Here is a 114344-nt window from a genome sequence, read left to right on the forward strand (position 1 = left end):
ATGGTGATGCCGGGCGACAACATCCAGCTGGAGATCACGCTGCACACCCCGGTGGCCATGGAGAAGGGCCTCCGCTTCGCTATCCGCGAAGGCGGTCGCACCGTCGGCGCGGGAACCATCTCCGAAATCATCAAGTAAATACGAGCGGACGGCGGGAGTGCGCTTTGCGCGGTTTCTGCCGGACGTGAAATATAAAGCGGCGAGCGATAGCTCGCCGCTTTGTTTTAAGCTGTTGACCGACTACCAAATTGTATATACAGTAAATGCCGTGGCGATCACGTTCGACCCGAGGAAAGATGCCGTTAACCGGAGGAAGCACGACATCTCGCTGAGTCGGGCAGAGGACTTCGACTTTGAGACGGCGATCTTCGTTGTGGACGACCGCGAGGATTACGACGAGGTTCGTTACCGTGCCCTCGGATTTCTGGAAGCACGGCTCTATTCGCTAGTGTTTACACAGGATGGCGAGGACATTCGCGCCATCAGCCTCAGAAAGGCGACTCGACATGAAGCAAAAGAGTGTGAAGAAAACGGTTAAGTCGGCTCCCGACAAAGAGAACCCGGAGTGGACGAAGGAGGACTTCAAGCGGGCAGTACCGTTCGACCGCTTGCCTGCCGAAGTTCAAAAGTCCTTCTCCGCGCAGACGAGAGGACCGCAGATAGCGCCGAAGAAAGTTCCGGTCTCAATCCGCCTTTCCGCGGATGTCGTGAAGGCCCTTCGTGGCTCTGGGGCGGGATGGCAGTCGAGGGTCGACGATATTCTTCGGGCACATATCAAGTAGGTGCTGTGCGGATGGCGGGAGACGCGCTTCGCGCGCGTCTCTACTGACCAGCGAAGATAAATCAGGCGGTAGGCCTCAGCTCGCTGCCTTTGATTCCTACAACCAGCACCAATAGCCCGGGTTCTTCGTAATTTGCACGCGTGGGCGCAGTTCCTTTAGCCGCCCGGCGTCCTTTTTGATATTCAATTCGAGGGTGAAATGACCATTCCTTTTACCCTCAAAAGCTCCGAGCATACAACTCGTTCCTGCTTCGCTCCATGCAGACGCCTGTAGGGGGTTAGCAGACCAACTCTTAACTAAGGTTGCTCCGTCCCATACCTTCCACTCGAGTTCAAGCAGGGGAGGCGTGTCGCACCGATGTCCAGGATGGGGTGGTCCCAAGTCGCAATCAAGCTGATCGAGCGGCATACGCCGATCTACTTCCAACGAGACGTGATAATCGTGTTTTCCGACAGGGAACAGCTGACTTCGCCAAGTTCCCTCCGTCAAGGGGACTGTAAAAGTGGGGGCCGGTGTGCAGTTGAACGATATTCGTGCTGCATTTGCCACGATGCAGTCGGAAAATGCGCCAAAGATCAACGCTTTTCTAATGAATTGTCGTCGATTTGAATTCATTTAATAACTTCTCACAGGTGATTCTAAAGACCAAAATCGTGTTTCGCACACTTCTCAAAAATCTCAATTTCGTGGATAATAGACAAGGATGAGCGTGGCCTGACCGCTCCTCTTTCCGTACAAATTCAGGATTTGGTTGCAGGGACCATAACCCCTGCGTCGCGGCGTGTCAGGTGGGCGAGGTTTCAGCAACGCTTACAAGGCATTCTGCTTACCAGCCGAGGTGGCTGGTCACGTTAGAAGGAGAAGAAAACAATGCGCGAGATTATTACCCTCCAGTGCCCGGAGTGCAAGAACCGGAACTACTCGACCACGAAGAACAAGAAGACCACGACTGGCCGTCTGGAGTTCTCGAAGTTCTGCAACACGTGCCGCAAGCACACCGACCATAAAGAGACGAAGTAACGAAGGCAGGGAGTAGGGAATAGGGAGTAGGGAGTAGAAGCGAGACTCCTGCACGACCGTCCCCTCCGGCTCAGAGTTCAAAACCGGGGGAGTAAGCTCAACGGTTAAACTGTCGGTCTCCAAAACCGAACTTCTCGGTTCGAATCCGAGCTCCCCCGCCATCCTGTTTGGGCTTTCTGGACGACAGGGCGGCAGTAACGGAAGCAGCAGCAAAAAGAAGATTCCTAAGGCGGCATTATGGCCAAGACGGTAGCGGTAGCAGAACAGCAGACAAGCACCGGGATGCAGCAGTTGAAGTCGCTTCCCGAGCGCACCATGAGCTTTTTGCGGGACGTGCGCAGCGAGATGCGCAAAGTGGTGTGGCCCGGCCGCGCAGAGGTGCAGTCGACGACGACGGTGGTCCTGGTTACGGTCTTCATCTTCGCCGGATATTTCTGGCTGGTGGACAACGTCATTGGCCGCGCGGTGGAGTACATACTGCGCATTGCGTCCAAGTAAGTCGGGTTCAGTAGAGTTCAGCGGTTCCAAGACGAGAACCATACGATGCGTGAAGAAGGCACAACCATGGCGGAAGAGCAGCAGAATCCGGTAGAGCAGGCGACCGAGGCGGGCAGCGAGCAGCCGACGGAACAACTGGCCCCTCCGGTCAATGAAAATTTCAAGTGGTACATCATCCACGCCTATTCGGGCTTCGAGCGCAAGGTTCGCGAGTCGCTCGAGAGCCGCATTTCTGCGTTTGGCCTGCAGAACAAGATTGGCCGGATCATGATCCCGACCGAGCCGGTGACGGAGCTTCGCAACGGCAAGAAGTACACCATCGAGCGTGTCTTTCTTCCCGGCTACGTCCTGATCGAGATGGACCTCGACAATGACCTGTGGCACGTGATCAAGAACACGCCGCGGGTTACGGGCTTCCTTGGAACAGGCGACAACCCGGTTGCGCTCTCCGAGCAGGAGGTTAGTTCCATTCTCTTCCGCTCCGATGTGTCGAAGGACAAGCCGACGCTCAAGATCAAGTTCGAGAAGGGCGAGCAGGTTCGCATCAACGAAGGGCCGTTTGCGAACTTCACGGGCGCCGTGGACGAGATCAACGAAGACAAGCAGACGCTCAAGGTCATGGTCAGTATCTTCGGGCGCTCCACGCCGGTCGAGATCGAGTTTTCGAAGGTGGACAAGGTTGTCGAATAAGGATTTGGGCCCGTGCGTTTAGCAGCGAGCCTGGAAGTGTGAGTTTGAAATTATCAAAATCAAGCGAGATGGCCGTGAGGCCGCCGCTGGAAGCGTAAAGAGGATTTACCAATGGCACCGAAGAAAGTTACTGGATACGTCAAACTTCAGATCGTAGCGGGCAAGGCGACGCCTGCGCCGCCGGTCGGCCCTGCGCTTGGTCAGGCCCAGGTCAACATCATGGAGTTCTGCAAGCAGTTCAACGAGCGTACGAGCAAGGACCCGGCTCTCGCGGGCCTGACGGTTCCGGTCGTGATCTCGGTCTATGCCGACCGCACATTCAGCTTCGTGACGAAGACTCCTCCGGCCCCGGTGCTTCTGCTGAAGGCCGCTGGTATCGAGAAGGGCTCGGGAACTCCGAACAAGGAGAAGAAGGGCAAGGTCACCGAGAAGCAGGTCCTCGAGATCGCCAAGCAGAAGATGCCGGACATGAACGCCGCCACGGTTGAGGCTGCTGCGAAGACGATCCGCGGCACGGCGCGCTCGATGGGCATCGATGTTGTCGCCTGATAGATGCTTGAGTCAACATAAAGCCCCGGCATCGCCGGGGCTTTTGCTTTGCCGGTGGAAACAACAGCTGCTCAGCCCCGATTCTCCAAATACTGGAGCCCTGTCACTCTATGCTGTGCGATCGAATCAAAGACAGCCGCCGGCATAGTTGTTGAGGCTTTCGGGTGGAATGATGGCTGTGTGGGGCAGTTCGTGATGCGGAGGCTTTCAGGCTATAGTGGCGTTGCCTGCGGAGCCGTATCTTTGAACCGGCGAAACGAATCGTCCACCATCTCTGCATCGTCTACTCCAGTTGCCTTTTGACTGATAGGCAGCCCATGTTGCTATCCAAAGAGGCTCCGCTGCTGCGGGTGGCGAATGCCTGTGGGCGGTTTTTTCCGATCAGCTTCAGTCTGCCGGATCGGGGCCTGAGGTCGTGGATCGTTTGTCGTATCGCTACGTGCATAGCCAGCCAGTGGCAGCGCTTCAGTCGCGTCTTCGGCGTAGTCTTTCCGCCAACGGCGATTGAGTCCGTGCCGGTGACGTGCTTCGTCAACGATGCGGGCCAGGCGTTGCGCGTAGGCCTTTGAAGCGAAGTCAGCGAGGGCGAACCGGCGCTCATACTCAGGTATAAGCGCCGGAAAGTGCTCCCGAACGAAGCTCAGGTAGGTGGGACGGGAGCACGGCTTGAGAAAGAGTGGACTGGCGGCAAAGAAACTGGCGTTTGCTTCGGCCGCCAACGCCGCCATGCGATCGATTGCCGTATGCGTGTCTGTGATACCGGGTAACAGCGGTGAACAGAGAATACCGGTCGCGATGCCAGCGCGCCGCAACCTTCGCACGGTGTCAAAGCGGAGGTCGGGGCGCGGGGCGCGAGGTTCCAGAAGGCGCGCAAGCGCTGCATCGGGCGTTGTGATCGTGATGTGGACGACCAGGTGATTGCGGCGGGAGATCTCCTGTAAAAGATCGGTGTCGCGGAGAATCAGCCGCGACTTGGTGACGACGCCGATGCGATAGCCGCTGCGCGAAGCAAAGACCTCCAGGATGCTGCGGGTGATACAGGCACGGCGCTCGATCGGCTGCCAGGGATCTGTTGCGGTACCGATGGCGATCTGATCGTTGGAGTCGAAATGACGGAGCTCCTGTTCGAGAAGCCATGCGGCGTTCTGCTTGAGGAAGATGAGCCGCTCGAAGGTGAGCGGGTCGTGGAAATCCGGCTGCTCCGGAGAAGTTGGCTGACTGGCAGCCGGGGCCATGAACTCGTGCGTGTAGCGGGCATAGCAATAGCGGCAGGCGAACTCACAGCCGCGGTAGGGGTTGATGCTCCAGGCCATCCAGGTCATACGCCGGGAGACCGAGCGATTGAGCAGGCTGCGAACTTTGAGCCCTTTGAACTCGATCAGATGTCCTTCATCGGTATGCATCGCTTCAAAGGCCATGCGCGCGATGCCGGTTGGGCGGACGCTCGTAGTCTGGTCGACGATAGGAAATAAGGAAGCCCCGTCTTGTATTTTCGCCATTTGTTCGCCTATTCAAGATAGGTTAGAACCAGTTTCCTGAAGCCGTCAAGTGCATATGTCTGGTATTCCCGAATCGGAACAACGTGTCATTTTGGGAAAAGATAAACGAAGTAGATTTCTTCGATATTTCGGGATTTTCTTTGGGGTATTGCCGCAGGCACCGTCCCAAATCGGGAATTGCTCTAATTCTCGTAACGTGATTTTCTTTGAGGTAACCACAAGTAATCATCGTGGTTTAGTCTTGATATTCAGCAAGTTGCGTTCAGCATCGCTTCGAAGTGTCCCGGTTTGGCACTCGACGTGATTACGTAAGTGCAACCGCGAGCAGAGCAGTAACAAGCGGTTTGGAGTGTTGGAATGAAGGCAACCCAGAGCAGTACTGCCTTGATGGATTTAGTAGGAACTGTCGAGTCCCCGGACCGGGAGCATTTGCGTGTGTCGTCGGCCCCAAGACTACTGAGCCTCAGGCTCGACCTGGGCATCGTGGAAGATGCCTCATCCGTCGATCAGCAAGATGCTGTGCAGGCGTGGGTCCATTCAAATGGACGTGATTCAGGGAGCAATGCTCGGCTTCCTTATGAAGAAGCGATGAAGCGGCATGGTAGTGTGCGTTCCAGCGATGTTATCGGCAGGGACGGATATCACGCTGCTCCTGTTGTAAGTGTGGCCGATGGCGCGGGGTTGGCCCACGATGCCGGAAATCTTCTGAGCGCACTCAGTCTCTACGCGGATATGTTATCGCTGCCTGGCGTTCTGCATGATGAGTACCGCGAGTATGCGAGCGAGCTTCGCCTGTTGAGCGAACGAAGCTCGGCGATGATTGCACGGTTGTTCGATCACGTCAATCAGGCAAAGGAGAAGACAGGCAATCGGCTGACGTCGCTGGCTGAAGTGATCGCACGCTGCGGCGGGCTTCTGGATCGCATTGCTGGACGCCGCGTGGAAGTCTCCTTCGGCAGAGAAGCGGACCTGCTGGTGGACGTCTCCTCGGAGATTGTGGAGCGTATCGTCATCAACCTTGTGAAGAATGCCGCTGAGGCGATTGGCGAAGGGAATCCTGGATCGATCCTGGTGCATGTGAGTGCAGCAGGAGATGGCTGTGAGGCAGGAGTCGCGGTGACGGTTGAGGATACCGGATGCGGCATGACCCGCGACGAACTGTCTACGCTGGGAGCTTACAAAACAGTCGCCCGGGGAAGCCGCGGCATCGGGTTTCGCGTGGTGCGCGAACTTGCTGCGATGTCGAACGGGTGCGTTGCGATCGCAAGCGCTCCTGGTGAGGGGACGAAGGTTTCGGTTGAGTGGCCGTCGATCGAACAGATGCAGATCGAGACGGGCGAGAGGACGCGGCGGGTCCTGCGCGGCGAAGCGGGATGGATCGCCTGTTGATCGAGTTGACCGGGCTGCGTGAACGCGAGATTGAAGAGAGGGAACAGAGGTCATGAATGAGGTGACACAGAAGCTGGGAAGCGGCGGCCCGTCAGGGGTGCTGGTGGGGTTATCGCCGTTGGCGATGCAGGGAAATAACCAGAGGAAGTTGCCCGGCGATGGGCCGGCACTTCACGTCCTGGTGGTCGACGACGACAACTCGGTGCGCAAGGCGTGCTGCACCATTGCGGAGAACATGGGCTGTGCGGTCGAGGGCGCGGACAGTCTGTCTCGTGCGCGGGAGATCCTGAAACATCGAAAGATCGATGTTCTGCTGCTGGACCTGAAGCTGCCTGACGGCGGAGGCCTCACTCTTTTGGAGCAGGTGAAGGCGCTTTATCCGGAGACGGCGGTTGTGGTGATGACGGCTTTTGCCACGGTGTCCTCCGCAGTGGAAGCGATGCGCATCGGAGCTCGCGATTATCTAACGAAGCCATTTGCGCTGGAGGAGTTGACAACAGTCATCGAACGCGCCGGTCAGCGGATGCACTTCGATCGCGAGAGCCGCGTCCTGCGCGAACGGCTGCGGTCGCAGAAGGACGAGAACGGCCTGGTGGGCAAGTCGCCGGAGATGGAGAAGCTTTATCGGATCCTCTCCAAGGTCGCGTTCTCGACACACCCTGTGCTGATTCTGGGGGAGAGCGGAACGGGAAAGGAGATGGTGGCCCGCGCCATTCATGTTCACGGACCCAACGCATCGCGGCCGTTTGTTCCCGTCGACTGCGGAGCGCTGGTCCCGACCCTGATTGAAAGCGAGCTGTTCGGCCATGTGAAGGGAGCGTTTACCGGGGCCGATCGTGCAAAGGATGGCTTGCTGGCCGCCGCGGATGGAGGCACTGTCTTTCTGGATGAGATTGGCGAGCTTCCGCTTGATCTGCAGGCAAAACTGCTGCGGGCGTTACAAGAAAAAGAGGTGCGCCCGGTGGGGGCGACGCAAGCAAGGCCGATCTCCGCTCGTGTGCTGGCGGCGACCAACCGCGACCTGGCAACGATGGTCGAGCAGGGCAAGTTCCGCAAGGACCTCTATTTCCGGCTGAACGTCGTCAACCTGAAACTGCCTCCGTTGCGGGAGCGTCGAGCCGATATCCCCCTGCTGACGATGTTTTTCCTGGCCCGTATGGAGAAGCAGACTGGCATTCCTCGTACCTTGTCGGACGAGTCGCTGCGCGTTCTGATGGAGTATGACTGGCCGGGCAACGTGCGCGAGCTGGAGAACGCCATCGAGCGGGCCTGCGCGCTGTCGAGTGGGCCGCTGCTGCATATGGGCGATCTTCCAACCCAGCTACAGGACTTCCGGATGCACAAGATCATCGAAGCCATGCCGGCGAGCGGTGCGTCAGCACAGGCGGCATTGCCTGCATCTGTAGATGGCGAGATTGTATCGATTGCCGAGATGGAGAAGCAGGCAATTCTTGGAACGATACGGCAGTTGAACGGAGACAAGCTGCTGGCGGCGCGGCTGCTGGGCATTGGCAAGACCACCCTGTACCGCAAGCTGAAGGAGTACGGGATCAGCGATGTGATGGCGGATTAGCCCTGCGGGATTGCTGCCCTGTCCATGACGATGAAGTAGGATCGTACGAAAAGGATGGTGGCAATCATGCGCTGCGAACATCTGAATCAGATCAGGGATGTGACGCCTTCGGCCAAGGGCTGCGAGGAGTGTCTGAAGACAGGCGGCTGGTGGGTGCATCTGCGGATGTGCATGATATGCGGCCACATGGGCTGTTGCGATTCGTCGCCGAACAAACACGCTACGAAGCATTTTCACGCGACGAAACATCCGATTATGCGATCGATGGAGCCCGGAGAAGACTGGGGCTGGTGCTATGTGGACGAGGTGGAGCTGGACTTCTCGAAGCGATAGCCTGGCGCCGATGGCTGGAACTGCAATCGCCATAGTTTGCTATGCTTGCCTCATCTTTTAAAGAGAGTGAGCAGCAGACGATGTCAGAACAGGTAGTTAAGATTACGGTTCGTCCAAATGGGCCGTTGCGTGTAGAAGGCCCCATTTCGTTGATGGATGCGGATGGCAGGCAGTGGGACCTTACGGGGAAGCCGGCGATCTCGTTGTGCCGGTGCGGGGCAAGCGAAAAGCGTCCTTTTTGCGACGGATCGCACAACCGGATCGGCTTTCAGTGTCAGGCAAGTCCGGAGAATCTTACATAGCTTTGCCCGATAGCCGGCCTCGACAACCGGCTATCGCTTTGTCTCAGGTAAGTATTTCGTTGTATCTCGCGAAAGATATTCAAGGATGGTTTCGATGGCACGTGGCGGCTGGACTGTAAGGGTACTGTGTGGAATTCTGCTGGTTTCGACAGCCCCGGCATGGGGCCAGGCCGCTGTAACCAATCCTGCGCCGGTGATGGTGCCTGCAAGCAAGCTGGACGAGTATGTCGGGCAATATTACGTTGCGGCCGAGCCGGAGATAGTGGCATCGATCTCCCGGCAGGGCGATGCGTTGTTCAGCGAGGGCGAGCGCTCGGCCAGGACAGAGTGGAAGGCGGAGTCGGCTGACCACTTCTTCGTATCGGGCAGCCCGATGCGCATGAGCTTTCAGCGAGATGCGTCGGGCAAGGTGACTGCATTTACCACCGAATATGCGGGGCAGCGAAGCACAGCCAGTATGGTGACCTTCGTTCGCATTGGCGATGAGCCGAAGGAACTGAATCGCTTCCGCGAGTACGTGCGCAGCGAGGCCATGGTGCCGATGCGTGACGGCGTGAAGCTGCATGTCGTTATTCTGCGGCCCGCGGGATCGGAAAAATCTGGAGAGCCGCTGCCGTTTCTGATGGAGAGGACGCCATACGGTGTCGACGGTTCTTCGTCGCGAGGCGTAAATGCGTCGAAGCCGGAGTTGGCGGCGAGCGGATACATCTTTGCCTTCGGCGATATTCGCGGACGCTATGGATCGGAGGGCCAGTTCGTCATGAACCGTCCCATCGTTGAGCATAAGACAAAAACCGATGTCGATGAGACGACAGACACGAACGATACGATCAACTGGCTGCTGAAGAATGTGCCGAACAATAACGGCCGGGTGGGCGTCTACGGTATCTCGTATCCCGGGTTTCTGGCGATGATGGCGGGCATCAATGCGAATCCGGCAGTGAAGGCGATCTCGCCGCAGGCCCCGATGACGAATATCTGGATCGGCGACGACTTCTTTCATAACGGAGCATTTCGCGAGACATATGGCTTCGATTACGTGCAGCAGCTTGAAGCGCAGAAGACAGATGTCCGCGTCGAATCGAAGGAGGATACTTTCGATTTCTTCTTGGGCAATGTGAATTTTGCCGGTGCGGCGAAGAGTGCAGGGATAAGCGATCTGCCGACAGCGAAGGCATTCTTGACGCAGCCGGAGTATACGAAGTTCTGGCGTGCGATGGCAGTGGAGCCGCATCTGACAAAGGTGGAGGTTCCCACGCTGGAGGTTGGTGGCTGGTGGGACCAGGAAGATATGTGGGGTCCTCAGGCCGAGTACGCCGCGCTGGAGCCCCACGACAAGAATCATGAGGTCTTTCTGGTGCTGGGGCCGTGGAACCATGGTGGCTGGGTGCCGACGACGCGGCATCTGGGAGCAATAAATTTTGGAGCGGCCACGGGCGATCAATATCGCAAGACGATTGAAGCGCCGTTCTTCGAAAAATATCTGAAAGACAAGCCTGGATTCGATCTGAAGGACACGGCCAGCTTCCGCACGGGAGTCAACGAGTGGAAGCGCTACAGCGCATGGCCGCCGAAGGAAGGGTTCAGCGCGGCAAAGCTGTATCTTGCCGCCGGGCACGGACTGAGCTTTACTGCGCCAGTGGCTGAATCGAAGGCGGATTACGTCTCGGACCCTGCGAATCCGGTGCCGTACCGGCAACGTCCCATTCAGTCGACATATGGGACTGGATCGAAGTGGCGTCCGTGGCTGGTAGAGGACCAGCGATTTGTGAGCGGGCGCACGGACCTTGCAAACTTCACGACAGCAGCTCTGGATCGCGATGTTACGGTGACGGGCGATGTGGTTGCTGACATCTTTGCATCGACGACGGGCACGGATGGCGACTGGATCGTCAAGCTGATCGATGTCTATCCGGACGATGCGCCGGACGGAATGGGGGGCTATCAGTTGATGATTGCCGATGAGATTCTGCGCGGACGGTACAGGAAGAGCTTCGAGAAGCCGGAACCTGTGAAAGCAGGCGAGGTGACCGAATATAAGTGGAGCCTGCATGGAGCGGACCACACATTCCTGAAGGGCCACAAGATCCTGGTCGAGGTGCAGTCGACGTGGTTTCCGCTCTACGACAGGAACCCACAGACGTACGTATCGAATATCATGAGCGCGCCGGCAAGCGCGTACAAGGCGGAGACGATCTCGATCTACAGTTCTCCTAAATATCCGTCGCGCCTTGAATTTGAGATGCCGCAGTGATCAGGAGAAAAGATTGAGCATCAAGACAATCAGCAGCCGCGAGGTCTACCGCAATCCATGGACGAGCGTGCGCGAGGACGTTATTGAACGAGCCAACGGACAGCGCGGTATCTACGGTGTGATCGATAAGGACCCTGCGTCGATCATCATCCCGCTGGAGAGGACACCCGAAGGAGAGTTCGTCTACCTGATCGAACAGTTCCGCTATACCGTTGGCGGCAGATTCTCGGAGTTTCCTCAGGGAGGATGGGAGGAGGCCGAGGTTGTTCCGGAAGAGCTGGCGCGTGGCGAGTTGCGTGAAGAGACCGGGCTGACGGCGGAGAAGATGACGCTGCTGAGTACGCTGCAGATTGCCTACGGCGTCATGAACCAGAAGCATCACGTCTTCCTGGCGGAAGGCCTTACTCCCGGTGCTCCCGATCCCGACGCAGAGGAGCACGACCTGGTCGTGAAGCGTGTGAGCGTACAGAAATTTGAGCGTATGGTGCTGGATGGAGAGATTGTCGACAACTGCTCTGTCGCGGCATGGGGCCTCTATAAGATATGGCTGGAGCATGGCCGGCCTGCGAGGGAAAAATGAGCGACGAGATGGTTCAGGCTGATGCCGTGGAAACCGCACAGGGCAAGCTGCGTTGGGCGAATGCCGGCAGTTTCCTGTTTGCACTGTTGCAGAGCGGGTGTGCGGCGTTCATGGCGATCAGCGGCTTCAGGACGCTAATCGGTCTCGGCGCGTTGGCAAGCGGGTTTTATGGGTCTGCGCAGTGGTTTCACGGGGACAAAATTCGTATCCCGATGATGGTCGTTGCGTTCGCGGGCGCGCTGTTCAATCTGTACTCGGTATGGCGCGTACGATCGTTGCGCGCCCGCCCGGCGGCGCAATGGCGAGTACAGCCGGTCTCGCGCGCGAAGCTGCGTTCGGAGCGTCTACAGGTGGCGATGGCGATCGTGACGCTGATCCTGCTCGCAGCGGAATGGTTCGCGCACGGAGACAATTCCATGATGCGCAGCTTTATGTGAGATTGCTCATCAGCCAGGCAATTCAGCATGGCGTCGGTTCAGCCGGTTCCTCCGGCGGATTCGGGATCATCCGTTGGTGTCTCAATCATGACCTGGGCGAGACGCGCGTGGAGGCGCTCGCTGAAGCCGACTGGAAGCTCGAACACCCGATCGTCTGCGGTGAGGACGAGGATGTTGCGCGTCGAGTCGAGCACTGCAGAGCATATCTCGCAGTGCTCAAGATGTTTTTCGACGTCTGCACGTATCTGTGCATCGAGCGTGTTGTCGAGATAGCCGGAGATGTAGTCCCAGACATGGCGGCAGTTTAGAACCATGAGAACCTCCTTCGACTGGCCGGCGCGGTGGACTTGAGCTGCGGCGCAAGTTGCTTTTGCAGCATCATGCGGGCGCGATGGAGCCGCATCTTAACCGACGCGATGGTGATGCCCAGGGTTTCGGCGGTCTCCTGTACATTGCGTTCTTCTAGTTCACGAAGGACAAAAACCTCACGATAAGCGATGGGGAGCTCGGCAAGCGCGCGGCGAATGAGTGCGCGGACCTCCTGGCGTTCGAGCGACTCCGATGGAATCTCACGCCAGTCGGTGAGTTGGGCCGGCGTGATGGAGCCTTCTGTCGTGTCGTCGATGGAGTCGGTGAGTCCAGGCTGCTTGCGGCGAAGACGTCCGCGCGCCTCGTTGAGGACGATGCTGATGAGCCATGTGCTGAAGCGCGATTCGGACCGGAACTTGCCGAGGTGGCGGTAGGCCTTGATGAAAGCATCCTGCGTCGCGTCCTCGGCCTCCGATTCGTTGTGGAGAAGCGAGAGCGCCATGAGATAGACGCTGCGCTCATAAGGGCGGATGAGTTCGTGAAAGGTCTCGGTATCGCCACCCAGCACCCTCTCGATCATCGCTGCCTCGTCTCTTCCTTCAACTTGCAATTGCATCCGTTCCCCAGTGAGGCATGTGCATATATGGGCGGAACCTTGTTGCAATAAGGGCATCAAGCGAAAGCTTGCCGGGCCCAAAGACGAGAATCAGGATAGCAGCGAAGAGGAAGGTGTAGGGTGCGGCTGCGTAGAACTTGTCCGGATCGGTAAAGATGGAGACGAGCGCGTCGTGGTCCGCGGTCCAGAAGGCAAGGAACATCGAGCCGGTGAGCAGCAGAGAGATGGGCCGTGCGAAGAGTCCGAGGATGAGCAGGATCCCACCGAAGAATTCAAGGCCGGAAACAAAATGGGCATTGAGAGCGGGGAAAGGGATGTTGAGCGAGGTAAAGAACTCGACGATCTTCGGCTGATTGCGCAGCTTGCCCAGGCCGGTCTGCGTAAACTGCCATCCCCAGTAGAGGCGAACCGCGAGCAAAAAGGGCGAGGTGAGTTTTTCCGCGAGGTTGCAGAAGGTTGCGTGAGCTGATGCGGTACGAGAGATGATGCTCATAACTTCTCCGTCGTGTAAGGTGCGCAGAGCCAGCCCATCTGCATGAGATAGTGAAAGGCGGATTGAACGTGAACGGGGCGGTAGGCTTCAACCATCGTGCTGCCTGCGAAGGCTACGTCGATTGCCTCGCTCAAGGTTGATCCAGCTTCAAACGCCTTGAGAAGGAGATAGTCCTCGCGTGCGAGGCGCTTGTAGTAGACGGTGTCCTCGTGGCGATGCACGGCGAGGTAGATCTGTTCGCGGCGGGGTTTGCGTGAGCGCGCGCTACGGACGAGATGCAGCGTGACGGCGTTCGATGACTGGGTTCCGGCAGCATGACTGGAATCTTTGATGGCAATGAGCGCGTCGTCGACGGCATAGGGAGAGTCAACCAGACGCACATAAGGTTGCAGAGTGAGCTGGGAGTTGTCGTTAAGGGCGGCAATGTCTTCTACAGTGAGCGCTGTTCGTTGCTCGTTGTCGAAGGCCTCGATGTGAGCCCACTCGAGCGTGGCCATTGCGATCGCGGCCTCGATGTTGGGAGCTGCGAATCGCGGGTTTGCTCTGAGCCACTCTACGAGCGACGATCCCAGGTTGCGCAACGTGAACGAGCGCGACGGGTGGGCCTCGAGATAGGCGCGCATGAGGCGCTCGAAGCGGCGCGTGCCGATGACGGACTTGAGGCCGGGGAAGTCTTCTTCAAACGAGGAGAAGACGCGGAACCAGTATTGACGGTTGTAGATCTCGAGCCGCTCGAAAGAGGAGAGACGGTTGTTCGGTTTGATGAACGATTCTGCCTCGGCTCGGATCGAGTGACCGTCGGAGGCGCGCTGGCGCATCTGCTCGTTGCGTGTGAGGGGGCGCATGACGGCTGCGGCCATCTGCTTCTGTAGTGTGGCGAGGGTGCTCATGCGGTCACCGCGAGAGGCGCATCGGCGGCGCGTAGATATCGGTTGGCTTTGAGGGCTTCCGCATGGACTGCATCGAAGGACGGAATGGAATCGTCCCACTCGAGGAGCGTCGCTGTTGGCCCGCAGCGCTCAATAGCGCGAGCATACAGTGCCCAGACGGGATCGAGAACAGGGTGATCGTGCGTGTCGAGGATGTACTTCTCGAACTTGGAATGGCCGGCGATGTGGATCTGCGCTACACGTTCTGCGGGAACGCTGTTGACATAGGTCTGCGGGTCGAAGTTGTGGTTCTGCGATGAGACGTAGATGTTGTTGACGTCGAGAAGGATTCCGCAGTCGGCCTGTTCGACAACTTCGTTGAGGAACTCCCATTCGGTCATCTCGGAGATGTGATATTCGGCATAGCTGGAGACGTTTTCGACAGCTATGGGAATTTCGAGGGAGTCCTGCGCCTGTCGGATCTTTTCGGCGGTAACACGTGCGGCCTCGAAGGTGTAGGGCATGGGGAGGAGATCGTGCGTGTAGGTGCCGTCGACCGAGCCCCAGCAGAGGTGGTCGGAGAGCCAGGGTGTTTTGGTGCGGCGAACAAGATTTTTCAGGCGGCGAAGATGCTCCCGCGAGAGAGGGTTGGATGAGCCGAAGTACATCGAGACGCCGTGCTGCACGACGCGGTACTGGTCGAGGATGCTGTCGAGAACAGTGAGCGGGCGGCCTCCATCGACCATGTAGTTTTCCGAGATGATCTCGAACCAATCGACGACAGGCTTCTTATCCAGGATGTGGCGGTAGTGAGGCACGCGCAGGCCGATTCCTACACCATAGTCTGTAAACCCGTTGAAGCGATTTGCCGGCATTGCGAGATCCTCATTAGGGAGAGAAGGACTGTATCGCCGCGGGATGGGTGAAATCTCCGCGACGATACCGTATGTGTTTAGCTCGAAGTTACGCAGCTGGCGGCTTGGAGCCGTCGGTGGCGCATCCGCCCTTGCCCTTGCAGCTATTCTTGCCCTTGCAGCCATTGTCTCCTGTCTTGCATCCGCCCTTGCCCTTGCAACTGTTCTGGCCCTTACAGGCGTGCTTGTCTTTGTCGGCGCCGAGGAACGCCGCCGAAGCGCTGGCCAGTTGACCGAACTGCGCTCCGTTGTGAACGGAGGCGTGGATCGGGGTTGTGGAGCCGCTGAGCAGACCGGTCACGGCCGCACTCATCATCATTGCTTTGAGAGAGGTCTTCATTTCGCAAATCTCCTTGAGTGGTGTTGCTGTTGCGTATTTAACTTACGCGCGATCTGCCTCGTTAGATTCAAGGGGGAGTAAACCGTAACAGACTTTAATCGAAGATTTGTCACCCGTGTGACGAGCCGGGCTGCTGACGGGCAACCTTCTGCATCGAAAGATGTTGTGAGCAATATATACCGCGAAAAGTCTGTGACGGATAGCGAGAAGCCGCAGAGGGGGCATAACGCGTGGCGTTGGATTGCTTTTTCGCTATTGTTGTTGGTTGTGATCGTTGCAGCCACCATCGAAATTACGTTTCATCGTGCCGGCCCTATTTTGAAAGGCCGTGTGGTCGAAACTCTCAGTACTCTTTTTGACAGCCAGGTTGACCTCGATGGTTTCCATGTTTCCGTAATGAAGGGGTTTGAGGTGTCTGGAGACGGATTGCGTATCTATCCCCCTGACGATGTTGTCGAAGCGGGAGCGAAAGGGCCGCTCATCTCGCTTGCCCATTTCGCTTTCCACGTCAATGTCGCTGGACTCTTTGCAAAGCCGATGCATGTGAGAACCGTAAATGTCCGTGGCATGACAATCAGTATTCCGCCCAGGGAGATGCGGCAGCAGGCTGCAAAGAGCAAGCGCCATATTGGCAAGATCAAAATTGTGGTCGATAAGATCGATTGTGAAGATTCGAAGTTGATTATCGGCACAGCAAAGCCAGACAAAGATCCGAAGGAGTTCGACCTTCAGCACATCGTAATGCACAATATAGGGCCCGACGATCCCTGGCGCTATGATGCCACGCTGGTAAACGCAATTCCTACAGGAGACATTCACGCCGTAGGAACCTTTGGGCCCTGGGTAAACGAGAACCCCGGAGACTCGGCAGTGACAGGGAAGTACACCTTTGACCATGCAGATCTAGGAACAATCAAAGGGATTGGCGGCATCCTTTCATCAGTCGGTGAATTCAACGGCCAATTGAATCGCATCGTCGTAGATGGCGTCACAGAGACGCCGAATTTCTCGCTGGACACGGCCAATCATCCGGTCCCGCTTCATACAAAATTTCATGCCATTGTCGATGGGACTAGCGGCGATACCTATTTGCAGCCGGTGGAAGCAAAGCTTCAGGAGTCGGAGTTTCGGTGTGCCGGTGCGATCATTAACGTCAAAGGGAAAGGGCACATCATTGATCTTGACGTAGACGTTCCTGGCGGTCGAATCCAGGATTTTCTGGAACTCTCTGTCAAAGCGAAGCCCGCTCTGATGACAGGGCGATTGAACATGAAGACCAAATTGCACATCCGCCCTGGCGATGAGAGCGTTACGCAAAAACTCGGGCTAAAGGGCAGCTTCAAGTTGCGGGCAATACATTTTTCCAACCCGGAATGGCAGGACAAAGTCGATATGCTGAGCCTCAGAGCGCAGGGAAATGCAAAGGAAGCAAAGCCGGGAGCCGATGATGTGTTGTCGCAGATGAGCGGGGATTTCACCATGGGGGACGGCAAGCTACACTTCAAAAAACTTATGTATGCCTTGCCCGGAGCGGACATTAACCTGGCCGGTGTCTACTCACTTGACGGCAATCAATTGGATTTTGATGGGAAGATGCGTACCAAAGCCGCGCTCTCGCAGATGGTCGCAACCTGGTGGAAGTCATGGCTACTGAAGCCCGTCGATCCCTTCTTCAGGAAGTACGGTGCTGGAGCGGAGATTCCGATAAAAATTAGTGGAAGTAAAGGAGAGCCAAAGTTCGGGCTCGACTTGAAGCATAAGGATAAAGACAAGGGCGAGTGATTGCTTTGATAGATCGCTAGTGCACGGTCTTCATGCGCCGAGACATGAAGTCCATCAGCAGATAGTTGCCTAGCGTCTGCGGTGTGGTGAAGTATGCTTTGCCTCGGCACATGGCGCTCACCTTCTGTACAAACTGCATCAATGTGAAGTCGTTGGCAAGCATGAAGGTGTTGATCATGATGTTGGATCGCTTGCAGCGGGAGACCTCCTCAAGCGTCTCTTCGATAACGAGCGGGTCGAGGCCGAAGGCGTTCTTGTAGATGCGCCCGTCAGGCAGCGTGAGCGCCGAGGGTTTGCCATCGGTGATCATCACGATCTGCTTCATGTCCTTGTTCTGCCGGGCGAGGATACGTTGCGCGAGCCTGAGGCCATCGCGGGTGTTGGTGTAGTGCGGGCCTACCTTGACGCGTGAGAGCCGCGCGACCGGGACCTCTTCCGCTGTGTCGTGGAAGAGAACGAGGTTAAGCGTGTCGCCCGGGAACTGCGTGCGGATGAGATGCGCCAGCGCCATGGCGACGCGCTTTGCCGGGGTGAAGCGGTCTTCGCCGTAGAGGATCATCGAGTGCGAGCAGTCGAGGAGCACGACGGTAGCGCACGACGATTGGTAGTCGGACTGGTGGACGTAGAGGTCGGAGTACTCGATGTTGAGCGGTGTGTGTTCTTCGCCCTCAACAGCGGTTGAGATGCCCTCGTGAGCGAAGACGCTGGAGAAGGTGGCGGTGACGTCGAGGTTGAGCGTGTCGCCGAACTCGTAGAGCTTGGAAGAGCCGTTGATCTCGACGCCGGCGGCCTCATGGCGGGTGTCGTGACGGCCGAAGTTGGAGCGGCCAAGCGGGCCGAGCAGCTCGCGCAGCGCCTTGTAGCCGAGGAAGTCCATGCCCTTGTCGGTGACCTCGAAGCGGGCCTGCGTGTTGTTGCCGTCGCCGGTCTCGCTCTGTCCCTGTTGAGGCATCTCGGCGTTGATAAAGTTCTGCTCCTGCATCTTCTGAATGATTTTGTCGACCAGATCTTCGATCTGGTCCTCGGGGAGCGTATCGTACTTCTCCTGCGCTTCCTCGTCGAACAGTTCGCCGGACTCGAGCGCCTGACGGATGGCTTCGCGGAGGTTCTCCAGTGTCTGATCGTTGGATTCGCTGAACTGAGAGTATGGATCGTTGAAGCCGGAGTCGAGTAGAAAGTCGGACAGGGCCTGCATCAGATCTTCGAGGCCGAAGCTGGAGGAGAGATCGCCGGTAAATTTCGTGTAGCGGACCCGTTTCATCGAAGCGTCTCCTCACACAGCGCGCAGGCGCCTGTGCTTTAGAGTGTAGACGCTCCGGAGGGGATTCCGGTGCCGTTCATTTTCCTCGCGCCGTGTCTGGCACAAAGCCCGCAATGACGGTTGTGTTTCCCCCAACGCGCGAGGCGAAGGTAGGCCGTTCCAGTCCTTGCTGAATCGCCGGCGGGAGATGTGGATCGTAGAGGGAGTAAAACTCGGCGAACGAAGAAAAATCGCTGCCCTTATCGTCGATCATCTGTTCGTCGGGAGTATAGGCCTTGATGATCTGCGGATTGGCGACAGCTTCGCCAAGGAAATCGACTGCGTCTTTGACTGTACGGCCGCTCGGCGAGCGGTACTGTATCAACGGAATATGCTGTCTCTCCGCGAAGGATGCGAGCGGAAGAAGCGGCTGCAATGCGAAGGACTGGTAGTGGATCGCGCGTTCGTGGCGGGCCATCTCCTGGGGCAGCGCTCCACGCTGGTCGAGCTCGTCGATGGCCTGGCGGTAGGTTGCGAGACCCCAGGTGAAGAGGTCGTCGTCCGATGAGATCACGCCTGTGGCAACCGCGGCCAGTCCACGCCAGTAGTGGTGGTTGTTCTTTTGCGTGCGCGATTTGTCGAACTCGACGGTGCGGTGGGCGACCTTGTTCATCCACGCGATGTCACGCTTGACCTGCGCTGCATCGAGAGAGGTCTCGTTGACAAGAACCGACTCGCTGATAGCGATCGAGCTAAGCGTCCATTCCACCTGATACCACGCCTGCGAGCTTTCCTTCGGATCGTAGTCGAGGAGCGCACCTGCCTGTGCCCAGGCGTCGATCTGCTGCTGGGAGCACTGCGCCTCTGCTTTGCTCGACGTGACGAGCCATTGATTCATGCCAGCTGTGACGCGACGCTCGAAGTCGTTGTAGACACGTGTGACAGGTGCCTCGGCTGGGTTGATGGGGCCGTGTCCACCGCTAAGGTAGTGCGGGGGGATGATCATGCGACCGGCTGGTGGCGCGATGGGTGGCAATTTGGAACAGGAGTTGAGCGAGGCGATAGCCTGTGCTGTGCGCGGATCTTTGTTGTGGCTAAGCTGCTGATGGCGCGCGGCGACGTCGATGTAGGAGGCCATGGGGTTCGAGACGTGTTCGGCGTTGGCGGAGCAGGCAAGCCACAGGAGTGATGTGGCGCACAGTTGTAGAGATCGCGTCAGCGGATGTGTTCCGGGCATTTGGGAAGTCTAGTCGAAGATGGAGCGGCCGTCTGCCCCCAAAGGGTTGAAGTTAGTTAAAGCCGCGACGTGTGCGATTGCGTGGGTTGAACTCTTCCTGCTCGCGTTCGCGCATGCGCTCGGCATACTGCGTGGCCTGGTCGACGCGCTGCTTCTTTTCGGCGGCGGTGAAGACGCGCTCCTCGGCTCGGCTGATGCGTTTGTGGGCGGTCATGCCTTCGAGGAGGAATTCGGCAGCGCTGACGGCCTCTTCCGGTGACGATTTGCCGTTGATGTTCAGGGGCGTGAGTTTTTCGAAGAGTCCTTGAATCTGCTTGAGTTCGGCGAGCGATCCCGAGGCAGGCTGCGCGTCATTCAGCTGTACGGCGCCGCCGAGGTTGAACCACTGTTCGATCTGCTGCGTGTCGGCGCCGGCGAAGTACTTGTCGAAGATGATGCCGACGGCGCCGCGGATGATCTCGCGAATGACGGTATCGGCGCCGCGCATCTCGCCTTCGTACTCGAGCTCGATCTTCCCGGTGATTCCAGGAAGAGCGGCGAAGATATCGCCGACGCGCGGGACGACAAGGCTCTCGCCGTGAAGCAGCGCGCGCCGTTCAGCGTTTGAGAGCACAAGCTCCATGGTGGAGATCGGAAGACGTTGCGAGACGCCGGAGCGCTTGTCGACCTTCTTGTCTTCGCGCGCGGCGAAGGCGATCTGTTCGACGATCTGGCGGATGTAGTGCGGGATTTCGATCTTCGCGGCCGGGCGTTCGGACCATGCCTCCTGCGCGGTGATGCGAATGCCCTCTTCGATGTCCTCGGGGTAGTGCGTGCGGATCTCGGAGCCGATGCGGTCCTTGAGCGGTGTGACGATCTTGCCGCGCGCCGTGTAGTCCTCGGGGTTGGCCGAGAAGACGATGGCGACGTCGAGAGGGAGGCGCACCGGGTATCCCTTAATCTGTACGTCGCCCTCCTGCATGATGTTGAATAGCGCGACCTGAATTTTGCCTGCGAGGTCGGGGAGCTCGTTGATGGCGAAGATGCCGCGATTGGCGCGGGGCAGCAGGCCGTAGTGCATGGTCAGCTCCGAGCCGAGGTCCTGGTTGGAGCGTGCAGCCTTGATTGGGTCGATGTCGCCGACGAGGTCGGCCACGGTTACGTCGGGTGTGGCGAGCTTCTCGACGAAGCGGTCGTCTGGAGTGAGCCAGGCGATCGGAGTGTCATCGCCCAACTTGGCTATGAGGTCGCGCGAGTATTTGCTGATGGGCGCGTATGGATTGTCGCGAACCTCGGAGCCGGCGACGTACGGCGTATGCGGATCGAGCAGTGTGGTGAGCGCGCGCAGGATGCGCGACTTCGCCTGTCCGCGCAGGCCGAGGAGGATGAAGTTGTGGCGCGAGAGCAGCGCGTTGACGATCTGCGGAACGACCGTGTCCTCGTAGCCGACGATGCCGGGGAAGATGGCATCCTGAGTCCCTTTGCTGCGGGCGCTCGCTTGCAGACGGGCGATCAGGTTCTCGCGAAGCTCGTCCTTCACACTGCGGGCGAGGCGTTCGGGGGTGTATTCGCTGTTGCGGAGAGCGCCGAGTGTCGCAGGAAGTGAAGTCGTCATGCCTAAGTATAGATGTTCCCGCAACTGGAAAGCCTCAGCGGCTCAGGTCTTCGCGCAGGGCCTCCATCTCGGCCAGGGCGTGCTGGTTGCCGGTGCGGTTGGCGGCGGAGATGCCGCTGTGCAGCCGTTCCAGCGCCTCGTCGACGCGGCCGAGCTTTGCCATTGTCTGCGCGGACATCTGGTAGGCCGGAACGTAATCGGGATTGTGCCCGATCAGAGTGGTGAATTCGCTGAGTGCGGCCTCCGTGTCTCCCTCGGAGATGTGGGCCATGGCCAGGCCGTAACGGGCAAAGGCGTCTGCCGGGTTCTGCTGGAGTACCTGGGTAAGAAGAGCGATGCGGTCCATAAGACGATGGTGCGATGCCGCGCATGGAGTTGGCAAGCGGCGACAATTTACACTGGTAGGAATGAGCGAAGAGGTTTTGGCAAGAACGGTGTGCGAGTCGCAGTCCGAACGCAGCGAGATCATCTTTCCCGCCGATGCGAACGCGCTGGGAAATCTGTTCGGCGGCAGGTTGATGCAGTACATTGACCTCGTAGGAGCGATGGCGGCCAGCCGTCATGCTCGGGCCACCACTGTGACGGCGAGCATGGACCATCTGGACTTTGTTGCGCCTGTGCGCGTTGGCGACCTGCTGATCCTGAAGGCGAGCGTCAACCGGGCCTTTCGCACTTCGATGGAGGTCGGTGTGAAGGCGATGGTGGAGGATGTGAGGAAGAACCGGCTGCGCCACGTTTCGTCCGCGTACCTGACCTACGTTGCGATGGACTTGGATGGAAAGAAGATTGTTGTGCCGCAGGTGGTTCCGGAGACGGAGCACCAGAAGCGGCGGTATGAGGATGCAGGCCGGAGGCGCGAGATGCGCGCCGGCGAGACCCAGCGCAAGAAAGAGATACGTGGCCTGCTCGGCGAAGAGTGGCACGTCTGAACGAATCGAGGGAGACATATATGGGACACATGGGAGCAGGAGCACCGCAGGGGCCGCAGCCTCTGCCCGGAATAGCGCACGTCGTAGCGGTCGGTAGCGGCAAGGGCGGGGTGGGAAAGACGACCGTCGCGGTGAACATGTCCGTCTCGCTGGCGAAGCTCGGCTACAAGGTTGGTCTGATCGACGCGGACATCTACGGGCCGAACGTGCCGACGATGCTCGGGGCCACGCGGCAGCCAAACGTCTTGGGAGACAACCGCATCGAGCCGGTGCTCGCGCACGGGGTGAAGTTCATCTCCATCGGACTGATCTCGCCTGGCGACAAACCTCTTGTGATGCGCGGGCCGATGCTGCACCAGATCATCCGCCAGTTCCTGCAACAGGTGGAGTGGGGCGAGCTGGACTTCCTGATCATCGACCTTCCTCCGGGCACGGGCGACGTGGTCATCTCGCTGGTGCAGACGGTCCCTCTGACGGGCGCGATTGTGGTTTCGACAGGCTCGAACGTTGCGCTTGAGGATGCGCGTAAGGCGCTCGAGATGTTCCACCAGGTCAAGGTCGACGTTCTCGGCTTGATCGAAAACATGTCGCAGATGACTCTGCCTTCGGGCGAGGTCATCGACGTCTTCGGGGCTGGTGGGACGGAGCGGACGGCGGCGCAGTTCGGGCTGGACTTCCTGGGGGCAGTCGACCTCGATCCCACGATTCGTGAGGGCGGCGATAAGGGGCTGCCGGTTGCCCTGGCAGGGCCGGAATCGAAACTTGCGGCGGAGTTCTACGCGGTCGCCCGGCGTGTCGCGGACAAGGCGCGTGAGAGCGCGTCTAAGAGTGAGGATGTTCTGGAGATCAGTTGATTGAGGCGGTTACTCTGCGAGCTGTTTGACACGAAGGGTAGACTGGTCACGTGCGGGGGGACCGATGGCAGAGCGAGAGCAGGTAACGGCGCGGCAGCGGGCCATCCTGACTGCCATTATTGAGAGCTACATCGAGACCGGCGAGCCGGTTGGCTCCGGTACGATTGCGCGTCTGCCTCATGGCGAGGCACAGGCGATGAGCCCGGCTACTGTTCGCAACGAGATGGCCGAGCTGGCCGATGCGGGCCTCCTGGAGCAGCCGCACACCTCTGCTGGGCGTATTCCTACAGCGCGGGCGTTCCGCATGTATGTCGAGCAGTTGAGCGGTGGCGCGAACCCCCGCATCGACGCTGCCCGGCTTCCCGCGCGCTCGCGCAGGCAGATTGACTCAAGCTTTGTGGGGCTGGCGGGGACGCAGGCGGTGCTGGAGCGCACCTCGCATGTGCTGGCGACGCTCTCGAGCGGCGTAGGGCTGGCGATTGCGGCGGCGGCCGAGGGCGATCTGCTGGAGCATGTGCACTTTTCGCGGCTGGCCCCGGCACGGGTGCTCGCCGTGGTGGTGACCCGCTCGGGGATGGTGCGCGACCGGGTGCTGGCGCTCGACCGCGACCTGACGCTGGGGGAGCTGGAGACGGCATCGAACTTTCTGAATGAGCACTTCCGCGGCTGGAGCGTGGAGCAGGTGCGCTCGGAGCTTGCGCGGATGGTTGAGCGCGAGCGCAGCGAGTACCAGCGACTGCTCAACTCGGTGCAGCAGCTATGGGGAAAGGTTGTTCCGGCGAGCGAGGCGCGAGTGCAACCTGTTTATGTAGAAGGCGTTGCGAACCTTATCGCACCGAACATCGACGGGGAGCGGCTGCGGGAGATGCTGGCGGCGCTCGAGGCCAAGCAGCGGCTGGTTGACCTGCTGAACGCCTACATCGATGCCCGGCAGCAGAGCGTGCGGGTGGTCTTCGACCTCGAGGAGCAGGCCCCGGAGATGGCTGGCCTGGTGCTGATTGCGGCCCCCACCCGGCTGGCCGGTGAAAACCGGGGCACGATTGGCGTGATTGGTAGCAAACGGATGGATTACGAGAATACGATGAATGCCGTAAGCTATCTGTCGCGGGTCTTCGATCGTATTGCTCTGCATCAGAACGAATAATCAGTTACTTGCGACTCTATTGCGATGGCTGTCGGGTTGCCCCGTCAGGGGCTTGCGCAATCGGCGATAATGGTAGAGGAACGAACTATGAGGAGACATAATTCCATGCAGGATGAGACGACCGTGCAGGCCGTTCAGGAGGGTGATGCTGTCACCACCGCCTCCGAGCAGCCAGTGCTGGACGCGGCCGCCGCGCTACAGGCAGAGTTGGACCAGGCAAAGGGAGAGCGGGACCAGCTGCTCGACAGATTGGCAAGGCTACAGGCGGAGTTCGACAACGCCCGCAAGCGCGAGGCAAAGGAGCGTCAGGACTCCCGCGATTACACTGTTTCGAGCACGGTCGAGCCATTTCTCGGCGTTATGGACAACTTCCATCTTGCGCTGAAGTCTGGCGGATCGGGCGAACAGCTCAAGGCCGGTGTGGAATTGATTCTGAAGCAGATGGAAGACGCCCTGCGCGGGCTGAACGTTGTTCCAGTTGAGAGCGTTGGCGCACAGTTTGACCCCAGAGTCCATGAGGCCCTGGGGAGCATCGAAACGAAGGAGTTCCCCGATCACCAGGTGCTTGAAGAGATTCGGCGCGGTTACAAGGTTCGCGAGAAGCTTCTTCGGCCGGCGTTGGTGAAGATTGCCTCGAATCCAGCGATGGTGAGCGAGTAGTTTCAAAGGGATGTGGAAGGCGAGTCTGTAAGGAATGAGTGCGACGTCGAACGTGACCAAGATCGACTTTTATGAGGTGCTGAGTGTCTCCCGCGATGCCTCCGACCAGGAGCTGAAGACTGCCTATCGCAAGCTGGCGATGCAGTATCATCCGGACCGAAATCCGGGGGATCATTCTGCCGAAGAGAAGTTCAAGGAGTGCAGCGAGGCCTATCAGGTGCTGAGCGACCCGGAGAAGCGCGCGGCCTACGACCGTTACGGCCATGCGGCCTTCAACGGCAGCTCCAGCGGAAACGGCGCGGGGCCGTTTGGCAGCGGCTTTGGCGGCGCACAGGACCTCGGCGATATCTTTGGCGACCTCTTCGGCGAGATGTTCAACATGGGCGGCGCAAGGGGCAAGGCCTCGCGCGTGCAGCGCGGCCGCGACCTGCGTTACGATCTGACGCTCGAGTTTGAAGAGGCCGTCTTTGGCGTCGAACGCGAGATCAAGATTCGTCGCAGCGAGACCTGCACCGATTGCAAGGGGACCGGCGCGGCCAAGGGCAGAGCACCCATTACCTGTACGCAGTGCGACGGGCGCGGCCAGCAGAGGTTCCAGCAAGGGTTCTTCTCCGTCGCGAGGACGTGCTCGGTCTGCGGTGGAACGGGAACGATGATCGTCGATCCATGCACCGCCTGCCGTGGCGAGACGCGCGTACAGACGGAGCACAAGATTCTTGTCAAGGTGCCTGCGGGTGTCGAGCAGGAGACACGCATCCGCTATCAGGGCGAGGGCGAGTCGGGCAAGTTCGGCGGCCCGGCCGGCGACCTGTATGTTGTCCTCAGCATCAAGCCGCACAAGTTTTTTGAGCGCGACGGCGATGACCTGCACTGCGTGATGCCGATCTCTTTTCCTCAAGCCGCGCTTGGCACGGAGCTGGAGATCCAGACCCTGGAGGGCGTGGAGACGCTCAAAATCCCGGAGGGAACGCAGAGCGGACGAGAGTTCAAGTTGCGCGGCAAGGGCGTTCCTCACCTCAACGAGCGTGGCAAGGGCGATCTGATCGTCGAGATTCGCGTTCAGACGCCGAACAAGCTCTCGAGGCAGCAGAAAGAGCTTCTGCGCCAGCTCAGTGAGACGATGACGGTTGAAAATACGCCGACGTCACGCGGCATCTTCGACAAAGTCAAAGAGATCTTCAACTAGGGCTGCTTGGACGCGTGGTGGCAACAAAAAGACAACTACAGGGATTCTTCGCCCATTCGCTCCGCTCAGGGCAGGCTCTGCGGGCTCATGACGACGATTGATTGACGCCTCAGAAATGAGAGGACCGATCAGCCCTGAAGCTGGCCCCCGAGGATGGCGATAGCGGATATAGCGGCGGTTTCCGCGCGCAGGATGCGTGGGCCGAGCGTGACGTGCTGCCACTTGTGTTTTGTGAAGAGGCCCATCTCGTCGGCGGTCCATCCCCCTTCGGGGCCGATAGCAAGGGCGAAGGTCGCGCTGCTGACCGGTGATGAAAGAGCCGCGATGAGCGTCGTTGTCTGTTCGGTCTCTGAAAGTAGCAACCGTGTTGTGGCAGACTCACGATCAAGAGCGGCTGCAAGCTGGATCGGATCGGCGATCTCTGGAACTGTCGTTCGGCGCGACTGCTTCGACGCCTCAAAGGTAATGCGGCGCCAGCGTTCAACACGCTTGTGAGATGCCTGGGCCAGGTGCTTTTCAGTGCGCCGCGCAAGGATCGGAGTAATCCCTGCAACGCCAAGCTCGGTCGCTTTTTCGATGGCCCATTCCATGTGGTCGAACTTGAAGACGGCCAGCAGGAGATGCAGCGGAAGAGCGGTGTCAGACTCCAGCTCTTCATGCAGGGTGAAGACGACTTCCGCAGGCTCGCTGGCCGATCCCGGCTGTACACTCACGACCTCTGCCCGGTGCAGAAAGCCTCCAGCCACGACATCGTAAATCTGCCCGGGCACAGCGCGGAGCACCCGTACCAGGTGCTCGGCCTGATCGCCTGTGAGAGAGGCACGATTACCAGACCAGGTATCGGCAATCCAGCGGCGGCGCGTCATTCTTAGTTTGCGCTTTCGCCGCCCTGGGGGGAGGGGGAGACACTGTTGCCCTGCGGAATCGCGGCGGAGAGCATGCCCTGGTGATAGAGGTCGATGTTCAACGCAGCGGAACGGCGATGGTTCCAGGTATCGGCCGAAACGGGAAAATGCAGCAGCACCATACCGTCCGCCGTCCCGCCGGGACTGATGAGGGTCTCACGGAGCAGAGGGGTTGACGACAGAGAACGGAGAGCCGGGAAGGTGACGTAGAGGTTTTCCAGATCTTCCTTCTGGGCGGCAGTCCCCGGAATCGCAGTGCCGTCGGCACTGATCAAGGTTCCTGTGAAGTCCTTGATAAATATAGGGAGATTGAGCCGGTCGCTCATGTTCACTGTTATCAGCGCATACAGGTCGTCCTGTGACCGGTCGCGTCCGACTACGATCGTATCCGATTTGAAGACGGTATGTGCTGGGTAGACGGCAACATGTACGACCTTGATCTCGGCAATCGTGTGCGGCGTAAACCGTAAGAGCAGAGCTATCGCTATCCCAAGCAAAAGAAAGGCGATAAGAACGGGGGCGAGGAGGTTGCGGCGTGCCGGTTGGCTAAACTTGGGTTCGTCCACTGGTGAAAGCATATCAAGCTGTCATCGCATGGCAATAATTTTCTTTTTCGATCGGCGATACTTCGACGCGCTATTTCCCCGCAAGGCGCAAACTATTGATGATAATTAGCTTATGTCTTGCGGACGGCATATTCATCGAGCAGGACTGCGATGAGGGCAGCGGTTGGAACGGCTACCAGTGCACCAGTGATCCCGGCAAGCGCTGTTCCGCACAACAGGGCGATCAGTACTGTCAGGCCCATCAGGTCGACGCTGGAGCGCATGATGCGCGGAATCAGATATGCGTTTTCGAGGTTGATGTAGACCAGATAGAAGCTGATAACGCCGAACATCTTGGTCCATGAGTCCAGCGCGGCTACCCCTGCGGCCAGCATGATCGTAAAGACCCCTCCGGCGATGGGGATGATATTCAGCAGTCCCATGAGGAAGCCGAGGAGGAGGAAATACCTTACATGCAGCAGGCCAAAGACGATGGTCGAACTGACTCCCAGGATAAGCATGAGCAACCCCTGGCCAAACAGCCAGTTTCCAACCTTGTCATCGGCACGCCGCAGGGTTGCATCCAGACGGTATCGCGGGCCGGAAGGAAACAATGACAGAAAGAAGTTGTAGGCGTGCTCCCCTTCGAGCATGAAGTAGATGCAGAGGAACAGTGTGGTGAGAATGTCGAACAGGTGCGTGAGCCAGTTGGGTAACGAGACGACCAGGTAGCCTGCCGTAGCGGTCAGGGCGCTCTCCGCGCGGGATGCGATCATATCCACGCCCAGGCGGTTGGCAAGGGGTAGGGCCTTGAGCTTGGCAACGATCAGCGGAATGCGCTTCGGCAGCTCCGTTGAGAACTGGTTCAGGTCGCGCAGCACCGGAGGCAGGCCGACCACAAAGAAGACAGTGAGCAACAGGGCCACGCCACTGATAAGCAGGAAGATGGCCGCTGGGCGCGAGGGGCGGCGGTCACGAAGCTTGATCTGTGTGATGCGATTGACGGCGGGCATCAGCACGGCAGCGAACAAGGCACTGACGTAGATGATCGTCAGCTCTTTGACCAGGAGCCATGCCAGAAACAGCATGACGATGACGCCGAATGTGAACAGGATGTGGCCGCGGATAATGGCGCGGGACTCCCTTTGTTCCGGTGTAAGGTCGATATTCACAGTAAGGCTATGGCTCCGGCGTTCAACGTGTTGGATGCAGATAGCTTACGGCAGGACATGCGTTTTATGGTTCAGCGCAGCCACAATCGCTTCCACGGTCTGCTCCGGGCTTTGCGCCGCAGTCTCGATCGTCAGTTGCGCAAGCCGCTGGTAGAACGGCCTGCGGCGGGCGAAGCGAATCTCCGCCAGTGCCGGGTCGGCCAGTACGGGGCGGGAGATGTCTTGCAGCATGCACCGGTCGAAGAGCATGGGAAAAGGCGCATCGAGGAAGATGGCGAAGGTGGCCGGTGTCTGTTCAACCAGCAGACGGTTGGTGATCTCCTCTGGAGCGCCGCCTCCGAGCGCGAGGACGGTGTGCGTTCGGCCCAACGCCGAGGCAAGCGCAGTGGACTCCAGCCGCCGAAAGTGCGGTTCGCCGTAACGGGAGAAGAGGTCGGGGATGGTGGCCCCGGTGCGGTTCTCCAGGTGCGCGTCCAAATCGAGGAACTCCCAGCCAAGCCTCGCCGCGAGCAGACGTCCAATGGTGGACTTTCCGGCACCCATGAAGCCGGTCAGAATAATGCGGCGCAGCGATGCAGGAAGATCCGGCCGCAACGAGTTTTTGCTTCGGTTGATCGTATCGGGCTGACTGGAAGACATTCTCTTACTCCGTTCAGGACTCAGAATAAAAATGCAAAAGCCGCGACTTGTTGGGTCGCGGCTCGGGAAGATCGAAGACTCTGAAGTTTAGCGTTTCTCAGAGATACATGCGAGGACTCCGCCGGCCGCAGACGTGCGCCAGTAGCAAAAGCTAAATCGGCCGGAGATGGAGTAGCTCTTCATGCTTTTCTCAGCATATGCCCCGCAGGCGAGGATTTGCAACGGCAAAACGTTCAGGAAGCGGCAAATCAAGGCAACCTGGCCGACGGATGTCGAAGTGACTACATTTTGCCTGGATTCGACGCAAGAGGGCTCTCCGATGTCAGGCTCTCCTGGATCTTCTTCCATACATCGTCGCTGGGTTCATGCGTCGGTTCGAGCAACTGCCGGGCCTGGTCGGCAATGTATTGCAGATCGCGAACCAGGGCAGAACAGTTCTCACATGTCTTAAGGTGCTCCAGCATGATTGGATCGTCGGTAAGGCCTTCAGAGCCTGCCGCGAAGAGATCGGGAAGGTGTTCCTGAAATTCGGCACAAGACAGAGGGACAGAAGAATCGGATTGAAAATTTTGCGAGGTCATAAAGCCGCTTCCTTCAGATCGGCCTGAGTGGTGGACTCCGGTTGTCGGAGAAGCTCCCGTAACTTCAGTCGCGCTTTGTGGAGCTGGGATTTGCTATTGCCCGTCGAGCAATCGAGCATGGTGGCAATCTCGTTATGCTCAAAACCCTCGACATCATGAAGCACAAAAACCATGCGATAGCCCGGAGGCAGTGAAGCGACAGCGCGTTCCAGCGCAACTCGGTCGACCGAGCCCGATAGCTGCATGTCGCGGCTTCCGAAGTCGCGCTTTGGCGCATCCTCTTCCGAAGGGTTGATCGTCTCCTCGAGCGAGACAAGCTGAAGCCCCTTCTTGCGCAGGTGCATCAACACGAGGTTGACTGTAAGACGATGCAGCCACGTGGAGAATGCGCTCTCTCCGCGGAAGCTGCCTATCTTGCGAAAGAGGTGCAGAAACGCTTCCTGCGTCATGTCTTCGGCTTCCGACACATTGCCGAGCATACGCAGACATAACGTGTAGACGCGGCGCTTATGCAGCGCATAAAGCTTCGAAAAGGCCTCGGCATCGCCGGCCTTTGCACGTTCAATCGCCTCGGTTTCGCCGGCGATCGGAGGATTTCGCTTATACAGGCCGGGACCGGCCTTCGCTTCGGTCATTTGCAGGCCTTGAGTCTCCATGGCGTAACTCCGATTTCGTCCACTTTATTCACGGTTGGTCTCGCCTGCTCCAAGCCTACTGTAAACGTGATTAATTTTCATGCAGTCCTGTAAGAATCGGTTGCTTCTTAAAAGGTTGCGTGGATGCCGGTCGCTGGGCGGCAGGCTCAAGCAGTTTCAACCGCTTAGCTGCCGATGAAACGCGCATACAACGTTCTCGCAACCATGGCATCGGTTGTTCCCTGAACGATAGCGCGGCCGTCGGCGAACAGCGTAATCGTATGCGGAGGCCGTTCAAAGCGAAGCAGGAGTTCATTGAACTTCACCTTGCCGTGGGGGGCCAGACGATCACGCATCGCAGCAAAGTCGACTGGGCGATGGTGTTCATGAATCTGCACGGAATTGCGTCCGCAAAGGGTAATGTGCGGGCGGCCTTCTCCGGCCAGGTGCGTGAAGCTGCGCTCTCCGCAGACAGTGCAACCCCGCCGTGGCCTTGCGGTGGAGATTTCAGATCGCTCGTTGGACCACAGGTCGAACGAGAGCATGGTCCGACGCATCGCCTCCGATTGCCCGGTCAACAGCTTGAGCGCCTCAGTTACCTGAACCGATGCAGCAAGGTTGACAGCGGTAGAGAGAATGCCTGCGGTGTCGCAGGTCTCCACCGGGCCGGACGGCGGCTTGGGAAAGAGGCAGGCCAGGCACGCGGTTGGACTCCAGCGCTGGTTCTCTTCATCGAGTGCGCGGGGAAGCACATTCATGGTTGCGGCATAGGCGCCGATGGCCGCGGCGTAGATCCAGGGTTTGCCCTGCTCCACAGCGTAGTCGTTGATCAAATAGCGTGTCTCGAAGTTGTCGGTGGCGTCGAGGATCAGGTCGGCCGAAGAAAAAAGCTCCGCGATGTTGGCTGGAACAAGATCGGTAACGTGTGCATGAACACTGATGGTTGAGTTGAATTGGGCGATCTTGCGGCGCGCTGCCTCGGCCTTGGGGAGCGCCTCGAGGGCGTCGGCTTCGTCGAAGAGCACTTGTCGCTGTAGATTCGATGGCTCGACAAAGTCGCGGTCGACGATAGTGAGCGTTCCTACTCCTGCGCGGGCCAGTAGCGACGCGGTTGCGGCCCCGGTTGCTCCGCAGCCGGCGATGGCCACGTGCGAACGTGCGAGCGCCTCCTGTCCGTGAGGGCCGATCCCAGCAAAGAGCATCTGTCGGGAGTAGCGGTCGCGGTCGTCGATTGCGAACTGCGGCGGTGTAACGCTGGAATCGGTGGCTGGCGGAAGGGGTGGCATACAGAGGAGTTTGTGCCTCCGAAGAAGGCCGCTCTTTCGTAGTATAGGGAATGCGTCGTGTAAGGCGAAACTGTCGATTGAGGGAGATAAAAAGGCGGCGTCCCCGATGGATGCCGGCAGTCGGAACCCTTGCATCAAAGTCAGGCAGCGCAATGATATGACCAGCAAAGAGGATGGGTGTTTTTTTTAGATCAACATCAATCAGGCCGGCCGGCAGGGAAGCTGAACCTTGTGCCGCTGCGTTGCAGGCGTGGCGACCTGAAGGGGTCGCGTTTAATCGTGCTGGTTGTCCTCTTCGCAGTGTCCTGCGTTGCAGTGGCTCAAAATCAGCCGCCTGGCGTGAACCAGCCGCAGGGCCAGGTACAGGAGGAGATGCCCGCTATCTCAACCGGCCCCGGCCTCACAGCTTCAGTCTGGCAGTGGAAGGGCGTCCGGGTCGACCGGGTCGAGTTTGAGGGCGTTACCTTCGACAAAGATGACACCCTTCCATCGGAGCTGACGCAGAAGGCCGGGGAACCCTTCGATCCTGAGAAGGTCCGAGCAAGCACGCGGCGGCTCTTCAACAGCGGCAGATACCGGGACATCACGGTCCGCGCGGTGCGGACTGATGACGGCATGACGCTGATCTTTGCCGGTACGCCGCGCTACTACATTGGCCGCGTCACCATTACGGGTGTGAAGAGCGACCGGCTGTCGTCTCTGCTGGAATATGCAACCAAGTTGAGCGTGGGAGCACCCTACGCCGATTCGTCGATTCCAAATGCCACCGAGGGCATCCGCGAGATATTGCGTCAGCAGGGATACTACGAACCCAAGGTCTTTGTTGGCACGACCCTGGACAAGATCAACAGCCAGGTCGACGTCGTCTATAACGTCGATATCGGCCCCCAGGCGCGCATCGGCAATGTCGCCATCGAGAGCGCTGACCTGGGAATGACGGTTGACCAGTTCCGCAAGAAGGGAAAGCTGAAGCAGGGAAGCAAGGTAACGCGAGATACGACCACCACGGCGCTGAGCCGTCTGCGCAAGGAGTACCAGAAAAAGGAGCGGCTGGAGGCAACCGTCAGCGTTCAGAAGCAAACCTACGTCGAATCGCGCCGCCAGGTCGATTACGACTTCCACGTCAGCCAGGGGCCGCAGGTAAAGGTTGTGGTTGAAGGGGTCAAGGTCTCGAAGAGCCGCCTGCATTTGCTGGTCCCGATCTTTGAAGAGGGAACAATCGACAATGACCTGTTGAACGAAGGAACGCACAATATCCGCGACTTTGTTCAGCAGCAGGGCTACTTCGATGCCACGGTGGACGTCAGGGTGATTGGCGAAGGATCGCCGGAGGAGAGCGTGGTCTTCGTCGTCGATCGCGGGATCAAGCACAAGGTTGTAGCCGTGACGCTGAAAGGCAACAAGTACTTCTCTGACGACATTCTGCGCGAGCGCATGCGCGTAAAGAAGGCAGATCCTTACCAGCGGAGCGGGCGCTACAGTCCGGGTCTTGTGGCGAGCGACGTCAGCGCCATTCAGGCACTGTATCGGGCCAACGGCTTCGATCAGGCGCAGATCAAGACGGATGTTAAGGACAGCGATGAGGCAACCGGCAAGCCCGGAAGAATCTCGGTTGTGTACAACATCATAGAGGGGCCGCAGAGAAAGTTTGGCACTGTCGATCTGGTTGGAGTGGATGCCCGCCGTTTGCAGGATGTCAAAGGCCTGTTGAATACCCAGGAAGGCCAGCCATATTCGCTGGTGACCCTCTCAGGCGACCGTGATACCGTGCTTTCCTACTATCTGAGCCACGGTTTCGACCAGGTAAAGGTCGACGTTCAGCTCAGCAAAGTGCAGGATGATGCGACCCGGACGAATGTCTCTTTGAATGTTGAAGAAGGGCACCAGGTCTTTGTCGATAGGGTTTTATTGTCGGGTCTCCAGTTCACGCGGCCCAAGACGGTTGAGGGTCGCATCAAAGTGCATTCGGGCGACCCTCTTGACCAGAGCGCTCTATTGGAGACGCAGCGCAATCTCTACGATCTTGCGCTCTTCAATGAGGTGATTACAGCGGTGCAGAATCCCGCGGGCGACGCTCCGCGCAAGAACGCGCTGATACAGGTCACTGAGGCCAAGCGCTGGAACGTGACCTATGGCTTTGGTTTTGAGGCGCAGACGGGGAACCCAGGTGGTACGACGCAAACGAACAACAACTCCAGCTACTCTCCAGAGGGAAGGGCTGGAGTTAGCCCTCGCGTCTCGCTCGATGTCTCCCGCATCAATCTTCGCGGCTCGAACGATTCTCTTACGCTGCATTCAACTTATGGATTGCTCGAACAGATTGCCGTTCTCACGTTGCAGAACCCGCATCTCTTCGGTAAGGAAAACTTCTCGGCGGCCTATTCGGGCGGTTACACCAATATCCAGAACATCACCACCTTTGCCTCGTCGACGTTGCAAGGCGACTTCCGCGTTACGCAGAGGTGGAAGCGAACAGACACCTTCATCTATGACTTTCTCTATCGTCGTGTAAAGGTCGACCCCAACAGCCTTCGCGTGTCGCAAGACCTTATCCCGCTTCTGTCTCAACCGGTGCGTGTAGGAGGCCCAAGCCTGACGTGGTTCCATGACACACGGCAGCCGAACCCTCTCGACGCGATCAAAGGCAGATACATTTCATTTCAGACCTTTCTGGCTTCGTCGAAGTTCGGGTCGGAGACGGATTTCTGGAAGCTCGACGGCACGTACTCTACCTACTACCCACTGTTTAAACATCGGTATACGCTGGCGAGAAATACGCGCATCGGATACGAGCATGCGTGGGGAGTCAATCCGAATGCGGGCAGTCCAGTTTGCCTCGGCGTTCTGCTGACCACCAATCCAACCTGCAATACTGTACCGCTGCCGGAGCGGCTATATGCCGGCGGCGCAACGTCGCATCGCGGTTTTGGAATCAACGCAGCCGGACCGCGAGATCTTCAAACCGGGTATCCGGTTGGAGGTTCCGCAGCGTTCGTCAACACGGTTGAGTTGCGGATGCCCCCGCCAACGCTTCCCTACGTCGGCGACAGCGTTAGCTTCGTCCTCTTTCACGATATGGGGAATGTCTTCCAGAATCCTAAAGACATGTTTCCCAGTTTCCTGCGCTTTCGTCAACCCGACCGGCAGACTTGCCGCGACTCGATCTCGCAGACTATTGGCACTTGCAGCTTCAACTACTTTTCTCACGCACTTGGCATAGGCGCTCGCTATCGAACGCCAGTCGGGCCAGTCCGCTTCGATTTCAGCTATAACCTGAATCCACCGATCTATCCGGTGATCGACGACTACAACGGCAAACCTCCTTATGTTGGCGAAGGGAGCCACTTCAACTTCTTCTTCAGTATCGGCCAGAGCTTCTAACGAATGAGAATGTCGATGCACAACCCGATGCGGCGATGGATGGTAGGATGCTTTGCGCCAGTTGTCCTGGCCCTGCGACTCTGCGCGCAGCAGCCCGCTGCGCCTGCACAACCTGCAACGCCGCCCGCACCGCCATCCCAGGTTGTTCCTGGCAACGGCGAGGCGCTGGGAACGCTGATCGACTCAGTCGTCGCTGTCGTCAATGGCGATGTCATCCTCGAAAGCGATGTCGATGAAGAGCGCAGGTTCGAGTCCATCCAGCCATATCGCGGTTCCGCAGCGGAGTTCTCGCGCGATCGCGCTGTGCAAAGACTGATCGACCGAACGCTGATCCTGCAGCAGGCGGCGCTCGAGCCGGAGGATGCTGCTGTTACCGACCAGGCGCTCAACGCCCAGTTGCAGACACTTCGCAAAGATATTCCGGAGTGCGGACAATATCATTGCGAGACTGACGCAGGCTGGGCGAATTACCTGAGCGCAAAGGGGTTCACGGTTAGCGAATTTCAAGACCGCTGGCGCAAGCGGATGGAACTGCTGCGCTTGATCGAAGTCCGTTTCCGCAATGGAATCCGAATCTCCGACGAAGAGATCAAGAGCTATTACGAGACGACAATGTTGCCGGAGTATGCAAAGCAAAAAGTCGCTCCGCCAAAGCTGGAGACGATCTCGCAGCGCATCGAAGAAGTGCTGCTGCAGCAGCAGGTGGGCAATCTTCTGCGTGACTGGCTGAAGTCGCTTCGCGCCCAGGGCAATGTATGGGTGATGAGGCCCGGGGAGGTGGCCCCGTGAGCGATGAACAGCAGACTCCCCCGCCAGAGGACGGCCGCCGCCGTCTGGAAGAACGTATCGAGGAGAAGAAGCGCCAGATCGAACAAAAGATCGAAGAGAGACGCGATCAGGTCGAACAGAAGCTGAAACAGGTAAAGCGCTCCATCACGGAGCGGATTACGCTTGGAACGTTGAAGACGCTCGGATGGATCGCGGTATCCCTGCTGGTGCTCTTCGGCATCTTTGCCTGGTACACCACGACTGCCGACTTTGAGAGCAGAGTAGCCAATAAACTGATCGTCGTGCTCGGTGACGCCACGGGCGGCCGGGTCGAGTTGAAGCGCGTCAGCTTCGATCTGTGGCACCTTGCCGTCGAAGCCGATGGTCTCGTCATTCATGGCCTCGAACCGCAGGGCGAAACCCCCTACCTTTCTGTAGACAGAGTTCTCCTTCGCCTGAAGATTCTTAACTTCTTCTCGCGTGTGGCAGGCAACGGGATCGCTTCTCACATCTCATTGAACTACCTGCGTGTCGAGCACCCGCAGTTTCATCTCATCGTCGATAAGGACGGCAAGACCAATCAACCCGTACCGAAACATCACACTGTCAGTACAGAGCCCGTGACCGACACACTGCTTGACCTGCGTGTACGAAAGGTCGAGCTGGCAAATGGGGTTGCATTAATCAACGAGCGCTCGATCCCGTTCGATCTGGCCGCCCGCGATCTCGATGCTGAGGTTCACTACATCTTTCACACCGATCGATACGGCGCAACGATCGACCTGCGCGACCTCCGTACCAGGCTTGCGAAAGAGCCCGAGGCCCAGTCCAGATTGCATCTTGAGGTGGAGCTCGGCCGCGACACAGCGGAGCTGCAGCAGTTGAACCTGGAGACGGGCAAGGCTTCGCAGCTTCAGGTTCGTGGAACTCTCGCGCACTTTGCCAGGCCGGAGTGGAATGCGAATGTGTCCGGGTCGGTGGAGGTAAAGCAGATCGCTGTCTTAACGGGGGTCGATACCCTAAAGACCGGGACCATTGATCTGAATGTGGACGCACACAACTGCGTAGCAGCGACGCCAGAGGTGGAGAAGAAGCCGCCGCTGTGGCAGCGTATTCGTCCGCGTAGTCGCGGGAAACAGGAACCCCAAGCTGCGCCTGCACTGGACCCAGACTGTCCTTCTACGTTTCTTGTTGCCGGTAGTGCAAAGATTCGCGACGCAGGCTATCGCGATGAGTACGTCGACGTGCGCGGAGTCAATGTCACAACCCAGATATCGATGTCTCCCTCGCAGATGATGCTGCGTGACATCACCGCGGTTTTGCCTGAAGGCGGAACGATCACCGGCGATATGCGCATCGAACACTGGCTGGGTGCAGTCCCTGCCGACTCCACAGCCGCAGATGCAACGGTGAAGGCTGCCTCCTCTGCGGGGAGTGGAAAGCCGCCTGTTGCAACCGCGCCTAAGGTCGAACCTTCGCACGCCTACATCAATGCAACGCTCAACAGCGTGCCCCTGAGAACGATCATGGACATCACTGCCGGCCACTATCCCGATCTTGGTTTCGACACCGCGGTCAGCGGGCCGGCGAAAGTGGAGTGGGGCGGCTCGCAGCGAGATGTTGCCGATACCGTCGAGGTCGACGGCGACCTGACGTTGAAGCCAACGGGCCTGCGTCGTAAGGGCGTTGCTTCAAATGTTCCGGTAACAGGTCACGTTCTTGCGCACTATACCGGCAGCAACGAGACGGTGAAGATACAGCAGTTGAATTTTCAGACGGCACAATCGACTCTGTTGGCGACGGGTATTCTTGGTGTCAATATCGGCGACCCGCTCACCGCGTTGCATGTCGATCTCACAGCTCACGATCTGTCGGAGTACAACCAACTGCTGACTACTCTTGGTCTGGAAGCCAACGGTAAAAAAGGGACGGCTGCAATTCCTGTGACTCTGCATGGTGCGCTGCACTTCACTGGAACAGCCCAGGGGGCTGCGCGGGATCTCGACGTCAAGGGTCACGTCGAAGCGAACAATATAGAATTCGCGATGGGCTCGACCGATGCGTTGATCGACTCGCTCGTCGCGGATGCGGAGTATTCGCCCAATAGCGGTGTTGCAGTAGCGAGCTCGACGATCAGTCGCGGCTCGGCTGTTCTGCATACCTCCGGTACGGTCAAGCCAAGGGCGGAGACCTCGCGCCGGGGTCGTACCGACTATGTCTGGGACGACATGGTTGCGATCGACGCTCAACTGCAGCTTGCCAATGCAAAGGTTTCCGACCTGCTGGAGATCACAGGTCAGCAGCAGAAGGTCCCCGTAACTGGGACCATTGCAGCCAATGCGCACGTCACGGGCACCATCGACGATCTCAATGGAACCGGGCGCCTGATGCTTGCAGATGGAGTGGCCTATGGCGAGCCGTTCGAATCTCTAGTTGCGGACCTCGCAGCGCATGGCAAGGCTGTCGACGCAACGCACGTTGTGTTGAAGCTTCATGGCATGCAAATCGCAGGCGACGGCGGCTACGACATGGGCAGCGAGCATCTGCACGGCCATCTCGAAGGCCACAACCTCGCGCTGGCGAAGTTTGAAACCGTGAAGAAAGCATCCGGCGAGGCCGATGGTCTGCTCACATTCGTGGCTGATGCCAACGGTACCGTGACTGAGCCGGGACTGCGCGCCAATCTGGCGCTGGCCAATATCGTCTATCAGGGCAAAGCCATTGGCGATGCTTCGTTGGAAGCGCATAGCCAGGGCAAGGTCCTTTCCTTTACGTCGAACTCCACTGTCGTCGGCGCCAAGTTGAACCTCACGGGTCAGACTCAGCTAAGGGACAACTACCAGACGCAGGCCAAGCTGACCATTGCGGAGTTCGACATCAACAAACCGCTAACGATGTTCGGCCCCGGAAATATCAAGGCGCAGTCCAGTATCAGCGGAACAGCAACAATCATCGGACCGCTGAAGACACCGAAGGCGCTCGGCGGTACAGCAGAGTTGAACAACGTCGACGTCAAGCTGCAAGGGGTAGAGCTCAAGGCCGCCGAACCGCTGCGGATCGGTCTGCGCGATGGTACTGCCACGCTGGACCAGGTTCATATCGTCGGTCAGGACACCGACATGCGTTTTGGCGGAACGGCCCAGCTTTTCGGCGGAGCGGATCCCAAGGGCGGCAGGCTGAATCTGAAGGGCAACGGCAGTGTCAGCATGGCGCTCCTGCATACCTTCGATCCCGACCTGATCTCCAGCGGCAAAGTTGAATTTACCGTCGCCGCGGGCGGACAGGTGACGAACCCGGTTCTGAGCGGCAAGGTGCAGTTCGATAGCGTAAATATCGCGCTCGACGGAGTGCCCAACGGTCTGAGCGACATGAACGGCACGCTGATCTTTACCGAAGACCGGCTCCAGGTGCAGTCGCTCACAGCAAAGACGGGCGGCGGCGATCTGAAGATCGGCGGATCGCTGCGCTTCCGCAACGGTTTCTACGCAGACCTGACGGCTACAGGCACCTCAGTGCGTGTGCGTCTCTACGGCCTGAGTGCGACGGCAAATGCGAATCTTAAGTTGCAGGGAACATCGCAGAGCTCACTGCTGGGCGGCAACATTCTGATCACGCGCTTCGGCGTTGGCCAGGACGTTGACTTTGCGGCATTTGCCGGTAGCGGAAGCACAGTGACCGCGCCGCCCGATCCGGATGCGGCTGCCAACAAGGTGCATCTCGATGTGCGTGTCACAAGCTCGCCGCAGCTCGATTTCCAAAACTCCTATGCGAAGCTTGCCGGGAATGTGGACCTCAGTATTCGAGGAACGGTCGCATCGCCTTCGATTCTTGGCCGCATTCAGGTCACCGATGGAAGCGCAACCTTTGCGAACACGAAGTATCAGCTTCAGCGCGGAGATATTTACTTCACCAATCCTGTCCGCATCGATCCAACGATCGATATCGACGCGACGGCGCAGGTGGAAAATTACGAGGTCACCGTTGGCTTGCACGGCACGGCAAGCAATCTCAAGCCAACGTACCGGTCCGAACCTCCACTGAGCCAGGCCGATGTCTTCCAACTGCTGGCATTGGGGAGAACGCAGGAAGAGGCGCAGATCTATCAGGAGACGCAGCTCCGCGCCGGGACCGATCCAACGACGAGCGCCTTGCTCGGCGGAGCGCTGAATGCAACCGTGAGCTCGCGTGTGTCGAAGCTCTTCGGCGTGGGTTCCGTCAAAATTGACCCTGCTTTCGTAGGGACGTTGGGCAACTCATCGGCACGAATCACGATTCAGGAGCAGATATCCAAGCAGATAACGGCTACCTTCGCGACAAACGTCAATACTTCGGCGCAACAGCTTATTCAGGTACAGTACGACCTGACTCATAACTCGTCGATTGTGGTTACGCGCGACGAATCGGGAGTCTTCAGCATCGTCTATAAGTTGCGACGGCGCTATCGCTGAGGCAGCCTGCTGCTGCATGCTGCATCGAAACAATAGAGGCCGCCCGGTGTCAAAGAAGGTGGTTGAGGTTTTGCTTTCGGAGGACTCCATGATCGAGCGTAGACATCAGGCCTTTACAGTGTTGGGTTCAGTATTGGGTTTGTGTCTGGCCACTGTTGCAGTGATGGCACAGACCCAGGTTCCGCAGGATTCGCAGATACAGGCGGACGTTTCGAAGGCGCTCGACAGCAAGCGGTTCAAGAATGTTAAAGTCGCCGTGCAGAATGGCATCGTGACATTGACCGGACCGGTGGAACTATATTCGGCGAAGGAAGACGCCGATAACAAGGCGCATCACCGCCGGAATGTAAAGGGCGTGCAGAACCTGATTGAGGTCGATGGCCCGATAGTCGAAGACGTCACTTTGCGCAACAGGCTCGCCGAGAAGCTGACCTACGATCGCGTAGGCTACGGCACGACGGCCTTCAACGCGTTCACCATCGGGGTGCAAAACGGCGTCGTCACACTGGGTGGCATTGCCTACGGCCCAATGGACAAGGATTCCGCGATCAGCCTCGTCTCGAACTTCCCAGGGGTGAAAGACGTTGTGGACAATATCGAGGTTGCCCCAGTGTCACAGATGGACGACCACATTCGTCTGGCAACGGCGAGGGCTGTATACGGCGCTCCGCAGTTGAACAAGTACGCCATCGATCCCGCCAAGCCTATTCGAATTACCGTTGTCAACGGCAATGTCACCCTCTCCGGCGTGGTCGACAACCAGGGCGACAAGGATGTTGCAAACATCAAGGCCAATAGCGTGCCTGGAGTCTTCAAGGTCATCAATAATCTACAGGTAGAGGGACCTGCGCAGGAGAAATAGTTCCCATGGTTCTTAAATTGAAGCCGGGCCGCGAGAGGGTTGCATCCTTTGCGGCCCGTCTTCTTTTAGGATGAAGGTATGGCTTCGTTGTGGAAGAGTACGGCGACTACGCTTGAGATGATCAAGTGGGAGCACTCGGTCTTTGCACTGCCCTTTGCGTTGACGGGAGCAGTGCTGGCTGCCGGGGCGTGGCCGTCACTGCGCGTTCTTGGTTGGATCGTCGTCTGCATGGTTGCGGCGCGATCGGCTGCAATGGCGTTCAACCGGCTTGTGGATGCAAAGCTGGATGCGGACAATCCTCGCACTGCAATGCGAGCACTTCCCGCTGGAACGCTGACAGGCGGCTTTGTTACGGGCTTTGTACTAGTCTCTTCCGCGGTATTTTTTCTTGGCGCGGCGATGCTCAACAGGCTCACGCTTGCGCTTGCGCCCCTGGCCCTGGCAGTAGTGCTGGCTTACAGCTACATGAAGCGAGTCACCCGCTGGTCGCACCTTGTGTTGGGGCTGGCGCTGGGGATTGCTCCATCGGCTGCATGGATTGCCGTCCGTGGATCGCTCGACGCACGCATCGTTGTACTGACGCTGGCGGTGTTGCTGTGGGTCGGCGGCTTCGACGTTCTCTATGCCTGCCAGGACTTTGAGCATGATCGCAAGGTCGGGTTGAACAGTGTGCCGCAGGCCTTTGGCGTCGAGGGAGCGTTCTGGGTCGCGCGTGCCATGCATTTCGGAATGCTGGGGCTGCTGTGCTGGCTGGTGGTTCTCTTCGGATTGGGGAAGGTAGCTGTGGCGGGTGTTGCTGTTGTTGCTCTGCTATTGCTGTACGAGCATACGATCATCTCGCCGAAGGACCTGAGACGTATGAATGCGGCGTTCTTTACACTGAACGGCGTTATCTCGGTTGTCTTCTTCGGGTTCGTTGCGGCGGATGTTCTGCTGCGACGTTAAAGGAAATGGCCCGCCGATACGGGCGGCGGGCCGGTACAACAATCGAACTTACCAACTTAGGATGCGAGACCCCGGCTAAGCGTTGTCTTTGTGCCGGAATGAATCGATCTTTTCGCTGATGCTGTTCTTGATGTTCTGTGCCGTGTTGACGACCTCATCGCGAAGCTGCTCGACTTTCTCCTCCGCACGAGCCTTCAGATCGTCCTTGCTGGCGTCGGCTTGAGCAGAAGCATTGTCACGGCGCTCGCTTGCAGCATCCTTGATTTTTCCCCAGGTCTCTTTTGCCGCGCCTTTGATCTGATCCGCTGCGCCGGAGTTGGCAAGGTTCTGATTGCCAAATGTCTCTCCTGCCTTTTGCTTGATGGCGCCTGCTGCCTGTTCAAATTTTCCTGCGATGGTTTCTTTGTTCATGGTCGACTCCATACTTCTACAGCGGTTGGGCTGCTTTTGCGTGTTGACAGCTATAGAGCTCTGCGGCCGGACAACAGGTTGAAGATAAGAACGATAAGAGCCAGAACGAGGAGGATATGGATCCAGCCGCCCATGGTGTAGCTGCTCACTAGTCCCAGAACCCAGAGAATGAAAAGTATGATGGTGATCGTCCAGAGCATGTTGGCTCGCTCCTAGATGGATTTGGCACAAGAATATCGCGCACTTTGAGCTCATCGCGCCTCGTTCTACGCGGCTTCCGAGTTGTAAGTTGCCTTGTTCTTCCACGAGGTTGCCATTGCTCCGAATAAAATGAAATTCAAACGGAGGCAACCTTTGCGTATAGCGATTCAAGGCGAGGCAGGTTCCAACAGCCACATGGCAACCGTGGCGATGCTGGGCAACGAGATAGCAGATCTGAACATCGTGCCTTGCACGGTCTCGGCCGAGGTGATGGCTCGCGTCATGGCCGGCGAGGTCGATGCCGCTGTGCTGCCGATCGAGAACAGCCTTCACGGCTCAGTCGCTGAACACTACGACCTCCTTCTCGAACTGGATATAAGAGTCGAGCGTGAGAGTCTGCTGCGCATTCGTCATAACCTGATCGCTGCTCCGGGAGTGCTGCTGGGCGATGTGAAACATGTCATCTCGCACCCCGTCGCTCTATCGCAATGCAGACGATTCTTCGCCACGCATCCTGAGTTCGATGTGATGCCTTTTTACGACACAGCCGGGTCAGTCAAACACGTGGTGGCCAGAGGCATGAAGGACACAGCAGGTGTGGCTCCTGAACTGGCGGCCAGGGAGTATGGCGCAAACGTCCTGCTGGCCGGTATCGAGGACAATGAACAGAACTTCACCCGATTTCATCTGATCCGGCGAACGCAGGACGGCCCTTTGCTGCCTTCGAGGGAGCCGGACAACAAGATGAGCCTTGCGTTCGCGATCGACCACAGGCCGGGAATGCTGGTGGCTGCTCTGGAACTGCTGGCGTCGGCGGGGGTGAACCTCACAAAGATCGAATCGCGCCCCGTGCCGGGCAGCCCGTGGGAATACGTCTTCTACGTCGACGGGCGGTTCGATTCTCCGGAGAAGGCTGAGGCGGCGGTAGCTGCGCTGACAGAGCACTGCCGGATGGTGAAGCTGCTGGGGCGGTACCGGGCGGCGGAGTAATGCCCCCCCCATACTTATTCTGTAAAGTATTCAATTAATTGAGTTTACCTGATGGTATCCGGATGAAGTCCTGAATACAGGTAAGTTATCGGCAAAGTATTGATTCTGGACGATTTAACGAAGTATGCTCAAGGGGGAGCCGCCATACTTTGCTTTGTAGTTCCAGTCTAGCAAGCGGAGGGCAGCGAATCGGCAACTTTGCCTGTTGTTATATTTGTTTTGTTTTCAATGGTTTATGCACAATTTGCAGTTTTTGGGGGCTTGACAGGTATGAGATGGGAGTAGAGTGGGAGGCCCACTGTTGAATTGTGGCTATCTGCCGATGACGGCAGAGGCGGCGATGGCGTCTGAATGGAATATATGTTCGAGTTCGGGTCGTTCTGGTAGGGTTTGCGACTTATACAACAGTTGCTGCATCCTATAGCTGATAATTTGATAGAAGGACACTCAATGGCAAACGACTTCGTAAGTGTTATCAAGCCGACGGCAAAGACAACTGAGGGTGGGGAGGGTACAAACGATAAGCGGCCGGTACCGGTTTTGCCGGTGCGCGATACGGTCCTGTTTCCCCATGCTGTGCTTCCGCTAACGGTTGGGCGGGAGAGCTCGATTCAACTGATCCAGTCGCTGGGGGAGGAGAAGTCGATCCTGGTGGTAGCGCAGCGTGATGCTCGACAGGACACCCCGCAGGCGTCGGATATGTATGCGATCGGCACGCGGGCGACGGTGCACAAGGTCGTGAAGATGCCGAACCAGAGCCTGTTCGTCTTCACGGAGGGCAACGAGCGCGTCCACCTGGGCGAGTTCGCGCAGACGACTCCGTTCATGACGGCGGAGTATGAGGTGATCGGCGAGGCGGATCCGGAGAAGACGCCGGAGAACGAGGCTCTCGAGCGCAATGTGGTGAGCCAGTTCCAGCAGATTGTGACCTCGTCGCCGACGCTGTCGGACGACCTGCAGACGATCGCAATTAACATCGAAGAGCCGGGGCGGCTGGCTGACTTTATTGCCGCGTCGCTGCCTTTTTTGACGACGACGGACAAGCAGGAGCTGCTGGAGACCCCCGATGTGGCCAAGCGGCTGGAGCGGATCAACAAGCTGCTGGCAAAGGAGCTTGAGGTCCAGCAGCTGCGCAACAAGATCCAGACGGAGGTGCAGGACTCGGTGCAGCAGTCGCAGCGGGACTACTACCTGCGCGAGCAACTGAAGGCGATCCAGAAGGAGCTGGGCGATCTCGACGATACGCAGAAGGACATTGCGGAGCTGAAGGAGAAGATCGAGGCTGCCGGGATGCCGGAGGACGTGAAGAAGGAGACGCTGAAGGAGCTGGGACGGCTGAGCCGGATGAATCCTGCGGCGGCGGATTATGGCCTGACGCGGAATTATGTGGAGTGGCTGGCGGTTCTTCCGTGGTCGAAGACTTCTTCGGGCGAGGTGGACATCCTGAAGGCAAAGGAGATTCTGGATGCGGACCACTATGGCCTGAAGAAGGTGAAAGACCGCATTCTGGACTACCTCTCCGTGCGTCGTTTGAAGCCGGACATGAAGGGACCGATCCTGTGCTTTGTCGGGCCTCCGGGCGTGGGCAAGACTTCGCTTGGGCGGTCGATTGCGAAGGCGCTGGACCGGAAGTTTTCACGTATCTCGCTTGGCGGCATGCACGACGAGGCGGAGATTCGCGGACATCGCCGGACGTACATCGGCGCGCTGCCAGGACAGATCATTCAGCACCTGAAGAGGGTGGAGGTCAAGGACCCGGTCTTCATGCTGGACGAGATCGACAAGCTGGGGAGGGACTTCAGGGGCGATCCTGCATCTGCCCTTCTTGAGACGCTGGACCCGGAGCAGAATAATACGTTCCGCGACAACTATCTCGACCAGCCGTTCGACCTGAGCAAGGTTCTGTTTATCTGCACGGCGAACCAGTTGGACACGATTCCCGGTCCGCTGCTGGACCGTATGGAGATCATCGAGCTGACGGGCTATACGGAAGAGGAGAAGGCGAACATTGCCATCAAGTACCTGATTCCGCGGCAGACGAAGGAGAACGGCATCACGCCGGAGCAGATCGACTTCCCGATCGAGAGTGTGCGGCTGGTGGCGCGGCACTATACGCGTGAAGCCGGTGTGCGCAAGCTCGAGCAGCAGATAGGAACGATCTGCCGCAAGGTGGCGCGACGCATCGCCGAGGGTAAGTTGGCCAAGGTGACGATTACGCCTGAGGTGATTCACGAGTTTCTTGGCGGGATCAAGGTCCGGGTGGACACGGAGATCGCCGAGAGAACGAAGCGTCCGGGCGTGGCGGTTGGCCTGGCGTGGACGCCTGCGGGAGGCGACGTGCTCTTCATCGAAGCCAACAAGATGAAGGGCAAGGGAGGGTTCACGATTACGGGCCAGATTGGCGACGTGATGAAGGAGAGCATGCAGGCCGCGTTGACCTGGGTGCGTTCGAACGCCTCTTCGCTTGGGCTGGAGGAGGACTTCACGAAGGATGTGGATCTGCACATTCACGTGCCGGCGGGAGCGATCCCGAAGGATGGTCCATCGGCCGGAGTTACGATGGCGACTGCGTTGGTGAGTCTGTTGACGGACACGCCGGTGCATCCTCTGACCGCGATGACGGGCGAGATCACGCTGAGCGGCAACGTGCTGCCGGTGGGAGGCATCAAGGAGAAGTTCCTTGCGGCCAAACGCGCGGGAGTGCGGGACGTGATTCTTCCGCTGGAGTGCAAGACGCAGGTGGAGGAAGACCTGGCGCCGGACCAGATCGATGGCGTGAAGATCCACTATGCAACGAGGATCGAGCAGGTTCTCGCAGTCGCCCTGCCGAAGACGGTGCAGGAGGTTGTGGAGGACGAGGCGGTTCGCGAAGAGGTAATCCACGCTGGAGTGTAAGACTGTGGGTGGATGTTGATGAGAGAGGCGGTTCGGGTTTTACCCGGGCCGCTTTTCGTTTTGGCGGAGAGTTGTTGAAAGCGGATTCTCCGCTTCGCTGCGGAATGACAAAGGAAAGGCGTTCTGTTTTGTAAAGTGGTGACGCGATGATGACGGTTGGACATTCGACGCTGGGGATTGAGGCGTTTTTGCGCGCGTTGAAGGAGAACGGCGTGGAGACGCTGGTCGATGTACGGAGGTTTCCGGGGTCGCGGCGGTATCCGCAGTTTTCACAGGCGGCGTTGTTCAGGTCGCTGGAGGGTGTCGGGATTCGCGGAGTTTGGCGCGAGGGGTTGGGAGGACGCAGGACTCCAGTGAAGGAAAGTATGAATACGGCGTGGCGGAACGAGAGCTTTCGCGGGTATGCGGACTATATGCAGACGGAGGCGTTTCAGCGAGAGATCGACTGGCTGGTGGGGCTGCGGGAGATCGATCGGACGGTGGTGATGTGCGCGGAGGCGGTGCCGTGGCGGTGTCATCGGTCGTTGATTGCGGATGCCGTGCTGGCGCGTGGGGTGGGTGTGGAGGATATCTTCGTAAAGCCGGATGGCGAGAGCGTGCGGAAACCGCGGGCGATGACGGACTTTGCCGAGGTGCGGCAGGGGCGCGTGGTGTATCCGGGTAAGCCGGTGTTGTTTGGATGAGTACTCCTCGCGATGCGTTTGAGCAGGGAGGGAAGTTGGAAGTGAAGGCGAAGAGAGTGACTGGAAGAGGAGCCGCGAAGGCGCCGCGGTCGATGCCGGCGGCGGGAAGAGATCCGAAGGGTGGGCTTACGGAGCTGGGGCGTGAGTTTTATAGGCTAAGAGATGGAGCAAATCTGAAGCCGGGAGTGAAGGGGCCTGCGGATACTCCGGAGAAGATGAGGCGCAAGGGGTCTTTCCTGGTGAGGATGTTTACGAACCCGAGCGGTCCGATGGTGAGGAATGGGAAGCCGACAAGACTGGCGTTGAGCGCGAACGCGTGGGGCGAACCCATACCAAAATCGGTGGAAGAGGCATATGCGCTAGCGGTGGAAGGTAGAAAGTTGTTGGAGAAGTACCGTGAAACGAAAGCGGCGGAGCAGAAAGCCAAGCGGGGCAAGGCCAGAGAGTAATCGTTTTGTGACGAGAAGGAGTCAAAGATCTGAGGTCGCGTATTCTGCTGAAGATGCGTGTGCGTGTGCTCTATTTTGGTGTGTTGAAGGAAACTCTTGGCCGGGAGAGCGAGATGGTCGATCTGGCTGAGGGCGCGTGTGTGGCGGATGTGTTGGCACGGTTTGGGAACGAGGAGCAGATGCGGTCGATTGCGGTGGCGGTCAATCACGAGTATGCGCGCCGGGAGGATGTGTTGCGGGATGGGGATGAGGTGGCTCTGCTGCCTCCGGTGAGCGGAGGTGTTAGATGAGGATCGAAATCGTCGATGCGCCGATTGTTGCAGACGAGATTGTTGCCGCGATGAAGGCTGGCAGCGATGGCGCTGTGTGTGTGTTCGACGGGATCGTTCGCGATAACACGCGCGGGAGGAAGACGCTGCACCTGGACTATGAAGCCTATCGCGAGATGGCATTGGCGCAGATGAATGCGCTGGCAGTGGAGGCGGTGGAGAGGTTTGGCGTGCGCGATGTGGCGCTGGTGCATCGGCTGGGACGGCTGTTGGTGGGGGAGACGAGTGTGCTGATCGTGGTGGCGTCGGCGCATCGCGGCGCTGCGTTCGATGCGTGCCGGTGGCTGATCGATACGCTCAAGAAGACGGTGCCGATCTGGAAGAAGGAACAGTTTGTGGACGGAGCGGTGTGGGCGGATGGCGAGCCGTTTCCTGAAGAGATTGCTCCGGGTGGGCGCGTGTGATGAGAGTGGCGGGAGTGGTGCTGGGGGCAGCGCTTTTGATGCAGGCTCCGATTGTGCGGCGGCCTCCGATGAAGCCGGTGCAGCCGGATGAGGAGTCGCAGCAGCCTGTTGGGCAAGGGAAGACGGACGAGGGCAAGGTCCCGACGATTCGCGTGGAGTCGCGGCTGGTGAATGTGGCGGTGAACGTCGTCGATAAGACGGGAGCGCCGGTGGGTGGTTTGCAGCAGGGCGACTTCGAGGTACTGGAGGACGGCAAGCCGCAGAAGATCGCTTACTTTGAAAAGGAGTCGACGACACCTCTTTCGATTGTGCTGGCGATCGATGCGAGTGAGAGTGTGCTGCGGAACGAGAGCCTGGAGAAGAATGCGGCGAAGCGTTTTGTGAATACGCTGCTGCGCGAGCAGGATGAGCTGGACCTGATGGACTTCTCGGATACGGTGCGCGAGATTGTGCCGTTTACCAATCAGAAGAAAAAGATTGAGGCGGGTCTGAACCAGATCCAGCGAGGAGCGGAGACAGCGCTGTTTGACGCTATCTATCTGGCTTCGGACCGTCTGTCGCAGACAAGAAACGATGCCGGTCGAAGGCGCGTGCTGGTGTTGATTACGGACGGTTCGGACACGGCGAAGCGCTCGCGCTATGGACAGGCGCTCGAAGAGGCGCAGAGAGCGGGCGCGATGATCTACTCGATCATTATCGTGCCGGTGTGGGCGGACGCGGGGCGAGATACCGGCGGAGAGCATGCGCTGGTGCAGTTGTCGAATGACACGGGAGGAAAGTATTTCTACGTGGAAGACAAGAAGGACCTGGAGCCTGCGTTTGCGCGGGTCTCGGATGACCTGCGGACGCAGTATGTGATCGGCTACTACGCTCCGCAGCGGGGCAGAGATACTTCGTTTCGTTCGGTGAAAGTGCGGATGAAGGACCCGGCGCTGGGGAAGAAGTATGATCTGCGGCACAGAAGCGGGTACTACGCGGATGGAAGGTAGCAGCTAGTTTTGTGTATCGCTGCAAGTGAAAATGCAGGTCCTTCGACTGCGCGGCTTTGCCGCTTCGCTCAGGATGACAATCTCTCTCTAAAACTGAACAGCATTTAGAGTTGAAGTAAGAGGGATCACTGTGAGCCAGTTTGAGTTTGTGGGTGTTGCCGAGGGAATTGCGCGCGAGGCCGGGGCGCTGCTGAAGAGCTACTACGAGCGAGGTGTGACGGCCGAGTACAAAGGCGACGTCGACCTGGTGACCGAGGCGGACAAGGCGAGCGAGCGGCTGATTCGCGAGCGACTGCATGAAGTATTTCCCACACACGGTGTTTACGGCGAAGAGGGGACGCGTGACCGGCTGGAGAGCGAGTATCGCTGGTACGTCGATCCGCTGGATGGCACGACGAACTTCGCGCATGGGTTTCCGGCGTTCTGCGTGTTGCTGGGGTTGGAGCGTCGCAGGCCGGGACTGGCGGCAGACCAGGACGGTGAGATGGTTGCGGGTGTGACGTACGACCCGCTGCGCGATGAGATGTTTGTCGCTGAGAAGGGCAAGGGCGCGTGGCTGATCCCCGGCGGCCTGAGCTTGTCGGGGAGGGGAAATGCACGGCGGATTCATGTGTCGAAGGTGAAGACGCTGCAGGAGTCGCTGACGGCGACCGGCTTTCCCAGCCAGAAGCGCCATGGCAGTCCGAACATCCACTTCTATCAGCAGATCACGCTGCGGTCGCATGGTGTTCGTCGCGCAGGGGCGGCGGGGCTCGATCTTGCGTATGTCGCCTGCGGACGGCTGGAGGGGTTCTGGGAGTTCAATCTGAATCCCTGGGACACGTCTGCGGGCGTATTGCTGGTCGAGGAGGCAGGCGGTACAGTGACGCACTTCGACGGCGGAGCGTTTACGCTGGACAGCCGCGAGGTTCTGGCGACGAACGGGCTGATAAAAGACGAGATGGTGCACATCTTTACGGAGATGTTTGCGGGGCGGGAGCTGGATCGGATTCCTACGCCGGCGGAGTTTGCGGCACGGCGGGCTGCAGAGAAATAGGCCTGAAAAGGTCGTACTTTCAGGATGATTTCGGTTTGCAGCGGGAGCGAGGGATGCTGCTAGAATCGTTGCAAGCCCCACAACTGAAACAAGAATTTCAGCGGCGGCACAAGATTCAAGGGAGATTACCAGAATGGCTTATGTGATTGCGGAACCGTGCATCGGGACAAAGGACACCGCTTGTGTTGATGCCTGCCCGGTGGACTGTATCCACCCGAAGAAGGATGAGGCGGGTCACGGAGATTCGGCGCAGCTCTTCATCGATCCGGTCGAGTGCATCGACTGCGGCGCGTGCGTTCCGGTTTGTCCGGTTTCGGCGATCTACGCCGGAGACGATCTGCCTGAGAAGTGGGCAGAGTTCCAGCAGAAGGCCGCCGATCACTACGGCCGGTAGATTGAGTTCAGGAAACGGGAGACGCGCGGCCTTAGGCTGCGCGTTTTTCTTTTGGGGGCATGATGAAGAGTCTGGCTTCAGCGAGCGTAGTAGCGGAGACAAGAGAGAGGCTGCAACGGCTGACGGAGCAGGACCGTCCTCTGTGGGGGAAGATGACGGTACGGCAGATGGTGAGGCATCTGAGCTGTGCGTATGAGGTTGCGCTGGCGGAACGGAAGGTGGAAGCGGTCAAGGGCCCTCCGCCATGGTTGATGAAGTTTGCTGCGTTGCGACTTCCGTTGCAGTGGCCGAAGGGTAAAGCGGAGACGCCGCCTGAGCTTAAGAGAGCGGTCGAAAAAGATCCGTCGGGGCCGTTTGGGGAGCTGGTGGATGAGGCGGTTGCAAAGATGGAGGCGGTGGCGAGCGGCACTCGCTGGCAGGAGAGCCATCCGTTTTTTGGGGCGATGACGTCTGCTGACTGGATGCGGTGGGGATATCTCCATGCCGACCATCACCTGCGCCAGTTTGGACGGTAGACGATGACGCAGCGGCAGGGTGAGGCGATTGTGTTGCGGACGTGGCCATTTGAGGAGGCCGACCTGCTGGTGAGTCTGCTGACCAGGGAGCAGGGGCGCATCAAGGGCGTGGCGCGCCATGCGATGCGGTCGCGGCGGCGGTTCGGCGGTGCGCTGGAGCCGATGACGTACGTCCGCGCGACCTATGCCGAGAAGCCGAAGCAGGAGCTGGTGCGGCTGGATGCGTTCGAGATTCTGTGGTCGCCGCTGAAGGGGCCGATCGACTATGAGAGGACTGCTGCGCTGGAACTTGTCGCCGAGGTATTGGAGGAGGCGCTGCCGGAACTGGCCCCTGAGGACGCGGTGTTTCGGCTGGCGCTGGCGGTGATCGAGCAGATGCAGGTGGGCCGGGTGTGGATGCCGGTGGCGTACTTTGCGCTGTGGATGAGCCGGCTGATGGGCTGGATGCCGGCGCTGGGGCACTGCGCGGCTTGCGGGCTCGATCTGCGTGGAGGGTCAGTATGGTGGTCTCCTGCGGCAGATGGAGTGACTTGCGCGGACGATAAACGCGCGGGAAGCGCGTCGTTGTCTGCGGCGTCGGTGGCGGAGGCTCAGAGGATGTTTAGGACTCCTGTGGAGGAGCTGGCGAAGGAGGAGTGGCCACGGGGGCGGGCGGCGGATCTTCGTCGCTTCGCGGTGGAGCTGCTGGAGCGGCATCTGGAGCGGCGGATCAGGAGCGCGAGGGCACTGGAGCGAGGGTGAGACCGTAGGCGGCGCTTAGCCAGAGAACAGCACCAGCCAGATAACAGCCGATGGGGCTTTGCGGTCCTCGCTGAGAGAGAAATGGGTAGAGCACTGCGATGAGGATAAAGGTTGTTCCTGTGAGGTAGTGGGGTGGGTAGTCGAAGAGGCCCGCCAGCGGTAGAAAGTGAAGACCCACGATGATCATGATGGCCGGTATGATCCACGCCGACAGATGGAGGTTGGCGAGCACATTGCTGATGATAAGGATGAGAATCCATTGGACGGCGTTGACGATATTGAAGATTCGAGAGCGGCGCTTCTCCTGCGGGGAGCCGGTACGGGCTGCGAGGGCGCTGCTGTTTCGCTTGAAGATGAAGTAGGCAAAGGCAAAGAGAGCGATAGCACAGAGCACGACGGGAACGATGACGAGCACTGTTCCGTGGCCTGAATGGACGCAGCCGACGATGAGCCAGGCCGCTCCAAAGAAGGCAAAAAACATCGCTCCGATTGCCCGGCCCGCGCGAACGGCTGAGGGAAGAGATTCAGATGTCATTGAAACAAAAGTATCCGGGCCGAGGTAAGCTCGCAAGCTATTTGAAACCGAGGCGGATAGTTCCATTTAGAATCGTAGAGACCAGTGTCAATTGAAGAGAGAAGCATGTCACAGACAGCAGGGATGAAGGCGCTTACATTTCAGGAGTTGTTGTTCCGGCTGCAGCGGTTCTGGGCTGACCAGGGCTGCGTGTTGCAGCAGCCGTATGACGTTGAGGTGGGCGCGGGGACGATGTCGCCCGACACGTTTCTGCGGGTGTTGGGGCCGAAGCCGGTGCGGATTGCGTATGCGCAGCCCTCGCGGCGGCCGGCGGACGGGCGCTATGGAGAGAACCCGAACCGGCTGTTCCGCCATACGCAGTTGCAGGTGATTCTGAAGCCGCCGCCGGAGCGGATTCAGGAGCTGTATCTCGAGTCGCTCGAGGCGATCGGGATCGACCTGCGCGAGCACGACATCAAGTTCGAAGAGGACAACTGGGAGTGGCCGGTGGGCGGCGCCTGGGGCGTGGGCTGGCAGGTGATGCTCGACGGCCTGGAGATCACGCAGTTCACGTACTTTCAGCAGTGCGGCGGCATGGACCTGGACCCGATCTGTGGCGAGATCACATATGGGCTAGAGCGCATCGCGGGGTTCCTGCAGGATGTGGATTCGATCTACGACATTGTTTGGGCGGTGGAACCGGACACGGGCCGCAAGGTGACGTATGGCGAGATGCGGCTGGCTGAGGAGGAGCAGTTCTCGGCGTACAGCTTCGACTATGCCGAGGTTCCAAAGTTGTGGGAGCATCTGAAGCTGTATGAGGCGGAGTGTCTGGATCTTCTCGACAAGGCCAAGGGCATGTTCGACGGCAAAGCCAGGATGGATGCGCTGACCTTGAAGCGGTTTCCGGTGCTGGGCGCGTACGAGCTGGCGCTGAAGTGCTCGCACGTCTTCAACCTGCTGGATGCGCGTGGCGCGATCTCGGTGACGGAGCGCGTGGGCGTGATGGCGCGGATTCGCACGCTGGTTGTGGGCGTGGCGAAGGCCTACGCGCGGCAGGGTGAGTTGTTGGCGGCAGAGACGAAGGAATTAGTGGCCGGTTGACGGTAGACACTCCCACCCATCGCGATGAGACTGCGATGGATGGGGTACCCGGTCATCTGTGTGGCCGGAAGAGAGACGAGTTAGAGCGTGATGGCGGATTTTCTTTTTGAGATCGGGTTGGAAGAGGTTCCTGCACGGATGATCGCGGGGGCCGAGGCGGAGCTGAAGCGCCGCGTGGTTGCTCTGCTGGAGCGTGAGCGGCTGGTTGCGTCTGGCGCTGAGGCGAAGAGCTTCTCGACGCCGCGGCGGCTCGCCGTGCTGGTTTCGGGTGTTGCGGCGAAGCAGGACGACGCTGCTGAGGAGTTGACCGGACCTTCGGTGAAGGTGGCGTTCAAGGACGGCGTTGCGACTCCGGCGGCGGTGGCGTTTGCGAAGAAGGCCGGCGTCGCGGTTGAGGAGTTGAAGACGGTCACGACGCCGAAGGGTGAGTATCTTGCGGCTACGGCTGTGAAGGCAGGGCGCGCCGCAGCCGAGGTGATTGCGGCGGAGATGCCGAAGGAGCTGGCGGGCATCTATTGGGCGAAGAACATGTACTGGCGCGCGGGTAAGCCCGAGCGGTTTGTGCGTCCTGTGCGGTGGATGATTGCGCTGCTGGGCGATCAGGTAGTGCCGGTGGAGTTCGGTGGAAAGACGGCGGGAGCGGTAACGTATGGGCATCGCGTGTTGTTCGGCGATGCGGCGATCAAGCTGGAGGCTCCGGCGAAGTACGAGGAAGCACTGCTGACGGCGTATGTGATCGCCGATGTGGAGACGCGGCGGCAGAAGATTCGTAAAGCACTGGACCGCGTGACGCGGGCGGTCGATGGCGCGCGGTGGCGCGAGGACCACGGCTTGATCGACACTCTGACACATCTGACGGAGTGGGCTTCGGACCGCTCGGTGATTCTCGGCGGGTTTGAGGCGGAGTATCTTGCGCTGCCCGAAGAGGTGCTGGTGACGGTGATGCGCGACCACCAGAAGTATCTTGCGGTGGAAGACAAGGCGGGCAAGCTGGCCCCTCACTTCCTGGCCGTGCTGAATACCGAGGCAGATGACGCTGGGCTGGGTGTGATCCGGCATGGCAACGAGCGGGTGCTGCGGGCGCGGTTCAACGATGCGCGGTTCTTCTGGGAGTTCGATCAGCGCGTGCCGCTGAAGGAGCGCGTGAAACAGCTCGAACATGTCACGTTCCAGAAGGAGCTGGGAAGCTACGCGCTGAAGACGACGCGTGTTCGCGAACTTGCGGTGGGGTTGGCAGAGCTTGTGACGGCGCGTGGCGGCAAGGTGGATGCGGTTGCGCTGGATGAGGCCGCAACGCTGGCGAAGACCGACCTGACGACGGAGCTGGTAAAGGAGTTTACCGAGTTGCAGGGAATCGTCGGCGGCCTGTATGCGAAGGCGCAGGGAGCTTCGGCTGCTGCGGCGGATGCGATCTACGATCAGTATCTGCCGGAGTCGATGGAGGATTCCGTCCCGCGCACGGTTGAAGGCGCGCTGCTCTCGGTTGCGGACAAGGCGGACACCATCGCCGGGATGTTTGGGCTGGGCATGGAGCCTACAGGGTCGAAGGACCCGTTTGCGCTGCGCCGTGCTGCGAATGGGATTGTGAAGATTCTCGCCGAGAGTGTGCCTGCGCTTCCGCTGACGCTGAGTGAGGTTGCGGGGCGGGCAACCGCGAATGAGGCGGTAGAAGCGAAGGTTCGGGCGTTTCTTGTAGAACGTCTTGAGTTCTATCTGCGCGAGGCGAAGGGGCAGGCCTACGACGTGGTGAAGGCTGTGCTGGCCGCGGGGAGCGACGATGTGCGCGATGCGGTGGCGCGCGCAGAGGCGGTGAGTTCAGTTCGTGGCTCGGCGGATTTCGAGGCGGTGAGCGCGGCCTTCAAGCGGATGAAGAACATTCTGGCGCAGGCGAAGGAGAAGGGATATTTGGCTCCCCGCCCGATCATCGAAACTGGGGACCCAATAGAGAATCGGATGCAACAAGCAGGAGGGAGCGCGATAGATCCAGTATTGGGGAAGTTGTCATCTGCTGCGACAGTGGCCAAAAGCGAAATTGACCGGAATGGCAGGGGCAACTATGTTGCATCGCTCAAAACGATTGCCCAACTGCGACCTGTTATATATGAGTTTTTCGATAAGGTTATGGTGCTCGATCCGAACCCTCACATTCGTACGAGCAACCTTCTTGTTTTACAAACGATCTTGACCGATTCCCAACAGATTGCGGACTTCTCGGAGATTGTGACGGCGGGATAGGTGTTGTGGGTCGTGCTCCGCACGATGCCCACCTTAGCGACGATGAAGCTGTCGCGAAGATGGGGCACCAGTCTGGTTGGCTTTCGCAGGGTCTCTGGCGACAAAGAAAAATACGGGGATTCTTCGCCTACGGCTCAGAATGACGGCATCAGTGGCTGACTGAGGGCAGCATCATTTACGGATGCGAAATCCGTGAGCCGGTCAATTTAGCCGTTGCAGGCGGGCGATGAGTTTTTCGGCTAGCGGTTCGCCGGACTCTGTCCAGAGCAGTCGGCTGGAGATGCCTGAGTTCTTCTCGACCGAGAGGGTGAAGGCGAGGAGCATCTCGACGTTCTTCTGGATGTGCTTCTGCGCGTCTTCGTCGAGTGCGTCGTCGTCTTCGTCCATGACCCAGGGGGTGTCGAGGCCGAAGTCGATGCGGATGTGGCCGTTCTGCTCGTAGGTGGCCTGGTCGAACTCGGGGCCGAAGCCGATGATCTTGACCGTCGAGGGCTGGGGCTTCCAGAGGGCGTCGAGCGCGGCCTCTCCGTTGGTGGGCTCGGGGCGCCAGAGGTTCCACTTCATCTCGAACTCGTAGGCCATGTCGTCGTGGAGCTGCTCGGTGGCCTCGGCGACGGCGTTCTCGATGATGGAGTCCTCGGTGGACTGGGCGCGGTCGTCGTTGACGTAGATGCGCTGATAGACGGGGGACTCGCTAAAGCTGATGGGGTAGACGCTTGCGGCGGCGACCCGCTTTTCGCCGCTGATGAGCGCGAACTGACGCAGCACGGAGACGAGCGCCGCCGGCAGGGTGTCGAAGCGGAAGTTCGGGAACCAGAGGCTGAGATAGAGCTGGTCGGCCATTCGTTTAGTTTACAAGGGGATCGCCGAGATGGAACGGGGCGCCATTTGGGCGGTGGGGTGAGAAAATAACAGGGATAGGCTCACGATGCGTGTTTCGGTAGAGAGGCTGCGGATTTGGTTGCTGGTTGGCGCGGCCCTGCTGGTGCTGGTCGTCACGGGCTTTCTGGGCTATGCGCGCTTTCGGGCGCACCGGTTTCTTACGGAGCTTCCCGCAAAACTTGGCGCCGATATACGGCAGGAGACAAATGGGTTTACCTATTCGCAGACGCTCAAGGGAAGGACTGTCTTTACAGTCCACGCGGCCAAGGCGATTCAGCACAATGATGGCAAGTACACGCTGCGCGACGTGGGAATTGCCGTGTATGGCCATGGGGAAGGGCAGGACAAGAGCGAACGCGTCGACAGGATCTATGGGAAGGAGTTTGAACTCGACCAGGCTACGGGAGTGGTGAAGGCGATCGGCGAGGTGCATCTCGATCTACAGGCACCTGCGGCGAAGGATGCCGGCGGCAAGATGGATTACGCGGCGGGGAAAGACCTGAAGGGGCAGGATGGCGCCGATATGCACGAGGTGGGGCGGGGCGATGCGCGTCTGATTCATGTCAAGACGAGCGGGCTTGTGTACCTGCAGAAGCTGGCCGTGGCGGCAACGGATCAGGACATTGAGTTCGAGTACAACGGGCTGACAGGCCATGCGAAGGGAGCAGACTACAACGCCGATACCGGTCTGCTGAACCTGCAATCGGCGGTGAAGGTGAGCGGGCTGCAGAATGGAAAGCCTCTGCTTCTGACAGCTTCACGCGCGGAGATGGATCGGGTAAGCCGTACGGCGGTGTTGTCGCAGGCGAAGTACGTTACGGTGACCGGAGAAGGTGACGGAGGCAACGCCAGACAGACGGTTGAGGCGCGGCGCGCAGTAGTGACGATGCGTCCCAACAATGGCGTGGAGAGGCTGGACGGCGAAGGGGCCGTGACGGTTACGACAGGCGACGGTGCGCGGATGGTGGCCGACCGCGGAGAGGTGCTGTTGAGCGCAGATGGCAGGCCTCAGTCGGCGCACATGGTGGGCCATGTGGTGTATACCGCCAGCGATGACTCGAAGGATGCGAAGGGCAGCTCTTCGGAGGCCCGCATCGACTTTGACAAAAGAGGGCAGGCGGAGCGCGCGGTACTGAGCGGAGACGTTCATCTGAACGAGCATGTTCTGCCGGATGCTTCGTCGAAGGGCGCAGGCAGCGACCGCGAGCTGACTGCCGCAGTGGTGGAAGTTGGTCTCGTGACGAACGCGCAGGGAAAGCCGCAGCCACGCATGGTGAAGGCAACAGGCGATGCGCGCCTGAAAGTTGTCGATTCAGAGAAGGGTAAGGGGTCACGGTCGAGCGCGATGGCTGCGGAGGTTCTTACAGCGAATTTTGTTCCGGCGAACAATGGCGGTCAGAGGCTGGATGAGGTAAAGGGCAGCGGACGGACGACGCTGGAGAGGGTGAACGAGAAGGGTGCGGTGGAAACGAGCTCAGGCGATGTGCTTCAGGTGCGGTTCCGCAGCAGCCAGCAGAGGGCGGCAGCGGCGTCGGGGTTCGAGGGGAGCGAGATTGCGAGTGCACTTCAGCAGGGCCACGTCGTTGTGACGCGAAAGACCCCGCCGGCCAAAGGAGACGCTTCCGCAGGGGAGACGGACCGCGCAACGGCGGAGAGCGCAAGCTATGACGGCGGAACGCAGGTAATGACCCTGGACGGCGGCGTTCAACTGTCAAATACGGATGGCACGCTATGGGCTGACCGGGTTGCTGTTGAACAAAAGACAGGTGACGCCTCGGCGGCAGGCTCGGTGAAGGCGAGTTACCGGCAGGGAAGCGCGGGCGCGGTTGTGCATGTGCTGGCACAGCGGGCGGAGCTGAAAAAGACAGACGACCTGGCGGTATTCCATGGCGATGCGTCAAAACCGGCGAGGTTATGGCAGGAAGGGTCGCAGGTTGAGGCCCCGGTGCTTGAATTCAACCAGAAGCAGCGCAGGCTCATTGCGCGCGGAGAGGGTCCCGTTGCTCCTATGGCGGTACATGCCGTGCTGGTGAGCAATGGAGCGGGAGGAGCAAAATCTTCTGGTGCAAATTCCGCTGCGCCCCCTGGCAGCGCTGAAGCATCGAAACCGAGTGCTGTGTTGCGTGGGCCAGCGGCGGTGCGTGTGACGAGCCGGGAGATGGTGTACTCCGACGAGTCGCGGACAGCGGATTTTACCGGGGGGGTGCGCGTGGAGAGTGCGGATGGCGTGATGCGCGGCGATCGCGCTACGGCGTATCTCCAGTCCCAGAAGACCGACGTGACAGGAAAACACAGAGCAGGAAAGACGGATTCAGGTGCAGGTTTTTTGGGTGGCAGCCTGGAGCGTGTGGTGGTGAATGGCGGAATTGTGATCGACCAGCCGGGGCGGCGGGGTACCGGCGGCAGGCTGGTGTACACCGCAAACGATGGGCTCTTTGTGCTGACAGGGACGGCAGCCTCGCCATCGCGGGTGGTTGACCAGGCGCGAGGGGCGGTTACCGGAGTCGAATTGAGGTTCCGTTCGGAGGATGAGAGCGTAGTGATTTCTAATGGAGATAAGGGCGACGCAGGACTGCGGGTCCACACCGAGACGCGGGTGAAGAGAGATCGATGAAGACGTTATCGACCGAGGAGATCGGCAAGTCCTACGGAGGCCGGCACGTCGTCAGGGGCGTCAGCCTGAAGATCGAGCAGGGAGAGGTTGTTGGACTGCTGGGGCCAAACGGCGCCGGCAAGACGACGAGCTTCTACATGATCGTTGGCCTGGTGCGTCCGGATGCAGGACAGGTACTGGTCGATGGGCACGACATTACGCGGCTGCCGATGTATCTGCGCGCAAGAAGCTACGGCATCAGCTATCTGCCGCAGGAGCCGTCGGTCTTTCGCAAGCTGACAGTGGAAGATAACATCCTTGCCGTGCTCGAGACGCAGCAACTGAGCTGGGAGGGAAGACGGACGCGCACAGAGAAGCTGATCGAGCAACTCAACCTGGGGCATGTTCGCAAGACGCGTGGCTATGCGCTGAGCGGCGGCGAGCGCCGGCGAGTAGAGATCGCTCGTTGCCTGGCCATCGAGCCGGCATTTATCCTGTTGGATGAGCCGTTTTCTGGAATTGACCCGATCGCCGTGCTCGACTTGCAGGAGATCATCTTCGGTTTGAAGCGGAGCGGCATTGGAGTTTTGATTACGGACCACAATGTGCGCGAGACGATGTCGGTGACTGATCGGGCGTACATTATTAACGAGGGAAAGATATTCCGCGCTGGCACGCCGGGCGACCTGGGGCGGGACCAGGAGGTGCGAAGAATCTACCTGGGTGACAAGTTTTCGATGGATTAGAGCTAAGACAAACACACGGTACAACTTCTGTTGTAAGAGCACCCACCATCGTGAGAGGGTGCGCGTGCAAGTGTTCGCGTTAGACTTGCGCAAGAGAGATGAAGGAGTTGTAGACTGTGGCCTGACAGCCCTCCCCTAGCGTGCTGGAACGTGTCGCGAGCGTGGAAGCGGCATATCTAACAAATCTTGTTTACAAGCAATGAGTTACTGAGGACCCTGAGACGTGCTGCTTCAACCCAAGCTGAATTTGAAAGTCTCGCAACGCCAGGTGCTGACGCCCGGGCTGGTGCAGATGGTCAGCGTGTTGGCCCTGAATAAGCTTGAGCTCAAGGAGATGATCAATACCGAGATCGTCGAGAACCCTGTACTTGAGGAGATTGAAGAAGCGGGGGTCTCGCTGGACGAGCGGGCCGGCATGGAGGGCGACCGCGAACGCTCTGCGGAAGAGGTAGCGGCAGAAGGCGAGCGCGCTGAAAAAGATCCCTTCGACGAGATCGATTTTGGCAACTACTTCCAGGAGTATCTCGATCCGGGGTTCCGGACGGCCTCGAACTTCGAGGAGTACGACAAGCCATCATTCGAGAACTTTTTGTCGCAGCCTGGAACGCTGAGTGACCACCTGATCTGGCAGCTTGGCTCGTTGACTCTGGAACCCGAGGTCCGTGCCGCCTGCGAGTTGGTTGTTGGAAATCTGAATGAGAACGGTTACCTGACGGCGACCGACGAGGAGCTTGCCGAGGCGCTGGCCGGTTTGTGGACAGAGTCGCCCGAACCGATTCCGTTCGAGCGAGGTTCACGCCGCGGCATCGAGGCCCAGCCGTCAGAGATCGAAGCGGAACAAAAGGCCGTCTTGCAACTTGCAGCGGCGGCCGCGGCCGATGAAGACCATAAGGAGCTTCTGCGCCTGGTCCGGGAAGGGCGAACGATTGTCAACAACCTCGACCCGGTGGGCGTGGGAGCGCGCGATCTGCGTGAGTGTCTGACCATTCAGATCCAGGCACAGCAGAAAGAGGCGATGCTGGTGCTGGAGCGGCAGCGCGCCAGGGCCGGAAAGAACGGTCACAAAGCGCCGGAGAATGGTAAGGAAAACAAGCGCGGCGACGTCTTCAGCATTGCGTCGTACATCGTTGCCAATTGCCTGTCGCTGTTGCAGAAAAAAGACATGCGCGAGTTGACGCGCTGCTGCGGCCGCGACGCCGAAGAGGTGCAGTCGGCGGTGGAGTTTATCCGCACGCTCGACCCTCGCCCCGGCCAGCGGTACAACCAGGTAGAGACGAGATTGATTGAGCCCGATGTCGCATTCGTCAAACGGGATGACAAGTATGTCGTTCTTGTGAACGAAGAGGACATGCCCGCGCTGCGCCTGAACCACAGCTATCGCCGGATGCTTCAGGAGAAGCAGACCGAAAAAGAGGTCAAGGAGTACGTCAAGGAGCGGTACAAGTCCGCGATCCAGTTGCTGAGAAACATCGAGCAGCGAAAGAACACGATCGTGCGAACCTGCGAGGTGATCGTGCGCAGGCAGACGGATTTTCTGGAGCATGGTGTCGAGGCGCTGAAGCCGATGATGATCAAGGAGGTCGCCGAGGAGATTGGCGTCCATCCTTCGACGGTAAGCCGTGCTGTGGCCAACAAGTATGTCCATACTCCGCAGGGCGTCTACGAGCTGCGGTTCTTCTTCTCCGAGGGAGTGAACGGTCCGGAGGGCGGCGACCTTCCGCTGGTCCTGCTGAAGCGCAAGGTGAAGAAGCTGATTGAAGAGGAAGATCCGCGCAAGCCACTGACAGACGATCATCTGGCGGCAGAGCTGCAACGCCAGGGTATCCAGGTAACTCGCCGCACAGTGGCGAAGTATCGTGAGGACATGCAGATTCCGAGTACCCATCAGCGGCGGGTACGTTAGTTTCTCTCTTGTAAAACATGTCTGGCGGTTCCTCGCTCGATAGCGTGAGCAGGCGTAATATGTCTGCACGAGGTACCCCGATGAACCTGGACTACACCGGAAGACAGACGACGATCACAAAAAAACTGAAGACGCAGACCGAAGCCGGAGTTGAGCGTATCGCGAAGATTATCGGCAACGCGGGAAACGTACATGTAATTCTGACGACCGAAAAATACAGGCACACGGCCGAACTGACGGTGCAGACGCGCAGCCTGAAACTGGTAGCTTCATGCGAAGCCACCGATATGGAGACGGCGTTGCGCGACGCACTCGCCACAATCGAAAAACAGGCGATCAAACACACCAAGAGGAAGACGACGATCAAGCGGAACGCGAAGGATGGCGTTCGGCAGGTTGCCGTTTCGCATGTGGAAGAAGAAGTACCGGTGGCTGTAGGGGCTGAGCTGGTCAAGGCGGCATCCCGCAATGGAGATGCGCGAAAGGCGGTGCCCATGCTGGTGCACTCCTTCCCCTCGCAATCGCCGCTGGCGGAGCCGCACCTGGTTCGCTCCAGGGACGGCGTCGCCATGCGCCCGATGACGCTGGAGGAGGCGGTAAAGGAAGCCGCATTCCGCGACCGCGAGGTCTTTGTCTTTCGCGACCACGGCGGCCAGGCGATGGTGTTGCATCGCAAGCGCGACGGCAAGATGGAGCTGATCGAAGTTCCTTGAGACGGGTTTGCGTTGCGCAGCCATTCTGTATGAGTGGCTGCGTGACGCGAAGGTCGCAAGCCTTCCTTGACGCGAGGATGCTAGGATTCCAGTCATGCCACGCAAGAGCGCGAAGAAGGCAGCAGAGAATGTAGCCAGGTCCGATGCCGCAAAGGCTGGCGTCAAGACCAAGGGCGCGGAACAGAATAAAAAAGGCGAACTGGTCATTCTGACCGGTCTGTCAGGGTCAGGTAAGCTCTCGGCGCTGAAGACGTTTGAAGACCTGGGATTCTATTCGGTCGACAACCTGCCGCTGGAGCTCGTGCCTCGGTTTGCGGATCTTGTGCGCCAGTCGGCGGAGATTGAACGTGCTGCGCTGGTCGTCGATGTGCGCGAGGGAATGCGGCTGGATGAGTTCCCGGCGATCCTGAAGAAGGTTCGCAAAGTGCTGCCGACGCGGGTGCTCTACCTCGAAGCGAGTGACGAGGCGTTGATCCGCCGGTTTTCCGAGACGAGGCGACCGCATCCCATGGGACGGTCGGACACCGTGGTGAAGTCAATACGCGCGGAGCGGAAGCGCCTGGACCCGATCCGCAATGTTGCCGACATTGTGCTGGATACGACGAAGTTCACGGTGCATGACCTGCGAGCGCACATCGGCGCCCAGTTCGAGCGCGACGCCAGCGACCGCAATCTCACGATCTCCTCGAATAGCTTTGGCTTCAAGAATGGAGTGCCGACTGAGGCCGATCTGGTCTTCGATGTGCGTTTTCTCCCGAATCCGCACTTTGTGCCTGAGTTCCGCAAGCTCACCGGGAAACATCCAAAGGTTGCCAAGTATGTGCGCGACTTTCCGCAGGCGGCCGAGTTTCTGGATAAGACAACGGAGATGCTCAAGTTCCTGCTGCCGCACTACATCAAGGAGGGCAAGAGCTACCTGACGGTCGCCTTTGGGTGTACCGGAGGACAGCACCGGTCGGTGTTTATTGCAGAAGAGATGAAAAAACGGCTGGCTGCGGCAGGGTATCGCGTGAAGACATCGCATCGCGACATGCCGCGATGATCGCGCCCGCGCAATAGAATAGAGAGATGGCCTGCATGAACAAGATCGGGAGAGTGGCGGCTTGAGGCGCATCTGGCGATTGCTGCTCTATGTGCGGCCGTACTCGCTGTACGTGCTTGCTTCTGTGCTGTTGATGGCAATGGTCGGCGCGATGTCTGCGCTGCGCGTGTTGCTGGTCAAGCCCATCTTCGACAACGTGCTGCGCCCCGATGCGGTGACGCACAGCGTCCTCGTCTATGAGATTCCGCGGGTTGGATGGCGGTTGAACCTACACTTTCTAGTGCCCAGCCACTTCCAGAATGCGTGGACAGTGGTGGCGTATGCTCTGATCGTCTCCGCTCTCGTGAAGTCGGTGTGTGACTATCTTGGGACCTATCTCGTGAATTATGCCGGCTTCGGCATGATCACCGATCTTCGCAACGACCTGTATAACGCTGTGTTGCGTCGATCGGTAGCGTTCTTTCAGAAGCACACAACAGGAACCTTGCTCTCGACATTGATCAACGACATCGAGAAAGTGCAGTTTGCGATGTCGACGGTATTGAGCGAGTTTTTGCAGCAGTTGTTCACCTTGCTGTTCACCATCGGCGTCGTCATCCTGGTTGGCGGCAAGATGGCATGGGTGCTGTTGCTTTTCGTCCCGATTGTGATCTCGTCGGCACGGCGCATCGGCAAACGGGTGCGTCAGACAACGCGCAAAGGACAGGACAAGCTGGCCGAGATACAGAACATCCTGCACGAGACCATTACGGGCAACCGCATCGTGAAGGCCTTCGGTATGGAGTTGTGGGAGATGAACCGCTTCCGCAGGGCTGCACGAAGACTCTTCCGCGCGAACCTGAAATCGGTAAGCGTGCAGGCGATCAGCTCGCCGCTGATGGACGCGCTGGGATCGGTGGGGATTGCCGGACTCCTGCTCTTCGGGCGGACGAGGATTCAGAACGGCGGAATGACAGCGGGATCGTTTGTGACGTTCCTGATTGCGGTCTTCACGCTGTACGATCCGGTGCGCAAGTTCGCGCTCTTTTATAACAGCTTCCAACAGGCACTGGGAGCAAGCGAAGACATCTTCAAGTTCATGGACGCGCAGGATGATGTTCGAGAGAAGCGTCGCGCGCATGTGCTCAAGGGATTCAGCAAGGGCATTGCGTTCGAGCAGGTTGCATTCGCTTACGCCGACGACAATGGCGAAACGACAGAGGTGCTGCACGATATCAACCTCGATGTGAAGCCCGGTGAAGTGATTGCCTTCGTGGGGCCGAGCGGTGCGGGCAAATCGTCGCTCGTAAATTTGATTCCGCGCTTCTTCGACGTCAGCGCAGGCAAGATCACCATCGATGGCTACGACCTGCGCGATGTCACGATTGCTTCGTTGCGCGAGCAGATCGGCAAGGTGACGCAGGAGACGGTGCTGTTCAACGACACGGTGCGCAACAACATCGCCTATGGACAGCCGGATGTTCCACTGAGCAAGGTGGAGGAGGCGGCGCGCATGGCCCTGGCGCACGACTTCATCATGAAGATGCCGGACGGCTACAACACGAAGGTCGGCGAGAAGGGCGTGCGGCTGAGTGGCGGCGAACGGCAGCGGCTGGCGATCGCGCGCGCCATCCTGAAGAATGCGCCGATCCTGATACTGGATGAGGCGACCAGCGCGCTCGACACCGAGAGCGAACAGTTTGTGCAGGCGGCGCTGGCCAACCTGATGCAGGGGCGCACGGTCTTTGTGATTGCGCACAGGCTCTCGACAGTGCGCAAGGCAACGAAGATCTGCGTGCTGGAACGCGGCCGCATCACCGAGACGGGGACACACGATGAACTGATGCTTCGTTCGGGAACCTACCGCAGACTCTACGATCTGCAGTTCGGCGACGAAGGTCTTGCCGTTGCGGGGCAGGCTGTGTTGCAGCCTGTGGAACCGGAGGGATTTGCTTGAGCGTGATCTATTCGATGACCGGCTTTGCCAGCGCGCGAAGCTCTGCGGATGCGAAACCAGGGTTTTCAATCGCCATCAAGAGCGTCAACCATCGCTTTCTCGATCTGCACATGCGGCTGCCTTCGTACTGCGACGCGCTGGAGATGCAGGTGCGCCGGTTGCTGAAAGAGACGTTGAAGCGCGGACACATTGAAGTCACGCTGCAGGTGGACAGAAAGGCCGGCGGGCAGATTGAATTGAACTCCGAGCTGCTCGGCGCCTATGTTGAGGCCTTTCGCGAGGCCGCTGCAACTTACGGCCTGGAGAATCAACCGGACCTGAACTCGCTTCTGCGGATTCCCGGCGTCATGACGGCGGAGACGCCTACCGGGGTTGAAGGCAATGCAGAACTTGATGCCGCGGTGATGGCAGCAATGCCTGCGCTGATTGAGAGACTCAATGACGTTCGAGCGCAGGAGGGCACGGCGCTGGCTGCGGAGCTGAGGTCGTCAATGGCCAGGCTGCGAGGCTTTGCCGATGAGATGGCGCAGCTCCGCAACGGCGTTCGCGTGGCTCAGGTTGAGCGCCTGAAGACCAGGCTGGCGGAGCTGACCGGCGGCGCCGGAGTCAGCGAGGAGAGAGTGCTTGCCGAGGCCGCGGTGCTTGCGGAGAAGAGCGACGTTGAAGAAGAGATTGTGCGTTTGAGGACGCATATCGACCGCTTCAACACGATGTTGGACGAGGGCGGCGAACTGGGCAAGCGGCTGGATTTTCTATTGCAGGAGCTGAACCGGGAAGCCAACACGATGCTCTCGAAGACCGGCTCAGCAGCAGGCGACAACAGTTTGCGCATCACCGAGCTGGGGTTGGAGATCAAAGCCGAGATCGAAAAGGTGCGTGAGCAGGTTCAGAACATCGAGTAGGTTGCAGTTACACTGAGAGCATTCAGACAGGCTGGTTGCTGGGAGCAGATGGCGGGAATACTGTTTATCATCTCGGCCCCTTCGGGGTCGGGCAAATCGACGCTGGTGAGCGAGCTCAGAAGGCTCGTCGAAGGGCTGGACTTCTCGATCTCGTACACGACGCGGGCGCCGCGCGGTTCGGAAGAGAATGGCCGCGAGTACTACTTCACAACCCGCGAAGAGTTTGAGCGCATGGTGGCCGCGGGAGACTTTCTGGAGTGGGCGGAGGTCTTCGGCAACTATTACGGCACCGCCGTCTCCGCCTTGCAACATGCGAAGGACCTGGGCAAGGACCTGCTGCTCGACATCGATGTGCAGGGCGCGGTGCAGATGATGCAGAAGATGCCCGAGGCGGTATCCATCTTCATCCTGCCTCCGAGCCCGCAGGTGTTGGAGAAGCGCCTGCGCAATCGCAGCGCGGCCGAGAACATGACCTCCGAGGCGATCATCGAAAAGCGCCTGACGGGCGCGAAGGGCGAGATCAGGAAGGTGTGGGACTACAAGTACGCGCTGGTCAATGATGTGCTCGAAGAGGCTGTCGCGGAGATGCGCGCAATTGTGCTGTACGAGCGCGGCGTTCAGGACGGAGTGGAAGAGCTGGCAAAGGGATGCCGGACCGACACCGCCTCGCCTAAGCTGAAGGCCGTTCTTGATGCCTTCGGCGGATAGTTCCGCAGCGCCAAAACGGTACTTGATCGGCGACTTCCCCAGAACCTGAATGACGCAGTATAAAGGTCGCATCCATATGCAGACTTTTTTTCTACGCTCTCTTTACCTCATTACGTTAGCGGTGACTGGAATTGTTCATGCGCAAAGTGCGTCGGAGGTTGATCCGATGCTGGGCGCGGACAAAGGCGGCAATGTCTTTGTCGGGCCGACGCTGCCCTATGGCATGGCGAAGCCGGGCCCGGACTACGGCGACAACCAGGCAAACTCGGGATGGGAGGCGAGCGGCAACCTGAACGGCTTCTCGCAATTGCACGTCTCGGGCACAGGAGGCGGGGCGAAGTACGGCAACATCCTGGTGCAGCCAATGATGGACGCGGCCGATCCTGCGCATAGCTCGGCTACTCGTGAAGACGAGCACGCTGAGGTGGGATACTACTCGGTCAAACTTGGCGGGTCAGGGATTCACGCGGAGGTAACGACGGCGCGACGTACTCCTGTCTATCGCTTCACGTATCCGGCGAGCGGTCAACGAACGCTCCTCGTCGATGTTGGCCATCTGCTCATGAAGTTGCACGACTCTCCGCATCGCTATCCCGAGGGACAGGTGGTTTATTCCACCGATGTCGAGGTGTTGTCGCCCACGGAGATCGCCGGAGAGCAGGCATCGGTGATGGGCTGGAACATCCAGACCACGCCGATGCGCGTGTACTTTTATCTCGTGACCGACACGCCTGCCGTAGCGAGCGGGACGTGGGAGGACGGCAAGCCGGTGAAGGCAGGAGCGAAGACTGCGAGCTACAAGATGCCCTTCACGATGAAGACGCTGCCCGAGCCTCCTGCGCCGATTGTCAGTACCGGAGCCTATCTGACGTTTGCCGCGAGCGCAAAGCCGGTGATGGTGAAGGTTGGCGTCTCGTTCGTCTCGGTTGCGCAAGCGAAGAAGAATGCAATGACCGAGGTCGCGGGGTTCGACTTCGACAGCACGCGCAAGGCCGCGGTTGCGGCATGGAACAAGGAGCTTTCGACAGTGAAGATTGCGGGAGGCACCGCGAGCGAGCGCCAGCAGTTCGCCACCGGGCTTTACCACTCGATGCTGATGCCGGTCGATCGCACGGGCGAGAACCCGCTATGGCAGAGCGCGACGCCGTACTATGACGACTTCTACTGTATCTGGGACACCTTCCGGTCTTCTACGCCGCTGTTGACGCTGCTGCACCAGGACCGCGTGACGGCGATCCTGCAATCGCTGCTGGAGATTCAAGACCATGATGGGTTCTTCCTCGATGGCCGATCAGGCAACTTTGCAGGACGCACGCAAGGCGGCTCCGACGCGGAGATGATGTTCACCGATGCGTTCGTCAAGCACCTTCCGGGGCTCGACTGGGAGCGCGTCTATCGCGCGATGGTGCACGACGCAGACGTAGAGTCGACGGCCTCGATTCGCTTCGGGCGGGGAGATCTGGATGATTGGAAGAAGCTCGGGTATCTCTCGATTGAACACTCCGACCCGGCGGGCGGACCCGACCGGCCGGGTTCGCGGTCGATGGAGTACGCTGCGAACGACTACGCGGTTGCGCTGCTGGCGAAAGGCTTGAATCACGATGCCGACGCGAAGAAGTTCATGGCGCGCGCGGAGAACTGGAAGAGGCTCTGGTATGCCGACGCCGTCGACCACACCGAGGGCGGCGACGTGAAAGGGTTTATCTGGATGCGTCACGCGGATGGGCGATGGAAGGAGAACTTCGATCCGCACCTGGTCGGCACCTGGTATCAGGACAATTTTTACGAGGCGTCGACGTGGACGTACTCGCTCTACGTTCCGCAGGACGTTCGCGGGCTGATCAAGATGGCCGGAGGTCCGGCGGAGTTCAAGAAGCGCCTCGATCTCTTCTTTGCCACTGGAGAACAGGGGCGCTATCGCTACGACGTTGGCAACGAGCCGGGCTTCCTCTCGCCGTATCTCTACAACTGGATCGGAGAGCAGAGCAGCTCGGCGAAGACGATTCGCGCGATTCTGCCGGCCAGTTATCACACCGGCACCGATGGCCTGCCGGGGAATGACGACTCCGGTGCGATGGGGTCGTTTCTGGTCTTCAACCAGATGGGCTTCTTTCCGGTCGCTGCGCAGGACGTTTATCTGATTGGCTCGCCCACGTTTCCGCGTTCATCCATCACGCTGGCAAACGGAAAGAAGTTTTCTGTCGTCGCGGAGAACACCTCTCCTGAGAACGTCTACATCGCAAAGGCGATGTGGAACGGCAAGCCATATACGCGCTCGTGGTTTACCCACGAGCAGCTAATGGCGGGAGGAGAACTGCGGCTGACGATGACCGATAAGCCCACGCACTGGGACACGGGCACGGCTCCTCCTTCCATGTCGGACAGATAGAGCCGGGAAGCGGCTTTGCCAGACGAAGAATGTTCTGGTAAACAATTGACCAGATATCCACAGATTTTTTCGGTGGAGTTTCGTGAGGCTGAGATAGATTCAGACGCAAAGGGAGGACACACGCATGTCGAGCGAGAGTGCATTCCACAATAAGTACAGCCTGGTAAAGGGCGCGGCGCGGCGAGCACGGCAACTGCAATCCGGTGCGCCGCCGCTGATTACGGCAAAGTCGATGAAGGCTTGCCGCGTGGCCCAGGACGAGATCAGGCAGGGCCAGGTAAAGTACGTGCTCCCGAATGCGCCTGTAGCCTCCGAACCACAGTCACACTAGCTCGCGCTGCAAGGGCTGTAGTCTCCGCGATAGCATAGAGCCATGGCAGGAGAAGCAGAAGAGCAGCTGCGCGCGTACGTGGAATATCTCCGCGACCTGGGCGTGTACGATTTTTACCGCCGGGGTGCGCCGGTTGCTGTGATCGCAGAGGAGCCTGTGTGGCAGGCTTCGGCCGTCGCTGAGGCCGCGGCGCTACAAGAGCGCCCCGCCGCTCCGCCTCCGGCTGACCCTCAGAAGCCTGAACCTGCAACCCCTGCTGCGATGCCGGCGCATCTTGCCGAACAACCCCTGGAGTCATCCATTCCGAAGCTGATCAGTTTCAACGACCTTGCACCCTTGCCTACGGAGCGACTGGCGGCTGCAGACAAGCCTGCGGCCCTCAAGACGATCCAGGAAGAGATTGGCGACTGCACGCGGTGCCCGCTGGCCTATGCAGGCAGGCACAAGATCGTCTTTGCTGACGGCGACCCGAGCGCGCGGTTGATGTTTGTGGGCGAAGGTCCCGGCGCGGATGAAGACGAGCAGGGGCTGCCGTTCGTGGGCAAAGCCGGACAATTGCTGAACAACATGATTACCGCGATGGGCGTGAAGCGGGAACAGGTCTACATTGCGAACATCGTGAAGTGCAGGCCGCCTGCGAATCGCACCCCGGAGCCAGTTGAGGCGACGACCTGCTCGCAGTTTCTGCTGAAGCAGATCGACATAGTGCAGCCGGAGGTCATTGTTGCTCTGGGTGCAACGGCAGCCACCTACCTGCTTGGAGTGAAGCAGTCGCTTGCGGGACTGCGTGGTCGCTGGCATAGCTGTCGCGGGGCCAAGCTGGCTGTCACGTACCATCCCGCATTTCTGCTGCGCGACCCAAGGCAGAAGGTTGAGGCGTGGAAGGACCTGCAGATGGTGATGAAAGAGATGGGGTTGAAGGCTCCGGCGAAAGCGTAGAGCGGCTGTCATCGTGGCGAATCACTATGGCGGTGGGATGCGGACTGTGTTTGCGCGGCAGGAGCGGATGGGGCCGCACTGCGTGGGCGTCAGTTTCTTGTCGAGGCAGACCTCGACGGCTGTGAGGTAGTTGTTGCCGCAGGAGAGTGCGAGCGAGGTGCTGGGTATATCTGGATTCGTCGATGTGAAGAGACCGAGAATCTGCGCAGGTGGCAATGATATCTGGTGGTCGAGCTGCGTGAGCGTTGGTGGAATCCTGACCGATTGCATGGCCTTGCGGGCGGCGGTGAAGAAGGCGTCGGGCGAGAGGCCGGAGCAGGTGCCGTGTGTCTTCCACTCGTGCTGGAGCAGGCCGGGGTCAGGGTAGATGTCGCTGTATTTGGATGGGTCGGCGGGCCCGGGAGCGTTGGAGCAGTTCTGCGGATAGCTTCCATCGGTATTCTGCGGCCACAGACCGTGGAGGACGAAGGCGAGGTGCTGCGCGCACTCGGGCTTGTCGGCGTGGCTGTGGCAGAACTCCGGAGACCAGGAGAGATTGAGCAGGTAGTAGTCGAACGCCTGCGGAGCCGTCGGAGTGGACTGCGCCAGAGCTTCGTCCGCGCGTGCCGGCCTGGGTTCGGGCGTGGGAGCGGGGCGCGGGTTACACGCAGCGGTCGTCAGCAGAAGTGCTGCGAGAAGAAGCGAGAGGCAAGCGGCGGCGGTCTTCTTCATGGTGAGGAGAGCATAGCAGGGAGAGATAGATAGCGGCACAGTGGCGGGAGATGCCCGCGTTGTGTTTCACTTTCTGGCATGGCCAACGTACAGACTCGCCGCAACTTTCTGCTGACGGCACCGCTTGCCGCCGCAGTCGCCTCCCCTCTTACCTCTTCAGCAGCTACGCTGCTACACGCAACCGCCGGAGCGTTGGCAGGCCAGGGAGGCGGTGCGGCTGCCTTTGAATTCTTTCCGGCGGCTGAAATTGCCGCAGTCGTAAAGGATGTGCAGGCCTCGCACGGCACAAAGAACCTGATGACCTCGAAGACGACCGCCATGGCGTTCACGATCAACGAGGAGACCGACAAGGTTGCCAAGGAGTTCGAGTACCACGCACATCGCGACCACGTCTTCCAGGTGCTCTACGGGGAGACTGAGTATCAGCTAGGCGGAACGCCGAAGAACGCGCGCGAGACGAAACCTGGCGAGTGGCTGGCTCCCGAGTCGGAGGGCTTTACGAGCGTGAAGCTGAAGCAGGGTGACTATCTCTCGGTTCCGCGCATGACGCCGCACAAACGAATTACGACAGGGAGTGTAACGTTGCTTCTGATTGCGGCGACCTCGTAGAAACATTTAAATTTCAAGGCGAAGAGCGGCCCTCTGATCAGTGGGCCGCTTCTGTCTTTGTACCGGTTGATTGCAACTTTGCGAGTGCGGATTTGGTATCGCCGCGCGTGGGTTCAAGTTCGAGTGCGCGCTGGTAATTTTTGATCGCTAGGTCTGTCTTGCCGGTTTCGGCATAAGTATCGCCCAGGTTGTTATAGGCATTGTCAGAGTTGGGATGCAGCTCGATACAGCGGTTGAAGACGGCGATTGCGTCGTCATATTTTTTCTGCTTTAGCAGAAAGTAGCCGGCGGAGTTGATGGTCTCTTCAGCGATGGCATTGCTTTTGAGCTGTGGCGCGTAGGTTGTGAGAGTTTGCGCCCCGCTGTGGACGGTGTTGTGGATGAAGCGGACATTTAGTGAGTCGTAGGTATCGTATTTGATCCACGCGAATGCAGGATGATCGCCGCCAAGGGCATCGTGCACAATAGCTGGCGCGATGGAGAGACCGTTGGAGCTGTTGGCGAAGAAGACGACGGCGTTGCGGCGTTTGAGGTCGACGGAGACGAAGGCTTTGAAGGCTCCGTTGTCGCCCCAGTGCCACAGGTACTTGCCGGTGGTGGCCTGTTCGATCCCCCAGCCTAGTCCCCAGAAGAGATTTGTGGAGAGCTTTGCCGGCGCGTGGTCGGTGCAGTTGGTGCAGGTGGGATCAACGGCGATCTGTGCTGTTTCCATCTGGCGCAGGGTGACGGGTTTGAGGTTGCGGCCGCTGAGGATAGCTTCAAGGAAGAGCGCGTAGTCGTGCGCTGTGGTGAGCAGACTGGCGGCGGCATTTCCCTCGTCGCTTCGAATGGGGGTGCGCTGCTGACCCCCTGCGGTGTAGCCCAGGGTGATGTTGGGGCCGGGCACGGAGATGTACGTGGAATCGTTCATGCCGAGCGGCGTAAAGACGAGCTGCTGCACGATGTCGTTGAGCGACTTGCCTTCAATGTGCTCGATGGTGTGTTGGAGGTAGACGTAGCCCTCGCCGGAGTAGCTGAAGCGTTCGCCGGGGTTAAAAAATATCTTCAGCTTGCCATCGTCACCTCGCCAGTTGCGGAAGCCGGTGCGATGGCTGAGGACGATGCGAGCGGTGATCTTGTCGAGACGCGGATCGTTTGCTGGGTCGACAACCCTCTCGCCCCAGTAGTGAGTCAGCGGGGTATCGAGATCGAGCTTGCCCTGGTCGACCAGTTGGAGAATGGCATAGGCAAAGACAGTTTTGCTCAGCGAAGCGGCACTGAAGCGGGTGCGGTCAGTGACGGGCTCGCCTGTCGCGGGATCGACGGTGCCGAAGCTGTGGACCCAGGCAATGCGTCCGTTCTGGAGGAGCGCGATCGAGAGGCCGGGAATGTCGGTCTGCTGCATAAGAGTGGGAATGTCGCGGGAGAGCGTGCCTACAGCCTGCTGTGCAGTTGCAGGGAGGGTTAGAGCGAGGCAGGACAGGGCAATTCCAGTGGTGGCGAATCTGCGGATCATGCGGTCTCCAGGCCTGGTGTGGATTTCGTGATGTGCCCAATACAGCGTTGGATCGATGCGGCGATTATTCTGGTTATGTGTCTCGTTACGTTGATATCGCGCTTCCGGTTCCGTTGGATCAGACCTTTACCTATGCGGTGAATGGGGTGGTCCCGGTTATTGGGGCGCGGGTGCTGGTGCCGTTCAGTGGGCAGAAGCTAATGGGCGTTGTGATGCGGGTGCATGACGAGACGCCGCAGGAGGCCTTTGAGATCAAGCCGGTGCAGCAGGTGCTCGACGATGCTGCTCTGCTGCCGGACGAGCTGATGGATCTGGCGCGATGGATTGCGCAGTATTACGTCGCTCCGCTGGGCGAGGTGCTGCGCGGAATGTTCCCGCTGGGTGCGGAGGTGAAACGTCACTTCGTCTATCGCATCACGGACGTTGGCAGAAAGATTCTCTACGAGGGAGCCGCGAAGGGAGCTTCGCGGCGGTCGAAGCTGAGCCCCGAGGAGCAGAACCGGGAGTACTTGGTGCTGAACTATCTCGAGGGAGGCGAGGCGGCGAAGATGTCCGCGCTGCGGTCGGCCACGCAGGCGAACAAGGCGCTCCTGGAAGGCATGGTGAAGAAGAAGTGGCTGCTGCGCGAGGCTGTCGCCGAGGAGCGCGACGCGCGGCGGTTGGAGAAGATCGCTGTTCTGGTCGAAGATGCGCGGCTGCCCAGGCTGAACTCAAATCAGACAGCGATTCTCGCTGAACTGGCGGCCGTGGGTGGTCGCATGCGAGTCCGCGATCTGAAGGATGCGCTTGCGCGCGAGGGAGTGCCGGAGTCGACGCTGAGTACCCTGGTGCGTCGGGAGCTGGTTCGGGTAGAAGAGGCGCCCGAAGATTTTCACTTTGGTGGCGTGGCAGCGCAGGGCAAGAAGCACGCGCACGAACATGTTCTGAACGAGCATCAGATGGAGGCGCTGGGGACGATTGCCGCGGCGATGGCGAAAGGCGGTTTCGCTCCGCATCTGCTCTATGGCGTGACGGGAAGCGGCAAGACGGCCGTGTACTTCGCCGCGATGCGTCGGGCGCTCGATGCGGGGAAGAGCGCGCTGCTGCTGGTGCCGGAGATCGGGCTGACGCCTGCGATGACGGGGCAGCTTGTGGCGGCGTTCGGCGACGAGGTGGCGCTACTGCACTCGCAGCTCACTCCGGATGAGCGCGCCGAGCAGTGGCACAGGATCAGGGGCGGCGAGGCGCGTGTCGTGGTCGGGACGAGATCGGCGGTCTTTGCCCCGCTGGCGAAGCTCGGCTTGATCATTGTCGACGAAGAGCACGACGGAAGTTACAAGCAGGAGGAGACGCCGCGCTACCACGGGCGCGACGTAGCGGTGATGCGGGCGAAGCTAAACGAGGCGGTGGTACTGCTGGGGTCGGCGACGCCCTCGCTCGAGAGCTGGTCGAACGCAGAGAAGGGCCGTTATGCACTGATCGAAATGCGAGCGCGCGTGATGTCGCGGCCGCTACCCGCCGTCGAGTTGGTGGACATGCGCAACGAGTTTCGCGAGACGGGGCAGGAGCAGATCTTCTCGCGCCGCCTCATCGAAGAGACGCAGGCGACGCTCGACCGCGGCGAGCAGGCGATCATCCTGCTCAACCGGCGCGGCTACTCGTTCGTGGTGATGTGCCGGAGCTGCGGCGGCAGGATCGAGTGCGAGAACTGCGCGATCTCGATGACGTATCACAAGCACCGCTCGGACGAAGACGGCATCGCGAAGCCCGGCGAGCGGTTGGAGTGTCATTACTGCGGCTTCCGGCGTGGCGTCCCGAAGAAGTGCCCGAAGTGCGAGAGCGAGCATTTGTACTACATGGGAGCCGGCTCGCAGCAGGGCGAGGAGCGGTTGCAGGAGATCTTCCCCAACGCGCGCATCGGACGCATGGACCGCGACACCGTGCGCGGGCGCAGCGATATGGAGCGCCTGCTGGCCAGGCTCCACGCAGGCGAGATCAACCTGCTGGTGGGAACGCAGATGATTGCCAAGGGGCACGATGTCCACGGTGTGACGCTGGTTGGCGTGGTGGGTGCGGACTTCGCGCTGGGACTTCCTGACTTCCGCGCGGCCGAGCGTGTCTTCCAGCTACTGACACAGGTCTCAGGGCGCGCTGGGCGTGGTGAGCTGCCGGGCAAGGTGCTGGTGCAGACGTACCACCCCGATCACTACGCCGTGAAGTTCTCGGCGTCGCATGATTACCCCGGCTTCGTTGCCAAAGAGATGCAGTACAGGCGGTGGATGCACTATCCGCCGTATGCTGTGCTGGCGAATGTGGTGATACAAAGCGAGCGGCTGGAGGAGGCGACCGGCTGGTCAACAGAACTGGGACGGTGGTTTCAGCAGGCACGACTCGACAAGGTCCGCGTGTTGGGACCTGCGGCTGCGCCTATCTCACGGTTGAAGCGCATCTATCGCTTTCATTTCGTGCTGAAGGCAGAGAAGAGGCAGACCTTGGGTGCTGCCCTGCGAGCCATGTTGCAGTTCGCAGAAACACGAGAGATTCCACGCCGAAACCTTCTGGTCGACGTGGATGCCGTGCACCTGATGTAGAGGTTGCCGAGTGCAAAAGCAACTAGGTGAGTAGATGCAGCTCTTTGCCGGGCTTGAAACGAACCGCTTTGCCGGGGGCGATGGTGACCTCTGCTCCCGTCCTGGGGTTGCGCCCGATGCCGGTCTTGCGCGGTTTGACGGTAAATACCCCAAAGCCGCGAAGCTCGATGCGATCGCCTGCAACCAGTGTTTGTTTCATGCTTTCGAAGATAGCGTCTACCGCAGCCTCTGCTTTAGTTCTTGGCAGGCCGGTGCGTTCAACAACCCTCTGTATTAGATCTTGCTTGATCATTTTTGGGCCGCCGTCCTTGGGCTGTAGATTTGAAATAACTTACGGGTACTGACCGGGATTAATACCGTGATAGTAGAAATTCGCGGCCCGATTGTCAACGGTAGACCGCTACCGTAAGATGAAGAATCTAATGACAGAAACTCGGTTCTGCGATTGTGCCGCCTATTTTGCCACATGCGGCGCCCCTCCGTCCGGGATAAATTGTTATTGGAAGTCTCACACGTCAGCAAGAAGGGAAGCCGAGTCGAGTGGCCATTAAAAGCGACCGTTGGATTCGCCGGCAGGCGAAAGAAAATGGAATGATTACCCCGTTCAGCGAGAAACAGGTTCGTGAGGGCGTGATCTCCTATGGGTTGTCTTCGTATGGGTATGACCTTAGGGTCTCCAACGAGTTCAAGATCTTTACAAACGTGAACAGTGCGATTATCGACCCAAAAAACTTCGATGAACGCTCGTTTGTTTCCGTGGAAGCCGATAGCGTCATCGTGCCGCCAAACTCGTTTGCGCTGGCGCGGTCGATCGAATACTTCAAGATTCCCCGGGATGTGCTGACGATCTGCGTAGGGAAGTCGACTTACGCGCGCTGCGGCATTATCGTGAACGTGACGCCGTTCGAGCCTGAGTGGGAGGGGTACGTCACACTCGAGATATCGAATACAACACCCTTGCCTGCGCGCGTCTATGCAAACGAGGGGCTGTGTCAGATACTGTTCTTCCAGTCCGATGAGGTTTGCGAAGTGAGTTATGCGGACCGTAAGGGCAAGTACCAGAAGCAACAGGGCATTGTTCTGCCCAAGCTCTAGCGCTTTGTGATGCCAGAGCATCAAGGGCACCGGACTCCGGTGCCCGTTATTTCCCGGGTTTATCTGAGCCATGACTGACACTGTGCCGAAAGAGCATCTGCGTATTGGCTTGATTGCGACCGATCCCCTGCGTGTGCTGGGATTGCAGACGATCTTTGCCGAAGCGAACATCGACGTGCTCTCGTTGTCGGTCCCGGGCGCGCTCGATGCCTCGGGTGTCTCGGTCATCATGATCGACGCCGCCTGCACCGATCACATCTTCGAGCTGCTGGAGACGTTCCGGCGCTCGCGGCCTCATCTTCGGCTAATTGTCATCGGGCTCGATGAATCGCACGAACATATTCAACGCGTCATTGGGGCCGGGGCAAAGGGGTATCTCGCGCACACTGCCCGCGAGAATGAGATCAGGCTTGCGGTTGAGATTGTGAGCGACGGCTCGGTCTGGGCGCCGCGCAAGGTCCTGGCACGGCTGCTTGAGGCTTCGGCCTCTGCCGGGGACATCGGTCCCGCAGCGGAACCGAAATTCACGGAACGCGAGAGCCAGGTGTTGAAGCTGTTGGTGGCCGGACAACCAAACCGGGACATTGCAGCCGCGCTGGGAATCGATGCCGCAACCGTCAAGGCGCATGTCGGGCGGTTGATGCGAAAGGTCGGGGTGGAAAACCGTATCGCATTGACAATGCAGGCCGTAAGCCGCAACCTGATCACGAAATAGCCCGGTAATCAAAAAATAGGAAACGCTCAACACCGAAGGTCTACAGACCTCCGTACCGTTGTGGCGTTTCAAAGACTGAGGCACTCTTTTATCAGCAACACAGACCTGGGAGAGGGGTTGTAGAGAGCGCGCCTGGCGGACCAGGCACTTCTCTACAACCCCCATTTTTTTGCATCTCGACGAACCCAGATTGGTTACCGTACAACACCCAACCTTCTCAAACCATCACATATCCTATTGGAAACAGAAGGTGTTGGTTCTGTTTCGAGAAACGGCTATTCAAGATAAAGGAAGACAGGGAATGACGATGAAGCGTTTGTCTGTGATTGTGTGCGGTTTGGCCCTGACTGTTGCATCGACGGCTGCCTTTGGCGCCAGCGACAAGGCAAAGCTGGTGGAGAGGTTGCAGGACGCCCAGGCCGTTATTACGCAGATTATGGCCGCGCCGGATAAGGGCATTCCGTCGGCAATCCTCTCGGGCGCCAAGTGCGTCACGGTCATTCCCAGCTACAAGAAGGCGGCGTTTGTTGTCGGCGCTCAGTATGGGCAGGGCGTGGTGACCTGCCGCACTCCGCGCGGGTGGAGCGCCCCTGTTTTTGTGCAGCTTGCCGGAGGCAGCTTTGGCTTCCAGATTGGCGTGCAGGGGACGGACCTGATCATCCTTGCGATGAATGACCGGGGCCTTCAGGACATGCTGAAGAACAAGTTCAAGATCGGGGCCGACGCGGCAGCTTCGGCTGGGCCGGTGGGACGCAACGCACAAGCCGGAACCGATTGGAAGATGAATGCCGAACTGCTGACCTACTCCCGCAGCAAGGGGCTCTTTGCCGGTATCGATCTCGATGGCTCGGTGTTGTCGCAGAACCAGGACGATACCCGCGTGATGTACGGCGATGCTGTGCCGTTTGAGACGATTCTGAAGGGAAATCGGGCGACGCCGGATGAGGCGCGGCCGTTTGTCCGTACAGTCGTGAAATACTTTGTCGAAGCGCGCGAAGATAATAAATAGGCCGTTCAGGTCTGATGTGTGACGACGTGGGGGTGGCTATGGCTACCCCCACGTCGTTTCGCAGAAATGTTCAGCGCTCGAAAAAAGCGTGCGGTTATAGACTGAGAGCTTGAACGATTCGAACGAAAAAGAGTCTCTACCCGCGAAGGCCAGTCTGCGCGAGACGCTGGAGTTTGCCGCCGTATGGTTGCTGGTGCGTGCGCTGGGCCTGCTGCCGCGTCGCCTGGCCCGGGCAGTTGGCGCGGAGATTGGCGAAGCAGCCTACGGCGCTCTGAAACGCCTGCGCAAGGTTGGACTCAGGAATCTTCGGCTGGCATTTCCCGATCGCAGCGAGGTTCTTCGCGGGCGGACGTTGCGCGAGGAGTATCGGCACCTGGGCTGGCTGCTCGCCGAGTTCTGCCTGATGCCTCGTTACACGGCGGAGTCGGCGAGCGAGTTTATCCGGTACGACGGACTCGAAAATTATCTACAGGCACGAGACAAGGGAAGGGGGGTGCTTGTGCTGACCGGGCACCTGGGCGCGTGGGAGCTTTCGAGCTTCTATCACTCCCTGATGGGCTATCCCATGGGCATGGTGATCCGGCGGCTCGACAACCCCCTCGTCGACCAGTTTGTGAATAACATCCGTTGCCTGCACGGCAACCGCGTGATTCACAAGGACGACTTTGCGCGCGGCCTGATTGCCTCCATGCGCGCCGGCGAGACCGTCGGAATCCTGATGGACACGAACATGACTCCGCCGCAGGGCGTCTTTGTGCCGTTCTTCGGGATAGAGGCCTGTACAGCATCGGGTATGGCGCGTGTGGCCGTAAAGACCGGCGCGGCAGTGGTGCCCGGCTTCCTGCTGTGGGAGAAGAGCGAGCAGAGATATGTTCTTCGTTTCGGCAAGGAGCTGCCGGTTGTAGCAACGGGCGACGCGGAACGCGATGCGTTGACGAACACAGCTGCGTTTACAGCAGTGATTGAGTCATACATACGCCAGTATCCAGATCAGTGGCTGTGGATGCACCGGCGATGGAAGACCCGCCCTGCCGGGGAGAAGGGAATCTACTGATGGCAAATACTGCGGAGATCGCGCAGTGGGTTGGCGCAGAAGCACAGGGGACTGCGGCGCAGGACATCAAGCGTGTCGCAGGGTTGGAGAGCGCGACGGCGGATGCCGTTGTCTTCGCCATGGACGCTTCGACGCTTGAGCTGGCGCTGGCATCAGAGGCAGGGGCGATCCTTGCTTCGGAAAAGCTGCGCCCCTTAGAGGCACGGCAGGGCGATCCTCGAGTCCTGTGGGTGCGAGACGCGCGCTACGCATTCGCCGTAGCAGGCCAGCGGTTGGACGTGCAGAATCGCGAAACCGGGGTGCATCCTACCGCTGTGATCGGACAGGACGTTGTGATTGGCCCGGGTGCATCGATTGGACCGGGAGTAGTGCTCGGCGATGGGGTCAGAATTGGACGCAATGTAAGGATCGAGGCGCGGGCCACGCTCTATCCCGGCGTGGTTATGGGCGATGAGGTAGTCGTTCAGGCAGGTGTTGTGCTGGGCTCGACCGGCTTCGGTTATGCCCGCAACGCAGAGACCGGCGAATACCTGCTCTTCCCACAGCAGGGCAGGCTGGTGATCGAAGATCGCGTCGAGATCGGAGCGAATACAACGATCGATCGGGGCGCGTTGGGAGAGACGCGAATAGGTCGCGGGACGAAGATCGACAACCTGGTGCACATCGGCCACAACTGCATCATCGGCAGGAACGTCGTGATTGCGGCGCAAACGGGCATCTCCGGCTCAAGTGTTGTGGAAGACGGCGCGATCCTCGGCGGGCAGGTTGGCATTGGAGAGCACGCGACAGTGGGTGAAGGCGTCATTCTCGGCGGCGGTGCCGGAGTGCTGAGCGGCAAGAAGATGCGCGGCAAGGGTGAGGTCTTCTGGGGAAGACCGGCGCGGCCGCTGAAGGAATACCTGCGCGATCTGGCGCGTCTGAAGCAGCGATAGGCAGAGCCATGGCAATTGTGGTGATAGGCGGACACTCGCGCAACGTTGGCAAGACCAGCGTTGTAGAAGGAGTGATTCGTGCGCTGCCGGAATTCAACTGGACGGCCTTCAAGGTTACGCAGTTCGGCCATGGAATGTGTTCGGCAAACGGCGAACCCTGCGACTGTGAGACGGCTGAACACACCCTGGCGGTGAGCGAGGAAAGAGAGAGCGTCTCCGGTACAGACACGTCGCGCTACCTCGCTGCCGGGGCCGTGCGCTCGTTGTGGGTGAGGACGCGCACCGGCGATCTGGCTGAGGCGATGCCACGCATCCGAAAAGAGTTGCAGAAGTCAGAAAACGTTGTCATTGAATCGAACAGCATACTTCGCTTCCTGAAGCCGGACGTCTATTTGAGCGTGCTCGATCCTGCGGTGGAAGACTTCAAGGATTCTGCCCGTCTGTACCTGGATCGAGCTGATGCGGTGCTGGCGCCTGAGGGAGTATTGGGGAGGCCGGAGTGGAAGGGTGTCTCCTTGAGATTGCTTGAGGGCACACCGGTACTGGCGATGCGACCGCCGCAGTATGTCACCGATGAAGTGGTGTCGTTCCTCAAGAAACGGCTCGTTCGATGAAACGGAACGGCTAAGTCCAGGTTGCATTCCGGCAACGCCAATTTTTATGTGGCATTTGGCCGTGCGTGGGGCTACACTCCCCCGTTATATGAGTTGCTGTCGGGTGCGGGCACGATGGACACGACGACGCTGGTACTGGCAAACGGTCTGCTCTTTGCACTCTATGCGGGAGTGATGCTGGTCAATGCCAGGATTGTGGGTGGAACGCGTGGGGCGATGTGGTTCGCGGGCGCAAACCTGCTTCGTGGAGCATCGATGCTGCTTGTCGGGGTCGAATGGATGGACCTTACTCCCGCGCGATACGCCGCGGCAATCAGCGCAATGTTTGCTGTTGTCGGTGCATTGATGCTGCACCAGGCCTTTGCCGACCTGCTTGAGCGCGGCGAACTGATGCGCGGCGTGCAGGTTGCACTGGTAGTCGCAATGGCTGCCGGTTCAACGCTGATGATCCTCTTTCCATCGCTGGAATTTCTTCTTGGAGTGATGCTCTGCGGGGTCTTGAGTCTCCAGTTTGCGGTGATCGCTCTTCTGGTGTTCCGGTTTTCCGGTGAGGGGGTAGGTCCGGCGGGGTGGCTAACCGGACTTGCACTGCTGTTCTATGCCTTCATGTTGATGTTGCGGGCAGTCCTCTCCACCAAATTCGGCATAAAGACGCTGAATATCTCTGCGCCAATCATTCCGGTCTGGCTGATGGCGTGCATCGTGACCAGCGCCGCCACCGCGTTCGGCTTTATGTCGCTTTCCACGGCGAAGCTGCGTGTTGAGCTTCTGTGGAGAGCGCAGGTTGACGAGTTGACCGGTCTGCTCAATCGCTGGGCATTGAAGCGTATGGTGATGCGCGAGATCGAACGGTGCAGGCGAAGAAAGAGCTCCCTTGCTGTCATCATGATCGACCTTGATGGCTTGAAACGGGTGAACGATACGACGGGGCACAGCTCTGGCGATGTAATGTTGCAGGCTGTAGCTGGGGTGTTGCACGAGGCGGTGCGCGAGCAGGACTCCGTGGCGCGCATGGGAGGCGATGAGTTTTGCGTGCTCCTGTCGGAGACATCGCTAGACGAGGCGATCATTGTCGCCGAAAGGCTGCGAGAAGAGATTCAAGGCCTCATCGTCAACTATCGGGGTGAGACGGTGAGGACCGGGGCGAGTCTCGGCGTGGCATCGTCCGATGTCTGTGGGCTGGGCTGGCAACTGCTGATGGACTCCAGTGATTCGGCGCTCTATCGGGCAAAGCGCGACGGCAGAAACCGTGTCGTAGCGGCAAAGAAAGAGAGCGCCGCAGAAATTTCCACGCAGGTGGAGAGAGCGTCGTTCATCGGTGAGCGGAGCAAACTTGCAAATTAGATAGACTGCACGGGAAGAACCATCAGGTCATCGACAAGTCCAACCTCTTTTTGAACAAAAGGCTCGGCGTACCGTACGCCTGCCAGAAGTCCATAATGTCTTGCGGTTGCGAAGGTGCGTTCGCGGATTTCTTCTCCAGGAACGAAGAGCGATCCTCCTGCTGCCTGGTTGGCGTACTGCGACCGGTAGGCCAGCAAAGATTGCAGCCGCTGCTCCATATACAGAGTAATGTCGACGACAAAACTCGGCCGCACATCCGCATAAAGCGAGGCGTAAAGAATCTTGTATGGGCGATGCGGCGCGTCCGTGCTTCCGGGGATTTCCACCTTGCTGAGGCCGCTGACAAAACAGGCCTCGTAGCCGAGCGTAGCTGTGGTGTAGTGGTCCGGGTGACGACCTTGCCAGTAAGGCAGAATGACCACGCGCGGACGTAGTCTGCGAATCACCGAGGCGATCTTCAGGCGATTGGCCAGTGTGTTCTCGACGTTGCTGTCGGGCAGGTCGAGCGCCTCGCGATGCTCGACGTTCAGGATGCGCGCTGCTTCTTCAGCTTCGGCCTGGCGCTCTGCCGCCGTTCCACGAGTGCCGGACTCGCCCTGCGTCAGATCGAGGATGCCTGTCCGCCACCCCCGCGCGTGCATGGCGAGCAGAGTGCCGCCACATGTCTGTTCCACATCGTCCCGATGCGCGGCAATGGCGAGAATGTCAGTGGGGCAGGGAGTAGGGGGTAGGGAATGGGGAGTAGAGGACATGGCTAGAGTTTAGTTTGCTGCTTCGCCGACGCGGTAGAGACTGCGCGTCATCTCGATCGCCCTTTGCCAGACCTTGAGATCGCGGCAGGACTCCACCATCCGGCTTTCTACTCCCTACACCCTGTTTCTAATTCGCGTCGTTGGTAACCGCGTCGAGAAAGGCAACGTCGAGCGCTGTGCCCTGGACCGTGATGAGGGAGTTGTCGATCTCGGAGCCGTCGGCCGTGTTGAAAGCGTGAACCTGGCCGCCGTAAGCGGTGTACATCTTGTGCTTATTCTGCACCCAGCAGAGGCCTGTCAGGTCGCCGTAGTAATACTGGTTCTCGTTCGCGTTGGGATACGGCACATGCGAGTTTGGGTCGGATGGATTGACCGAGGGAACAATTGCTGCCGTCTTGGCTCCCATATCAAAGCGGGTGAGGCAGTTGTAGTTCTGATTCAGCTTGGCGCGCTCGCCCGTGGCACAACCCTGCGAGCCGATCCAGAGCGTGTTGTCGTCGCCAAAGAGCAGCTTGGTATGGTAGCCGTCGGAGATGGAGTACTGGCCCGTGACGGTGTTGCTGGCCAGGTCCATCGTCGAGAGGAAGCCTGTGAAGAGGCCGTCAGGCTGCAATTGTTGCCCGGCTATATAAAGCGTTGTTCCGTTGGATAGAACCGCGGTTGCGCCGCCCGGCACCGCCACGCTTCCCGTTACAGGCGACGGATAGCTTGTGGATGTCGGAAAATTGTCGATGCGCAGCGCTCCCTGCTGCAGCATGGTGAGGCTCGACGCGTTGCCGCCGCACTCCTGCCCGCAGTTCAAGACGTAGGCCGTTGAACCATCAAGAGAGAAGTAAGCTCCCACTGGGCGGTCGAGGCTGGGTTTGGTCGTGCTGTCAGGCACCGGGACGACGCAATAGACCGGCAGCGCGAGCGGCTGGCAGTCCACCGCGCCGGGGACCGCGGGCTGGTTGGCATTCAGCTTGATCAGCCGGTAAAGCGTATTCGAGTTGCGCACCATCGCAAGAACGACCGTGTCGCCCTGGTTGGCTGCAACGCGATAAACGTTCGGCAGGTTCAGAGCAAATGTCCTGCCAGTGGTGTTATCGATGACGACAAACACGCCCGATGCCGATACCGCTGCGTAGACGTGATTGAATCCCAGGGGGACAGCAATGGAGTCGGTGTTTGCCGGCAGCGTTCCACCCGAGCCTGAAGAGGCTTCTTTACCGTAGTCGACCTTGGTCAGGCTGCCGTCGTTCCTCGAATACACATAACCCAGGACCTGCTCCGGGAAGTTGAAGATCATCGAGGGGTAGCCCGCTGCGTATCCAGAGATGGAGAAGGTAGTGTTCGCGTTGAAGACGCTTCCGCGAATGTCGCGCTTGGCGTCAAGAATCTGCAAGCTGCCCAGACCGCCGTTCACCGTCAGGCCAACCATCACGCGGGTATCCAGCTTGCTTGGTGGAATTGGCCGGTTGGCAAAGGTGTACTGCGGAAACTTGTAGTAGCGCACACCGCACGAAGACAAGCCGAACGCGACCATGGCGAGAAGCAGGCCGCAGAATACCTGGGCGCAGAACGACTGGGAAAGGAGACTACGATTCTTCAACGGTGACTAACTCCGAACTGCGCTTGTGGGGCGTGGTTTGGGGCCTGGGAAGGCCGCGATTCCATCGCCCAAGTATAACAAACGGAACCCCCGATACGACGTAGGGTTGCGGTCTGGATCGCCCGTTTGGACGGAAGACCGCCGTAGCTTAAAATAGCCGCACGACCGCCGAAAAGAGGACAATGACCAACGCTTTGAACGCAGAGAAGAGTGTCGCCGGGGTGCGGCGGCTGTTTCAGGGATCGCCTGTGCTATGCGACGGCGCCATGGGCACGATGCTCTACGCCCGCGGTGTCTTCATTAATCGCTGCTATGACGAACTGAACCTGACGCAGCCGGAGACCGTCCGCGCCATCCACCAGGAGTATCTTCAGGCCGGGGCCGAGGTCATCGAGACCAACACCTTCGGCGCAAACGCCTACCGGTTGGAGCACTACGGTCTCCGCGACAAGGTCGCCCAGATCAACACCTCCGGCGTTCGCCTGGCGCGCGAGTGCGTCAACCAGATCCGCGAGAAGCAGGCGGCAGAGGCTTACGTTGCCGGAGCTATCGGGCCGCTTGGTGTTCGTCTTGAGCCGCTCGGCAAGGTCGGCCTCGACGAGGCGCGTGCAGCCTTTGCTGAGCAGATTGCCGCGCTGGTGGAGGGCGGACCGGGCGTGGGAGCCGACCTGCTGAGCATCGAAACCATGACCTCGTTGACCGAGGCCGAGCAGGCTGTCGCCGCCGCTCGCGCCGTCGCTCCCGATGTTCCTGTGATCGTGATGGTGACGGTCGACGAAGAGGGCAACTGTCTCGACGGTACTTCGGCCGAGACAGCGGCCGAGCGCCTGACTGCTACAGGTGCGGACGCGATCGGATGTAACTGTAGCGCCGGTCCCGCGACGGTGTTGAGCGTGATTGAACGTATGCGTCCGTTGACGTCGCTCCCTCTGGCAGCCATGCCGAATGCGGGAATCCCCCGCGCGGTTGAGGGCAGGACGATCTATCTGACCTCTCCCGAGTACATGGCCAGCTTTACCCGCAAGCTGGTGAAAGCTGGTGTGTCGCTGGTCGGCGGCTGCTGCGGAACGACACCCAGCTACACGCGGGCGATGAAAAGCGCCCTTCGTGCGATGGACGCGATGGACGCCGGAGCGCAGGTGATCGAACGCCGCGCCGAGCCGCACACGGAGAACAAGATTGCGCCACCCCTACTGGCGCAGCGTTCCAAGATCGGAGCCATGGTGGCCGCCGGCGAATTCGTCTCGATGGTGGAGATTGTTCCGCCCAAGGGAATCGACTGCACGAAGGAGATCGAGGGAGCATCGCAGTTGCACAAGCTCGGCGTCGACGCGATCAATGTGCCCGACTCGCCGCGAGCCAGCGCCCGCATGAGCGCGCAGAGCCTGTGCGTGCAGATACAGCAGCATGTCGGCATCGAGACGATCCTTCACTACACGTGCCGCGATAGAAACGTGCTGAGCATCCAGAGCGACCTGATCGGAGCATCCTCGATCGGACTTAAGAACATCCTCTGCCTTACAGGCGATCCGCCAAAGCTGGGCAACTATCCGGACGCGACGGCAGTCTTCGATGTGGATGCCATTGGGTTGGTGAACATCGTTCGCAACCTGAACTACGGCCTCGATATCGGCAAGAACTCCATCGGAACTTCGACGGGATTCACCATCTCTGTTGCTGCGAATCCTGGCGTCCCCGACATTGATCAGGAGGTGCGCCGCTTCGCCTATAAGGTGGAGGCAGGCGCGGAGTTCGCCATCACACAGCCGGTCTTCGACCTGCGCGTGCTCGAAGAGTTCCTCCGCAGGATCGAAGGCTTCCGCATCCCAGTCATTGCCGGTATCTGGCCGCTGACGAGCTTCAGGAATGCCGAGTTCATGAAGAATGATCTGCGCGTCAGCATGCCCGACGAGATCATGGCGAGGATGGCTGCTGTACCGTCGCCTGAAGCGGCTCGCGCCGAGGGCGTAAAAATTGCGCAGGAGATGCTGGCTGAGGCGCGGCCGATGGTGCAGGGTGTTCAGGTCTCGGCGCCCTTCGGCAAGTACGCAGCTGCGGCGCAGGTGCTTGGACTGATCGAAGGCGGTGCATAGATGGCGGACTTTGAGAAGAGATTGACAGACCTGGAAGCAGTCGTGGACCGGCTCGAACAGGGCGACCTCCCGCTCGACGAATCGGTGCGTCTCTTTGAAGAGGGAATGAAGCTCTCGCAAAGCTGCAAAAGGGATCTCGATGATGCCGAAGGGCGTATCCAGGTGCTCCTCGAACAGGGCGGCGGAAAGATGAAACCGCAGCCGCTTGAGGTTGAAACGGACGAAGAAGACGAGATCACCGAAGAAGAGGATGAAGAGTAGCCAAGTCTACTTCGACTCTTCAGAACCGGTCAGCCAATAGCCGTTTCTGGCCGAGACAGTAAGCTGCGGGTAGTGAGTCAGGCTTACGTGGATGGGGTGGAAGCCGGGGTCTGCTGGTGACGGCGTGAAACTGAGCATGTAGCGATAGCGAATGTGATTACCGATCATGGCAACAACATCGTCCAACTGTTGCCGGCTCTCGAAGCGGATCGCTTCGCCGCCTGAGACCGAGGCAACCTCTGCGGCCACGTCCTTTCGCATCGAGTCAATCACCATATTCAATGCTTCGGTGAAGTCGAAGGAAGCCACGCGTATCCCATTGCCAAAATCCACTGGCGGGCTTCCATGCGGAGGTTCCTTCAACGCGCCCTTGAGTCTCGTTATCTGGGGCGTAAAGGTCACGGAGTAGATAGCGGTATTCGTCTCGCCGGTGATGCGGGCGATCTCTTTTGCCGTGGTCTTGCTTCCAGAGTCCTGAGGCTGTGAGATCAGCAGGATCACCCTGCGGTGATTGGCAGGCCGCTTTGCGAGCAGATCCAAGCCGAACTTGAGAGCGTCCATGATTGCGGCGCCACTGTCACCGGGGTCCGGATGATCGATTGCGTCAGTCCACTGCGCAATATCGGAGGTAAACGTCGATGCTGCCTCGGGTTTGCTGTCGAAGTTGACGATGGCAACCTGGTTGGGAGCACCGCCGAGCATTGACGCGAGCATCGTCTCCAGGCCGCGGTACTTGTCGAACTCCCTCACCGCCGCGCTGCCGGTCTGCATCAGCACTACCAGCGAGAGCGGTTGCTTGTCGGATTCATCGAGCGCGACTTTTTGGGGAACGCCTTTATCTGTTAGAAGGAAGTCGTCGGCTTTGAGCGAATAAACAACCTCTTTCGTCGTGCTTTGAACTAACGCAGGGACTACGACGAGTCTGGTTGCAGCATGGAGTGTGCTATCGGTGTTCGGAGTGTTCTGTGCACAGAGCGTTCCGGAAACTACAAGTAGCAGAACGGTCGTGAGAGACCAGCGCACGCAGAGATTTTAGCTGAAAAGCGTCTAGCGGTCGCGGCTGGTGACGAAGCCCGGCACCCAGAGCAGAGCTCGCTTTGCATCCGACTGTGGCAGGTCGGCGATCGACTGACGGGCGGCTTCGGCGTAGGCGCAGGCTGTGTCCATCGCGTATTCGATGGAGCCGTGGCGTTGCAGGATCTCGATGATCTGCGGGTGGGAGATGTGGGCGAAGCTGCGGTCGTTGAGGACCGTGCGTATGGCCTCGCGGTCGGCTCCTGTTCCGCGCTCTAGCGCGTGGATTACAGCTAGTGTTGCCTTGCCTTCGCGCAGGTCGCTGGCGACGGGCTTGCCGAGGATCTCTTCCATTGCGGTGAGGTCGAGCACATCGTCGACGATCTGGAAGGCGAGTCCGAGATTGCGGCCGTATTCGCCGAGGCGCGCCTCGATGACCTCAGGGTCGCCAAAGCTGTGCGGTGTGATCGCCGCGCCAAGCTGCATCGAGACTTTGAAGAGGCAGGCCGTCTTGCGATAGATCAGGTCGAAGTACTCTTCTTCGTTGATCAACTTGCCCAGCTTTTCAATCTGCAGCAGCTCGCCTTCGACCATCTGCTGTGTCAGCGAGATGAGCAGGTCAAGGACGTGGAAGTTCCGCTCTTCGAGGGCAGCGGAGAAGGACTGCATGTACAGCCAGTCCCCGGCGAGGACGCACTTTGAGTTTCCCCAGGTTGTGTTGCTTGAGGGGCGTCCGCGGCGGGTGTCGGCCTCGTCGATGATGTCGTCGTGGACGAGCGTTGCGGTGTGCAGCATCTCAACGACAGCGCCGAGCCGGATGCGGCTGTGATTGTCGTTGCCGAGCGCCTTGGCCGCGAGCAGCAGCAGCAGCGGGCGAATGCGTTTGCCGCCGCCCGCAATCAGGTACTGCGCGATGTCGGTGATGACGGCGACGTTCGAGGCGGACTGCTTCGAGAACTCCTGCTCGATGGCGGCGAGATCGTCGCGGAGAAGGTCGAAGACCTCGGCGGCTGTCGCGATGGAGAGAGTGCTCAAAGCTCTTTCAGAGTATCAGGTGAGGCGAGGGCCGAAGGCAGAAAAGCAGATTCCTCCACTTCGCTGCGCTCCGGTCGGAATGACAACTCTCAGGGCCATCGAGGGCGGCAACGCTAGTTACTGCGATAGTTGGTGAATTGGAGGTCGACGCCGAAGTCTCCACCGCGGAGCTTGCCCATGATCTGTTGCAGGATGTCGCGGTCTTTGGAGACGACGCGGACGGTGTCGCCCTGGATGGAGGCCTGGGCCTTGAGCTTGGAGTCCTTGATGAGGGCGACGATCTTCTTTGCGGCGTCGGAGTTGATGCCCTGCTTCAGCTTGATCTTCTGGCGCACGGAGGAGCCGGCGGCGGGCTCGATCTTCTCGTACTCGATGTTTTTGAGCGAGACTCCGCGCTTGACCAGCTTCTGCGAGAGGATCTCGATGACCGCCTTGAGTTTGTACTCGTCCTGCGAGGCAAGCTGGATGACATCCTGCCCCTGAAGCTCGATGGAGGACTTGGAGTCCTTGAGGTCGAAGCGGGCGTGGACCTCTTTGCTTGCCTGGTCGATGGCGTTCTTGACCTCTTGAATCTCAACCTTGCTGACGACGTCGAAGCTGTTATCGGATGCCATGTTCTGTTTTCCTCTTTTGTCTTATGTCGTTTCTATTATTTCAGGCGTTGCGTTTCGCGAGTAGTGGGAAAGAGCCGGTGGAAGTTTTCCGTTGTCTGCACTGCCAGTTCATCGGTTGAGATGCCACGCAGCTCGGCAAGGGCTGCCGCGGTGTGGGTAACGAAGGCGGGTTCGTTGCGCTGGCCGCGAAGCGGAACCGGGGCGAGGAAAGGCGCGTCGGTCTCGACGAGGATACGGTCGGCGGGAGCGAAGGCAGCTGCGTCGCGAATGCTCTGCGCCTTCGGGTAGGTTAGGTTTCCGGCGAAGGAGAGGTAGAAGCCGAGATCGAGCGAGCGTTTTGCGTCGTCGATGTTTCCCGAGAAGCAGTGCATGATTCCTGGCAGCTTTGCAGGCTTGAAGTGTTCGGTGATGAGGGTCAGAGTATCGGCCCAGGCGTCGGCGGGACCGTACTTTTCTTTGGCTTTTGGCGTGGCAAGCTCGGAGGTGCGGCAGTGGATGATGATCGGCTTCTGGAGTTGGACGGCGATCTTCATCTGGGTAACGAAGGCATGCTTCTGCGTCTCGATATCGGGGTTTTCAAGGTGGTAATAGTCGAGCCCGATCTCTCCGACGGCGACGCAGCGCGACTGTCCGGCGAGACGGGTCAGCTCGGCGAGAGCTTCCGGCGTGGCGTTGTGCGCCTGCTCGGGATGAATGCCTGCTGATGCGAAGACACGGGGCTGACGGTCGCCTTCGACGGCGTTGGCCAGGTCGAGAGCGAGGTGCATCTCGGAGGGGTTCTCGCCGATTCCGATGGCGAGGATGGTTCTTACGTCGGCATCCCAGGCGCGCGCGAGGATCTCGTCCCGGTCAGTCGGGTGCGTGGTGTAGAAGTCGAGATGCGCGTGGGAGTCGATGAGCATTGCTGGGTGTACCCCGTATTTTTTAGTGCAAAGTCTTCAAACGATTGCAGTTACGGTTGGACTTCGTTATGCGGTTCTGGCAAAAGTCCTTATATTTCGTGTTCGATGGCTCCAAAGTATTCAGGAATAAGGATTTGATGCCGGGTTCAAATTGACGGAGTATGAATTCAGGTTCTTTATTTAGTGTATCGAATCGGGAAGGGTAAATCGGCAACGTCGATCTCCTTTGTTTCGTTGAAGATGGAGGGAAGTGGGGCTTGACAGGATTTTGTGGGGCGCGGGAAGGAAAATGCAGGTTTCTGCCTTCGACTTCGCTCAGGGCAGGCTCTGCGCTGTGCTCCCTCGGAATGACACCCTTCGGGGGTGGTTTGCGCTCCGCTCGGAATGACACTGCCAGTGTGGGATAGGATGGCGGGCATGAAGAATTTAAGTCGACGTGATCTTTGTGTGGCTCTCTCTGCGCTGGCGGCGGTGGGAGCGGGGGCGGTGCCGGAGGCGGATGCCCAGGCACGGGGAAATGATGTTCTGGACAAGTCGCGGACGTGGACCTTCGAGTCGCTTCCGGTGAAGCCAAGTTCGAACGGTGGAGCGAGCCGTGCCGTGGTGCAGGGAGTTCTGGCAACGGGTGAGCCGGTGGAGGTGCATGAGACGACGCTGCCCGCGGGGCAGATGCCGCATCCTCCGCACAAGCATCGCCACTCGGAGTTCATCTTCATCCGCGAGGGCGAACTTGAGGTGAACAGCAACGGCACGATGAGCAAGGTTGGGCCGGGGGGAGTGATCTTCAACGCGTCGAACGTGATGCACGGGTTGAAGAATGTGGGCACGACGATGGCCAATTATTTTGTGATCGCGATCAGCCGGGCGGACGGGTGATCGGCCCCAGGGGCTAAAGCCCCTGTTCGTTTAGCTGGATTTTAGAGCATTTTCACTCATATGTCGGACAAGGGCCAAAGGCCCGACAGATATCAGCCTGGGCCGAAGGCCCAGGTAGGCGATGCCAATCAAGGCTTCGAGCGCTGAAAGCGCGACATAAATCCACGCCGAATGAACCACGCCTCAAGGAAAATTGCTCTAAGGGCCAAGCCTGAAGGCTTTGGCGTACCCAGAAGCGGTTCGAGCTTCGCTCGAATGTCCCACCTTAGGCGCTGCGCGCCGAAGATGGGGCACCCGGTTTGTGGGAGACCCTATTTGAGGCGGGAGCCTAGTTCGATCTGGTCGGAGTCGGCGAAGGTGGCGAGGATGGGTTTGCCGTCTTCGCCGTGCGAGGCGGCCAGCAACATGCCGTGCGACTCTAGGCCGCGCATCTTGCGGGGGGCGAGGTTGGCGACGATGATGATGCGGCGTCCGATGAGGTCTTCGGGCGCGTACCACTGCGCGATGCCGGAGAGGATCTGGCGCTTCTCGGTGCCGAGGTCGACTTCGAGGCGGAGGAGTTTGTCGGCCTTGGGGATGCGCTCGGCGACGAGGACGCGGGCGACGCGGAGGTCGATCTTGGCGAAGTCGTCGATGGCGATGGGAGCTGAGGCTTCGGCTGCTGTTTCAGCGACAGGAACGGCCGCAGAGGACGCGGCTTCTGAGGATTGAGACGCGGGTGGCTCCGCGGTCTGCGTGGTCGCGGTGGTGTTCTGTTCGGCGTCGGTCATGACTTGAATGAGTTCCTTGGGTGCGCGGGGGAAGATGGGGCCGAGCGGGCCGAGCTTTGTTCCGGGCTTGAGGCCGCCCCATTGAAGATTATTTAGCACGCCGGATTTTGCGGCGGCTTCGATGTCTCCAAGGCCAAGTTGTTCCCAGACCTTTGAAGTGGAGTAGGGAAGTATGGGGTAGAGGAGCGCAGTGATGATGCGGATGGATTCGGCGGAGGTATAGAGCACATCATCCCTTTCAATACCTTCGGCCATCTTCCACGGTGCGTTACTACTCAAATAGCTATCCGTACCAGATATCGCCCACATGGGATTTTCAACAACCCTGGCTAAATCAAAGTTCTTAAATGCTTGATTGATACCCAGTTCGAGAGGACCCGCCGAAAATCTAAGTTGAAAATCCTTTTTCTCTGTTTCGTTAGCAAATGCCCATTTACCAGGGCCGCTGATGAAGCCAAAGAAATATCGTTGTGCGTGTTCAGGCAGTTCGTTGGGTTCAAGCTTAATTGCGGTCGGAATCTGCGAACTTGAATATTTCTGAATCATGGTCAGAGTGCGACTGACGAGGTTGCCGTAGCCGTTGGCCAGGTCGGAGTTGTAGCGCTGCACGAGGGCGTCGAAGGAGAAGCTGCCGTCCTGGCCGAAGGGGATCTCGCGGAGGAGGAAGTAGCGGAGGACGTCGGAGGCGAAGAGGTCCTGATCGTGCTTTGGTGGTAGAGAAGCAGATCCCTCCACTGCGGCGCTGCGCGCCTCCGGTCGGGATGACGGGGCTGGTCGGGATGACACACCGTTGGTGACGAGTAGGGAGCCGAAGGCGTCGAGGATGGTTTCGGTGCGGACGATGTTGCCGCGCGACTTCGACATCTTCGACTCTTCAAAGAGCAACCAGCCGTGGGCCTGTACTTTCTTCGGCAGCGGGAGGCCGGCGGCGAGGAGGAAGGCGGGCCAGTAGACGCAGTGGAAGCGGATGATCTCTTTGCCGACGAGGTGGAGGTCGGCGGGCCAGAACTTTTCGAGCTTCGCGATGTCGACGGGCTTATCGGAGCCGTAGCCGATGGCGGTCATGTAGTTGGCGAGGGCGTCGAGCCAGACGTAGATGACGTGCTTCTTCTTTGTGGCGGATGCGGCGGGCTCGGGGACGGGGATGCCCCAGTCGAAGGAGCTGCGCGAGATGGAGAGGTCCTTGAGTGCGCCAGGGACGTAGGGGGTACCTTTGGCGGAGAAATGCAGGTCCTTCGACTCCGCGCTGCGCGCTTCGCTCAGGATGACACCATCCTGAGCGGCTGGGATATTTGAAGAGACGTTGCCGCGAAGGAAGCTGAGGACTTCGTTGCGGCGGGACTCGGGTTCGATGCGGAAGGCTTTGGGATCGTCTTCATCTGCTTCGATGCGGTCGATCAGTTCGGCCTGGTAGGCGCTGAGGCGGAAGTAGAAGTTTTCTTCGGTGACGGTCTCTGTGGGTTTGCCGTCGGGGCCGATGGTTCCGGGGGGGCCGTCGACGAACATCTCCTCGCCTACGGAGTATTGGCCGGTATAGGTGTCGAGGTAGATGTGGCCGCGCGAGTAGAGCTCGCTGAAGAGCTTCTGGACGCCCTGCTTGTGCCGGGGTTCGGTGGTGCGGATGTAGTCGTTGTGGGTGATGCCCATGCGCTTCCAGAGCCCCTCGAACTGAGCGGAGACCTGGTCGGTGAACTGCTGCGGGGTGATTCCGGCGGCCTCGGCGGAGCGCTGGACCTTCTGGCCGTGCTCGTCGGTTCCGGTGAGGAACCAGACGTTGTCGTCGCCCAGGAGAAGACGCTGGCGGCGGGCGATGACGTCGGCCGCGATGGTGGTGTAGGCGTGGCCGATGTGGGGGCGCGCGTTGACGTAGTAGATCGGCGTGGTGAGGTAGAACTTCTTCTGCGCTTCAGACATGGGTCGTAAGGCCCAGTTTATCAGGGAGTCGTGTGACATATCCCCAGGGGCTAAAGCCCCTGTTTCTTGTGTGGATGGGAGAGGCCCAAGGCTAAAGCCCTGGGGTACCTGGATGCGGTTCCGCTTCGCACGGATGCCCACCTTAGCGACGATAAAGCAGTCGCGAAGATGGGGCACCCGGTTTGTGGGCTGGGAACTGGCGTTATTTCAGGAGGCGGTTTTGGCGGCTATGCGGTCGAGAGCGGGCAGTGCGGTGTCGGTCTCGGCGTCTTGCGCGGTGCGAGCGAGGTTGAGATGCACTTCCATGGTGCGGCGGGCTCCGGCGGGGTTGTGGGAGCGGATGGCGCGGTAGATCTCGCGGTGCATCTCCGCCGACTCCTTGAGGTCCTGCGCCTTCTGGACGGTCTTGGAGCGGTTCTCGTAGAGATTGGCGGTGATGGTCTCCATGAGCGCGCCGAGGATGGGGTTTCCCGCTGCACGGGCGATGGTGCGATGGAAGCGGACGTCGTGGATGAGATATTCCTGGGGATCGTCGAGAGAGGCGTACATCTCGGCGACCTCTTCGGCCAATTCTGCGATGTGCTCGTCGGTGGCACGCTCGGCGGCGAGTTCGGCGACGGAGGCCTCGAGGACGAGGCGCGCCTCGAACATCTGCCAGGGCAGGAAGCCGTGGAGGACGCCGAGGACGGAGAGCGAGTTGGAATCCAATGCCGGAGGGCCGGAGGAGACGAAGGTCCCGGCGCCGTGGCGGCTCTTGAGGACTCCCATGGCGGAGAGGAAGCCGATGCCTGCGCGAAGGCTGGAGCGCGAGATCTGGAGCTTGCGCGCGAGTTCACGCTCGGGAGGAAGGCGGTCGCCCGGTTTCACTTCACCGGAGGCGATGAGCGCGCGGACGTGCTCGACGACCTGCATGGTGAGTTGGCTATGCGGGGTGGTGACGTCCTGGTCCTTGTCTTGCGCCTCTTTTTTCAAAACTGCGACCGTCCCTTTCCTTCGAGAAAAGAAGGGTAACACGCGGGCGGAGAGCGTCGCCAAAGCGAGACGTTCAGGCCGTTTTAGGCGGTCCGAGGCGCGGAACGAGAATCTGGAAGATCGCTAGAGCAATCAGGTAGAGGCTTGCGGCGATGGAGAAGACCACGAGCGGATGAAGTGAGAGGTTGTGCTTGACCATCCAGGTGAAGGCTGCACCGCCAGCGGCGCCGACTGCTCCTCCGATGCCGACGACGGTGGAGACGGCGGTGGAGGGGAACATGTCGGACGGTGTGGAGAAGAGGTTGGCGGACCAGCCCTGGTGTGCCGCGGCCGCGATGGCGATCAGCAGCGTCGCCGGCCAGGGATTGGTGGGGAAGAGCGCTCCCATGTGCGGAACGAAGATAAGCGGCAGAACGAGCAGGGCCATCGAGAGCATCGCGAGCTTGCGTCCCTTGTCGACGGAGTAGCCGCGGCCCATGAGCCAGCCGGAGAGGGAGCCGCCGAAGATGGAGCCGACGGAAGAGACGACGTAGACGGTAACGATGAACCAGTAAGACTCGGAGAGTGAGAGGCCGTAGTTCCGGTTGAGGAACTGGGGCAGATAGAAGAGATAGAACCACCAGACACCGTCAGTGAGTCCTTTACCGAGGGCGAAGGCGTAGGTGCCGCGGTTGGTGAGTAGCTTGCTGAGCAGTGGGCCGCCTTCGGTGACGGGGGCGAGCGCGGCCTGGGTCATGGTGGCGCCGCGGCGCAGCTTGTTATACGGGAAGGCCAGCCAGATGACGAGCCAGATCATGCCGAGCGACCCCGTGGCGAGGAAGGCGGAGCGCCAGCCGAACCGGGCCGTGATGAAGGTGATGAGGATCGGCGTGAGGAAGAAGCTGACGTTGGTGCCGGAGTTGAAGAGTCCCACGGCCTTGCCGCGCTCGTTGGTGGGGAACCACTCTCCAATGGCCTTGATGGCGGCGGGGAAGTTGCCGGATTCTCCGAGGCCGAGGAAAGCGCGCGCGATGCAGAAGCCCATGACGGAGCCGACGAGAGAGTGGCTCATGGACGACAGTCCCCAGATGAGGATGGCGAGGGCGTAGCCGGTCTTGGTGCCGAGCTTGTCGATGATGCGCCCGGCGAAGATGAAGCCGATGCCGTAGGCGAACTGGAAGACGATGATGACGTTCCCGAAGTTGTTGTCGAAGGCAGTCTGGTGGAACTTGTCGGCGCTGAAGTCCCAGCCCATGAAGGGAACGTTGTGCAGGAGCGGCTCGATGAAGGCGAAGACCGAGCGGTCCATGTAGTTGATGGTGGTGGCCAGGAAGAGCAGGAAGCAGACGAACCAGCGGATGGGGGTCTTATCGGGGGCCGATGTGGTGAAGCCTGGTTCGGACAGGCTTGAGGCGTTCGTCGACATGAATCAGTGCTCCGGCGGCAATGCTGGTCAGACCATTGCTGGAAATGGGCCGCGAAGGCCGTGGGAGTTAATGAAGAAGAAGTCTGGGGATGAGCATAGTCGCTGGCGGGATACAGGTGTCAAGACTATTAGTTCGTGGTTCGGCCAATTTGGCGTTGTGGTGGGTCGAGTTTTGCTCGAATGAACCACCACAAGTGGGCTGGGGGAAAGGATACCGAGGGGCTGAAGCCCCTTTTCTTCGTTGGATAGAGAGAGGCCCAAGGCTAAAGCCTTGGGGTACCTAGATGCGGGTTAGAGCTTCGCTCGAATGAACCCAGGTCTCAGAATCGAGACCTGGGCCACCCGTTTTTTGTTAGTGGATGTGGAGGTGAATTATTTTGCTGTGTTGAGGACGAGGACCGTGGCGATGGGGTCGAGGGCCTTGGCGGGTAGCTGGACGTCGAGGGCGTCGCCGCTTTGGGTGAACTTGAGCGGCTTGTGTGCCTTGTCGGCGAGCAGGTAGGCACTGGTGACCTTGCGAGGCATCTTGTCGACGTGGAAGCTGTTCTTCCAGTCGAAGATCTCGACGTAGACTTTGCCGGGCTTGGTGGTGGAGCGCCACTCCCATGAGGGGACGAACTTTGGCTTGCCGTCGCGACCCTTCTCGGTGGTGCTGAATGTGCCGGTGGGGGTGTCGAAGATGGTTGCGGAGGTCCCGTAGATGGCCTCGCCGTTGACGTCGAGCCACTTGCCCATGGCGCGGAGGCGTTCGACCTCGGGGGCGGGGACGACGCCGTGGGAGTCGGGCCCGATGTTGAGCAGGTAGTTGCCGCCCTTGGAGGCGATGTCAATGAGGTTGCGCAGGAGGGTCTCTTCAGACTTGAAGTTGGTGTCGAAGGACTTGTAGCCCCAGGTGTCGTTCATCGTCATGCAGGACTCCCAGTCGCGGCCGGGGTAGCCCTGCGGGGGGATGAACTGCTCCGGGGTCTCGGTGTCGCCTTTGTAGCCTCCACCGAGACGGTTGTTCCAGATGAGGTTGGGGTACTTGTTGAGCAGCTTGACGACTTCGGCGGCGCGCTCGGGGGTCATGGCTTTGCCGGGGGTGTCGAACCAGACGACGACGGGGAACTCTTTGTAATTCTCAAGCAGCTCCTTGATCTGGGGGATGGACTTCTTGTGGAGGTAGTCGTCGAAGGAGCCGTCCTGTGCCTTGTCCCAGTGGCCGGTCTCTTTGTTGTGTCCGGGGAGATCACGGTAGGCGGCGCCGCCGCCGGGAGCGGTCCAGTCCTGCGACTGCGAGTAGTAGAAGCCGAGCTTGACGCCCTGCTTTCGGCACTCCTCGGCCAGCTCCTTGAGGGGATCACGCTTGAAGGGGGTGGCGGCGACGATGTTGAAGGGGTCGACCTTGGAGTCGAACATGGCGAAGCCGTCGTGGTGCTTGGCGGTGATGACGATGTACTTCATGCCGGCGGCCTTGGCGAGGGCGACGATGTCGTGCGCGGAGAAGCCGGTGGGGTTGAACTGGGTGGCGAAGGCCTTGTAGTCGGCGACGGGGATGGAGAGGTCGTTCATGATCCACTCGCCGATGTGGGTGGTGCGCTGGCCATGCCACTCGCCGGCGGGGATGGAGTAGAGGCCCCAGTGGATGAACATGCCAAAGCGGGCGCCGCGCCACCAGGCCATGCGGGCGTCGCGCTGGGCGGGAGTCTCGGTGTCCTGGATGGCGGGGACAGGATGGTTGGTTGACTGCGGGATGGGCGCGCTTCCTTCGAGCTGCGCGTAGCCGAGAGATGCGGAGGCGAGGAGGATGCCAGTGGCGATGGAGCGGTACGTAAGCTTCACTGAGGGGTCCTTAGGTTGAAGTGACGGCACGGGAATTATAGGTGAAAGTATCTGTTTATGGGCGCAAATGATTTGAGGTCTTGCCGGATGAGAATCAAACCGCAGGTCCCTTCGACAAGCTCAGGGCAGGCTCTTCGACTGGCTTCGCTCGCTCAGGATGACACGCTTTTGGGGTTACTGGGGGCAATCGAATGCCCCCTGAGGCAGAGAGTTATGATCGCACAGGTGAGCGGACGAGTGAGTACGGAAGGGATGCTGGAGCGTCTTCGGGCGGGCGATGTGCGGGCGCTGGCGCGCGCGATCTCGATGGTTGAGGATCGGTTGCCGGGGGCGGAGGCGTTGTTGGAGGCTGCCAGAGCGATTGCGGGAAGGGTGCTGCGGGTGGGAGTGACGGGCGCTCCGGGGGCGGGGAAGAGCACGCTAGTGGATCGGATGGCGCGGCAACTGGCGGAGGAGGGAGAAAAGGTTGGCGTGGTGGCGGTAGACCCGACGAGTCCGCAGACTGGCGGGGCTTTGCTGGGAGACCGGATACGGATGCAGGGTGAGAACGGAGTTTACATCCGAAGCATGGCTTCGCGCGGTGCACTGGGTGGGGTTTCGCGCGCGGTGAGCGATGTCTGCGATGTGATGGCGGCTGCGGGGAGAGAGACCGTTCTGATCGAGACAGTGGGTGTAGGACAGGACGAGGTTGAGGTATCACGGCTGGCGGATGTGACGGTGCTGGTCCTTGTTCCGGGCATGGGAGACGACGTGCAGAGCCTGAAGGCCGGGGTGATGGAGGTGGCCGATGTGTACATCATTAACAAGAGCGATCGCGGCGGGGCGGAGCAGGTCGAGGCGGAGATTGTAGCGATGCAGGGATTGGCAACGGCTTCGGGGGGGTGGGTTGCTCCTGTGGTGCGTTGCGTGGCGACGACGGGTGAGGGAGTTGCGAGGTTGATGGAGGAGGTGCGGCGTTGCGCGGAGTGGAAGGCGGGCAGTGGTGCCAGCAGTAACAAATACAGGTCCTTCGACTTCGGCGGCGTTGCCGCCTTCGCTCAGGATGACACCTTTATTGATGGCGGAAAGAACGGGTTGCGGCTGGATCATCTTGGTGTGGCGGTGAAGAGCATTGCGGCGGCCCGAGGATTTTATGAAGGGCTGGGGATGCGTGTTGCGCACGAAGAGACGGTGGAGCATGAGCAGGTGAAGACGGCGATGCTTCCTGTGGGTGAGAGCAGGATCGAGCTGCTGGAGGCGACGGCGGAGGATTCGGTGATCGGCAGGTTCGTTGCAAAGCGCGGCGAAGGGCTTCACCATATTGCCGTGGCTGTAGAGGATGTCGATGAGATGTTTCGGAGACTGAAGGAGCAGGGGATTCGGCTGGCGAGCGATGCGGTGCGGGTGGGAGCGGGAGGACACAGGTACTTCTTCGTGCATCCGGCGAGCACAGGGGGAGTGCTGGTGGAGATTGTAGGAGACATGGAGAAGGGTCGTAGCTGATGCGGTTTTTGCTGATCGATACGTGTGGGGCGGAGAGCAGTGTTGCGGTTGCGGATACGTCTCTGCCGAATGAGCTGGTTGCCGGGGAGACTCTGCCGGGGCGGAGCGCTTCGGAGCGCCTGCTGCCGGTGGTGAAGCAGATGCTCGGCGCAGCCGGATGGCGGCTTAGCGATTTGGCGGCGATTGTTGTGGTGCATGGGCCGGGATCGTTTACCGGGGTGCGTGTGGGGTTGAGCGCGGCGAAGGGGCTGAGCGAGGCGGGCGGTGTCCCGCTGATAGCGGTGTCGCGGCTGGCGGTGCTGGCGAGTGCCGCGCGGAGAGAGGACCGCGAGATTTGCGCGGTTCTGGATGCCGGACGTGAGGAATTTTATTGCGGCGTTTACGCGGGGCATCGGTGCGTGTGCGAAAATCTGCTGACAGGCGAAGAGGTTGCTGCCGCTGCTGTTGAAGCTGTTGCGGTGGTTGTGTGTGAGGCGAAGGTTGCCGATGTCCTGGTTGAGATGAGGCCGCTTGTGGTGCGAGAGCCGCTGGCGGCCGATGCGTTGCCGTTCGCGGTGGAGCGGGCTGAAGCGCAGGCGTTCGACGATGTGGCTGCGCTGGACGCGAATTATTTGAGGCGGACGGACGCGGAGATATTCGCCAAGCCTGTGGGGCAGGCTAAGTGAGCGTGGCTTTGGAGATACGCGCGGCGCGGGTGGAGGACATCGCGTCTGTCATGGTGCTGGAGCGTGCGGTAGAGGGTGCTCCGCACTGGAGTGAGCAGGAGTATGCCGCGATGCTGACTCCATGCGAGGGCGTGGTGGTTCGCCGTAGGCTGATTGTGGCCGATAGAGACAGCACGCTGATTGGGTTTGCAGTGGCGAAGGTGATTGGTGACGTGGGGGAGCTGGAGAGCGTCGCAGTTGCAGCCGGTGAGCGGCGGAACGGAGTGGGGTTGGCCTTGTGCGAAGCGGCGATTGAGTGGTGCCGCGGCCAGCAGGTTGAAGCGGTGGAACTAGAGGTGCGCTCAAAAAACGAAGCTGCTGCTGCGCTGTACAAGGAATTGGGATTTACTGATGCGGGAGTGCGTAAAGCGTATTATCGCGACCCTGTAGACGATGCCGTTTTGATGACAAAGGTTTGCCGCTGACTGCTATCAAAAATGGCTCATTATTTTGTGGATTTCATGTTTTGCGTTTGGTGATGGGCATGTGTTAAGGTGTGGGGCCAAGTTGGGATGTCGTTTGAGCCAGGAGGTGTCCGTCTCATGCAGACTGCCAAATTTACGGAGCTACCGGAGTCCGCACTCCACCCCACTCTTCAACAACTGGCACAGGAACACAGTCTTTATGACCGCAGACTGGATACGCTGCGATCGAAGCTGTTTTTGACCGAGCCGGAGAAGATGGAAGAGGTGAGGTTGAAGAAGCTGAAGCTGAGTCTGAAGGACGAGATGGAGCGGATTCGGCGGATGGAACAGGTTCCGTAATCTCCGCGAGCCAGCTTTATCTGACGAGGGCAGCAACACGAGTGTACGCGGGAGTCGTTATGCGCCCGGTGGCCGTATAATCGAGTCACTTATGGTTCGAGATGGATACTTCTACGCGCTGGGGTTAGGCGTGGTCGCGGTGCTGGTGTGGAAGCTGACGCATCTGACGCTGCTGGTGGCGTTGCCTGTGCTGCTGGCGTTGTTTTTTTTGTGGTTCTTCCGCGATCCTCACAGAACGATTCCGACGGGGCCCGGACAGATCGTTTCCCCTGGCGATGGCGTGGTGACCGAGGCGGAGTGGATCGAGACGCCGACGGGCAGCAAGCTGCGGTTGAGCGTCTTTCTGAGCGTCTTCAACGTGCACGTGAACCGTGTTCCAGTAGGTGGCAGGGTGACGCTGGTGGAATTTCGCAAGGGTGAGTTCATGAACGCGATGAAGCCGGAATCGGTGCTGGCCAATGAACAGACCCTGATTACGATCGATGCCGGAGGGTACGAGGTGAGCTTCAAGCAGATTGCGGGCCTGCTGGCGCGGCGAATTGTCTGCAATCTGAAGGCTGGCGATGTGGTGACTCGCGGGCAGCGGATGGGATTGATCAAGTTTGGCTCGCGGGTAGATGTGCTGATGCCTGCGGAGGCGAACCTGAAGGTCAAGAAGGGCATGAAAGTGAAGGGCGGCTCGACGGTGCTGGCAGAGATAGCGGTGAACTGATGGCATCGGAGGCGTCCGGAGCGGCGCGTTTGAACCCAGCCGATAAAGAGAGACGCCGACCGAGCCGCGGCATGTATGTGCTGCCGTCATTGTTTACGGCGGGAAATATCGCTGCTGGATACTACGCGATTACGCAGAGCATTCAAGGCTCGGCGGCGGCGCCGGAATTCTTCGACCGCGCGGCGCTGGCGATTGGTTTCGCCGTATTGTTTGATGGCGTCGATGGCATGATTGCGCGGCTGACGAACACGGCGAGCGACTTTGGCAAGGAGCTGGATTCGCTGGCGGATGTGATTACGTTCGGCGTTGCTCCCAGCCTGTTGGCGTATCTGTGGGGAGTGCGAGCGGTCCCGGTCGCAGGGTATCCACATCTGCACGACCGAATGGTGCATCTGGGGATATTTGTCTGCTTCCTGTTTCTGATCTGCGGTGCGAGCCGGCTGGCGAGGTTCAATATCAGCGTGAATCCACAGCCGCGCAACCCAGGCAGGCCGGGCAAAAAGTACTTTGTCGGTATGCCGATTCCCGCTGGGGCGGGTGTGGTGGCTTCGGTGGTGCATTTTGAGAATGGCTCGCCGATCGATGACCCGCGTCTGTCTGTTGTGTGGCTTTGCCTGATTCTGTTTACGGGATTCCTGATGGTAAGCACGTGGCGGTTCTGGAGCGGCAAGGAGATCAGCCTGGGACAGAGGCATCCTTTCCAGCTTGTTGCGCTGATTGTCGCGGTCGGCGCGGTGATCGCGTTGTATTCGGAGTATGCGCTGATCGTTGTTGCGCTGGGGTATCTGGTGTCGGGTGTGTTGGCGCGGCTGGCCTATTCCTGGGGACAGAAGAAGAGGCGGCAGGCTTCGACAACCCCCTGAATGCATTAGGTGTGGAGAAGCAACAGAGGATTGCAGGTGGATATGGCGGGCAGACTGTATCGCATTGGGGTTGTGGGAGCTTCATCGCTGGCAGGAAAAGAGCTTGCAGATGAACTGGGTGAGTCGCTGCTCGCTGCCTCAAATGTCGTGCTGCTGGATGACGATGAAGACGCTGCAGGACAGGTGACTTCGGCCGGAGAAGAGCCTGCATTTATCCAGAAGATTGAGCCAGAGACCTTCGATGGTATGGACTTCGTTTTCTTTGCCGGAGATGCAGAGGCGGCAAGGCATCACTGGCAGGAGGCACGGCGGGCGGGTGCGAGCATCGTCGACCTGACGTATGCGCTGGAAGCGGAGAAGGATGTGCTGGTGCTTGCTCCGTGGGCTTCTGAGGCGATCGGTGCAGTGGGACGCGCGCCTGATCTGAAGACTCCGGCCGTGATTGCGGCGCATCCGGCGGCGCTGATGCTGGCGTTGGTCGCGGGAAGGTTAAACGCGCGGGTAAGTATCAAGAGCCTTGCCGCAACGGTGATGGAGCCGGCGTCGGAGCATGGGCGCGCTGCAATGGATGAGATGCATCAGCAGACGGTGAGCCTGCTGTCGTTTCAGACGTTGCCGCGTGAGCAGTACGATGCGCAGGTGTCGTTCAATCTGTTGCCGGCTTTGGGAGAGAACTCGCGCGTGAAGCTGGCCCAGACGGAGCTACGTATCAGGACGCAGTTTGCGCAACTTGCCGGAGGGGCGCTGCCCCATTTGGCATTGCAGATGGTGCAGGCCCCGGTATTTCACGGCTATGTGGTGCTGTTGCTTGTTGAACTGGACAGGCCCGCAGCGATGGAGGATGTTGAGGCCGCTCTTCAAGGCGAGCACATCGATCTGATTGGCGACGATGGCGAGCCTCCGAGCAACCTGACTGCAGCTGGCCAGGAGGACATTGTGGTGCGGGTAACGGGTGAGTTCGGCGATGCAGAGACGAGTTCGCGGTTCTGGCTTTGGCTGGCTGCGGACAATCTGAAGCTGGCTGCGCTGAATGCAATTGCCTGCGCAGTGGAGCTGCGGAAGCTGCGGCCTTCCGGCAAAGTTCAGTAGCTGGACAAGAGTATGTGCAATGCTGGATGGGCCTTCGATCGTTGATTGGAAGCGTTCTGTAAATCACCCTGGAGAGTTTCAGTGCACGAAGGAAATATACAAACGCATACAGGAATGCGGATTGGTGTCGATGTTGGAGGGACGAAGATCGAGGCGTTAGCGATCGACAATGATGGCAAAGAGCTGTTGCGCTATCGCCTGGATACGCCGCGTAACGACTACAAGGGCACAGTCGACGCGATTGTGGGCCTGGTGCATCGCATTGAAACGGAGACAGGAAAAACGGGCACGGTAGGCGCGGGAATTCCTGGCAGTATCTCGGGCAAGACCGGCTTGGTGAAGAACGCCAATTCGACGTGGCTGAATGGAATGCCGTTCGATAGGGACCTGTCCATGGCGATGGCGCGCGAGGTGCGTCTTGCGAACGATGCGAACTGTCTTGCCGTGTCGGAGGCGACAGATGGCGCGGCGGCAGGGAAGAATGTCGTCTTCGGTGTGATCCTGGGGACGGGGTGCGGTGGCGGCGTTGCGATTGGAGGCAAGGTGCATCCTGGGCCTAATGGCACTGGAGGCGAGTGGGGGCATATTCCACTGCCGTGGCCAAAGGAAGAGGAGAATCCGGGACCTCTCTGCTACTGCGGCAAACGCGGCTGCATGGAGATGTGGGTCTCAGGGACAGGGCTGGCGCGGGATTACAAGCAGGTGACCGGCAGGGCTGCCACCTCTCGCGAGATTATTGCGGATTTTCTTGCAGGAGATGCGGAGGCTACTGCGGCGGTCGAGCGCCTGGAAGACCGTCTGGCCCGCGGAATGGCGAACATTGTCAACATTCTTGACCCCGACGCCTTTGTGTTGGGAGGCGGTCTTTCGCATACGCAGCATCTCTATGAGAGCCTTCCAAAGCGTTTGTCGAAGTACGTTTTTGGGGGAGAGTTCGATACACCGATTCTACAGGCCAAGTATGGCGATTCGAGCGGTGTTCGCGGCGCAGCCTGGTTGTGGCCGCTCTCACAGTAATATCCGACGGTCGATGGCCACGAATGGATAGAACTTGCCCTCAGAGGTTCGGTGGCAAGGTCCACGTCTACAAGGCTAAGCCGCGCACCCCTCGTAGGATCGATCTTCAAGCTCAGCACTTTGTGGTCTAATAGAGACATTGGCGGGTTGGCGGAACTGGCAGACGCAGGGGTCTCAAAAACCCCCGAGAGCAATCTCGTATCGGTTCGATTCCGATACCCGCCACCAATACAATCCCCTCAAAACTGAGTTCAACGTTCTTCGGTGATGATTCTTTCGACCGGTCAGACTTTTCGTGTGAAATTTACACATTTTCTTACACAACTATTGAATAGGCGACATGTAAGTAATTGATGATAAATAAGTTGCTATCATTAAAAAAGGACTCAAATCCCCCTGATCCCTTGCGGTCGGGGGGCGAGCAACTATCTTTTTAGGGCTTCTTGCGGGTTATCCTTGTTTTCGAGGATAATAATTGTCGAAATCGAGGTTTCGCGATGACTGCTGCTGCTGTCACACTTGTCCTACCCCGGATCGCCGGATACGACTTCGAATCCGGTGCCGATCTCGGCAGTGCCTCCGAACGCGCGGAGCTTTCCTCCGCAGCTATCAAGGCATTCCTGAATCTTCGCAAGAAGTGGGATTTGAATGAAGAACAATCTCGTGCCTTACTCGGTGGCCTGGCGTCTTCGACTTTCCACGCTTGGAAGACCCATCCGAAGAGGACGCTCGATCAGGACACGCTTACGCGCATCTCTCTGCTCATTGGAATCTACAAAGCTCTGAACATCTATTTCGGTAAGCCCTGGGCAGACCGCTGGATTACGCTTTCAAATCGTGGGTCGATCTTTATGGGCCGTACACCTCTTGCGTACATGATTCAGCGTGGTCAGCCGGGAATGATCGAGGTCCGGCGAATGCTTGACGCTTGGCGGGGTGGGCAGTGATTCCACCGCTTCGCCAGGTTGACCGGGACGGTATGCACCGGTTGATCCCCTCCCGGTACAGCAATGGTGGAACAGTTCTCGATGACATCGCCGATAACGATGACATGCTCGAAAAATTAATTCGACTGGATGGGGCCACGAATGATCGCATTCAGGGAGAGCAATCTGGACTGGTTGGCATCAGCACTTACGAGCTGGTTTACGGTATTCCCAGTGCCCAAATTGTTCGCGCGGCCTTCCTTCATCCGAGCCCGACCGGGGCTCGATTCAACGACTCTACCCGAGGCGCCTGGTACGCTGCGGACAAACTGGAAACCTCGCTTACCGAGGTGAGCTATCACAAGGCTAAACGGCTCTCCGACATCGTGGTTCCTGATTCTCCATCAGGTATGCCGGAGACAGAATCCTCTACCTACGATGACTGGCTCGCCGATTTTCATGCGGAGTTTCACTCCTTGGAACCCGCTGCGGACTATGCGGAATGTCTGGAACCTGAACCTGTTCCAGAGTGCTACAGGGAACCTCAGAAGCTCGCGCGGAGGCTCCTGAAGGCGCAGTCCAACGGCATCCTTTACCCCAGCGTAAGGAAGAAAGGCGGGCGTTGCTTAGTATGCTTTCGGCCAGCACTGGTCTACCGGCCACGCCGCGACAAGCGATACGAAATTTCCTTCCACTTGGAGCGCAATCGATATCGTCAGGAAGTTCATGAGATCCCATTGAACAGGAATTGAGTGCGGGTGTAGAGCCTGCAGTGCTGGCGCAGTCCGCATCCCTCTTGCCCTTCATGCAGAAACCCGTGATTCCGAAAGGTACTTGCAACGGCGATCAACGAGGATGATGCAACGGCCTCCGTGCCACTAACAATGGACGTTGCCGACTATTTTGAATTCGGTGCCAGGCAAGCAAAGCAAAAACTTCATTGTCGACAAGAAGTAGATAGTCCATCTTCGAAGTTGCATCTCTCTTCGCCGCCACAAAATCGATCAGTAATAGCTACGCTCGGACGGGAAAAAATTGCGCAATAGTTTGCACAACACACCTTAATGATTCGCCACCTAAGAATGGATCGACTCAGTAAGTCTTTTTTTCAGTAAATGATGGCTGGATTGTGAATTTGGCGCTTAACTTGCTTCCACCTTGTCAGCGCCCGCTGTGCTTTCTGGCTCCCCGAAAAATACGCATCGGCAACATCATTTGGTTTCGGAAAAACGATTTTTAAAGACTTCAACCTTCGCGCACTAGTGTGCGCGCCGAACAACTAACGAGATACAACCCACCCCTTGTTCTGTTATCTCGCGGACCTCGGACAGCCCTGTCTCCCGTCGAGTTCAGCAGAACTGTGTCTTTTTGTCACCCGGCAAAACTGCCGGCCAACACGTGCTCAAAATCTTTTAATGAGGATGAAATATTGGCATTTTTCAAGAAGTTCTTTGGCGTATCTTCACTGCTGGCATTGGCGTTCACGGTCGCGTGTGGTAGCGGACAATCTGCTACCCTTGCTTCCCGCGCATCCAGTCACTCCATTGTATCGATTACCTCTCCCAGCACTCTTCCAAGCGGCGTTGTATCTACCTTGTATAGCACCGCGCTTACTGCTACCGGGGGGACTTCTCCCTACACATGGGCAATCAAAAGCTGTTCGGGTGCCTGTAACACTGGGCTTGGGTTCAACGCGGCTGGCCTGTTATCTGGTGTACCAGTTAATGCTGGGACAAGCACGTTCACCTTTGCAGTAACCGATGCCAAAGGGCAGACCGCATCCGCTCCCATGAGTGTCACGATCGGAACCGCAGCCAATCCCCCTGCAACCACTCCTCCTGCAAACACCGCTTTGACGATCACTTCTCCCAGCACGCTTCCGAGTGGCGTTGTGTCTACGTTCTACAGCGCTCCTCTCACTGCTACCGGTGGAACGTCTCCGTACACATGGTCGATCAAGGGTTGTGCAGGTGCTTGTAACACCGGACTGGGTTTCAGCAACTCTGGCCTCTTATCCGGCACACCCATCAATGCCGGAACCAGCACGTTCACTTTCGCGGTAACGGACTCCAAGGGGCAGACTGCTTCAGCACCCATGAACATCGCCATCGGGGCTGCAACCGCTCCTCCTGCGACGACTGCTCCGCCAACCTCCCCGCTGTCAATCACTTCTTCCAGTACGCTCCCGAATGGCAGCGTATCTGCCGCATACAGCGCTTCTCTTTCTGCTACCGGTGGTACGACTCCCTATGCCTGGACAATTAGGAGTTGTTCAGGAGTCTGCGATGCTGGTCTTAGCTTGAGCCAGGCTGGCGCTTTCTCCGGTACGCCAACTCAATCAGGAGCGACCACCTACAACGTAGTAGTGAGCGATGCCAACGGCCAGACAGCTTCGGCGTCTTTGAATCTCACCGTTGCCGCAGCCGCAGCGCCAAACCCCAGCGGTGCCAACTACTATGTGTCGCCGTCGGGCAGCAATTCTGGCTCGTGCACTCAAAGCAGTCCTTGCGCTACACCCGACTATGCCTTCAATCGCGCGTCCCCTGGCGAAACCGTACAGGTTGCGGCTGGCACGTACGATTACGGCAGCAGTGCGGCGCAGTTCACAAAGTCGGGATCTGCAGGAAAGTACATCACTGTTACTTGCGCCACCAGAGGTGCGTGCAAGATTCAGAACTCGGTGACCGGCAACAGCACCGTGGTCGTCCTCGGGGGCAGCTACATCACCTTCGACGGCTTTGAGGTTACCAATACCAGTTCGGCGGGTAACAACCTCGGTCTGTATGTAACCACTTCGTATGTCAACATCACTCGCAACACCATCCATGGCATTCAGACCGATTGCGGCTCGAATGGCGGTGGTGGCATCCAGATCGCCGGCAGCGGCTCCAGCAACAGCGATCTTAACCACATCACGATCGACAGCAACTTGATCTATGACATTAATTATCGTAACGGTAGCCCGAAATGTACTTCGAGCACTGTGCAATCGGACGGCATCCTTGTTGAGACTGCGGGAACCGCAAACGTGGTCACGAACAATATCGTCCATCACACTTCGGGCGGCTGGGGCATCCTGGTCGGGAACTCGAACGCGACCAATAACAATGTCAATTCGTTGATCTCGAACAACACCGTCTTCTCAACAACTGGTGGCATTATCGTCATGAGCGGTAACGGCACGACCATCAGCAACAACATCGTTGCGAACACAGGTCAGCAGACCAGCCGGTGCGGAATTACCGCTCCTCCTGGTGTTTCCATCACTTATCTGAACAATGACCTTTGGAACAACGCTGGCGGAAACTATTGCCTCCAATGGGGCACGAGCAACCAGAGCGTGCATTCGAACGATATCTCTTTGGATCCTGCGCTGGGAACGACGTTCGTCAACTGGCAAGCAGACGGCTCAGGGGATTACCACCTGAAGCCAGGTTCGCCAGCGATCGACGCCGGGAACTCCACCGTGGGTCCTCCCCCGACCGCCGACTTCGATGGCAATCCGCGTCCTAAAGGCGCTCGCCACGATATCGGAGCGTACGAGTACCAGAACTAGCACCAGCTGTAACAACTTCATAACACGACCCCATCCGGCGAGGAGGTTTCCTCGTCCGGATGGGGTCATTTTTTTTCGTGCGCGAAAACGTCTGCGACTATCGCTATGAGGCTTCACCGCGGTTTCCAACGATGATCGGCTGCTCGTCAAATCCCTCTCCATCCGGGCTCTGTCGTTCTGTAAATTGAGACTGCAATATCCGCTGCTTATGTATCTCCCCAATCACTTCAGCAATGGTCCATTGCTGAGGGGCACGTTCGGGCCAGTCGGCATTGGCCAAAGCGGACGTGAGTTCTCGAACGGCATGAACGATTCGAGGGGACAAGCCACTGCTCAACATCGTCTCTTCCACTTCTTTCAGTTCTTCGCATCGTCTGGCAGCATGTTGTGGATAGGTGGGCAACATCCGCCGGACGACTTCCATGATGCTTGGGTAAATCTCGTCGCAAGACTCCATTGCTTCGTTGAGCAGATGCATGTTTTGGGCAAGCATCATGGTCTCGATGAACAGCGCCGACAAGCCTTTCGGTATCCCCGAAACGATCATCTTGAGAGCCGACGCCTGGCCCGGCATATCTCCGACGACTTTGACACGCATGATGGATTCGAATTGAGCTGAAAGTTCGCTTGCGCGCGCTCCGCTAAGGTATAGGGTCCCCCTTTGCCCGAGTTGTGACGCTAACCCAAAGATCGAACCATCGACGAAGTCAACCGGAACGCGACCCAGCGCCTCAGAGATTTGTGCCACAGTCAACGGGGAGATGGAGTTCGCATCCAGATAAAGCAGCCTTCGGGAAGAACCTTCAAGGTGCGCAGCAACGTCTCTGGCTACGGAAAGCGCCGCACCTGGAGAAACAAGTGATATCACGACATCCGAGCGCTCGAGAACTTCACGAGGAAGCTCAACTGCGCTCAGCCCGTTCTTGTGACAAAGGTGGCGCGTACGAGGACTTCTGCCCTTGACGGTCGTAATAACGCGAAACCCGGCCTCGCACAGCAACTTCCCGAATGAGGCTCCCATCTCGCCCGGGTATAGGATCCCAATCGTACTGCGAAGCTGGTTATTGTCGGTCACGATAAATAGCCAAGGGCACCTATTTCGGCGGTAACACCATAACCGGTTCGATTTGGGCGGGGTTATCAGACTTGATAATCGTCGTTGAAGGCATAATTGGCGATTGCGACATCCGCGATCGATGCACGGGAGCGGCACTAGCTTTCCTACTTAGCTTTGCACGCCAGAACCGAGACCATGTGTAACGAATCAAACGAACGTTGCCGACGAGCGCAGGTAGCGGGTCATTCCACCGGAAAACAGGAAAAACCTGCCGGTGCATGATGCTGCGTATCCACGCCCGAAAGGTTAGCAGGCCCATTTTGCTCAGTTGCCGGTAAGCGGCGAAATCACCAACTGGTTTCCATAGTCGCATGCCCAAGCGGTAGCTGGACGGCGTCACATATGTGCGACCAGTTAGCCTGTTATATACGAACAATGGCAGATTCAGTCCGCTGGCAACGAGCAAGCAATCCGCCGCGGTAAAGCGTGCGTTGCATTCGATCAGTTTCAGCCGGCCATCCCGATGATCCATCTTGAACTCAACGTTCGCCACGCCACGCAATCCAACCTTCCGGAAAAGCGCCAATGCCTGTTCTTGAATATCCGGCACGTCGTCAGTTATGTGGTAAGTCGACCCACCCATATTCATGGGATATCGTCGAATAACCCTCTTAGTGAAATCAAGGAGGTTATTCCCATTTTCATCCAGATAGGTGTAATAGCTGCATAGTTGATCGTCGGGTCCCGGAATCATTTCGACAAGAAATGTCTGAATGCCTTCGCAACAGACCTTGTCAAAAGCACAAAGCAACTCCTCCAGGCTGTATGCAACGGAGTAGGTTCCGGAGAACTTCCTGCTGAATTTGTGCCCAATGATCGGCTTGAGCACCAAGGGAAACACTAATTCCTGCTCGAGCGTTACAATCTGCTCCCGTGTATCGGCCACCCAGAACTTCGGAGTAGGTACGCCGGCGACCTGTGCGGCGCGGTATGTCTGGAGTTTGTCGAGCATGCAAAGCTGCGCAGCCGGGTTCGACAAATCGAGTGTAAATTTCTCAGAAAGCGATTCGCGATGCATGGCGATAAGCTCGATCGCCTCATCACTGGCGGCCAATAGAACCGCACCTCGCAGATGGTCGGACTCGCGGCCCGAGAGATACGCCGCCCAAACCTCTACTCCGGTTGCGTTACTCTCCGGCAGGTCAATCCACTTACAGAACCGGGAGTACTTAACCTCAGCATGCGGATGATTGATCGCATAGACGGGAACACCGGCAGCACCCAGGCTCCTGGCGATCGAAAGGCACCCAAGGTCGCCTCCCACTATGACGGCGGGTGGTAGTCTGTCATTCAACAATTCGATTCCTTCCAGGCCATTTCGATAGGAGTCATGCCACCTGCGTAAGAGCTGCGGGGCGCGCCTGCCCCATTGTGATGGATGTGGCAAGCAGATCGACAATACCGCGTCGTGCCAGGTCGCGAATAGCTTCACGCACATCTCCGCCTTTTCCAGACTGTTCCATTTGCCAGGCAATTTCAGCTACGGTTCGGCGTCCATCCATCGAACGCAGTGCCTCGAACTCAGGTCCGGTGATGGAAGCGTGCGGCTGTCCATAGATGACTACGCCGAACAGTACGTTCCAGTCGCGGTTATACCGGCGATGAATGTAATCTACCCGCCTGGCAATCACGGGTATGCTGGCAGCCCAATTGGAAGGAGATGACTCAACCATGGACAACGTGCGTTGCCGTATCTCGGAACTGCGTGGATCTTCTCCTAGTGTGTCGCAGTTATAAGTATTCAACTTCAAATACAGCACCGTCGTTCCGGCACCATGTTCGCGCAGATGCCACATCGCGTTTCCTCTGAAAACCTGGACATCACGGGGCCGATCCTGAATTTCCACTCGAGGCGCACTCTTCAGCCTCGCATCTGGAAGGTCGTGTGGAGAGAAGCTGGAGCGCAACTCTGCCGTCGAATTGAATGGGTTCACACTGACGTCATGCTCCGGATAGATGACTAGTGTCGATTCTTCTGGAACACGGATCGAAAAACCGACGGCAAACTCAGAACCAAAACGGTCCTTGTGCGCCAGCGGGTACGGATCTGCACCGGGTTCATACTCTTTGATGTGGCGCTCCGACAATGTCAGGCTGTGCACATCGACGCCGCAGATCGTCGCGACGGTTGCGCGCAACTCATCATAATGCTCCGGTTCGAGAAATTCGAACATGGCCTGCTGCTTATCGCCGCGAGCGAAGTCTTTCAGATGCTTCTGGCCGAATGAATCCTCAACGTATTTAACCAGTTGGGCATGGAAGTCTTCGGGCAGGCCCTCCGGGATATGCACGTACCCATGCTCCGCAAAAGCGCCGGCATAGCTGTGAGCGTCGAAGTTGAACATTTTTGACATTTTGATCTCCTGTCTCAAGCTGCTGTGGGGTGCGGCTCCGCTACACGATTGGCGAGCAGAAACGGCAACAGGTGGACTGCGACGGGATAGCTCCCATCCCGCTTGTGATAGTGGTGGTGATACGAGGGTGTGGTGTTGATTTCCAGGATGACGCCACCCGACTCGGCCAGGGGCACAAGGGGATCGGGCGTGATTACGTCGATGCCCACGAACCGTACACCGGTAGCCGCCGCGGCCAACGCACCATCTTCAATAATGGATTTACACAACAGACCCTTTGCCGCGAAGTTGTCATGTTGGGAGTTGTCGTTGACGACCATTTTGAGCGTTACTGTGGTTCCCTCCGTTGCTACGGAAGAAAGTGTTAGACCCTGCGCC

At 59.0% G+C, this 114344-nt stretch carries 111 protein-coding genes and 2 tRNA genes (1 of these 113 running past the window's edge); 74 read left to right on the forward strand and 39 right to left on the reverse strand.

Annotated elements, in window-relative coordinates; translation table 11 throughout:
• The 8 genes from tuf to rplK form a co-directional block, all read left to right on the forward strand.
• A partial coding sequence (gene tuf, locus JSS95_17105) for an elongation factor Tu (GenBank protein ID MBS1801532.1) occupies nt 1–138 on the forward strand: 138 nt, incomplete at its 5' end.
• A 130-nt stretch (nt 139–268) separates the two neighbouring features.
• Complete coding sequence (locus JSS95_17110) at nt 269–538, forward strand: BrnT family toxin (GenBank protein ID MBS1801533.1); 270 nt, start codon at nt 269–271, stop codon at nt 536–538.
• Nucleotides 507–782: a BrnA antitoxin family protein gene (locus JSS95_17115; GenBank protein ID MBS1801534.1), complete on the forward strand. Its 276-nt coding sequence runs from the start codon at nt 507–509 to the stop codon at nt 780–782. Before JSS95_17110 ends, JSS95_17115 begins: the two co-directional genes overlap by 32 nt.
• 870 nt (nt 783–1652) lie before the next feature.
• The gene (rpmG, locus tag JSS95_17120) at nt 1653–1802 is read left to right on the forward strand and encodes a 50S ribosomal protein L33 (GenBank protein ID MBS1801535.1); all 150 of its coding nucleotides are present in this window, start codon (nt 1653–1655) and stop codon (nt 1800–1802) included.
• A gap of 85 nt (nt 1803–1887) precedes the next feature.
• Nucleotides 1888–1963: transfer RNA gene (locus JSS95_17125), tRNA-Trp, on the forward strand.
• A gap of 76 nt (nt 1964–2039) precedes the next feature.
• Entirely contained in the window at nt 2040–2300 is a 261-nt protein-coding gene (gene secE / locus JSS95_17130) for a preprotein translocase subunit SecE (protein ID MBS1801536.1), read from the forward strand.
• A gap of 45 nt (nt 2301–2345) precedes the next feature.
• Complete coding sequence (gene nusG / locus JSS95_17135; GenBank protein ID MBS1801537.1) at nt 2346–2990, forward strand: transcription termination/antitermination factor NusG; 645 nt, start codon at nt 2346–2348, stop codon at nt 2988–2990.
• 111 nt (nt 2991–3101) lie between these two features.
• Nucleotides 3102–3539 carry a 50S ribosomal protein L11 gene (gene rplK, locus JSS95_17140; protein ID MBS1801538.1) on the forward strand — a complete coding sequence of 146 codons (438 nt, stop codon included), beginning with the start codon at nt 3102–3104 and terminating at the stop codon, nt 3537–3539.
• 323 nt (nt 3540–3862) lie between these two features.
• On the opposite strand, the gene JSS95_17145 is transcribed toward rplK, so the two are convergent.
• Entirely contained in the window at nt 3863–5038 is a 1176-nt protein-coding gene (locus JSS95_17145) for a radical SAM protein (protein MBS1801539.1), read from the reverse strand.
• Between the two features lie 357 nt (nt 5039–5395).
• Here JSS95_17145 and JSS95_17150 point away from each other — a divergent pair, with 357 nt between their 5' ends.
• From JSS95_17150 to JSS95_17180, 7 genes are all read left to right on the forward strand, one after another.
• Nucleotides 5396–6427, forward strand: a complete 1032-nt coding sequence (locus JSS95_17150; protein ID MBS1801540.1) for a HAMP domain-containing histidine kinase — start codon at nt 5396–5398, stop codon at nt 6425–6427.
• Between the two features lie 52 nt (nt 6428–6479).
• On the forward strand, nt 6480–8000 hold the full coding sequence (locus JSS95_17155) for a sigma-54-dependent Fis family transcriptional regulator (protein ID MBS1801541.1): 1521 nt from the start codon (nt 6480–6482) through the stop codon (nt 7998–8000).
• Nucleotides 8001–8066: 66 nt separating this feature from the next.
• Complete coding sequence (locus JSS95_17160) at nt 8067–8333, forward strand: UBP-type zinc finger domain-containing protein (GenBank protein MBS1801542.1); 267 nt, start codon at nt 8067–8069, stop codon at nt 8331–8333.
• A gap of 80 nt (nt 8334–8413) precedes the next feature.
• A complete protein-coding gene (locus JSS95_17165) occupies nt 8414–8635 on the forward strand; it encodes a CDGSH iron-sulfur domain-containing protein (protein ID MBS1801543.1) in 222 nt (73 codons plus the stop codon).
• Nucleotides 8636–8831: 196 nt separating this feature from the next.
• Nucleotides 8832–10889 carry a CocE/NonD family hydrolase gene (locus JSS95_17170; protein ID MBS1801544.1) on the forward strand — a complete coding sequence of 686 codons (2058 nt, stop codon included), beginning with the start codon at nt 8832–8834 and terminating at the stop codon, nt 10887–10889.
• Nucleotides 10890–10902: 13 nt separating this feature from the next.
• Entirely contained in the window at nt 10903–11469 is a 567-nt protein-coding gene (locus tag JSS95_17175) for an NUDIX hydrolase (protein MBS1801545.1), read from the forward strand.
• Nucleotides 11470–11477: 8 nt separating this feature from the next.
• Entirely contained in the window at nt 11478–11906 is a 429-nt protein-coding gene (locus JSS95_17180) for a hypothetical protein (protein MBS1801546.1), read from the forward strand.
• A gap of 38 nt (nt 11907–11944) precedes the next feature.
• On the opposite strand, the gene JSS95_17185 is transcribed toward JSS95_17180, so the two are convergent.
• The 6 genes from JSS95_17185 to JSS95_17210 form a co-directional block, all read right to left on the reverse strand.
• Nucleotides 11945–12220 (reverse strand): zf-HC2 domain-containing protein, encoded by a 276-nt coding sequence (locus tag JSS95_17185; protein MBS1801547.1) that lies wholly within the window; start codon nt 12218–12220, stop codon nt 11945–11947.
• Nucleotides 12211–12831: a sigma-70 family RNA polymerase sigma factor gene (locus tag JSS95_17190; protein MBS1801548.1), complete on the reverse strand. Its 621-nt coding sequence runs from the start codon at nt 12829–12831 to the stop codon at nt 12211–12213. The genes JSS95_17185 and JSS95_17190 overlap by 10 nt, the downstream gene beginning before the upstream one ends.
• Nucleotides 12815–13324: a DoxX family protein gene (locus JSS95_17195; protein MBS1801549.1), complete on the reverse strand. Its 510-nt coding sequence runs from the start codon at nt 13322–13324 to the stop codon at nt 12815–12817. Before JSS95_17195 ends, JSS95_17190 begins: the two co-directional genes overlap by 17 nt.
• The gene (locus tag JSS95_17200) at nt 13321–14214 is read right to left on the reverse strand and encodes a putative DNA-binding domain-containing protein (protein ID MBS1801550.1); all 894 of its coding nucleotides are present in this window, start codon (nt 14212–14214) and stop codon (nt 13321–13323) included. Before JSS95_17200 ends, JSS95_17195 begins: the two co-directional genes overlap by 4 nt.
• Nucleotides 14211–15068: a DUF692 domain-containing protein gene (locus JSS95_17205; protein ID MBS1801551.1), complete on the reverse strand. Its 858-nt coding sequence runs from the start codon at nt 15066–15068 to the stop codon at nt 14211–14213. Before JSS95_17205 ends, JSS95_17200 begins: the two co-directional genes overlap by 4 nt.
• A gap of 88 nt (nt 15069–15156) precedes the next feature.
• The gene (locus JSS95_17210) at nt 15157–15447 is read right to left on the reverse strand and encodes a hypothetical protein (protein ID MBS1801552.1); all 291 of its coding nucleotides are present in this window, start codon (nt 15445–15447) and stop codon (nt 15157–15159) included.
• Between the two features lie 174 nt (nt 15448–15621).
• On the opposite strand from JSS95_17210, the gene JSS95_17215 reads away from it, so the two are divergent.
• Complete coding sequence (locus tag JSS95_17215) at nt 15622–17229, forward strand: hypothetical protein (protein ID MBS1801553.1); 1608 nt, start codon at nt 15622–15624, stop codon at nt 17227–17229.
• A gap of 16 nt (nt 17230–17245) precedes the next feature.
• Here the strand turns inward: JSS95_17215 and JSS95_17220 are convergent, their stop codons facing one another.
• From JSS95_17220 to JSS95_17235, 4 genes are all read right to left on the reverse strand, one after another.
• On the reverse strand, nt 17246–18490 hold the full coding sequence (locus tag JSS95_17220; GenBank protein ID MBS1801554.1) for a VWA domain-containing protein: 1245 nt from the start codon (nt 18488–18490) through the stop codon (nt 17246–17248).
• 76 nt (nt 18491–18566) lie between these two features.
• Nucleotides 18567–19706 carry an alginate lyase family protein gene (locus JSS95_17225; protein MBS1801555.1) on the reverse strand — a complete coding sequence of 380 codons (1140 nt, stop codon included), beginning with the start codon at nt 19704–19706 and terminating at the stop codon, nt 18567–18569.
• 52 nt (nt 19707–19758) lie between these two features.
• On the reverse strand, nt 19759–21300 hold the full coding sequence (locus tag JSS95_17230) for a sigma 54-interacting transcriptional regulator (GenBank protein ID MBS1801556.1): 1542 nt from the start codon (nt 21298–21300) through the stop codon (nt 19759–19761).
• Nucleotides 21301–21334: 34 nt separating this feature from the next.
• A complete protein-coding gene (locus tag JSS95_17235) occupies nt 21335–21646 on the reverse strand; it encodes a tetratricopeptide repeat protein (protein MBS1801557.1) in 312 nt (103 codons plus the stop codon).
• Nucleotides 21647–21707: 61 nt separating this feature from the next.
• Between JSS95_17235 and JSS95_17240 the strand changes: the two genes are divergently transcribed.
• From JSS95_17240 to dnaJ, 5 genes are all read left to right on the forward strand, one after another.
• Entirely contained in the window at nt 21708–22229 is a 522-nt protein-coding gene (locus tag JSS95_17240) for an acyl-CoA thioesterase (GenBank protein ID MBS1801558.1), read from the forward strand.
• Between the two features lie 20 nt (nt 22230–22249).
• Nucleotides 22250–23083 (forward strand): Mrp/NBP35 family ATP-binding protein, encoded by an 834-nt coding sequence (locus JSS95_17245; protein ID MBS1801559.1) that lies wholly within the window; start codon nt 22250–22252, stop codon nt 23081–23083.
• Nucleotides 23084–23147: 64 nt separating this feature from the next.
• Entirely contained in the window at nt 23148–24227 is a 1080-nt protein-coding gene (gene hrcA, locus JSS95_17250; GenBank protein ID MBS1801560.1) for a heat-inducible transcription repressor HrcA, read from the forward strand.
• An 87-nt stretch (nt 24228–24314) separates the two neighbouring features.
• Nucleotides 24315–24887, forward strand: a complete 573-nt coding sequence (locus JSS95_17255; protein MBS1801561.1) for a nucleotide exchange factor GrpE — start codon at nt 24315–24317, stop codon at nt 24885–24887.
• Between the two features lie 34 nt (nt 24888–24921).
• Nucleotides 24922–26073: a molecular chaperone DnaJ gene (gene dnaJ, locus JSS95_17260; protein ID MBS1801562.1), complete on the forward strand. Its 1152-nt coding sequence runs from the start codon at nt 24922–24924 to the stop codon at nt 26071–26073.
• 128 nt (nt 26074–26201) lie between these two features.
• Here dnaJ and JSS95_17265 read toward each other — a convergent pair whose 3' ends face one another.
• The 7 genes from JSS95_17265 to JSS95_17295 form a co-directional block, all read right to left on the reverse strand.
• A complete protein-coding gene (locus JSS95_17265; GenBank protein ID MBS1801563.1) occupies nt 26202–26939 on the reverse strand; it encodes a 16S rRNA (uracil(1498)-N(3))-methyltransferase in 738 nt (245 codons plus the stop codon).
• A 2-nt stretch (nt 26940–26941) separates the two neighbouring features.
• Nucleotides 26942–27544 (reverse strand): hypothetical protein, encoded by a 603-nt coding sequence (locus JSS95_17270; GenBank protein MBS1801564.1) that lies wholly within the window; start codon nt 27542–27544, stop codon nt 26942–26944.
• Between the two features lie 110 nt (nt 27545–27654).
• Nucleotides 27655–28611, reverse strand: a complete 957-nt coding sequence (locus JSS95_17275) for an AI-2E family transporter (GenBank protein MBS1801565.1) — start codon at nt 28609–28611, stop codon at nt 27655–27657.
• Between the two features lie 129 nt (nt 28612–28740).
• Entirely contained in the window at nt 28741–29334 is a 594-nt protein-coding gene (locus JSS95_17280) for a shikimate kinase (protein MBS1801566.1), read from the reverse strand.
• Between the two features lie 281 nt (nt 29335–29615).
• Nucleotides 29616–29915 carry a hypothetical protein gene (locus JSS95_17285; protein MBS1801567.1) on the reverse strand — a complete coding sequence of 100 codons (300 nt, stop codon included), beginning with the start codon at nt 29913–29915 and terminating at the stop codon, nt 29616–29618.
• Entirely contained in the window at nt 29912–30550 is a 639-nt protein-coding gene (locus JSS95_17290) for an RNA polymerase sigma factor (GenBank protein ID MBS1801568.1), read from the reverse strand. Before JSS95_17290 ends, JSS95_17285 begins: the two co-directional genes overlap by 4 nt.
• A 185-nt stretch (nt 30551–30735) precedes the next feature.
• Complete coding sequence (locus JSS95_17295) at nt 30736–31836, reverse strand: ThiF family adenylyltransferase (GenBank protein MBS1801569.1); 1101 nt, start codon at nt 31834–31836, stop codon at nt 30736–30738.
• A 372-nt stretch (nt 31837–32208) separates the two neighbouring features.
• Between JSS95_17295 and JSS95_17300 the strand changes: the two genes are divergently transcribed.
• From JSS95_17300 to JSS95_17320, 5 genes are all read left to right on the forward strand, one after another.
• Nucleotides 32209–35217, forward strand: a complete 3009-nt coding sequence (locus JSS95_17300; GenBank protein ID MBS1801570.1) for a BamA/TamA family outer membrane protein — start codon at nt 32209–32211, stop codon at nt 35215–35217.
• A 15-nt stretch (nt 35218–35232) separates the two neighbouring features.
• Nucleotides 35233–36006 carry a peptidylprolyl isomerase gene (locus JSS95_17305; protein MBS1801571.1) on the forward strand — a complete coding sequence of 258 codons (774 nt, stop codon included), beginning with the start codon at nt 35233–35235 and terminating at the stop codon, nt 36004–36006.
• Nucleotides 35973–40433 (forward strand): translocation/assembly module TamB domain-containing protein, encoded by a 4461-nt coding sequence (locus JSS95_17310; protein ID MBS1801572.1) that lies wholly within the window; start codon nt 35973–35975, stop codon nt 40431–40433. Before JSS95_17305 ends, JSS95_17310 begins: the two co-directional genes overlap by 34 nt.
• A gap of 88 nt (nt 40434–40521) precedes the next feature.
• The gene (locus JSS95_17315) at nt 40522–41295 is read left to right on the forward strand and encodes a BON domain-containing protein (GenBank protein MBS1801573.1); all 774 of its coding nucleotides are present in this window, start codon (nt 40522–40524) and stop codon (nt 41293–41295) included.
• Between the two features lie 78 nt (nt 41296–41373).
• Complete coding sequence (locus JSS95_17320; protein ID MBS1801574.1) at nt 41374–42240, forward strand: UbiA family prenyltransferase; 867 nt, start codon at nt 41374–41376, stop codon at nt 42238–42240.
• Between the two features lie 75 nt (nt 42241–42315).
• On the opposite strand, the gene JSS95_17325 is transcribed toward JSS95_17320, so the two are convergent.
• Both JSS95_17325 and JSS95_17330 read right to left on the reverse strand, forming a co-directional pair.
• Entirely contained in the window at nt 42316–42663 is a 348-nt protein-coding gene (locus JSS95_17325; GenBank protein ID MBS1801575.1) for a CsbD family protein, read from the reverse strand.
• A gap of 38 nt (nt 42664–42701) precedes the next feature.
• Nucleotides 42702–42851 (reverse strand): lmo0937 family membrane protein, encoded by a 150-nt coding sequence (locus tag JSS95_17330; GenBank protein ID MBS1801576.1) that lies wholly within the window; start codon nt 42849–42851, stop codon nt 42702–42704.
• A gap of 130 nt (nt 42852–42981) precedes the next feature.
• Between JSS95_17330 and JSS95_17335 the strand changes: the two genes are divergently transcribed.
• From JSS95_17335 to recO, 11 genes are all read left to right on the forward strand, one after another.
• The gene (locus JSS95_17335; protein ID MBS1801577.1) at nt 42982–43842 is read left to right on the forward strand and encodes a prephenate dehydratase; all 861 of its coding nucleotides are present in this window, start codon (nt 42982–42984) and stop codon (nt 43840–43842) included.
• Between the two features lie 450 nt (nt 43843–44292).
• Complete coding sequence (lon, locus tag JSS95_17340) at nt 44293–46737, forward strand: endopeptidase La (GenBank protein MBS1801578.1); 2445 nt, start codon at nt 44293–44295, stop codon at nt 46735–46737.
• A 146-nt stretch (nt 46738–46883) separates the two neighbouring features.
• Nucleotides 46884–47420, forward strand: coding sequence for a DUF488 domain-containing protein (locus tag JSS95_17345; GenBank protein ID MBS1801579.1), 537 nt, complete (start codon nt 46884–46886; stop codon nt 47418–47420).
• 35 nt (nt 47421–47455) lie between these two features.
• Nucleotides 47456–47869, forward strand: coding sequence for a hypothetical protein (locus JSS95_17350; protein ID MBS1801580.1), 414 nt, complete (start codon nt 47456–47458; stop codon nt 47867–47869).
• A gap of 59 nt (nt 47870–47928) precedes the next feature.
• Nucleotides 47929–48159: a MoaD/ThiS family protein gene (locus JSS95_17355; protein MBS1801581.1), complete on the forward strand. Its 231-nt coding sequence runs from the start codon at nt 47929–47931 to the stop codon at nt 48157–48159.
• Nucleotides 48156–48602 (forward strand): molybdenum cofactor biosynthesis protein MoaE, encoded by a 447-nt coding sequence (locus JSS95_17360; protein ID MBS1801582.1) that lies wholly within the window; start codon nt 48156–48158, stop codon nt 48600–48602. The genes JSS95_17355 and JSS95_17360 overlap by 4 nt, the downstream gene beginning before the upstream one ends.
• The gene (locus tag JSS95_17365; protein MBS1801583.1) at nt 48602–49591 is read left to right on the forward strand and encodes a VWA domain-containing protein; all 990 of its coding nucleotides are present in this window, start codon (nt 48602–48604) and stop codon (nt 49589–49591) included. Before JSS95_17360 ends, JSS95_17365 begins: the two co-directional genes overlap by 1 nt.
• Before the next feature lie 130 nt (nt 49592–49721).
• Nucleotides 49722–50627 (forward strand): inositol monophosphatase, encoded by a 906-nt coding sequence (locus JSS95_17370; GenBank protein MBS1801584.1) that lies wholly within the window; start codon nt 49722–49724, stop codon nt 50625–50627.
• Between the two features lie 133 nt (nt 50628–50760).
• A complete protein-coding gene (locus tag JSS95_17375; GenBank protein MBS1801585.1) occupies nt 50761–51021 on the forward strand; it encodes a ferredoxin family protein in 261 nt (86 codons plus the stop codon).
• Between the two features lie 59 nt (nt 51022–51080).
• Nucleotides 51081–51536 carry a DUF1569 domain-containing protein gene (locus JSS95_17380; GenBank protein MBS1801586.1) on the forward strand — a complete coding sequence of 152 codons (456 nt, stop codon included), beginning with the start codon at nt 51081–51083 and terminating at the stop codon, nt 51534–51536.
• Between the two features lie 3 nt (nt 51537–51539).
• Entirely contained in the window at nt 51540–52277 is a 738-nt protein-coding gene (recO, locus tag JSS95_17385; protein ID MBS1801587.1) for a DNA repair protein RecO, read from the forward strand.
• Here the strand turns inward: recO and JSS95_17390 are convergent.
• Complete coding sequence (locus JSS95_17390) at nt 52246–52812, reverse strand: hypothetical protein (GenBank protein MBS1801588.1); 567 nt, start codon at nt 52810–52812, stop codon at nt 52246–52248. The genes recO and JSS95_17390 overlap by 32 nt on opposite strands.
• A 105-nt stretch (nt 52813–52917) precedes the next feature.
• Here JSS95_17390 and JSS95_17395 point away from each other — a divergent pair, with 105 nt between their 5' ends.
• Nucleotides 52918–53895 carry a glycine--tRNA ligase subunit alpha gene (locus JSS95_17395; protein MBS1801589.1) on the forward strand — a complete coding sequence of 326 codons (978 nt, stop codon included), beginning with the start codon at nt 52918–52920 and terminating at the stop codon, nt 53893–53895.
• Nucleotides 53896–53985: 90 nt separating this feature from the next.
• The gene (locus JSS95_17400) at nt 53986–56130 is read left to right on the forward strand and encodes a glycine--tRNA ligase subunit beta (protein MBS1801590.1); all 2145 of its coding nucleotides are present in this window, start codon (nt 53986–53988) and stop codon (nt 56128–56130) included.
• Between the two features lie 201 nt (nt 56131–56331).
• Here JSS95_17400 and JSS95_17405 read toward each other — a convergent pair whose 3' ends face one another.
• Complete coding sequence (locus tag JSS95_17405) at nt 56332–56973, reverse strand: hypothetical protein (GenBank protein MBS1801591.1); 642 nt, start codon at nt 56971–56973, stop codon at nt 56332–56334.
• 85 nt (nt 56974–57058) lie between these two features.
• On the opposite strand from JSS95_17405, the gene JSS95_17410 reads away from it, so the two are divergent.
• From JSS95_17410 to JSS95_17460, 11 genes are all read left to right on the forward strand, one after another.
• Nucleotides 57059–59626 carry a hypothetical protein gene (locus tag JSS95_17410; protein ID MBS1801592.1) on the forward strand — a complete coding sequence of 856 codons (2568 nt, stop codon included), beginning with the start codon at nt 57059–57061 and terminating at the stop codon, nt 59624–59626.
• Nucleotides 59623–60351, forward strand: a complete 729-nt coding sequence (gene lptB / locus JSS95_17415) for an LPS export ABC transporter ATP-binding protein (GenBank protein ID MBS1801593.1) — start codon at nt 59623–59625, stop codon at nt 60349–60351. The genes JSS95_17410 and lptB overlap by 4 nt, the downstream gene beginning before the upstream one ends.
• Nucleotides 60352–60574: 223 nt before the next feature.
• Nucleotides 60575–62254 carry an RNA polymerase factor sigma-54 gene (gene rpoN, locus JSS95_17420; protein MBS1801594.1) on the forward strand — a complete coding sequence of 560 codons (1680 nt, stop codon included), beginning with the start codon at nt 60575–60577 and terminating at the stop codon, nt 62252–62254.
• A 59-nt stretch (nt 62255–62313) separates the two neighbouring features.
• Complete coding sequence (gene raiA / locus JSS95_17425) at nt 62314–62967, forward strand: ribosome-associated translation inhibitor RaiA (protein MBS1801595.1); 654 nt, start codon at nt 62314–62316, stop codon at nt 62965–62967.
• Nucleotides 62968–63061: 94 nt separating this feature from the next.
• Entirely contained in the window at nt 63062–64009 is a 948-nt protein-coding gene (gene rapZ / locus JSS95_17430) for an RNase adapter RapZ (protein ID MBS1801596.1), read from the forward strand.
• 61 nt (nt 64010–64070) lie between these two features.
• Complete coding sequence (locus JSS95_17435; GenBank protein ID MBS1801597.1) at nt 64071–65945, forward strand: ABC transporter ATP-binding protein; 1875 nt, start codon at nt 64071–64073, stop codon at nt 65943–65945.
• Nucleotides 65942–66847 carry a YicC family protein gene (locus JSS95_17440; protein ID MBS1801598.1) on the forward strand — a complete coding sequence of 302 codons (906 nt, stop codon included), beginning with the start codon at nt 65942–65944 and terminating at the stop codon, nt 66845–66847. The genes JSS95_17435 and JSS95_17440 overlap by 4 nt, the downstream gene beginning before the upstream one ends.
• Nucleotides 66848–66895: 48 nt before the next feature.
• On the forward strand, nt 66896–67555 hold the full coding sequence (gene gmk / locus JSS95_17445) for a guanylate kinase (GenBank protein MBS1801599.1): 660 nt from the start codon (nt 66896–66898) through the stop codon (nt 67553–67555).
• Between the two features lie 76 nt (nt 67556–67631).
• Complete coding sequence (locus tag JSS95_17450) at nt 67632–69944, forward strand: GH92 family glycosyl hydrolase (GenBank protein ID MBS1801600.1); 2313 nt, start codon at nt 67632–67634, stop codon at nt 69942–69944.
• Between the two features lie 124 nt (nt 69945–70068).
• Complete coding sequence (rpoZ, locus tag JSS95_17455; protein ID MBS1801601.1) at nt 70069–70275, forward strand: DNA-directed RNA polymerase subunit omega; 207 nt, start codon at nt 70069–70071, stop codon at nt 70273–70275.
• A 42-nt stretch (nt 70276–70317) separates the two neighbouring features.
• Entirely contained in the window at nt 70318–71214 is an 897-nt protein-coding gene (locus tag JSS95_17460; GenBank protein MBS1801602.1) for a uracil-DNA glycosylase, read from the forward strand.
• A 24-nt stretch (nt 71215–71238) separates the two neighbouring features.
• Here the strand turns inward: JSS95_17460 and JSS95_17465 are convergent, their stop codons facing one another.
• Nucleotides 71239–71925, reverse strand: coding sequence for a ribonuclease T2 (locus JSS95_17465; protein MBS1801603.1), 687 nt, complete (start codon nt 71923–71925; stop codon nt 71239–71241).
• Nucleotides 71926–72003: 78 nt separating this feature from the next.
• On the opposite strand from JSS95_17465, the gene JSS95_17470 reads away from it, so the two are divergent.
• Complete coding sequence (locus tag JSS95_17470; GenBank protein ID MBS1801604.1) at nt 72004–72534, forward strand: hypothetical protein; 531 nt, start codon at nt 72004–72006, stop codon at nt 72532–72534.
• A 37-nt stretch (nt 72535–72571) separates the two neighbouring features.
• Here JSS95_17470 and JSS95_17475 read toward each other — a convergent pair whose 3' ends face one another.
• A complete protein-coding gene (locus tag JSS95_17475; protein MBS1801605.1) occupies nt 72572–74029 on the reverse strand; it encodes a serine hydrolase in 1458 nt (485 codons plus the stop codon).
• Nucleotides 74030–74106: 77 nt separating this feature from the next.
• Between JSS95_17475 and priA the strand changes: the two genes are divergently transcribed.
• Nucleotides 74107–76599: a primosomal protein N' gene (gene priA, locus JSS95_17480; GenBank protein ID MBS1801606.1), complete on the forward strand. Its 2493-nt coding sequence runs from the start codon at nt 74107–74109 to the stop codon at nt 76597–76599.
• Nucleotides 76600–76621: 22 nt separating this feature from the next.
• On the opposite strand, the gene JSS95_17485 is transcribed toward priA, so the two are convergent.
• A complete protein-coding gene (locus JSS95_17485; protein ID MBS1801607.1) occupies nt 76622–76891 on the reverse strand; it encodes an integration host factor subunit beta in 270 nt (89 codons plus the stop codon).
• A gap of 248 nt (nt 76892–77139) precedes the next feature.
• Here JSS95_17485 and JSS95_17490 point away from each other — a divergent pair, with 248 nt between their 5' ends.
• The 7 genes from JSS95_17490 (at nt 77140) to JSS95_17520 (ending at nt 83362) form a co-directional block, all read left to right on the forward strand.
• Nucleotides 77140–77694, forward strand: coding sequence for a dCTP deaminase (locus tag JSS95_17490; GenBank protein MBS1801608.1), 555 nt, complete (start codon nt 77140–77142; stop codon nt 77692–77694).
• 70 nt (nt 77695–77764) lie between these two features.
• On the forward strand, nt 77765–78409 hold the full coding sequence (locus tag JSS95_17495; protein ID MBS1801609.1) for a response regulator transcription factor: 645 nt from the start codon (nt 77765–77767) through the stop codon (nt 78407–78409).
• 307 nt (nt 78410–78716) lie between these two features.
• A complete protein-coding gene (locus JSS95_17500) occupies nt 78717–79418 on the forward strand; it encodes a lipid-binding SYLF domain-containing protein (protein ID MBS1801610.1) in 702 nt (233 codons plus the stop codon).
• Between the two features lie 154 nt (nt 79419–79572).
• Complete coding sequence (locus tag JSS95_17505) at nt 79573–80472, forward strand: lysophospholipid acyltransferase family protein (protein ID MBS1801611.1); 900 nt, start codon at nt 79573–79575, stop codon at nt 80470–80472.
• Entirely contained in the window at nt 80472–81404 is a 933-nt protein-coding gene (locus JSS95_17510) for a UDP-3-O-(3-hydroxymyristoyl)glucosamine N-acyltransferase (protein ID MBS1801612.1), read from the forward strand. The genes JSS95_17505 and JSS95_17510 overlap by 1 nt, the downstream gene beginning before the upstream one ends.
• An 8-nt stretch (nt 81405–81412) precedes the next feature.
• Complete coding sequence (locus JSS95_17515) at nt 81413–82018, forward strand: hypothetical protein (protein MBS1801613.1); 606 nt, start codon at nt 81413–81415, stop codon at nt 82016–82018.
• 48 nt (nt 82019–82066) lie between these two features.
• On the forward strand, nt 82067–83362 hold the full coding sequence (locus JSS95_17520; protein ID MBS1801614.1) for a GGDEF domain-containing protein: 1296 nt from the start codon (nt 82067–82069) through the stop codon (nt 83360–83362).
• Here the strand turns inward: JSS95_17520 and bshB1 are convergent.
• Together bshB1 and JSS95_17530 are read right to left on the reverse strand one after the other, a co-directional pair.
• Nucleotides 83359–84114: a bacillithiol biosynthesis deacetylase BshB1 gene (gene bshB1 / locus JSS95_17525; protein MBS1801615.1), complete on the reverse strand. Its 756-nt coding sequence runs from the start codon at nt 84112–84114 to the stop codon at nt 83359–83361. The genes JSS95_17520 and bshB1 overlap by 4 nt on opposite strands.
• A 127-nt stretch (nt 84115–84241) precedes the next feature.
• On the reverse strand, nt 84242–85651 hold the full coding sequence (locus JSS95_17530) for a hypothetical protein (protein ID MBS1801616.1): 1410 nt from the start codon (nt 85649–85651) through the stop codon (nt 84242–84244).
• A gap of 236 nt (nt 85652–85887) precedes the next feature.
• On the opposite strand from JSS95_17530, the gene JSS95_17535 reads away from it, so the two are divergent.
• Together JSS95_17535 and xseB are read left to right on the forward strand one after the other, a co-directional pair.
• Nucleotides 85888–87798, forward strand: a complete 1911-nt coding sequence (locus tag JSS95_17535) for a bifunctional homocysteine S-methyltransferase/methylenetetrahydrofolate reductase (protein ID MBS1801617.1) — start codon at nt 85888–85890, stop codon at nt 87796–87798.
• Nucleotides 87799–88059 (forward strand): exodeoxyribonuclease VII small subunit, encoded by a 261-nt coding sequence (xseB, locus tag JSS95_17540; GenBank protein ID MBS1801618.1) that lies wholly within the window; start codon nt 87799–87801, stop codon nt 88057–88059.
• A 6-nt stretch (nt 88060–88065) separates the two neighbouring features.
• Here xseB and JSS95_17545 read toward each other — a convergent pair whose 3' ends face one another.
• The 4 genes from JSS95_17545 to JSS95_17560 all read right to left on the reverse strand — a co-directional run bounded on the left by JSS95_17545 (nt 88066) and on the right by JSS95_17560 (nt 91624).
• Nucleotides 88066–89082, reverse strand: a complete 1017-nt coding sequence (locus JSS95_17545) for a VWA domain-containing protein (protein ID MBS1801619.1) — start codon at nt 89080–89082, stop codon at nt 88066–88068.
• A 24-nt stretch (nt 89083–89106) separates the two neighbouring features.
• Nucleotides 89107–90108 carry a polyprenyl synthetase family protein gene (locus JSS95_17550; protein ID MBS1801620.1) on the reverse strand — a complete coding sequence of 334 codons (1002 nt, stop codon included), beginning with the start codon at nt 90106–90108 and terminating at the stop codon, nt 89107–89109.
• Between the two features lie 113 nt (nt 90109–90221).
• Nucleotides 90222–90722: a YajQ family cyclic di-GMP-binding protein gene (locus JSS95_17555; GenBank protein ID MBS1801621.1), complete on the reverse strand. Its 501-nt coding sequence runs from the start codon at nt 90720–90722 to the stop codon at nt 90222–90224.
• 35 nt (nt 90723–90757) lie between these two features.
• The gene (locus JSS95_17560) at nt 90758–91624 is read right to left on the reverse strand and encodes a TatD family hydrolase (GenBank protein ID MBS1801622.1); all 867 of its coding nucleotides are present in this window, start codon (nt 91622–91624) and stop codon (nt 90758–90760) included.
• Nucleotides 91625–92041: 417 nt separating this feature from the next.
• Here JSS95_17560 and JSS95_17565 point away from each other — a divergent pair, with 417 nt between their 5' ends.
• Nucleotides 92042–92500: a cupin domain-containing protein gene (locus tag JSS95_17565; GenBank protein ID MBS1801623.1), complete on the forward strand. Its 459-nt coding sequence runs from the start codon at nt 92042–92044 to the stop codon at nt 92498–92500.
• 311 nt (nt 92501–92811) lie between these two features.
• Here JSS95_17565 and metG read toward each other — a convergent pair whose 3' ends face one another.
• From metG to JSS95_17585, 4 genes are all read right to left on the reverse strand, one after another.
• A complete protein-coding gene (metG, locus tag JSS95_17570; GenBank protein MBS1801624.1) occupies nt 92812–95184 on the reverse strand; it encodes a methionine--tRNA ligase subunit beta in 2373 nt (790 codons plus the stop codon).
• A 207-nt stretch (nt 95185–95391) separates the two neighbouring features.
• Nucleotides 95392–96096, reverse strand: a complete 705-nt coding sequence (locus JSS95_17575; GenBank protein ID MBS1801625.1) for a FadR family transcriptional regulator — start codon at nt 96094–96096, stop codon at nt 95392–95394.
• A 133-nt stretch (nt 96097–96229) separates the two neighbouring features.
• Nucleotides 96230–97561 (reverse strand): MFS transporter, encoded by a 1332-nt coding sequence (locus JSS95_17580; protein MBS1801626.1) that lies wholly within the window; start codon nt 97559–97561, stop codon nt 96230–96232.
• 372 nt (nt 97562–97933) lie between these two features.
• Nucleotides 97934–99382 (reverse strand): alpha-L-fucosidase, encoded by a 1449-nt coding sequence (locus JSS95_17585; GenBank protein MBS1801627.1) that lies wholly within the window; start codon nt 99380–99382, stop codon nt 97934–97936.
• Between the two features lie 213 nt (nt 99383–99595).
• On the opposite strand from JSS95_17585, the gene meaB reads away from it, so the two are divergent.
• From meaB to JSS95_17645, 12 genes are all read left to right on the forward strand, one after another.
• The gene (gene meaB / locus JSS95_17590; GenBank protein ID MBS1801628.1) at nt 99596–100864 is read left to right on the forward strand and encodes a methylmalonyl Co-A mutase-associated GTPase MeaB; all 1269 of its coding nucleotides are present in this window, start codon (nt 99596–99598) and stop codon (nt 100862–100864) included.
• Nucleotides 100864–101529, forward strand: a complete 666-nt coding sequence (gene tsaB, locus JSS95_17595) for a tRNA (adenosine(37)-N6)-threonylcarbamoyltransferase complex dimerization subunit type 1 TsaB (protein MBS1801629.1) — start codon at nt 100864–100866, stop codon at nt 101527–101529. Before meaB ends, tsaB begins: the two co-directional genes overlap by 1 nt.
• Nucleotides 101526–101993 carry a ribosomal protein S18-alanine N-acetyltransferase gene (gene rimI / locus JSS95_17600; GenBank protein MBS1801630.1) on the forward strand — a complete coding sequence of 156 codons (468 nt, stop codon included), beginning with the start codon at nt 101526–101528 and terminating at the stop codon, nt 101991–101993. The genes tsaB and rimI overlap by 4 nt, the downstream gene beginning before the upstream one ends.
• A gap of 117 nt (nt 101994–102110) precedes the next feature.
• A complete protein-coding gene (locus JSS95_17605; protein ID MBS1801631.1) occupies nt 102111–102332 on the forward strand; it encodes a DUF465 domain-containing protein in 222 nt (73 codons plus the stop codon).
• 91 nt (nt 102333–102423) lie between these two features.
• Nucleotides 102424–103044 (forward strand): phosphatidylserine decarboxylase family protein, encoded by a 621-nt coding sequence (locus JSS95_17610; GenBank protein ID MBS1801632.1) that lies wholly within the window; start codon nt 102424–102426, stop codon nt 103042–103044.
• Between the two features lie 71 nt (nt 103045–103115).
• Complete coding sequence (pssA, locus tag JSS95_17615) at nt 103116–103907, forward strand: CDP-diacylglycerol--serine O-phosphatidyltransferase (protein MBS1801633.1); 792 nt, start codon at nt 103116–103118, stop codon at nt 103905–103907.
• A gap of 42 nt (nt 103908–103949) precedes the next feature.
• A complete protein-coding gene (locus tag JSS95_17620; GenBank protein MBS1801634.1) occupies nt 103950–104996 on the forward strand; it encodes a segregation protein B in 1047 nt (348 codons plus the stop codon).
• A 114-nt stretch (nt 104997–105110) separates the two neighbouring features.
• Nucleotides 105111–106013, forward strand: coding sequence for a fructokinase (mak, locus tag JSS95_17625; protein MBS1801635.1), 903 nt, complete (start codon nt 105111–105113; stop codon nt 106011–106013).
• A 141-nt stretch (nt 106014–106154) separates the two neighbouring features.
• Nucleotides 106155–106241, forward strand: a tRNA-Leu gene (locus tag JSS95_17630).
• A gap of 269 nt (nt 106242–106510) precedes the next feature.
• Nucleotides 106511–106960: a DUF2384 domain-containing protein gene (locus tag JSS95_17635; GenBank protein MBS1801636.1), complete on the forward strand. Its 450-nt coding sequence runs from the start codon at nt 106511–106513 to the stop codon at nt 106958–106960.
• A 32-nt stretch (nt 106961–106992) separates the two neighbouring features.
• Complete coding sequence (locus JSS95_17640; GenBank protein MBS1801637.1) at nt 106993–107691, forward strand: RES family NAD+ phosphorylase; 699 nt, start codon at nt 106993–106995, stop codon at nt 107689–107691.
• Nucleotides 107692–108728: 1037 nt separating this feature from the next.
• Nucleotides 108729–110495: a hypothetical protein gene (locus tag JSS95_17645; GenBank protein MBS1801638.1), complete on the forward strand. Its 1767-nt coding sequence runs from the start codon at nt 108729–108731 to the stop codon at nt 110493–110495.
• 103 nt (nt 110496–110598) lie between these two features.
• Here JSS95_17645 and JSS95_17650 read toward each other — a convergent pair whose 3' ends face one another.
• The 4 genes in view from JSS95_17650 to JSS95_17665 are tightly spaced (at most 34 nt apart) and all read right to left on the reverse strand, a layout consistent with a single transcriptional unit that may run on beyond the window.
• Complete coding sequence (locus tag JSS95_17650; protein MBS1801639.1) at nt 110599–111570, reverse strand: NAD(P)-dependent oxidoreductase; 972 nt, start codon at nt 111568–111570, stop codon at nt 110599–110601.
• A 19-nt stretch (nt 111571–111589) separates the two neighbouring features.
• On the reverse strand, nt 111590–112906 hold the full coding sequence (locus tag JSS95_17655) for an ATP-grasp domain-containing protein (protein MBS1801640.1): 1317 nt from the start codon (nt 112904–112906) through the stop codon (nt 111590–111592).
• A gap of 34 nt (nt 112907–112940) precedes the next feature.
• Nucleotides 112941–113966 carry a hypothetical protein gene (locus JSS95_17660; protein ID MBS1801641.1) on the reverse strand — a complete coding sequence of 342 codons (1026 nt, stop codon included), beginning with the start codon at nt 113964–113966 and terminating at the stop codon, nt 112941–112943.
• 14 nt (nt 113967–113980) lie between these two features.
• Nucleotides 113981–114344 carry the 3' portion of a hypothetical protein gene (locus JSS95_17665; protein ID MBS1801642.1) on the reverse strand. It continues 728 nt past the right edge of the window, so the window shows 364 of its 1092 coding nt (coding positions 729–1092); its start codon lies beyond the right edge, outside the window — the gene reads right to left on this strand; it ends in the stop codon at nt 113981–113983.

It is taken from the genome of Acidobacteriota bacterium (genome assembly GCA_018268895.1).
In the GTDB taxonomy this organism is placed as follows: Bacteria; Acidobacteriota; Terriglobia; order Terriglobales; family Acidobacteriaceae; genus Edaphobacter.

Bases quoted from the DNA above. Each gene is read 5' to 3' on its own strand.
- JSS95_17115 (MBS1801534.1), top strand. From the start codon at position 507: ATGAAGCAAAAGAGTGTGAAGAAAACGGTTAAGTCGGCTCCCGACAAA.
- rpmG (MBS1801535.1), top strand. From the start codon at position 1,653: ATGCGCGAGATTATTACCCTCCAGTGCCCGGAGTGCAAGAACCGGAAC.
- secE (MBS1801536.1), top strand. From the start codon at position 2,040: ATGGCCAAGACGGTAGCGGTAGCAGAACAGCAGACAAGCACCGGGATG.
- nusG (MBS1801537.1), top strand. From the start codon at position 2,346: ATGCGTGAAGAAGGCACAACCATGGCGGAAGAGCAGCAGAATCCGGTA.
- rplK (MBS1801538.1), top strand. From the start codon at position 3,102: ATGGCACCGAAGAAAGTTACTGGATACGTCAAACTTCAGATCGTAGCG.
- JSS95_17145 (MBS1801539.1), bottom strand. From the start codon at position 5,038: ATGGCGAAAATACAAGACGGGGCTTCCTTATTTCCTATCGTCGACCAG.
- JSS95_17150 (MBS1801540.1), top strand. From the start codon at position 5,396: ATGAAGGCAACCCAGAGCAGTACTGCCTTGATGGATTTAGTAGGAACT.
- JSS95_17155 (MBS1801541.1), top strand. From the start codon at position 6,480: ATGAATGAGGTGACACAGAAGCTGGGAAGCGGCGGCCCGTCAGGGGTG.
- JSS95_17160 (MBS1801542.1), top strand. From the start codon at position 8,067: ATGCGCTGCGAACATCTGAATCAGATCAGGGATGTGACGCCTTCGGCC.
- JSS95_17165 (MBS1801543.1), top strand. From the start codon at position 8,414: ATGTCAGAACAGGTAGTTAAGATTACGGTTCGTCCAAATGGGCCGTTG.
- JSS95_17170 (MBS1801544.1), top strand. From the start codon at position 8,832: ATGGTGCCTGCAAGCAAGCTGGACGAGTATGTCGGGCAATATTACGTT.
- JSS95_17180 (MBS1801546.1), top strand. From the start codon at position 11,478: ATGGTTCAGGCTGATGCCGTGGAAACCGCACAGGGCAAGCTGCGTTGG.
- JSS95_17185 (MBS1801547.1), bottom strand. From the start codon at position 12,220: ATGGTTCTAAACTGCCGCCATGTCTGGGACTACATCTCCGGCTATCTC.
- JSS95_17190 (MBS1801548.1), bottom strand. From the start codon at position 12,831: ATGCAATTGCAAGTTGAAGGAAGAGACGAGGCAGCGATGATCGAGAGG.
- JSS95_17195 (MBS1801549.1), bottom strand. From the start codon at position 13,324: ATGAGCATCATCTCTCGTACCGCATCAGCTCACGCAACCTTCTGCAAC.
- JSS95_17200 (MBS1801550.1), bottom strand. From the start codon at position 14,214: ATGAGCACCCTCGCCACACTACAGAAGCAGATGGCCGCAGCCGTCATG.
- JSS95_17205 (MBS1801551.1), bottom strand. From the start codon at position 15,068: ATGCCGGCAAATCGCTTCAACGGGTTTACAGACTATGGTGTAGGAATC.
- JSS95_17210 (MBS1801552.1), bottom strand. From the start codon at position 15,447: ATGAAGACCTCTCTCAAAGCAATGATGATGAGTGCGGCCGTGACCGGT.
- JSS95_17220 (MBS1801554.1), bottom strand. From the start codon at position 18,490: ATGAAACGGGTCCGCTACACGAAATTTACCGGCGATCTCTCCTCCAGC.
- JSS95_17225 (MBS1801555.1), bottom strand. From the start codon at position 19,706: ATGCCCGGAACACATCCGCTGACGCGATCTCTACAACTGTGCGCCACA.
- JSS95_17230 (MBS1801556.1), bottom strand. From the start codon at position 21,300: ATGACGACTTCACTTCCTGCGACACTCGGCGCTCTCCGCAACAGCGAA.
- JSS95_17235 (MBS1801557.1), bottom strand. From the start codon at position 21,646: ATGGACCGCATCGCTCTTCTTACCCAGGTACTCCAGCAGAACCCGGCA.
- JSS95_17240 (MBS1801558.1), top strand. From the start codon at position 21,708: ATGAGCGAAGAGGTTTTGGCAAGAACGGTGTGCGAGTCGCAGTCCGAA.
- JSS95_17245 (MBS1801559.1), top strand. From the start codon at position 22,250: ATGGGACACATGGGAGCAGGAGCACCGCAGGGGCCGCAGCCTCTGCCC.
- hrcA (MBS1801560.1), top strand. From the start codon at position 23,148: ATGGCAGAGCGAGAGCAGGTAACGGCGCGGCAGCGGGCCATCCTGACT.
- JSS95_17255 (MBS1801561.1), top strand. From the start codon at position 24,315: ATGAGGAGACATAATTCCATGCAGGATGAGACGACCGTGCAGGCCGTT.
- dnaJ (MBS1801562.1), top strand. From the start codon at position 24,922: ATGAGTGCGACGTCGAACGTGACCAAGATCGACTTTTATGAGGTGCTG.
- JSS95_17265 (MBS1801563.1), bottom strand. From the start codon at position 26,939: ATGACGCGCCGCCGCTGGATTGCCGATACCTGGTCTGGTAATCGTGCC.
- JSS95_17275 (MBS1801565.1), bottom strand. From the start codon at position 28,611: ATGCTGTTTCTGGCATGGCTCCTGGTCAAAGAGCTGACGATCATCTAC.
- JSS95_17280 (MBS1801566.1), bottom strand. From the start codon at position 29,334: ATGTCTTCCAGTCAGCCCGATACGATCAACCGAAGCAAAAACTCGTTG.
- JSS95_17285 (MBS1801567.1), bottom strand. From the start codon at position 29,915: ATGACCTCGCAAAATTTTCAATCCGATTCTTCTGTCCCTCTGTCTTGT.
- JSS95_17290 (MBS1801568.1), bottom strand. From the start codon at position 30,550: ATGACCGAAGCGAAGGCCGGTCCCGGCCTGTATAAGCGAAATCCTCCG.
- JSS95_17295 (MBS1801569.1), bottom strand. From the start codon at position 31,836: ATGCCACCCCTTCCGCCAGCCACCGATTCCAGCGTTACACCGCCGCAG.
- JSS95_17300 (MBS1801570.1), top strand. From the start codon at position 32,209: ATGCCCGCTATCTCAACCGGCCCCGGCCTCACAGCTTCAGTCTGGCAG.
- JSS95_17305 (MBS1801571.1), top strand. From the start codon at position 35,233: ATGCACAACCCGATGCGGCGATGGATGGTAGGATGCTTTGCGCCAGTT.
- JSS95_17310 (MBS1801572.1), top strand. From the start codon at position 35,973: ATGGGTGATGAGGCCCGGGGAGGTGGCCCCGTGAGCGATGAACAGCAG.
- JSS95_17315 (MBS1801573.1), top strand. From the start codon at position 40,522: ATGATCGAGCGTAGACATCAGGCCTTTACAGTGTTGGGTTCAGTATTG.
- JSS95_17320 (MBS1801574.1), top strand. From the start codon at position 41,374: ATGGCTTCGTTGTGGAAGAGTACGGCGACTACGCTTGAGATGATCAAG.
- JSS95_17325 (MBS1801575.1), bottom strand. From the start codon at position 42,663: ATGGAGTCGACCATGAACAAAGAAACCATCGCAGGAAAATTTGAACAG.
- JSS95_17330 (MBS1801576.1), bottom strand. From the start codon at position 42,851: ATGCTCTGGACGATCACCATCATACTTTTCATTCTCTGGGTTCTGGGA.
- JSS95_17335 (MBS1801577.1), top strand. From the start codon at position 42,982: ATGAAATTCAAACGGAGGCAACCTTTGCGTATAGCGATTCAAGGCGAG.
- lon (MBS1801578.1), top strand. From the start codon at position 44,293: ATGGCAAACGACTTCGTAAGTGTTATCAAGCCGACGGCAAAGACAACT.
- JSS95_17345 (MBS1801579.1), top strand. From the start codon at position 46,884: ATGATGACGGTTGGACATTCGACGCTGGGGATTGAGGCGTTTTTGCGC.
- JSS95_17360 (MBS1801582.1), top strand. From the start codon at position 48,156: ATGAGGATCGAAATCGTCGATGCGCCGATTGTTGCAGACGAGATTGTT.
- JSS95_17365 (MBS1801583.1), top strand. From the start codon at position 48,602: ATGAGAGTGGCGGGAGTGGTGCTGGGGGCAGCGCTTTTGATGCAGGCT.
- JSS95_17375 (MBS1801585.1), top strand. From the start codon at position 50,761: ATGGCTTATGTGATTGCGGAACCGTGCATCGGGACAAAGGACACCGCT.
- JSS95_17380 (MBS1801586.1), top strand. From the start codon at position 51,081: ATGATGAAGAGTCTGGCTTCAGCGAGCGTAGTAGCGGAGACAAGAGAG.
- recO (MBS1801587.1), top strand. From the start codon at position 51,540: ATGACGCAGCGGCAGGGTGAGGCGATTGTGTTGCGGACGTGGCCATTT.
- JSS95_17390 (MBS1801588.1), bottom strand. From the start codon at position 52,812: ATGACATCTGAATCTCTTCCCTCAGCCGTTCGCGCGGGCCGGGCAATC.
- JSS95_17395 (MBS1801589.1), top strand. From the start codon at position 52,918: ATGTCACAGACAGCAGGGATGAAGGCGCTTACATTTCAGGAGTTGTTG.
- JSS95_17400 (MBS1801590.1), top strand. From the start codon at position 53,986: ATGGCGGATTTTCTTTTTGAGATCGGGTTGGAAGAGGTTCCTGCACGG.
- JSS95_17405 (MBS1801591.1), bottom strand. From the start codon at position 56,973: ATGGCCGACCAGCTCTATCTCAGCCTCTGGTTCCCGAACTTCCGCTTC.
- JSS95_17410 (MBS1801592.1), top strand. From the start codon at position 57,059: ATGCGTGTTTCGGTAGAGAGGCTGCGGATTTGGTTGCTGGTTGGCGCG.
- lptB (MBS1801593.1), top strand. From the start codon at position 59,623: ATGAAGACGTTATCGACCGAGGAGATCGGCAAGTCCTACGGAGGCCGG.
- raiA (MBS1801595.1), top strand. From the start codon at position 62,314: ATGTCTGCACGAGGTACCCCGATGAACCTGGACTACACCGGAAGACAG.
- rapZ (MBS1801596.1), top strand. From the start codon at position 63,062: ATGCCACGCAAGAGCGCGAAGAAGGCAGCAGAGAATGTAGCCAGGTCC.
- gmk (MBS1801599.1), top strand. From the start codon at position 66,896: ATGGCGGGAATACTGTTTATCATCTCGGCCCCTTCGGGGTCGGGCAAA.
- JSS95_17450 (MBS1801600.1), top strand. From the start codon at position 67,632: ATGCAGACTTTTTTTCTACGCTCTCTTTACCTCATTACGTTAGCGGTG.
- rpoZ (MBS1801601.1), top strand. From the start codon at position 70,069: ATGTCGAGCGAGAGTGCATTCCACAATAAGTACAGCCTGGTAAAGGGC.
- JSS95_17460 (MBS1801602.1), top strand. From the start codon at position 70,318: ATGGCAGGAGAAGCAGAAGAGCAGCTGCGCGCGTACGTGGAATATCTC.
- JSS95_17465 (MBS1801603.1), bottom strand. From the start codon at position 71,925: ATGAAGAAGACCGCCGCCGCTTGCCTCTCGCTTCTTCTCGCAGCACTT.
- JSS95_17470 (MBS1801604.1), top strand. From the start codon at position 72,004: ATGGCCAACGTACAGACTCGCCGCAACTTTCTGCTGACGGCACCGCTT.
- JSS95_17475 (MBS1801605.1), bottom strand. From the start codon at position 74,029: ATGATCCGCAGATTCGCCACCACTGGAATTGCCCTGTCCTGCCTCGCT.
- JSS95_17485 (MBS1801607.1), bottom strand. From the start codon at position 76,891: ATGATCAAGCAAGATCTAATACAGAGGGTTGTTGAACGCACCGGCCTG.
- JSS95_17495 (MBS1801609.1), top strand. From the start codon at position 77,765: ATGACTGACACTGTGCCGAAAGAGCATCTGCGTATTGGCTTGATTGCG.
- JSS95_17500 (MBS1801610.1), top strand. From the start codon at position 78,717: ATGAAGCGTTTGTCTGTGATTGTGTGCGGTTTGGCCCTGACTGTTGCA.
- JSS95_17510 (MBS1801612.1), top strand. From the start codon at position 80,472: ATGGCAAATACTGCGGAGATCGCGCAGTGGGTTGGCGCAGAAGCACAG.
- JSS95_17515 (MBS1801613.1), top strand. From the start codon at position 81,413: ATGGCAATTGTGGTGATAGGCGGACACTCGCGCAACGTTGGCAAGACC.
- bshB1 (MBS1801615.1), bottom strand. From the start codon at position 84,114: ATGTCCTCTACTCCCCATTCCCTACCCCCTACTCCCTGCCCCACTGAC.
- JSS95_17535 (MBS1801617.1), top strand. From the start codon at position 85,888: ATGACCAACGCTTTGAACGCAGAGAAGAGTGTCGCCGGGGTGCGGCGG.
- xseB (MBS1801618.1), top strand. From the start codon at position 87,799: ATGGCGGACTTTGAGAAGAGATTGACAGACCTGGAAGCAGTCGTGGAC.
- JSS95_17555 (MBS1801621.1), bottom strand. From the start codon at position 90,722: ATGGCATCCGATAACAGCTTCGACGTCGTCAGCAAGGTTGAGATTCAA.
- JSS95_17560 (MBS1801622.1), bottom strand. From the start codon at position 91,624: ATGCTCATCGACTCCCACGCGCATCTCGACTTCTACACCACGCACCCG.
- JSS95_17565 (MBS1801623.1), top strand. From the start codon at position 92,042: ATGAAGAATTTAAGTCGACGTGATCTTTGTGTGGCTCTCTCTGCGCTG.
- metG (MBS1801624.1), bottom strand. From the start codon at position 95,184: ATGTCTGAAGCGCAGAAGAAGTTCTACCTCACCACGCCGATCTACTAC.
- JSS95_17575 (MBS1801625.1), bottom strand. From the start codon at position 96,096: ATGCAGGTCGTCGAGCACGTCCGCGCGCTCATCGCCTCCGGTGAAGTG.
- JSS95_17580 (MBS1801626.1), bottom strand. From the start codon at position 97,561: ATGTCGACGAACGCCTCAAGCCTGTCCGAACCAGGCTTCACCACATCG.
- meaB (MBS1801628.1), top strand. From the start codon at position 99,596: ATGATCGCACAGGTGAGCGGACGAGTGAGTACGGAAGGGATGCTGGAG.
- tsaB (MBS1801629.1), top strand. From the start codon at position 100,864: ATGCGGTTTTTGCTGATCGATACGTGTGGGGCGGAGAGCAGTGTTGCG.
- JSS95_17605 (MBS1801631.1), top strand. From the start codon at position 102,111: ATGCAGACTGCCAAATTTACGGAGCTACCGGAGTCCGCACTCCACCCC.
- JSS95_17610 (MBS1801632.1), top strand. From the start codon at position 102,424: ATGGTTCGAGATGGATACTTCTACGCGCTGGGGTTAGGCGTGGTCGCG.
- pssA (MBS1801633.1), top strand. From the start codon at position 103,116: ATGTATGTGCTGCCGTCATTGTTTACGGCGGGAAATATCGCTGCTGGA.
- JSS95_17620 (MBS1801634.1), top strand. From the start codon at position 103,950: ATGGCGGGCAGACTGTATCGCATTGGGGTTGTGGGAGCTTCATCGCTG.
- mak (MBS1801635.1), top strand. From the start codon at position 105,111: ATGCGGATTGGTGTCGATGTTGGAGGGACGAAGATCGAGGCGTTAGCG.
- JSS95_17635 (MBS1801636.1), top strand. From the start codon at position 106,511: ATGACTGCTGCTGCTGTCACACTTGTCCTACCCCGGATCGCCGGATAC.
- JSS95_17640 (MBS1801637.1), top strand. From the start codon at position 106,993: ATGCACCGGTTGATCCCCTCCCGGTACAGCAATGGTGGAACAGTTCTC.
- JSS95_17645 (MBS1801638.1), top strand. From the start codon at position 108,729: ATGAGTGTCACGATCGGAACCGCAGCCAATCCCCCTGCAACCACTCCT.
- JSS95_17660 (MBS1801641.1), bottom strand. From the start codon at position 113,966: ATGTCAAAAATGTTCAACTTCGACGCTCACAGCTATGCCGGCGCTTTT.